The organism is Aestuariibacter sp. GS-14, assembly GCF_006494365.1.
Classification (GTDB): Bacteria; Pseudomonadota; Gammaproteobacteria; order Enterobacterales; family Alteromonadaceae; genus Alteromonas; species Alteromonas mangrovi.
In genome coordinates this window covers 346,029-435,104 of the sequence record NZ_VHIP01000003.1, presented here as the reverse complement: position 1 = coordinate 435,104, position 89,076 = coordinate 346,029, and the positions used below count along the sequence as shown (strand labels likewise).

The following is an 89,076-nucleotide window of genomic DNA, read 5'->3' as shown; positions in this document are numbered from 1 at the left end:
TTTCTCCCTCGGTTTGGTCGCCTATTAGGATAAACTCTGTTTATGCTGATAGGGAGGAGGCTCAATGAGTATCAAACAAATCATGTCGTGTGCGCCGCGCGCACTCTGGGACGCAAACGCGCAGGGCGCTTCGCTATTATGCCCTGCGCATTCGCGCCCCATATTTGGAAGTTAGGCGTCAAGTTGCACCGCGTTGCGCAATACGCTACACTCCTTCCATGATTAAGTCATTTAAACATATGGGCCTGAAGCTGTTTTTCGAAAAAGGGAAAACTTCAGGCATACAGACTAAGCACGCGAAAAAACTTCGCATGCAGTTAGCTGCTATCCATACTGCACAAGATATCGATGACATTAATTTGCCTGGTTTCTCTCTTCACCAACTCAAAGGAGAAAGATCTAATATTTGGTCGATATCAGTCAACGGCAATTGGAGAGTAACTTTCGAGTTCACGGATGGTAATGCTTACATCTTAAATTACGAGGATTATCACTAATGAATATGCATAACCCACCACATCCTGGTGAATTTATTGAATCCATTTACATGGAGCCTCACGGAATCAGTTGCAGGACACTGGCTACCCATCTTGGTGTTGCCGCTTCAACACTAAATCGTGTCGTTAAGGGAAAAAGTGCGGTATCACCAGAAATGGCATTAAGGCTATCAAAGGTATTAGGCCGCAGCCCTGAAAGTTGGCTTAGCATGCAGGACAATTACGAGCTTTGGCAGGCAAAGCAGAACATCAACTTGGATAACGTGCAGCCAATAGATCTGCATGCCGCCTAACAAACAAATGTTGGGGACACAAACACGCGGGCTCTGCTGCGCATTATAGCCTACATGTTTTTGCCCCTTAAACGGGGTGTTATATTCCAGTAATAGCGAAGTCTATTGCATCTATCAGCAGTTCTCTGGAGTGCTCCAATGAACCAATGCGATCATTGAGTACGTATTCGGGTATAGAACTAAGTTGTTGGGTTAGAAATAAATATGTTACGCCTTCGAATTCTATCTCCGGCTTCAATTTTTTCATGTAAAGACTGTTTCTAGTATTGCTATCTGTTAACGGTACAACCAGCCTAGTTGCCAACTGGTCAATTACAGAGTTTTGAACATCAACAAGAAAGGGGTAAGCTTTATTCGTTTTCTTGCTCGGGTTTCTGTAAACATCAAACTGCGCCCTTAGAAGTTCCGGTACTCATCACCGATACAACCGTTTTCAGCAACAAATCGCTGTTTATGCTTAAATTTGTCGCTTTCTTGGGGGCATGGATGTCATATAAATCTTGCATTTTTATAACTCCAACTAATCTCACTACCAAGCATACGCATGCAAATGCGCATTGCAAAGCATGGTTAGAATATAACCAACGCATTAACACTCGCTGCGCTCGCGGGGCGACAAATATACGTAGGCTCCTCTCGCTTTGCCGGTATTTTAGCCCACGTATTACTGCCCCCTGAGTGGGAGTTATTAGCCATATGATAATGGAGACAGTAGTGGAAATAGATGAAGATAAAATCGATGAAGCGGCACTTGCTCTGTTTTACCTTACTCTACATGACAAGTTTGGTAGGGCTTGGAAGCAAATAGATTGGAGTATCACCGACCGGCTTTATGAAAAAGGTTATATTCACGACCCTTTTGGCAAATCAAAGTCTGTTGTTTTAAATGAAGAAGGTCTCGCCAAATCAGAAGAGCTCTTCAAAAAGTTATTCGTCAAAAGTAATTGAGTATTGTGCGCAAAGCTCAGCTGTTGCTCCAGGATGTATCAGCGTGGCAACTTACAAGCCAATCGACGCAATCACTGCGCTCGCTGTTACGCATACACGTTTGGCGACTTCGCCATTGTGCAACTTGTGACGACACCCATTATTGAAATGTAAGCTATACAGTTGAAAGCCAGGCTGCGAGTGATACTATAGTGGCACTGATCCCAGTTTAGAGTTCGAATATGAAAGTTGAATTAGTTACTACCTTAAAGAGGCAGGCTACTAAAATATTGGCAGATCTCCATTCCTCTAAAGAACCGGTTTTAATTACTGAGCATGGCCAGCCATCCGCATATTTGGTAGATGTTGATGATTTTGAAATGATGCAAAAGCGCATGTCTATTTTAGAAGGGATAGCTCGGGGAGAACAGGCTTTAAGAAATGAGCAAGTTATTTCAAATTCGCAGGCCAAAGAGCAAATGAATAAGTGGCTGAAGTAATTTGGACACAGCCCGCTCTTAATGAGCTTAATGACATTGCTGAATACATAGCAGTGACTAATTTGGTTGCTGCGAAAAAGCTTGTTCAAACTGTATTTAGCAAAATTGAAAGACTAGAACAACACCCCGAATCGGGAAAAATTCCTGTGGAAATACCCACGCTTAATTACAGGGAGCTGGTAGTAAAGCCATGTCGGGTATTTTATAAAATTGATGAGAACAAGATTTATATATTGCATGTTATGCGTCAAGAACAAGAACTGAGGCGATTCTTACTATTTTAATAATAGCTAACAAGTTACTCAAAAGGACACAAGAGGCTACATCCTGCACAATCAAACAAAGGATCTTTTATGAAAACAAAAACGAAAACACTCATTTACGGCTACGCCGATATTTAGCGGTGATCATTGGCTGTCAAAAGTTGTTAAATAGCTGAAATGGTGTGATCTTAACCTGTAACATCAAGGAGCTCTGATATGCGGTTTGCGTCACATGAAGATTACTTTTTAACCGTGTTGCCAGCTGTAAGGCCACTACTGGAATCTATTCAACAACGTGTTGAGTTGTTGTTGCCGGAGGCCACCCGTTGTATTAGTTACAACATGCCTGCATTTAGAAATAAAAAGCGGGCGTTCTTTTATTTTGCCGCATTCAAGCACCACATTGGAGTATATCCGCCTGTTTCAGGCAACGCCGAGTTTATATATAAACTCACTCCTTATATGGGTCCAAAGGGCAATTTATCATTTTCTTTAAACGTGCCGCTCCCGATTGATCTCATCTGCCAGGTATCTATTGCCCTGTATCAACAATACGATATTTAAATGCCTTGCCTTTCCATACCAAGCCTGCGTTAAAAAACAGCGTATACCCTGGCGAATCTTTCACGCTTCCTCTCTTCTATAAAGTACCCGTCGGCTTGATTAATTGGTAATGCCACTTTTGTTGGTTGTGTATATGGTCTGGTGATGAAAAATACTTTGCTGGTTAGTTTAAAATCCCATAAATACAAAAAAATCAGCTTAATATCTGTTAATTATCGATATTTGCTTGCCTGTTCAAAAATGGTGATATGACATTCTCGTGTTTTAAAATAATTAATGATTTGTTAAATAATGTCGTGATAGTATCTGGTGGTCAAGCCAATTTGGTGACGTTGTAGACTGGCAAACAGGCTGGCTAACAATGTTTAGTAGCAAAGCAATTATGCGAAGCAAGGTAGATAGGAACAACATGACATGAAATGTGTAATAGTGGGATGTCTGGCATTTTTTTGTTTAATAGCCAATGCAATAAGTGCCGAAACAGCGGAAATTACTCAGAGCGATAGCGTTACGCCTTTGCTGCAAAATGCGTCAGGCCGCAACGCTACCAGCTTAAACGGTCAATGGACCTATATTATTGATCCTTATGAAAATGGTTATTACAACCATCGTTACGAACCACATGCCAACGGCTATTTTAAAAACGCTAAAATGTCGTCGCCTTCGGAATTACTTGAGTATAACTTCGAAACAGCAGATAAAATTTCTGTGCCCGGCGATTGGAATACCCAAAAAGACCATTTGTATCTCTATGAAGGCACCGTGTGGTACAACAAGGATTTCACGTTCAGTAAACGCAGTGATCAGCGTTATTTCTTGTATTTCGGTGCGGTAAATTACAAGGCCATTGTGTACGTTAATGGCGAAAAGGTGGGGGAGCACGAAGGTGGCTTTACCAGCTTTAATTTTGATGTTACTGCTTTTCTGAAAAGTGGTGACAACTTTGTTACGGTAAAAGTGGATAACCGCCGCGAGCGAGATCAGGTTCCCACCGTGAATACTGACTGGTGGAATTATGGCGGGATCACCCGTTCAGTGAGCATTGTGTCTGTGCCCCAGGCTTATCTGGCCGATTATCAAATTCAGTTATCGCCCAACAATAATCAAACCATCGAAGGCAAGGTTGTTGTGGCTGGCGCGCTCACGCAATCCAGCGAAGTAACGGTAACTATTGCTGAGTTAGGTGTAAAAGAAACCATTAAGCTTAACAACCAGGGCAATGCAACATTTGCGATTAACGCCAGGCCCAGGCTATGGTCGCCCGAATCACCTGTACTTTACGATGTCGAATTTAGCTATAACGGCGAAATTATTCGTGATCGCATTGGATTTCGCAGTATAAAAACGAATGGTGAGAACATTGAGCTAAATGGAAAGTCAATTTTCTTAAAGGGCATTAGTATTCACGAAGAATCACCCCTTACCTCGGGTCGGGCCTGGAGTGAAGAGGATGCGCGTACGCTGTTGCAATGGGCCAAAGAACTGGGCTGTAATTTTGTGCGTCTGGCGCATTATCCGCACAACGAGCACATGTTAAGAATGGCTGATGAAATGGGGCTTTTAGTGTGGTCTGAGATCCCGGTTTACTGGACCGTGTTATTTAACAACAATGCGGTATACAAAAAAGCTGAACAGCAATTAGCTGAAATGATTCATCGCGACATAAACCGCGCATCCATAGTGATGTGGTCGATGGCAAATGAAACCCCGTCATCAGATGCCCGCCTAACTTTTATTACCAATCTAATCAACCACGCGCGCGAACTCGACAATACCCGTCTGATCACGGCGGCTATGGACACGCATAGTACTACTAAAAATGGCATATTGATTGACGATCCATTGGCAAATGCGGTGGATGTCATTGGTATTAACAGCTACTGCGGCTGGTATGTGTCTGAAGCATCTAAGTGTTCAGATTTACGCTGGGAGTCCAAATACCAAAAGCCCATTATTATGAGTGAATTGGGTGCCGGCGCATTACAAGGCCTGCATGGCGACAGTAATGAACGCTGGACCGAAGAATTCCAGGAGTCCGTTTACATACACAATTTGGCAATGGTAGATAACATTTCGGCGTTAAGAGGCTTAAGCCCGTGGATCCTGAAAGATTTCCGTTCACCACGCAGACCGTTAAACAATATTCAGGATTTTTGGAACAGAAAAGGTCTGGTATCTGAGAAAGGTATCAAAAAGAAAGCCTGGTATGTGCTAAGGGATTATTACAAAACGAAGTAGGGAGTAGGGAGTAGGAAGACGGAAGTAGAAAGTAGGGGGTACACACGAATTCCCGTTATACATGCCTGTACATGCACATGTGGCCCTGGTCGGGAGAGCAGGGCTTTATTGTTTTAGCGATTCAACTAAATCATCAGAATAGTATGGAAAAGCATTGATCAATCGACCAATGTATCGCAGGATATTTTGGCAATGCCACGTGCAAACTGAATTAGGAGAAATGAATGAGCTTGCTTGAAGACGCTTGGGAAGAGCGGGAAGAAAAGGTATATCCACATGTATTTGGCGATACCGGGCCTGGAATTTATGCGCTAAGCAACGCCATTTTTGAACAGTTGGACGCGCAATCAGTTGATCCGCGTTGGCTTACCCACGGTGTTTTTCAGTCACCGCCTAACGATGCGCGAAATACCTGGGTGTATGTGACGTCTGGGATGTCTAATCCTTGGGAAGCTGAGGAGCCTCAGGAATATTCAGGCTTTGGTGTAGAGTTTGTGCTGGAAACTGAACATGAGTCGACGTGGGCAATACATGTTCTGCAAACTCTCATGGCCTACAATTTGTTGTTGGCGAATGGCCAAATGGGCGAACCAGCGTTGTTAGATTATGGCGATCGCATACCGTTTGCGTTGTCGGATACCATTACCGCAATGCTTATTACGCCCCCGTTTCAACTACCTGAGAATATTGAAATTCAGTCTGGTCGTGTCGATTTGCTACAAATTGTAGGGATTACCGACGCCGAACTGAGTTTTGCCCAGGAGTACTCCTCTGAAATGCTAACCGATAGGTTAATTGAAGAAACGGGCGGGCTGATTACTGTAAAACAACGAAGCAGTGTTGTTTAATCCCCATCTGCGCATAAAACGTAATCCAGAGTGACAGGGCGCTTAACTTAACGGAAGGTTTACCCCATGGCTACAATCAGTGTTCAGGACTACATAGCAAGTAAGCCTCTTGATGCCCAAACAAGGCTTAATGAACTCCGAAGCTATTTATTGGAAGCTGCTCCCGCTGCAGACGATGAATTAAAATGGGGTAAACCCGCGCTGGTACACGATGGCATTTTGTTTGTGTATGCAGCGGCTAAAAATCACATTAGTTTACATCCCACGCCATCGGTTGTGTCACATTTCCAGCAAGAACTGGGGGCTAGTGTAGCATCGCCGAACACTATTCACTTTGCTATGCATGAGCCAATTCCGAAAGCGCTGGTAGTAAAATTGGCCGCCCACAGAGTGTATGAAAAAGACACGCTAGGGGTGAAATGGAAATAGAAATTGCGCACGTTAATTACCAATGTCAGCGTTAGCATTGAATTAGTCACCATTGCCCTCACCTTAGCTATATCAAAAGCGAGAAAATCAGCAAGGATGCAATATGATCAAGTGGGAAGATTTGAACGTTTATCAAAAGGCGGCTTTTTGGTTGGCCGTTGGCGTGGTGGGGTGGTTTTCACCTGAAATTGCACTGCTGTTCCATTTCGGTGGTATCGAGGTAGTTTTTGCGTTTATTGCTATTTACAGTATTCCCATCCTAAAGCAAATACAGTGTTATCTTCAAAAAGTGAAAGACGGTGTTAACCTAGCGTATTGCACCTATCAGGCAAGTGCGTCGGCAAAACCTAAGGTGTTTTTTGTTCAGGCACTTTTCTGCACAGCCGCATTTGTGCTTACCGGTTCAGTAGCGCTTTCGGCCCTTTATTTTATGCCCGGGCTGGTTTTGAATGGTGTATTAACTTAATTGCCCGGTAACACTCCGTAAATGATTATTGGGTAAAGTATTGCTTTCCAAATAAAGCGTTACATTTTATGAATTTGCATTACAAGTAGATGGCGGTAAGCTAGCCAACTATCGCAAATAACGGAATTGTGCTGATGAAAAGCAAACAATTTAAAAACCTGCTCAGGGTTATTTTGTTCGCGGGAACGGTAATTTCGTTATTTTATGTGCCTTGGATTTTGGTGAAAGCCTGGATCCTGCCATTACCCAATTCCATTCAAGCGCAAGCTGACGAAGCCATTTCCCACGGTTTTGATGGCATTGTGGTGTATGTGGATCAAGCTGGAAAACCGCCAGCATTCTATAGCAGTGGCTGGAAAGACAGAATAAACCGCATTCCCGCCGATCCCCATGCACTGTTTAAAATTGCCAGTATCAGCAAGTTATACGTGGCCGTTGCGATTGCCAAGCTCGCGCATGCAGAACGCTTATCACTCAACGATTCAGTTGCTCACTATTTTCCTGAATTGACAGGTAAGCTTCCTTTTGCCGAACAAATTACGGTGCGCATGTTGGTGCAACATCGCAGTGGCATTCCTAATTACACCAACAACCCGGAATTTTGGCAAAACGAACAGGAAAACGCTGCGCATGCACTGGATTTTGCCCTGGCGTTACCCACCAGCTTTGAACCCGACACCGGCTATGAATATTCCAATACCAATTATTTACTGCTGCGGCAGATTATCGAAAAAGTAGTGGGTTATGGTCACTTTCAATTTATTAAAGAGGCCATCCTCGAGCCACTTAATCTAAATAACACCTTTTCGTCTATTACAGAGGTGAACCCAAATGACGTAATGAGTGGATATTATGTTGGCGTTGACGAAGACTTTAAAATGAACGAAAACGGCATGCTTGCAACAGCCGAAGATGTGGGCCGGTTTATTCGTGCGCTAAACAACGGCACCGTGTTTCAAGACGGCGAGCAGGCGATTTACTCATCTATTTACGTATACGAGCACGGCGGTTTGGTGCCCGGTTACCAGAGTTTGGCTGAGTATCACAACGATATTGATACTGTAGTGGTGCAGTTCATTAATACCACGGATTTTGAAGGTTATGAGTGGAATTTGTCAGAAATCAATATCAATCGTATTGTGGATATTCTTAGGAAAACACACGCCAACCAAGCAACGCTAACCAATGCGGTTAACGGCGACTAAATACAAGGACACTATCGCAATGCCTCATTTATTTATAGAGTCGGGTGAAGGTTTACCCAAATGGTCTAATCCGATCAGCCATGCTGTTGTAGCTGGTAACCTATGCTTTGTTAGCGGTCAATTGTCGGTTAACGAAGCAGGTAACTATGTTGAAGGCAGCGTTACCGAAGAGGCCGAGCGTGCATTTAACAATGTGTTTGCTGCTTTAAAAGCGGCGGGGTTTGATAAAAGCCACATAGCCTATATTGATATAGCTTTTGCAAACTTAAACGATCTCAATGAGGTTAATGCGTTATACATGGCGTTATTTCCAGAAGGTCAGCGCCCGGCAAGAACCGTATACGAGGCCGCAAGGTTGCCCTTTAATGGAAAAATTAAAATTGTTGCGACGGCAGCGAAATAAAGCGTTGAACACCTTTGGCTGTTGAATTCGCGGGCGGTTTTAATTATTGATTCTTTTTGGAAAATATAAATGTGGCGTAGTGCTTTGTTAGTGTATGCAATAACCTTGTGTGCCTGTAGTTCACTTAATGGTAACGTAAAATACCCCATGCCCAGTGAGCGCTATATCGATGTACACGGTAGCATCGATGACAGTTTAACTTACAAGCTTCAAGTGCAGTATGTCACCACGAATAGATCCGATGCTTGTACAAACTACAACATACTGGCCGGGCTCCGGGTTTCACAAACCATGGCGTTTGACTACTACCCACAAATCAACGATGGCAAACATAACCTGCATGTGCCGTTGAAGGAGCTGGATCCCGCCACAGAGTGTCGCTGGGAGCCAACTGTTATCATGTTGTGTGTCGGCGACACGGGTACCGAGCCATCTACTTGTAGCAGTGTATTTTCTTTGCGAGGTGCGCATGCAAATCAATCGCCGGTGAACATGGTATGTGCAGCATCCAACTTTTGCTTCAGAACACCGCGAACACTCTATACCGAAGCAATCGATGTTTTTAACACGCAATACGCGGTGAATATCACCAGAGAACCTCAGTAACAGTCATTCACGATAACAGGATGGATCATGACAATCATTGTGGCCGGTAGTTTATATATTCAGCCCGGGAAACGAGATGAATTTATGGCATGTTCAAACGCAGCCATTTTACTGGCTCGAGCCAATCCCGAATGCGAAGACTTTGCTGTGTCGGTTGATCCGGTTAACGAATTCCGCGTGAATGTGTTTGAGAAATGGCAGACCCGCAGTGCGCTCGAAGCGTTCAGAAACAGTGGGCCTGAAAACGATTCGTTTGCCTGGATCACCCAATTTGATATTAATGAGTATGAGATTGAGTCGTAACGGTGAAAGGGAATTCAGTTTTGATTAACAATAAAATCCCAGGCACAGCGGCAATGTTTATGGCCTTCATTTACGCCGGCGCGTTTGTATACTTTGGCGCCTTCCTCTCTTTTCCTGCCAGCAAAGCGCCTGAGGTAGTGATGACGTTTCTGGCGCAGCATCAACAGGCACTCGGGTTAGCTTATTTTCTGATTTATGTTGTGTTTGGTGTGTTGCTGGCGACGCTGGTGACTGCGCTTAATGAAAAGCTTAAACGCGAACACAATTATGTGAATACGCTGGCAACCTTGTTTGGTAAGGTGTGGGTGGGGCTGGTGATTGCCAGTGGTATGATTGCAACCATAGGGCTGTCGCGCGTGGTTGAGCTGGCTAAGATAAGTAATGAAGATGCCTACCAATTGTGGACAGTAGTATCCATGTTGGTAGAAAGTTTGGGAGGCGGCAATGAGTTGTTGGGAGGAATGTGGGTATTACTCACGAGCATTGTTGCTCTGCAGCTGAATGAATTTGGCAAGTGGTTAAATTACCTGGGCGCGGTGGTTGGTATTACAGGCATAGCCACCGTTTTTCCGGTTGACATCTTCACTGAACTATTTGGAATTACCCAACTCGTCTGGTTTTTCTGGCTAGGCGTTGTGTTGTTCAATAGCCGCATAAAAAAAGCGGCTAAACACACCATTAAAACATAAGTGCCATTGTGATGAGTATGCTGAGCAAGCTGTTTCGCTGGCAACGAGGCAGGCAACAAACCGGTTACGACAAAATGTTGTTGGCCGGAATGTACTGGCCCGTTACATTCGACGTGTATTTATTGAAGTTTCCTCAAGGCAGTGAAATACCGCCACATACTGATAACGTGCAAAGCGGAAAACATTACCGGCTGAATATAGTGTTAAAACAGGCCAGGTCCGGTGGGGAGTTTGTTTGCGCTACGCCCATCAATACCAATTCGCATGGAAGTTTGCCCACTCAGAGTGATCCCTGAGGGCAAGTCGAAAACGACTTAGATCACGACGCGCACTCTGAGGCATAGTCATTCTATGTCCAGAGGGCGCAACACAGATGTAAGTCGTTTTGGACACTCCCTTCGGGCAACACCCTAAGGGCGAACTGGCAGACTTTTTAGCGTTGTTACGCTTGCTTGATTTGGAACCACCAAACCGCTGCAAGCAAGCCTAGCTAAAAAGCCTGCCAGTGCTGCTGAGAGGGCAAACTTCCATGCGAATTGGTATCATTGTTCTGCACGCATTAAACTGTTCCGGCCGGATATTTGTGAACATGCTGTTACCAAAGTGCTGGAAGGGAATCGCTATTTGTTGAGTATCGGTTGGGTGCGAAAGGATTAATCGCTTTTGGTTAGGTATTAACACGTAAGAAGGCACCCTGTGGTGCCTTTTTATCATTAGCTAAATATTTTGAGAGGGTTTAAATTACGACAACGTCGCCAGTGCTTTACCTGAGTACTGCTGTAGATCATCCAGGCGATTTTCTTTAATTTTGATGGCCCAGTTGGGGTCTTGTAGTAACGCTCTGCCTACCGCCACCAAATCAAACTCGCCAGCGTCTAATCGCTCAAGCAAATCATCAACTGCGCGGGTACCTGAATCCTGGCCCTTGAATGCGCCAAAAAAGTCATCGTTTAACCCCACAGAGCCAACGGTAATGGTGGGTTTGCCAGTGAGCTTTTTCGTCCATCCAGCCAGATTTAATGCACTGCCTTCGAATTCTGATTCCCAATAACGGCGCTGTGAACAATGAAAAATATCGACGCCCGCATTACTCAAAGGCAATAAGAAAGCTTCAAGCTCCGCTGGTGTGTGTGCCAGGCGAGCAGTGTAGTCCTGCTGCTTCCACTGAGAATAACGCAGCACAATAGGGAAATCTGGTGCAGTGGCTGCACGAATCGCTTTAATGATTTCTACCGCAAAACGACCGCGATTTTCCATGCTACCACCCCAGCCATCGGTACGCTGGTTTGTGCCTTCCCAAAAGAATTGATCGATAAGGTAGCCATGTGCGCCGTGGATCTCAATACCGTCCATACCAATGGCCTTAGCATCGGCAGCAGCTTGGGCAAACGCTTCAATAACAGCTTCGATGTGCGCTACTGTCATGGGTTCTGCGCCTTGTTTTCCTGGCTTGAAGAGCCCAGAAGGTCCTGCACTTGGCAGTTCAGGGAAGGGAGCTTTTTCTGCTACACGCGCCATGCCTACATGCCACAGTTGGGGCATGATTTTCCCTCCCGCAGCATGTACCTCGTCCACTACCTTTTTCCAGCCTGCCAGCGCGGCCTCACCATGAAATTGCGGGATATTAGCATCCATGGTTGCCACTTTATCGTTTACCGTAGTTCCCTCGGTAATGATGAGGCCCGTTCCGCCTTCGGCTCGACGTTTGTAGTAACCTGCCACATCCGCAGTGGGAATGCCATTGGGCGAAAACTGGCGTGTCATGGGCGCCATCACTATGCGGTTACTCAGTGACAGATTGGTGCTCTGAAAAGGCGAAAATAAGGTGGTTGAAGACATGAATATCCTAACTAGCAATAATTGTATCAGTTGATGTTAAACGCGATGAAAGTGTTGTCAATTTGCTATTATTTATAGTGAGTTATAAGTAAACCCATAGCAAGGAGCCAGATTGCTTTTGCCGAGCATCGGCGGTAGTGTTATTTAACATCTGTTGAAAGGACGCGATATGATTATGTTAGTGGGCTTTGGCCCCAAGTTTGGCCTGGCCGATGCCAGTCCTTTCGTATTAAAAGTGAATGTGTACATGAACATGTCAGGCATTGCGTTTACCACTGTGACTGACTTTGCGGCGTTTAAAAAGGCCCCCAAAGGCAAGTTGCCTTACATTGTGGATGAGGGGAAATGTATAGCAGATTCATTTTTCATTCTAAAGCATTTGCAAGCGAAGTACGGAAACGCCCTCGATGACCACCTGACTATAGAGCAAAAGGCAGGTTCGCATGTAATCATTAAAGCCCTTGAAGAGCATCTGTACTGGTGTGTACTTCATTCACGGTGGGTAAAAGACGACACCTGGCCCACGGTAAAACAGGCATTCTTTGGCAACATGCCGTTTCCGTTAAAGTATGTGGTACCTTGGGTAACCAGAAACAACATGCGAACAGCCTGTTTAAAACAAGGGATCGGCAAACACAGCGATGAAGAAATTCTGGCGATAACCAAAGAAATGCTCGCCAGCTTATCGGTTTTATTAGGCGATAAACGCTATTTTTATGGAGAAAAGCCCAGCACATTGGACGCGGTTGCCTTTGCATTTCTGGCTCAGATAACCATTTCTAAGCTAAATAATCCGCTTAACGACATGGCCCGAACGTTTCACAATTTGGTTACTTACTGCGAGAGGATTGATCGGACCTATTATGCAGATGCAAATAGCTAGTCTCTTGAACAAAACGGTAATAGCACTGTGAAGCATAGAATAACAATAATCATCATGAGCATACTCTCACTGTTTGGCTTTAGCGCAAATGCCTCACCTGAAGCAACCTTTTGGGTATGGTTTCAAAAGCACAGTAACGATATCTATCACTTCGAAAAAGACAGAGAAAAGGAAGGACTTAAACGTTGAAATCATTGCGATTGATAATTCTGCTGCTGTCTCACGTGTTAATTGGCATTATGGGTTTTGCCATTGGCATTTATAGCTTACCTATTCTCACTGCGCCGGCATCACCCGCACTCACTCAGCTGGAAAAAGCGTCAGCTAACCAAAGGTATCAGGCGGAATTTACCAACAACCTGGCTGGCAGTGATGTTCTGCATTGGGGAAACGGGCAGGTAACAGTAGGTCCTGATTTCATTACGCTTACCGGCGAATTGTCGCCCGGACCGGATTTTAAGCTGTATTTATCGCCAGAATTTGTTGAAACAGAAGCCCAGTTTAAAGCGCTAAAATCCACCATGGTTAGGGTAGGTGATGTACACACGTTTACGCATTTTATTGTTCCGGTAGACTCAAAAATCAATATTGATGAATACACTACGGTAGTAGTGTGGTGTGAATCGTTTGAACAATTTATTACCGCTGCAAAATACCAATAATTTGATTTGCCAGAGAGTGTATTTTTGGGTTGATGTGTATATGAGCTGGTGTGCTGGTTCACTGACGAGTTGTTTAAGGATAAACCGCAATGCTATCGCTATTTTTACCGATGTTTGCACATGTTCTGTTGTGTGCGTTTTTATATGTTTTGCTCACACTGGCTCGCGCACCGGCAGTGTGGAATGCCGGGGGTAACGTGCCCGCTTTAGCTGCCTTGGCTGCGCGTAAAGATCGCATTAGCGCTAATCTGAGCAATCAGTTTGAATGGCCGGTTTTTTTCCACGTAATATGCCTGTTCAACCTGTTTCAGGCAGAAATTATCAGCGCAGCCATGGTGTTGTTAGCGTGGCTATTTATTGCCGGACGGATAATTCACAGTGCAGTTCACATTGCATTGGATAACGTGAGATTACGCGGGCTGGTATTCACCATTAACTTTGTTGCAGTATTTTCTATGTGGGTGCTACAAGTTATTTATCTGTATTGGTAATGGTTTAACCGTGTTCGCAAAAGCAAACATAAAACGTTACGAATGGCTGTATTTTGCGTTACTGCTTTGTGTGGCTTTTACTCAACTCGTAAATAAGGCGCTGACAGAATCCGGGGGTGTTACCAGTCGCTTTGGCGCATTTGTGATTGTACTTTTGCTATTTGTGGCATTTCTTGGAAATCGACTAAGTAAACCATTTTTGTTCCGATGGCTTTGGCTCGTTTGTTTTTGGCTTTTTGTCTGTATCTCTGTTACTGCGTTTTTATTTTCTATTTATATGCTCTCAAAGAGCAATTCGAATTCTGTCTTTATGTCGGTTTTATTGCTTGTTACACCCTTGTTAATTGCACCCGGTGTATGGCATTTGTATCTCTATGTGTGGGTTAATAAGACGGTGTGGAATCGAGCGGAAGCCAAAGAACCGGTATCTTAAATTTGTTTTAGCAGGGGAGCGTTGCAGCGTAGCGTATACTGCACATTGGCTTTGCTTTTGTTTGGTTGCGCCCTATGATGGCAGGCACGCATTGTTCGTACCTGCAAGGTGTTGAATCAACGCGCTTTTATCTTACGATAATTCTCGCATTTAGCGGTTGAACCGGGCGATTATTGCTGTGGTGCATAGTATGCAAAAATGCATTTAATTGTTCGGCCGATGCATCATCAGTATGGTCCATAACCAACCAGGTAACGCCTTCCGAACATGGCGGAGTTGTCAACGAACCATTAAAACGGAAGTAAGTTTTTTCGGCTGGAATCAATTCACCCGCGGAAGTAAGATGCGCCAGGGATTGCTTTTCACCAACTACGTGCGGCATTTTGTTCCAAACATCAGAAAGCGTTTTGTTTTCCGCTCCTGATTCGAACATTACCGCGACCACCGCCAGATTGCCGTCTTTATCAGCGTGTACGAAGTGTACTTCCATCGGATATTGTCTGCTTTCGATCAGGTTTTCACTCGGTGAATGAAAATGAAATTGTTTCAGTTCATATTCATGCCCATCAAGAGCAATGTGGCTTCCTGGCTGATAGTTAACCTGAATAGTATGTCCATTATTAATGACTTCGTAGCCACCCGGTTTATAGTCCAGTTTAATTTCTGTCAGGTCGCTGTCTATTGCACCACTTATGTTTACAGGTGATTGGTTTTTTCCAGCTGCACAGGTAGCAAATTCAGGCGCTAATTCCCCCCAGTGTGTTGGGCCATCCTGACCATCGTAGCTCCAGTGTGCAAGTTCACCCGCACTTGCCATAAAAACTGTACCCGCTAGGGCTGCAGTCATCATACTTTTATAGATCATAGTTCACCTCAATTCTTATATTGATCAATGCTGTCAGGCAAAGCACTGTCCGGTCAGGTTAGGCTGACTGTTAGCTATTAGAGATGGGAATTGAAGTTAGAGCGCCGCGTAATGGCTCATCTATGGGGTATTGGGCGAAAATGGTCAGGTGCAATTTATTACTACCTGACCATCGGCGTACTTAACACTCAATAATATTCACGGCCAAACCGCCGCGTGCGGTTTCTTTGTATTTGGTTTTCATATCTGAACCGGTGTCGCGCATGGTTTTAATGACTTTATCCAACGACACTTTGTGTTCTCCGCTGCCTCGCAGGGCAAGTCGTGATGCGTTAATGGCTTTAATTGCGCCCATGGCATTGCGTTCAATGCAGGGTACCTGAACCAGCCCACCTACCGGATCGCAGGTTAATCCTAAGTTGTGCTCCATACCTATTTCAGCGGCATTTTCCACAGCCTGAATACTGCCGCCCAACACTTCAGTGAGTGCACCTGCGGCCATAGAACAGGCCACGCCAACTTCGCCCTGACAACCTACTTCAGCGCCAGAAATTGATGCGTTTTCTTTGTACAGGATCCCAATAGCACCAGCAGTTAACAGAAAGCGACTGGCAATTTCTTTGTCAACCGGACGAATAAATTTATCAACATATTTTAATACCGCAGGAATAATCCCCGCAGCGCCGTTGGTTGGTGCCGTTACTACACGTCCACCGGCAGCGTTCTCTTCGTTTACGGCAAGCGCAAACATGTTTACCCAATCCAAAGTTTGCATTGGATCACTGGAAAATTCAGTGGTTAAGCGACGATGCAATGAAGGCGCCCGGCGCACGACTTTTAATCCGCCCGGCAGAATGCCTTCAGCATCAATGCCCCGGCTGATGCAGGCATCCATGGTCATCCATATTTGTTGTAAACGGGTTTTAATGTCGCTATGGGGGTGCAGCGCTTTTTCGTTTTTTAGCATCAGCGCACTAATGCTCAGACCATGTTCTTTGCATAATGCCAGTAATTGATGAGCGGTTCTGAATGGGTAGGGCACCTGTGCAACCAGTTCGTGTGCTTCCTGTTTGGCTTGTTCCCATTGATCGTCGCGTACGATAAAGCCGCCACCAATAGAATAAAAGGTTTGTTCCAGTAACAGAGCGTCGTTTTCGTACGCCCGGAAAGTCATGGCGTTCGCATGGCGTGGCAGGCTCTTTCTGCGGTGAAACACAATCGCATTCGCGCGTGGAAACTCAATAAGCTGCTGACCATTCAGATTTAGCTGTTCTTTTGCATCAATCTCGGCAAGTAGTGCGTCAACCGTATCAATGTTGACTGTATCCGGCCGTTCACCCAATAACCCTAAAATGACCGCTTTGCCGCTACCATGGCCTTTACCGGTTTGACCCAACGAACCAAACAGTTCCGTTTTTATGTCGGTTACGCGGTGAATCAGCTGACTACTGGCCAACTGGGCAGCAAAGTCGGCCGCCGCATTCATGGGGCCAACCGTATGTGAACTGGAGGGGCCAATGCCCACCTTGAACATATCAAATACACTAATCATTAGGGGTACGCTTTGTTATTGTTAATATAGAGTTAGTTTGCCGTGAGCACGCAATATCAGCAACTCAGATATGCTAATGGTAGCATGAGAAAAATTAATCGAAGGGTTTTGTAATGCGGGCAGTGAATTACGCGTTGTCAGTAAAAATTGACGCCAGGCTGTTCATCAGTGCCGCCGTGGCTCCCCAAATCATTTTGTCTTGCCAGGGAATGAAATATACCGGGTAGGTATGGCCAGCGCGGGTGATATATTCGGTTTGATAGTGCTCTGGCTTGATCAGATAGGAAAGCGGCACTTCAAATGTATTACTTACTTCGTTGCCATCCGGGATAAGCGTAAACCCCGGCTCAACGGTTGCCACAAACGCCGTCATCGCAAACCCGGAGATAGTGCGGTAAGGCGGCAACTGACCAATAATAGAAATATGTGAATCTGGCAGGGCAATTTCTTCCCAGGCTTCGCGCTTTGCTGTATGCGCCAGACTGGGATCGTCTGGTTCGTGTTTGCCCCCCGGAAAACTCACTTGCCCGGGATGGTGTTTGAGGTGTTTGGCCCGTTCGGTAAACAGCACTGAAATGGCGTTACTGTGAGTCACAACCGGTATTAATACCGCAGCAGAGCGTCCGGATTTTCGCAAGGGATGATCCGGCACCGGTTGCAGCGGAGGGGCGCTGTGAAATCGGGCTAAGAACTCAGCTTTTTGCAAATGTTTGCTCCAAAACAGGCAGAATTTTCGCTACTTTCGCCAGGGTTTCCTCAAATTCTTCTTCTGCCACTGAATCAAGCACTATACCGCCACCAGCCCAACAGTAAAGCGTGTTGTTCTCGGCCAGTACTGTGCGAATACAAATGCTGGAATCTAAATCCTGACGAATACCAAAATAAAAAAAGCTGCCGCAATAAATTGCTCTGCGGCTCGGTTCGAGTTCTTCAATGATTTCCATGGCCCGGATTTTCGGCGCACCCGTAATGGAGCCACCTGGGAAGCAAGCGGCCAGTAATTGCAGCGGATGACTGCCCGGCGCCAGTTGACTCTGTATCTTGCTTACCATGTGGTGAACAGCTGGGTAGCTTTCAAGGCTGAACAGTTCAGGCACTTTTACTGAGCCTGGTACACTGTGTTTACTGATATCGTTACGCAGTAAATCTACAATCATCAGGTTTTCAGCGCGGTCTTTTTCGGCACTAAGCAGTGCCTGTGCACTGGCTGCGTCTTCAACCGGATCAGCAAACCGGGGGCGGGTACCTTTGATGGGTTTGGTTTCGATGTGCCCATTTCTGCACTGAATAAAACGCTCTGGTGAGACACTGATAATGCTGCATTCAGGCAAGTTCATAAACGCTGAAAAAGGCGCTTTGTTGGCGTTAGTCAGGCGCTTGTATGCTTCCCAGCTACTGCCGGTAAATCCGGCACTAAAGCGCTGCGCGTAATTCACCTGATAGCAGTCGCCGGCAACCAAATAATCGTGTACCGCGTTTAACGCGTTAAGGTATTGCTGCTTGGTTAAATTGCTTTGCCAATGACTTGTCAGTGCAAATTCGGATGCAGGTGCTGTGTTGCTTTTATCGTTCACTAACGTGGCGATATCTGGCTCAGGCACGTAATCCAGGCGGCAGAAGAAGAATTGCTCAAGTGCATTGTCGTAGATAATTGCCCTGTCGTATAACCCGGCGGCAAAGTCCGGGCACGCATATTCATTAGCATTGATGGAAGGCATGGTTTCCAGATAACGCCCGTAGTCGTAACTGATAAAACCTGCCAGTCCTAACACAAAGGGTAAATCGTTAGCATACTTAAGTTCGGTTTGATCAATTGACGCTTCAAAATCGGCAGTTAACGCCATTGCTACATCAATGGGAGACGTGTTTGTTGTTATCAACTCGACGTCTGTGCCTCGACGATCTTCCAGCGTGGTTTGGTAGTCTTTGCAGGTAAGCACAATCGCGGGTGCCCACAGCAGAATATCAAAACGGCTTTTACTGGCTTTACTACCGCCTGAGTCCAACAGTTGCGCCCAGGGCTGCGACGCCATACCACTGAACACATCCTGTACTGTTACACCGTTGGGTACGGTAAGAGGCGAAATATGTAAACTGCTGGCCGAAAACTGAATTGGGTTTGTCATAGTTTTGCTTTGGGGATTACCGTTACTACTTCATTAGAACCGGCGACAGAACGCGCCATAGGCTTGCGAATACACACCAAAGTCGGACATGGTTTTATTGGTGCAGTCTGTCGACATGCGGTAGTATACGGATTCTTCGTCTAGATGACTATGTGAGCCCACAAAATAAGAGGACGCCATGACCGTAATCCGTCAACAAGACTTTATTGACAGCATCGAAGATGCATTGCAATTCATATCCTACTACCACCCATTAGATTACGTAAAAGCCGTAGAAAAAGCGTATTTGAAAGAAGAGAGTCAGGCAGCCAAAGATGCCATGGCACAAATTCTGATCAATTCGCGCATGTCAGCAGAAGGCAAACGCCCTTTGTGTCAGGACACCGGTATTGTTACCTGTTTTGTAAAAATAGGGATGGCGGTTAGCTGGGACAAAACCGATATGACCGTTCAGGAAATGGTAGACGAGGGTACTCGCCGCGCCTATTTAAATCCGAATAACCCACTACGTGCGTCTATTGTGGCTGACCCTGCCGGTGCGCGTAAGAATACCAAAGATAATACGCCAGCCGTTGTGCACATCGACATGGTAGCAGGCGATAAAATTGAAGTGATGATCGCTGCAAAAGGCGGCGGCTCTGAAAACAAATCCAAAATGGTTATGCTTAACCCCAGTGATGATATTGTTGAATGGGTAGTAAAAACCCTGCCTACCATGGGGGCGGGCTGGTGTCCGCCAGGCATGCTGGGCCTCGGAATTGGCGGTACAGCAGAAAAAGCCGCGGTGCTTGCAAAAGAAAGTCTGATGGATCCTGTTGATATTCAGGAGCTCATGGAGCGCGGTCCGCAAACTACCGATGAGAAACTCCGTTTAGAAATATTTAAACGTGTAAACGATTTAGGTATTGGTGCTCAGGGCCTGGGTGGTTTAACTACCGTGGTAGATGTAAAAATTAAATCAGTACCTACCCACGCAGCGTCTAAACCTGTGGCGATGATCCCTAACTGCGCAGCTACCCGTCACGCGCACTTCTATTTAGACGGTAGCGGCCCGGCAGATCTTAAGGCACCTAAGCTGGAAGAGTGGCCAGAAGTAACCTGGGAAGTGGGCGCTAATACCCGCCGGGTGAACATGGATGAAGTAACTAAAGACGATATCAAAGAATGGAAAGTGGGCGAAACCGTATTGTTGTCAGGCAAAATGCTGACTGGCCGCGATGCCGCACATAAACGCATTCAAACCATGCTGGACAATGGTGAAGGCCTTCCGGAAGGCGTCGATTTTAACGGTAAATTTATTTACTACGTTGGTCCGGTGGACGCCGTGGGTAATGAAGTGGTTGGTCCGGCAGGCCCAACAACGGCAACCCGCATGGATAAGTTCACCGATATGATGCTGGAGAAAACCGGTATTGCTGGCATGATTGGTAAGGCCGAACGTGGACCCGCCACGGTAGATTCTATCGCCAAACACCAATCGGTTTACTTAATGGCCGTAGGTGGTGCAGCTTACCTGGTGTCGAAAGCCATCAAGAAAGCGCGTGTAGTCGCGTTTGAAGATCTGGGTATGGAAGCCATTTACGAATTTGAAGTAGAAGACATGCCGGTAACGGTTGCGGTAGACAGCACTGGCGCGAATGCGCACCAAACCGGCCCAGCCATTTGGAAAGCGAAAATCGCGGATCTGGATAAGGCGCTTTCGGGTAAATAAATCGGGCAAAACGCCTGATTAAACAGTGCTGATTTCAGTAAATCAGTATGAATACGGACCAATAACGGGTACCTGGTGCAATTGAGCAGCAGTAGTACCCGTTCTTTTTTCAGAACGGGTGAAATGGAACACATCAACATAATAATAAATGCGGGTATTGCGCTAAGCGCACTGGCAGTAGGCGTGATCATTGGCAACTTAAAAGGCCGCAATCAATCACAGCAAGCGCAGTCAGATAAGGAATTACTGGCACAGCGACTTGAGCAATGTCAGCAACAGGCCGAAGCGAATACTGGTTCACTTCAGACCCAACTGACAGAGTACAAACAGCATGTGCAGGCACTGCAATTACAAAATCAGGATTATGCAGCCAAAGCCGCCCTGGTGCCGGAATTGCAGCAACAACGCAATACGTTGCAGCAGGACTATAAAGCACTTCAATTGCAATACACCGAGCTAAAGTCGGCCAGTGAAGCACGTCAGGCTGCGTTTGATGAAGCGCGTAAAAGCCATGATGAAAAGCTTGATGCACTGCAAAACGCGGAAAAACGTTTGCAGGAACAGTTTGAAAACCTGGCAAACAAGATTTTTGAAAAGAAAGCAGAAAGCTTTTCTAACGACAATAAAACCCGGTTGGATGCCTTACTTAACCCGCTAAAAGATCAAATCGAAGGATTTAAGAAGCAGGTAACCGACCAGTATGTTAGAGAAGGTCAGGAACGCGCATCGTTAAAAACCGAGATCCTGGGATTAAAAGCGCTGAATCAGCAGATTACCGAAGATGCTGCTGCGTTAACCCGCGCGTTAAAGGGCGATAATAAACAACAGGGCAACTGGGGTGAAGTGGTACTGGAGCGTATCCTGAAAGAGTCGGGCTTGCGTGAAGGGCATGAGTTTGACACACAAGTATCGGTACGCAATGAGCACGGTAAGCTTCAGCAGCCTGACGTAGTGGTGCATTTGCCCAACGACAAAGACGTGATCATCGATGCCAAAATGAGTCTGGCAGCTTATGAACGTTACTTTAATAGTGATGACGAAGAGGAGCGGGCGCGTTATTTAAGAGAACACGTTAACTCTATCCGTACGCACATTAAAACGTTGGGCGCTAAGGACTATCAGGAGCTGGAAGCCCTGAGAACACTCGATTACGTGTTGATGTTTATACCGGTTGAGCCCGCGTTTTTGCTGGCGGTAGATGCTGATCCCGAATTGGTTACACTGGCGTTAAATCAGAATATCATGCTGGTATCGCCCACCAACTTACTGGTAGCACTGCGCACCATCAATAACATCTGGCAATACGAATACCAAAACCAGAATGCACAGAAAATTGCACAGCATGCTGCGAAGTTATACGACAAGTTTGCCGGTTTTATTGGTGACATGGAAAAAATTGGCAAGTCGGTTGAAGCCACTCAAAAACACTATGATGCAGCGTTCAATAAACTGTCTTCTGGCAGGGGAAATATACTGCGACAGGTAGAGCAATTCAGGCAACTGGGCGTGCAGCCTAGTAAGCGGCTGGACAGTGATGCCATGAGTGACGACGATGACAGCGAAGACTAGTCGCTAATTCGCTGTTGCCGTTGGTATAGGATGGGCAGGGGTTGCGATGATACTCTGATCACGCCCGTTTCGTTTGGCTTCATACAATGCATTATCGGCCAGGGTCAGCAATCGGTCCTGGCTGTTTACCATAGTCACATCCGCGCAACCTGCACTGATGGTAAGGGCAGGTGTATTGATTTGCCATTCACTGGTGCGTAACGCCTTGCATATTTTATTGGCCACTTCATTGGCTTCTGAGGCGGTCTGTCCAGGCAATAATATAATAAACTCCTCGCCACCAAAGCGGGCAATTACGTCGGTTTGCCGAACCGTTTGCCTGAATACACTGGCTGTATTAACGATCGCGTTATCGCCCGCCGCGTGTCCGTATTTGTCGTTAATCAGTTTGAAGTGATCAATGTCTAACATAATGATACTAAAGGGCATATTGTATCGTTGGTAAAGCCCAAAATAATCAGCGAGTTTAGCCTCAAATGCCCGGCGGTTTAGTAAACCGGTTAGCTGATCGTGATCGGCCAGGTGTTTCATTCTGATGATAAGGCGCGATACCGCGGTGCCTACTGCCGTAACATTAATTAAAATAATCAACACGATGTAAATCCACATCAGTATCGGACTGCTTTTTGACGACAACGGAATCGCTGTGATCACTTCGCGTTGATATAGCAGCCACATAGCGCTTTTCATGCCAATGATGAGTACTAAAGAAATGTCAGGTATGCTCAGAATGGCCGCATTGGAATAGTTAAACGCCGATGCCAGTGCGCGAAATTTCATCCAGGTAGTGGAAATCAGAATAAACAGCGCTAACAATAACAAGGTAACTGATGTCAAATTCGCCGATATCTGACCTAAAAGATGCAAAGCCGCAACGCCTGCAGCACCAATCATCAGAACACGAATCCATCGTGGATCCAGCGGTAATACCAGCAAATGTCGTAAAGCAAGGTTGTACATCACCAACGTAATCAGTAACGTTAGATCAGCGATCACCCAAAGGTTGGTTACAGGAAAAGTAAATTGTTGCGCGCCTAATACCAGTGAGAGGGCGAAAAAGCCATTGGCGGCGGAAAACCGGACACTGCTTTGGTAATAGAGCCTGAGTGGTTTGCCGATCACCAGCCAGCACAAGCAAAAAAACAGTGCAATCAGGATATTTACTTTGCTTAGATCAATACTGGCCGACAAATAAACGTCCATGATAAACCTTATGACATTACTACAGCCTGAGTATAGTTGATCAAGTCACTCATGTACCTGCAGAGTTTTTAGGAGAAAAGGATGCGAACCTTTGCTGCTGTGTTTCAAACCATGCGACCGCCATTCTTGTTACTGGTAATGAGTTGTTTAGTACAATCGTTAGGTATGCTCACTTACCTTAATATCGACTGGTCATGGTTATTATTTAGTCTTGTTTTTGTGTGTGGGCTTTCGGCTCACATTGCAGTGAACATGTTAAATGAATATCACGACTGCGCGTCGCAGCTGGATTTTAATACCAGTAAAACACCGTTCAGTGGCGGTAGCGGCGCATTAGTACTGAATCCTGGTGCGTTATCGGCAGTAAAAACAGTAGGGTGGTTGTTTGTATTTTCAACTATCGTGTCTGGTTTACTGATATTGAATATGACCAAGGCACAGCCCGCCAATCTTGTGTTAATGGGAATAGTGGGGGTGGCAATTATTATTGCTTATACCCCGGTGTTAAATCGGTATGCGTGGCTATGTTTAATTGCGCCCGGTGTGGGATTTGGTGTACTAATGAGCTATGGCAGCTTTGTGGTATTGAGCGGCTCACACTTATGGATTGCTTTCATATTGGCACTGGTACCTTCGTTACTCACGAATAATTTACTGTTATTGAATCAGTTCCCGGATGCACAAGCCGACGCAGAGCATGGCCGCAACCACATAGTCATTAAACGTGGCTACCGCATGGCTGCGTCGGTGTATTTTGTGCAATGGCAGTTGGCCGTATTGGCGTTGGTGATAGGGCTGTGGTGGCTCAATGTTCCCTGGTATGTTTTCCTGGCTGGTTTACCCTTGGTATTCGGGCTGCGAATTTATGCACTATCAAAAGACTACACGGCTACCACGCCCGCATTTTTGGCTGGAATGGGGCAGAATGTATTGATGACGTTACTTACCCCGGTATTACTTGGAGTGATGCTATGTGTGGCAGGTTGAACGTAGCCGACAGCCCGGGGGTACGAGCCCTTTGTGATCAGTTGGAAATCGCGCTGTGGCCGGATGAAGGCATGTTAACAAAGCGATTCACCCGCGCTACCGACCGCGTAAGTATTATTTTGCGCGATAAAGGCAAAGCCGTTATGCGCAATGCGATTTGGTGGTTGTTACTGGAGAGCGATCATACAGGGCCCATAATGCGTTTTGTTCCCTCAAAGTACACTTCGTTTAATACCCGTTACGATAAACTGAATACCCGTGGCAGTGCAGGCTACCACGCATTCAGACAGCAACGATGCGTGATCCCGGCCAGCGGGTTTGGTGAATCGCAAAAAGCAGGCTCGCAAACCTATTATCACGACTTAATAGCCGATAGTGACAACCCATTAGCAATGGGCGGGCTTTACAGGGAATGGCATGGCAGAGACACCCACGGCAATGCGTTTGTTGAAACGTCTTGTTCAGTAGTAACACTGGCGCCACATCCCAAGCTGTTACCCATACACGAAAAGGCCTCACCACTTATGCTGTCGTTACACGATAACAGCGTACAGCGCTGGCTGGATTGTGAAACGTATCCGTCGGATTCATTGGAAGATTTACTGGTACCTACAATTCGCCATCGGTATACCGTTATTCCTATAAGCAAGCCTTCACTGTATGAACCAGTTGGTGACAGTTTTGTGATAGCGCCCGATTAAGTAAAACCCATCTCCATGAAGAATTAGTCCCATAAAAAAGCCCGCAACGACATTACATCGTGCGGGCTGTTTTATTATGTCACATGCTTAGTGCATTACACGTTTTCTGGCACGTTGCAAGGTTAGCAGTGCCAGACCAATCAACAAGCCAATGCCCAAACTACCGCCGCCACTACTTGGGCGGTTAGTTACGGTTACACTAACGGATTGTGTTACGGTTGAATTACCGTCGGTAGCCGTGACGGTAAAGTTAACCGTGGTAGAACTATCCGTCTCTGGTGCGGTGCTACTGAATGAAGAGCCCGGCACACCGTTGATGGTAAAGGTGACTGTGTCACCTTCAGGATCGGTAGCCGTAGCACGTATTGTAATGGTACTACCTTCTTGTACGCTGGATGGCGCACTTACGGTAAGTACCGGAGGCTGATTTTCAGTCACCGTTACCGTAGCCTGTGCTGAGCTGCTGTAACCAAACTCATCAGTGGCTGTTATTTTAAGCACTATCGTGTTGCCGCTCGCCGCAGAGGCTGGCGTAACCGTTATCGTTTCACCACTTACCGATACCGAAGCAGCGGGGCCGCTGAGTTGTTCAACGCTCAGCGTAACACTGTCACCGTTGGCGTCGGACACTGTTACAGGCAATACCGTCGCTTGTTGTTCGGTCATCGACAGGCTGGCTGTGGTTGCGCCGTTGATCAAAATAATCGGCGCAGCATGTACCTGTACATCACTGTTAGCTGCCAGTGACTCGCTACCCGTGCCCGGAATATTGGTTACCGAGGAGGTGAGGGCTACCAGCACAGCACCACTGATATTGGCGTTATTATCTAAACGAAGCGAGAATGACAGAGTGGTATCGCCAGCCGCCTGGATAGACGAATTATCGGTTAAACACAGCACTGTGCCCGACGAAATTGCGTTTACCACCGAAGCCTGAACACTGTTGTCAGCCGCGCTGATATAACCAAAATGGCCACCGCTTTGGGTGCTTTCACTGGCATAACCAATGGTTGATGGTGTTGAATCATCGTGCAGAGTAACATTGTTGTAGGCAAACATAACCGAAGGCTCACCATTAGCAGCATCGTGCACTAGGATCACCTCGAAATCGGCAGATTCAGTACCCGACACCATACCGCGCCATTCAATGACTGACACCTTGCCATTATTAAAAGACGCTGCGGCGATACCCGCGTCAGACGTTGTAGCGAACGACCAGTCGCGCCAGAAGGGGGCCAGTGTTACCGCATTATTCTGCAATCGGGTTAATGATTGGTTGATACCAGGACGCGCAGATACACGCGCATCTGTACTGGTGATAAAGCCTTTAGACGACACATTCAGGCTGTTGAGGGTGTCGTTTAATACCTCAAACTGAATAGGGTAGTTAGCCAGTGCCGTATCCAGTGAGCTGAAATTGGCTTTGTAACCCAGTGCCTGAAGATCGATGTATCCGGTACCCTGGCCCACATTGGGCACAGTGCACTGAGGATCGCTCTGGTTTGACGTTAAGTCGTAAGACGCGGATGTGCCATTGGCCGTTTGGGTAACCTGCCACGCAATCGTTTTACCGTTTACCACTCCGCCATTACCAACGCTTCCGTTAACCACAGATGTACCATCCGGAACGGTTACGCTTATCTCGTAATCGCGGTTTTCATTGGTATTATTGCGCTTAACGGTAACTGCATAACTCGCGACATCACCGGGACCAACACGGCCAGATGACGTAGCGGCCATTGTTACATCGTTTATACCGCGCACCAGATCCACCGGAATGGTACCTAGATTGGCCGGGTTATCGGCGTCACTGCCTACTACAATTGCGCCAAAGTAGCGGTCGCCTTCAAGGCTGTCTGGCAGTTGCCAGCTTACACGCATGTCGAAGGGTTCCCGAAGGGCAACACTGGTTGGCCCGTCAACGGATAATGTACCTTCGTCTACCGCTGGAACAACGGCATATTCTAATACAAAGTCATCGGTTGCCCGGTTTGATCCGGTGTAGTTTTGCACAAATACGTAGTAGGTACCGGCATCGGGATGCGCAATATTAACGTATTCATCCCAGCTTCCCGTGGTAGATGCTGCAATGATTTCAGAGGTGGAAATTGACTCATCACCGTTGATATCGAAAACCACAAACAAATCCAAATCTGGCGCAGTGGAGTCGCTAATCAATGCCACAAGGCGGTCGGTATTCTCTTCTACTTCAACTATCTGAAGATAGACACCATCGTCAATGTCATCCAGGAAGGTATCATTATCTGAATCTTCAGCCAGGGATTCGTTAACTACAGTCGCGGCTACTAAACCCGATGCACGGGCTGTAAAGTCAGTAATCTCAATGGCAACCAAATCCTTGATTAGCAGTGAATCTGCGTTGCGGTAGCTGGTTTGGCTAATGTCATCAGGGAAGTTGCCATTGGAAGCCACTACTGCAACTGGCAAGTGTAAATCAGGTGAATTTGCTGAAGTGAGTAATATCTGCGCAAATTCCCAGTCGCCATCATTGGCGTTCCAGGTATTTACAGTAACGGTAACTGTTTGAGATTGCCCTGCTGCAAGAGTGAATGAGGCCGGTGACACCGACACTTCAAGGCCGCTCGCCATGGCATCGCCGGCGACAGTCCAGCTACCCGCTTTTGTGGCGGTGAATGTGCGTTGCCAACTGCATTCAATTAAGCAATTGTTGTCTACCAGCGCCGGTATATTAAGATCTTTGGGTTCTCCTCCAAGATCTGGGTCGGCGGCTTCGTAATTGGCTTGTGTTTCTTCAATAATTAAACCGGCGTTTACCGCTTTGTTCACCTGAATACGACCCGATCCCATATCCAGCCAGTTGGCATCATCCAATGAACCCGCCACCCGCAAATTCGATTCGGCAGTCATCATCAGCGCTGATCGAATAGCATCGGCACTCCAGGTGGGATTTACCTGACGTACCAGTGCGGCAGCGCCCGCTACATGAGGAGACGCCATTGATGTGCCATCCAGGTAAGCGTAATCCGCTGGGGCAGGACTGGTGGTTTCGTGGCCGTAATGTTCATCGGCATAGGCTGCATAAATTTGTACACCCGGTGCGCTCACCATGGGCAGCAATGTGCTTATTTCGGTATTAGGACCGCGCGATGAAAAGCTCGCCACCGTATCTAACGAATCCTCATCAATAGACAAGGTACCCGACGTAGTAGAAATCGTCGCTCTGTGGCCTGAACCACTTGCCAACCAGGTGCGTAACTGATTACCCGCAGCGAGACTAACGTGAATACCGGGGATTACATATACATCACCTACCAGGTTATTGGCATCGGCCGACACGTTTGCCAGAATATAACCACCGGCACCGCCGTCTGCGACATTTTTGGCTTTTTGTACCCGGGCGATTTCGCCTCGATCACACATTACTATTTCACCATTAAACGTGCCTGCTGGGAATGGTGCCAAACACTGTGCCGGGTCGCCGTCGGGGTCGTTGGCATTGGTGTAATCTCCTGCGTACACCACGGTAGCCGTAATGCCTGCGGTATTACTTTGCCCGGTTATTGTGGAAGGCGCTGATACCCCACCAGAAAATCCAGACAGTGTTTTTGTGAAATCCACTACGCGACCGTGGTCTGTTGCTGCAACCGGAGTGATCCAGGGCGCATATTTATCGCTGGTTGCTGCCGCGGGGCCATCGTTTCCGGCAGAATGGGCTACAAAAATACCCGCGTTATTGGCTGATAACCAGGCTTCACTGAGTGCATCGCCCCATACCGCCTCGCCACCAGAAATCGAATAGTTAATCACGTCTACAATGCCTGTTTCGATAGCATCATCAATAGCGCTGATCGCCAGACTGTAGTAACAACCGGTGTATTTGTCGTCAGATTCACCGGGTAAACAGGTTTGAAATGCGATGATATTGGCATGAGGTGCCATACCGGAAATCTGGCTGAAGGCAAATTCACCCGGATAGCCGTCACTGACTTCCTCGTCGAACGCCAAACCATACACAGGAACGTTATTCAGGACGTTGCCTGCTGCGGTACTTGCAACGTGTGAACCATGCCCGTTGTAATCCTCGCCGTTGCGATCAAGTCCAATTGGAAATACGTCGGTATCGGCGTACTGACTGGTGATCAGTGAATAGCTGTATACGCCGATCAGTTTGTCGTTACACAAGCCCGGGAAACTACCCGCACAATCACCTAAATAATTTCCCGACCCCAATGGGTTAGTATGGGTATAGCCATCGCCGCCGGTCGCGGCAAAAGAAGGGTGATCGGTGTTAATACCAGTATCAAACACGGCTACAACAGTGCCTTCACCCATGGCATCAAGGCCACTGTCTGCCGCGCCTGACCACACTTGTCGTGCGCCAGTTAATTCGGTACTGGTATCGGTATTCAATTTAAGCTTTTTGTCAGCTTCTACGGCTTTCACACCACTGAAATTGCGGATTGTTTCTGCCTCTGCAGCGGTCAGGTTCATTACCACACCGTTGATTGCATACTGAAATTGCTTGAGCGGTGTGGTGTTACCCGTAACGGATGCCACGCGATTTAGCAGGCCCGCCTGTTGTTGTTTTAAATAGTTGCGGTACGCAGTTACTTCACGCTTTTGGGAATTAACCCGGCTGAGTTTACCTTTGGTTGCATTAACTGGCATGGTAGCCTCAAAACCGCGAATGCCGCCGCTGTACTGGGCTACCGATGGTTCGGTGAGACGAATAATATAAGGTTGTTTCTCTGAAGCATTTGCGGTAGCGCTGGATGCTTGATGCGTTACTACATTAACTGGTTTGTTTACCGATGTTGGTTCAATAGCCTGATTATCGGCAATAACTGTACTGGTGAGTAACAGTCCTGATACGACGAAAGGCACAGTGTAAATTGGCTTCACTTATACTACTCCATAGCGGTGGCCGGTTTTCTGTCGGCTTATAATTTTGTCGAGTTTTATCACATCAGGCTATCTGGTGTCATAGGCTTTTACGAAACTTTGTATAAAGACCGATCAATTCACCAATAGTTTTCAGTGCATTATTTACACGTAATTTTAGCAGTGAATTAACCTGAGTTTTACATCTTGCAAAAAAGTAGAAGAACCATCACGTTTCTGTGATTCCAAAGAAATGTTTATCCTCACGTTAACGTAAACTAATTGTTAAATTAGTCAGACGCTCCTTTATTACCTGTTCTACGATAGATATAGGTTAAAAATCCCTTTAGAGGACGCCAATGAACGACAGAAATCACCTCGACCATGTTGCCTTAACGCACGAGGTTAAGATCATAGAAAACGGGCTGCTCGATATTCCCATGCTGGCCATTCTTGATCCAGATGGAAAAATTTATCCGGGCGCAACTGTGCCGCAGATGGACCAAACACTCGCTGGTAAAATTTATCACACGATGGTTTACACGCGCCTACTGGATGAACGTATGGTGGCTGCCCAACGCCAGGGGCGGATCAGCTTTTACCTTGCCAGCACCGGCGAAGAAGCCGCGGCGGTTGCCAGTGCTGCGGCATTGTCTGAAAACGATATGATCATGAGCCAGTATCGTGAGCAGGGTGCATTAGCGTTTCGTGGATACCGTACCGAACAGTTTATGAACCAAATGTTCTCTAATCGTTTGGACCCGAATAAAGGCCGCCAGATGCCCATCCACTATGGCGACAAAGCACTGAACTTCATGACTATCTCGTCGCCACTGGGCACACAAATTCCGCAAGCGGCAGGCTATGCTTATGGGCAGAAATTGGCGGGTAAAGATGCCGTTACCATCTGTTATTTTGGTGAAGGTGCAGCATCAGAAGGGGATTTTCACGCGGGTGTAAACATGGCGGCAGTACTAAATTGCCCGGTTATTTTCTTCTGCCGTAACAACGGCTACGCCATTTCTACCCCTGCTGCGGAGCAGTTTGCCGGTGATGGTATCGCCTCACGTGGTATTGGCTACGGGGTGAAGACCATTCGGGTCGATGGCAACGATCCATTGGCGGTTTACAGCGCTACCAAACAAGCCCGAGCAATGGCACTGGAAACCAATCAACCTGTATTGATTGAAGCCATGACTTACCGACTGGCTGCGCATTCTACGTCTGACGATCCCAGTGGTTATCGTTCTAAGAACGAAGAAGACAAATGGCGCTTGAAAGATCCGCTTTTGCGCTTTAAACAATGGCTACTCAGTAAAGGCTGGTTAGACGAAGCCGCAACAGACCAATTTATGCAGCAAACGCGCAGCGACATTCTGGCTGCGTTAAAAACCGCAGAACAGGTAGCGGTAAATCCGTTGGCCGACATTGTTGAAGATGTGTATGCCGAGGTGCCCTGGCATTTGAAGGAGCAACGCGATGCGTTAATTGCGCACGTGAAAAAGTATCCTTCGAAATATCCTAAAACGTCAGGGGAGCAATAAGCATGGCAAAATTAAACTTATTACAAGCCATCAATCAGGCACTGATCACTGCCATGACCGACGATGAGAAAGTCGTGGTGTTTGGTGAAGACGTTGGCTATTTTGGTGGTGTATTCCGCGCAACCAGTAATCTACAGGAAAAATTTGGTAAAGCTCGGTGCTTTAACACGCCACTCACCGAACAGGGCATCATTGGTTTTGCCAATGGTTTAGCGGCGCAGGGCAGTGTACCGGTTGCCGAAATCCAGTTTGGTGATTACATTTTTCCCGCATTCGACCAAATCGTGAATGAAACCGCCAAGTTTCGCTATCGTTCAGGCGGTCAGTTCACCTGCGGTACGCTTACTATCCGCACGCCTTACGGTGGTGGTATTTCTGGCGGTTTATATCACTCTCAGTCGCCAGAAGCGTTTTTCAGTCATGTACCAGGCTTAAAAGTGGTGGTGCCCCGCGATCCGTATCAGGCGAAAGGTTTGCTGTTGTCGGCTATTCGCGATGACAACCCGGTGCTGTTTATGGAGCCAAAACGCTTGTACCGCGCTTCAGTATGCGAAGTACCAGAAGAAGAGTACACCATCCCATTAGGTAAAGCCGACATTGTACAGGAAGGTAACGACATTACGTTGCTGGCCTGGGGGGCTCAGGTTGAAACCATTAAAAAAGCGGCTGATATGGCGCTGGAAGATGGTGTGTCATGCGAGATCATCGATTTACGCAGTATTCTTCCCTGGGACGCGCAAACGGTTGCGGAGTCGGTAATGAAAACAGGTCGCTTGCTGATCAACCACGAAGCACCGGTTACGTCCGGTTTTGGCAGTGAAATTGCGGCGCGTATTCAGGAACAGTGTTTTCTGTACCTGGAAGCGCCGATCACGCGCGTGTGTGGCCTGGATACTCCTTTTCCGCTGGCGCATGAAAAAGAATACATGCCGGATGAATTTAAAACTTACGAAGCCATTAAGCGCGTACTGAACTACTAAGGGACAAAACATGACAGATTTTATTTTGCCCGATATTGGCGAAGGCGTAGTGGAATGCGAGCTATTGGAATGGCTGGTAAAAGAAGGTGACAGGGTTGAGGAAGATCAACCCGTTGCAGAAGTGATGACCGATAAAGCGACGGTACAAATCCCGTCTATGCATTCAGGCACCATTACCAAATTATTTTATAAAGCTGGTGATATTGCCAAAGTACACGCGCCGCTTTTTGCGATGGCACGCGACGGCGAGACTGAAGCGCCTGTTCCGGTGAGTGCAGCTCAAACGCCATCTCCAACACCTGCAACTGAGGTTACAACACCTTCAGTAGCCAATGAAACCTTCATTCTGCCTGATATCGGTGAAGGTATCGTAGAGTGCGAAATCGTTAAGTGGCACCTGAATGAAGGTGACCATATGGAAGAAGATGATGTGGTAGTAGAGGTGATGACCGACAAGGCGGTAGTGGAAATACCCGCCAAATATGCCGGTATCATGACGAAGCGTTATCATCAGGAGGGTGAAATTGCAAAAGTGCATGAACCCCTGTTTGAAATGCGCGTTGCAGGCAGAGAAGCTGTTACATCGATGGCTACTGCTAATACGCCGCAAACACCAACGGTTAAATCTGAACCTTCAGTTGGTATGCAAAGCCAACCTGTTGCGCAATCGACTTATCAGCCATCGCATGGGTTTAGTGAAGGAAGTGAAGAGCCTGTTAAGATGATTTCAGGCAAAGTTGCGGCCAGCCCTGCTGTTCGCAGGCTTGCCCGTGAAAATGGCGTAGATTTAAAACAGATAAATGCCACGGGTAAAAAGGGCCGTGTGCTGAAAAAAGACGTACTGGCGGTGCTGAATTCGGCTGTTATCCAGCCCAATGCTAATGATGTTAACGTGCCTGTTAACAACGCGTCGGTGAAACCTGTGGCAGGTGATGTAAAACGCGTACCACTTACGCCGGTTCAGCGTGCTATGGCTAAGCAAATGACCCGTTCAGTAAGCACTATTCCGCACTTTACGGTATCGGAAGAGCTGGACATGCGGGGTTTAATGAACTTAAAAGCCATGCTGAGCGATACGTTTGCTAAGCAGGATATCAAACTTACGTACATGCCGTTCTTTATTAAGGCGTTGTCGTTATGTATGCAGGAATATCCCATCTTCAACGCGCGTTTGAGCGAGGATGAAACGGCGCTGGATTACCTTACCGATCACAATATCGGTTTTGCAGTGGACAGCCCGATTGGATTGCTGGTACCGAATATTAAAGGTGTACAGGATCTGAGCGTAATGGACATTGCCCGCCAAATGCAGTCTATTGTGCAGGCTGCCCGGGCCGGTAAGTTGTCTTCTGAACAACTGAAAGGCGGTACAATAAGCATTTCCAATGTGGGAGTGCTGGGTGGTACCACGGCAACGCCTATCATTAATCATCCGGAGCTGGCGATTGTTGCGTTAGGCAAAATGCAAACCCTGCCCAGGTTTGATGCGAATGGTAACGTAATAAGCGCATCCATTATGCACCTGAGCTGGTCTGCCGATCACCGGGTAATCGACGGCGCTACCATGGTGAAGTTTAACAACCTGTGGTGCGATTACCTTAGTGAACCGGTAAAAATGCTGAGCAAGCTGCGCTAGTTTGGCATTGTCACAGGCAGGTTGTCGGCGATACACTTACGCAATTGACGCCGGAGCAACAGGCTCCGGCATAATTTTAACGCCCGCTGTACAGATAGCAGGCCGTTATTCAGTTAGAGAGCCCGACTTTGCTAAGTTACCTTCATGGTTACCACGCTGGTAATCACGCCGATTTAATCAAGCACATCACCTGGTTGGCTGTATTAGACAAGCTTCATCAGAAAACCAAACCGTTTTCGTTAATCGATACTCACGCAGGTGCTGGCTGTTACCCGCTGGACGGAGCGCAGGCGCTAAAAACCCAGGAATTTAAACGCGGTGTCGCCTTGTTGCAAAACTGGAAGCCTGAGCATCCTGTGTTACGACGGTATCAGCAGGTAATTGGCGATTTTGTAGCGCGTCAGCAGTACCCAGGTTCTCCGTTGATCTCGGTTTCGCAACTGCGCGACAACGACCAGCTGCATTTGATGGAGCTTCATCCCGGCGAATTCGAACGATTACGCGGTGCAATTAAACAATATCGTGGCAATGGGCATAGTCATGTGCATCATCGCGATGGCCTGGAAGGCACCATTGCTATGTGTCCGCCAAAGCCCAATCGTGGCGCCATTTTAATCGATCCGCCCTATGAACAGCGCAAAGAGTACAACGCCGTGATCGCCGCCGTTGAACAGATCCTTAAACGTTGGCCCCAGGCACAAATTGTACTGTGGTATCCATTGTTGTCTGAACGGGCGGGTGACAAAACCGGTCAGTCGGAAGCCATGTGCGAGAGTCTGGCATCGCTGCCTCACAATGTGCTCAAAGCAGAATTGTGTGTTGATGATGCCTCGTCAGATACTGGGATGTACGGTTCTGGCGTGTGTTTAATTAACCCCGCGTGGCAAATAGATGCTGTGCTAACCGATATCCTCAACGAACTCACCCCGCAAATGGGTGTAACGGCCACTTCGACTGTTCGCTGGTTACATCAAATCGACGCATGAAACCCCAGGGCATAAAGCACTTTTATATTCCGGAAGAACAGTCAATTTACTTACTGTCGCATACCGACGCGAAGAAATTGAAAGACTGGCTGGCGCTGTGTATAGAGCAGTTAGGTGCCCTGGGCTATCGCGATATTCATTTGATCGGTAAAGGCGCTTATGGATTTGCGTTTGCCGGAATTGATCAGCAACAGCGCCACCGGGTATTTAAATTTACCCGTATCACGTTACCCGCCAGCATACAGGATAGATTGGAAGAAGAGGCCTTTATGCAGTCGATGGTAAAGCATCCTCTGGTACCAAAGGTACTCGATTTTCACCAAAAAGGCCGGCAGTCGATTTTAATGATGGAGCGTGCGCCAGGACTGGATTTAGAACAAGTGAGTTTGCGTGATGGCGCTTTGCACCCACGTTTGGTTGTAAAAATTGCTGTTCAACTGGGGAAAATCCTATTGGATCTTCGTCAGCACGTGCATCAGGGGCAATTTCGGCCGATCGTACATGGCGATATCAAACCCTCTAATCTGGTATGGGACGAAGAAAACGAGCAAATAGCGCTCATTGACTGGGGATCATCGGTATTCGCCCAACTGGACGAGCATTTGCAGCCCGTTCAAAACAATGTGCTGGATTTAATGTCTGGGGACTTGCAGCAAACCAATGCCCGGTTAGGCGATGTGTATTTTATAGGCGATGCCCAGTTAAATGGTGCCTTGTCGAGCCCAAGGTTTGATGAACAGGGTATGGCCAGCACCTTGTATGCACTTGCTTCCGGGCAGTCAGCCCGATTTGCCCGGCAGGTTGTGCCACCGTCTTCTCTGGGGTTGCCCCGGGTATTGTCAGACATTTTAACGTATATGCTTAGCGACGACGAAAAGGCCCAGCGTGAAGGCGGAGATTACTTGCTATCGCATTTGTCGCTACTGGAAAACCTGGTATTTGGTGGTTATGTACCGCCTCAAAACGAAGCATTACTGCCCGTTTGGGTAGGACGTCGCAGTAAATCCATCGAAACCGTAGTGTACAGCTCGCGTAAGTCTTTCTTGCGAGAGCGGGCGTCTGATACCAACCTGGCCGACACCGTACAAGCACTTAATTATATTAACGATGCGCAATTTGAGCGGTATTATAAAAACTATCTTGATGGGATGGGCGACACAGAAAAAGGCTTTTTGGCCGCCATTAGCCGATTGGCAAAGTATCCCGTTGTGGGCGGACTGGCCATCAACTGGCAACCCGAGGGGGTGTACATAGATTCGAGTTTGAACCTTCACGAACCGGATAAAAAATACGCCTTTGAACAAGCCGTGAACAATGTAGTGATGTTGGCTCGCGCCATTCATCGCAAAGGGGTGTTTAAATGCTGTTTATTTGATGCTAAAAACACGCTGCACTTCGATCGGGCCACGCCAGAGGGGGCGTTTGTAGCAGCGCCGGGCACCCGTATTCCTTACGAAAAATCAGTACAAACATTGAGTGCCAGCGAGAGCCGTTTGCACTCGTATTTTGAAGACGGTGACGACCCGGATGAACTATTGGCGTTACCCGCGTCGATTATGGATGCCATTGCTAAATTGAATACCATACACCATACCGGATGCATTATTTTTGAAGCGCTGAGCCACCATCTTAAAATTCACAGTTACTACCGATTACTTGATCACACCAAAGAAAATGAGTTTAATGCGCTGTTAGATGTAATCGTGCGGGCGTTACCGGAAATCAGTGGGGAAGGGATAAGCGGCTTCATGAAACTTCCTTACAAAGACACGCGGTACTTTGACCACCGCGCACGCTGCGCAGATAAATATTATCCAAGAAACCCCAAAGCACAGTAGCCTGCCACATTACGCTGAGTAAATAAGCAGAGTATATGCGCAAGTAGTATGTGTTGTTTTCCCGGGGAATAAATACGTTTTAGGAGATATCCTTGGAACAACAAAACGAAGTTAAATTGTCTTCATTATTAGAGTTAGAAACTTTAGAGCACGGATTGTACCGCGGTCAAAGCTGGGATCTTGGCTTTCGGGCCCTGTTCGGCGGGCAGGTACTGGGGCAAGCCCTACAGGCTGCGTATCAAAGTGTGCCTGAAGATCGTGTTGTGCATTCTTTTCATAGCTATTTTTTGTTACCGGGCGATGCGCAAAAACCTGTTGTTTATGATGTAGAAATTGTACGCGACGGTAAGAGCTTTTCAGCCCGTCGGGTAAAAGCGATTCAAAATGGTCGCAATATTTTTTATATGACAGCGTCTTTCCAAACACCGGAAGCGGGAATGAGTCACCAATATGCCGATATGCCAAATGTACCGCCGCCCGAAGACGTTGAACCCGATATCAGAATGTACGAGCGAAACTATGAGCATTTGGGGCGTCGCATGCGTGAGGCCCTTAGCTACCACCGTCCAATTGATATTCGTACTGTCGATGCTGTGGCGTCATTCACGGCCAAAAACCGCAAGCCGGTGCGTGCCACCTGGTTAAAAACCAATGAAATGTTGGGAAATAATCAGGCAATGCATCAGGCTGTACTGTCTTATGCCAGTGATTACCATTTCCTGAGCACATCATTGCAACCTCATGGTGTGCAGATCACCGATAAAAACCTGGTAATAGCGACTATTGATCACGCAATGTGGTTCCACCGCCCGGTAAATATGAATGAATGGTTGTTATATGTAATGGAAAGCCCGGTCAGTGAAAATGCACGTGGCTTGGTTCGTGGGCAGATATTTAACCAGCAAGGACAATTAGTCGCTTCTACTATGCAGGAAGGATTGATGCGTTTGCGCGAAGAATAAGCGTAATTATTCCTGTGTTTAAGAATAATCTGATATCGAATACTGGCAGGCTATTTGGCCTGTCAGATTGCGAACATACAGCACAATAAAAAATGCCCAGAACTTAAAAAGCTCCGGGCCTAGGGGAATGGCTCATTGCTGAGCCGTGCGCTAACTTTTACAAAGGGAGAGGATGTATAGTATTCACGCGGTTTACCAATAATAGCGTAAAACTGCTCACTTTATAAACAAAATTTTGAAAATTTCTTCAAACTGGCTGAATTATAGACCAATATCTGCACGCATCAAGCAATCAAATAAAATAAATCCACCGAAAGTGAACATATTTTAAACAGGTTGTGCAACATTTATCCACAAATTGACGACCGGTTTTACCGGAAAAACGGTCATACTGCATCTTTGTATAAGTTTATCTGCAATCTTCAGGTTATAACATTCACCTCATGAATAATGGTAATCCCAAATTGAAGTCACCTGCTGCATTGTGGTTTCTGGTAGCCAAAGTAGAATACGTTTCAAAGCAAGATTACGGTTTAAGCCAAAACCATTGGCTCAACGCAATCATCACATGTTTGCATACTGTTCAATAAGGCATCGATTATGAAAACCTACAAAAGCCATATTCCACCATTGCGCACACTTATGGGCCCTGGTCCGTCTGATGTTAGCCCTCGGGTACTCAATGCGATGGCACGCAGTACGGTTGGTCACCTGGACCCGGATTTCATTGCGCTGATGGATGAAACCAAAGAGTTGCTCCAGTATGCGTTTAAAACCAAAAACCCGTTAACTATGCCAATTTCTGCGCCGGGCTCGGCGGGAATGGAAGCGGCATTTGTTAACCTGGTTGAACCTGGTGATACGGTAATTGTGTGTATTAATGGGGTGTTTGGCGGTCGCATGAAAGAAAATGTGATCCGCTGTGGCGCTAAAGCAGTGGTAGTTGAGGATGCCTGGGGCACCCAAACCGATCTAAATAAACTGGAAGACGCACTCAAAGCGCATCCTGAAACAAAAATTGTTGCGTTTGTTCATGCTGAAACCTCCACGGGGGTGCGTAATGACGCTGCGGCAATGTGTAAACTTGCGCAACAGTATAATTGCCTGACTATTGTGGATGCAGTTACTTCACTGGGTGGTATTGAAGTGGCAGTGGATGATTGGGGTATCGATGCCATTTATTCAGGTTCACAAAAATGCCTAAGCTGCGTGCCCGGCATTTCGCCGGTATCATTCAGCCCACGTGCCGTAGAACTTATCCAATCCAGAAAAACACCGGTACAAAGCTGGTTTTTAGATATGAATCTGATTGTTGGCTACTGGGGGCAAGGTGGTAAGCGGGCATATCATCATACCGCACCGGTGAATAGTATTTATGCAACACACGAATCATTAGTGATATTGCACGAAGAAGGACTGGAAAACGCGTGGGCGCGTCATGCGCGATTACATGACAAACTGGTGAGCGGGTTAGAGTCGCTTGGCCTTGAAATGGCGGTAGACAAAGCGTATCGGCTACCTCAGCTAAATGCAGTAAAGATCCCAGACGGCGTAGATGACGCAGCGGTGCGCAGTAGATTACTAAACGATTTTAATCTGGAAATCGGTGCCGGTCTGGGTGGATTTGCAGGCAAGGTTTGGCGTATCGGACTGATGGGCGCCGGATGTACCGACAAAAACGTGGACTTTTGTATTGGCGCGCTGAAAACTGTTTTAAACTAAAAAATTCCTCTTAAAGCTTAGGGTTGTAATAAATAATTGTTATTTACTTACAACTAACGCTAGTATCGTCTCTGTTAGTTGATCGGATAAAATTGACTAACAGGGATGTGTTTCAAGTTTCAGGCACAACGCTGCCGCACACTTTTCATTTCCCGCATTGCTCACTTCCGGGTTAAACGGCAATCATCATTGCGTTACATTCTATAAGGTTTGTTTATGCTACACAGAATCTGGCTCGCATTTATTGTCAGTGCGTTTGCTGCCACATGTTATCAGGCGTTCTTTGGCGACCACCCTCAGGGATTCCAGGACGTTATGTCCATGGTCAGCAGCATGGCCACCTTAAGTGTAGAAATCGCAATCGGGTTGATTGGTGTACTGGCGTTTTGGCTGGGGATTTTTGAAGTGGCAGAAAAATCCGGTTTGATACAAAAATTTTCCCGAATTTTAGCGCCATTTTTGTGCCGCATCATGCCAGATATTCCGCGTGACCATCCTGCGCTGGGCAGTATTACCATGAATATGTCGGCCAATTTACTGGGACTCGATAATGCTGCCACACCGTTTGGTATCAAAGCTATGCAGGATATGCAAACACTGGCACCTAAAAAAGATACGCTTACCAATAGTCAGATCCTGTTTCTGGTATTAAATACCTCCTCAGTAACGTTATTTCCCATCGCTGTATTCTTATATCGCGGCGAGCAGGGCGCAGCGCAGCCCACCGATGTTTTTATCCCTATTCTGCTGGCTACCAGTGCGTCTACTCTTGCTGGGTTGTTTGTGACCTGCGCAGTGCAAAAAATCAATTTATTCAACCGGGTGGTAGTGTTGTATCTGGTAGCCGTGTTTGGCTTATTAGCGGCGGTAATATTGTACTTTGCACAGTTGGCCGCTACCGAGCTGGCCAGCCAGTCTGCCATAGTGGCAAATAGCTTGTTGTTCACTTTTGTAGTGGGTGTGCTGATTAGTGGCTGGCGCGTGGGCAACAATACCTATGAACAATTTGTAGACGGGGCTAAGAAAGGATTCGATGTTGCCGTGTCACTGATCCCGTTTTTACTCGCGATGCTGGTTGCAATTGGCATGTTACGGGCCAGTGGCGTAATGGATATTATCGTGCAGTGGATTGGTGCTGCGGCGATATGGCTGGGGTTTGACCCGCGCTTTGTCGATGCGTTACCTACCGCGCTGATGAAGCCGTTAAGCGGCAGTGGTGCCAGAGCGTTGATGATAGAAACGATGCAGCATCATGGTGCTGATTCCTTTGCTGGTCGTCTGGCGTCGGTAATGCAAGGTTCTACTGAAACCACATTTTATATCCTGGCCGTGTATTTAGGTGCAGTAGGCATTAAACACTCACGGTATGCTGTTGCCTGCTGTCTGGTTGCCGATGTGGCGGGTATTGTTACTTCGATAATTGTGAGTTATTGGTTTTTTGGTTAATTGTGTGACAGGCTTTGTTCATACACCGTTAAGTTTCAGGTTGTCATGATTCAACTTCACATTTTCAGGAGTTAAACATGCGTTCTACTTTGTTATTTGCAATATTAATGAGTCTGACTTTGTCGGGCAATGTACTGGCTAACAATGATCATGAACACCGTCGGTTGGTGAATGTAACCGGACAGGGTGCGGTAAGTGTGGTGCCAGATGCGTTTAGCATCAGTGTATTAATAGAAGAACGCGGGCCGCTGGTAAGTAAACTCAATCAACAAATGGCTGCGCGATTAACCTCAGTTGTGCAATTTTTATTGGCATCGGGTATTGAAGAAAAGCATATTCAGTCGATGTCGGTTAACCTTACTCCCTGGTATGAACACACACCTAACGGGCGGGAAGATAAGGGGTTTATTTTATCCCGCGAGGTACGCGTAACCTCTAAAGCACTACAAACCTATGATGCCATACTCGATGGAATGTTAAGCCGCGGCGTAGACCGCATTCAACGCTTTGAATTTATAAATACCGATGCCTCTGAAGCTTATCAACACGCCCTTGTTGCGGCTGTTCAGGATGCAAAATTGCGCGCGGGCTTGTTAGCGCGCGAAATGGGAGTAAAATTGGGCAATGTGATTACTATTACCGAATCAGCTGGTTACAGTGCCCCGCCAGTGATGGCTACCATGCGGATGAAAGACGAAATGAGCAGTAGTCTGCCTGGACAGACAGATATCACTGCAACTGTGTCTGTAACCTTTGAGCTGATTGAGAACTACCATTAAGAGAGACACAACTTGAGCAGCAGTACTTTTTATTCTCAGCTTATCGCCCAGGCCCGGAGTTTGGTTGACGGTGAGCACGACATGATCGCGAATATGGCCAATATCAGCGCGTTGTTGTACAACCAAATGGACAACGTTAACTGGGCTGGGTTTTATATTTTTAAAGAAGAACAGCTGGTATTGGGGCCGTTTCAGGGGCAACCGGCGTGTATCCGTATCCCGATGGGTAAGGGCGTGTGCGGCACCGCCGCTGCTTCCAATACCGTTCAGCGGATTGAGGACGTACACCAGTTTGAAGGCCATATTGCTTGTGATGCTGCGTCTAACTCGGAAATCGTGATCCCCATCGTGGTAAACGACAAGCTTATTGGCGTATTGGACATAGACAGTCCCATTTATTCGCGTTTCAGTGCGGAAGATGAAGCTGGCCTGTGCGAAATTGTTAGTGTGCTGAGCAGTACGCTGGTATGAAACACTTAGTTGACATTCAGGTGGTATTAGCCACCTGGCAGGACATGGAAGATGTGTTCGAAGAGCCCGACGAGGCCGCAGAACGGTTAAATACTATTCTGCATATGGTGTACGACCGGGCAGAAGATGACATTTCGGTAGAGCGTCTGGAAGGGTTGTTGGCGCACAGTTGGTCAATTTGGCATCAAGATGAAAATTTATTGTACGTAAATGACGATGATTTGCTTGATTGGGTTGACCATCTGCTAGCAACTTGGGATGATGAAGACAATCTCGATTAACTCTTACATACGTTAATATTGATGGAATCATCACAGAAGTTTAGTAACAGTAAAGAAGTCATTGCCTTTCTGGCAGAGACATTCCCTCATTGCTTTAGCCTGGAAGGCGAAGCGCGTCCATTAAAAATCGGTATTTTCCAGGATTTGGCCGAACGACTGCAAGAAGACGAGCGGGTCAGTAAAACACTGCTGCGCTCGAGCCTGCGTCACTACACCAATAGCTGGCGATATCTTTACAGCATTAAGAAAGGCAATTTCCGTGTTGATTTGGATGGTAATCAGGATGCTGCCATTGAGCAGGAACATGAAGACCACGCCAAACAGCAACTGGATGAAAGCAAAGCCAAGGCTGCTGAAAAGCGCAAAGCGACGGCAAAACCGCCTCGCAGAAAACCAGACGGTCGTTCAGATGCTAAAAATGGCGCCGAGCGTCAGGCAAAACCTGCGGCTGGTCGCTATAATGGAACTAAATCAAAAACTAACAGACCAACTAAAGTACCCCCAGCAAAATTAACGGATGCTGATTTAACAACTGGTACTGCGGTTACAGTAAAACTGGGTAAAGCGCCTATGTATGCTGTAATCACTGAAGTTGCGAAAGACGGCGTTCATGTTCAACTGGATACGGGGATGGTGGTTAAAGTCAACCCAGAGGCTTTACGTCTAGCACGTACCAAGAGGTCGTAATATGAAAGATTTACTCCGAGTTTCCGTTGCCAGCGCTATTTTAGCGTTAAGTGTGGGTGCTGGCGCAGTAACATCAGGGAATAGTGTAGAAGATTTACCGGTTCTCCAACAGGAGCCGCAGCATTCGTCTGCCGCTAAACGAATAAGTACCTTGTTCACTCGAGAGCACTACAAGCTTATTCAACTCGATGATGCACTCTCGGAGAAAGTCTACGACCGTTTTTTAAGCGCGTTGGATGGTAATCGCAATGTGTTTCTGCAATCCGATATTGACGGCTTCGCCAAATACCGTGATTTATTTGATGAAGCGTTAACGCGCGGTAATCTGCAGGTTGCATACGATATGTATAACCTGAACTTAGAACGCCGTGTTGAGCGTTACGAGTTTGCGCTGACCCAATTGGGTAAGCCGTTCAATTTCGAAAAAGCCGGCGACAAGTTTTATTTCGATCGCGAAGACTCACCATGGCCAGCCAGCAAGTCTGAGTTGGATGAATTATGGCGTCAGCGCGTTAAATACGATGCGCTAAATTTAAAACTGGCCGGTAAAGAGCCTGAAAAAATTCAGGAATTACTGACCAAACGCTACGAGCGTGCCATTAAGCGTTTGAAACAGACGCAAAGTGAAGATGTGTTCCAAACCGTAATGAATGCATTTGCCCGTAGTATTGAAGCCCACACCAGTTATTTGTCACCCCGCAACGCCGACCGTTTCCAAATGGATATGAATTTATCGCTGGAAGGTATTGGTGCGGTGTTACAAAGCGAAGATGACTTCACTGTGATCAAAAGCATTGTACCCGGTGGTCCGGCAGACAAATCAAAAGCGTTAAAGCCCGAAGACAAAATTGTGGGCGTAGCCCAGGCAGATGAAGATTTTGTAGATGTAATTGGCTGGCGTCTTGACGACGTAGTTGAATTGATCAAAGGGCCAAAAGGCAGCGAAGTGCGTTTACAAGTACAAAAGAGCACGGGCGATAGCACGGCGATATCAGTGATCAATATTGTTCGCGACAAGATTAAGCTGGAAGATCGCGCCGCCAAGTCTGAGGTATTTATACCCGAAACTGGCCCCCATCAGGGCGAGAAAATCGGAGTGATCAATATCCCCAGTTTCTATAACAACCTGCATGTTGATGTGCTGAAAGAAATTAACGCACTTAAAGCTCAGGATGTTAAGGGTATTATCGTTGATTTACGCGGTAACGGCGGCGGATCGCTGTCGGAAGCTACCCTGGTGTCAGGTTTGTTTATTGAAAGTGGCCCTGTGGTACAAATTCGCTACGAAGGTGGCAGAATGAGTGTGAATCAGGATACCGATGGTCAGGTGTCGTATTCTGGTCCGTTAACAGTATTGGTTGACCGCTACAGCGCATCTGCGTCTGAGATTTTTGCAGCGGCAATGCAAGACTACAATCGCGCATTGATTATTGGTGAACAAACCTTTGGTAAGGGAACCGTTCAGCAACACAAAGGGTTAGGCCGTATTTACGATCTATACGAAAACCCGCTGGGCAGCGTGCAATACACTATTGCTAAGTTCTATCGCATCAACGGCGGCAGTACACAGCACAAAGGTGTGGTACCGGACATTTTATTCCCATCGCCTATTGATCCGGCAGAGTGGGGAGAAAGTCAGGAAGAAAACGCTTTGCCATGGGATAGCATTAAACGCGCTAACTATACTACGTTTGGTGATTCGCAATCGGCGATAGATGTACTGTCAGCCAAGCACAATGTTCGCATTATGCAGGATCCAGAATTTGCATACATGCAGCAAGACATTGAAGAGTATCGCAAAAACAAAGATAAAGCGTTTATTTCGCTGGTTGAATCAGAGCGTTTGGCTGAAAAGCAAAAGAACGAATCTGAAGCACTCAGCCGCGCAAACGAACGTTTGTTAAGACTGGGTTTACCTAAGGTAGAAAACCTCGATGATTTACCGGAAGCATTGGAAGACATCGATCCTTACCTGGCGGAAGCGGCCAATATCACACTGGATATGGTAGAAACAGGTAAGTACGCATTTAAACAAGGGTAACTCAAGAAATACCGAAAGGGGCTGGCGTTTGCCAGCCTTTTTTACATTAAAAGCAGTGTTGAAAAATACAACAATAAAATACGTTATTAAAACAATAATAAAGGGAACAATATGGCGATTCGCGGTGAGTTTTCTTCTCGTATCGGGTTTATCCTGGCGGCAGCGGGATCAGCAGTGGGACTGGGAAACATCTGGGGGTTTCCAACCCAGGTAGCCAGTAATGGTGGTGCGGCATTTGTGCTTGTGTATTTGCTATTAGCATTTGCCCTGGCATATCCGGTATTAATGGCAGAGTTAATCATTGGGCGTGCCCACCGGGCGAACATGGTGGATTCGCTGGGTAAAATTACCTCCAATCCACTGGGCAGATTAACCGGCCTGTGGGGCTGTGTTACCGTGTCATTGATTCTGGCATTCTATGCCATTGTAGGCGGTTGGATGATTGCCTATTTAGGCGAATCTTTATCCCGTCCGGTTATGCCGCAGGCACTAAGCGACTGGTTTATTAGTTATTCACTGAGCAGTAACCTGGTGTTCTGCGCACTGTTTCTGGGTCTCACTTCTTACATTGTGCTGGGTGGCGTAAAGGCCGGTATCGAACGCTGGTCTGTTCGTTTAATGCCTACTTTGTTCATCCTCATGATAGTGCTGATTGTGTATGTAAGTTTCCAGCCTGGTGCGAGTGAAGGCTGGGCAGCTTATCTGGTTCCCGATTTCTCACTGGTGCTCAATCCTGATTTATTAATTGATGCAATGGGCCAGGCATTTTTCTCTATGTCACTGGGTGTAGGAACCATGCTGGTTTATGGCTCCTACATGAGTAAAAATGAAGATCTGCCCAGCATTGGTGCGGCTGTAGCACTGGTAGACATTGGCGTTGCGATTATTGCTGGTATGCTGATCATTCCAGCCATGTACGTGGCACTGAACAATGGTGTGCAAATATTTTCAGACAGTGGAGAGTTAATCGCCGGTGATCAACTGATTTTTACCGTTCTGCCCGCACTGTTTAAAACCATTGGGCCAATTGGGATTGTAGTTTCAGTTGTGTTTTTTGCGCTCATGGTGATTGCTGCACTCACCAGTTCCATTTCAATGCTGGAAGTGCCGGTAGCGTACTTGTCTGAAAGTCGCAATATGCCGCGCAAGCGCGCAGTGTGGCTGGTTACTGCTGCTATTTTTGTGCTCAGCACCGCCATTATTATACATTTCTCTGTATTGTTCGGATTTGTAATCGACCTGACAACCAAATACAGCCAGCCATTACTCGGCTTTGCTTTGTGTATCTTTGCGGGCTGGGTTTGGAAGCGCAATGAAATATTAGATGAGCTTAAAGCGAGCGCGCCTGATATGGAACAGCGTTTATTCTGGAAGATTTGGCCCTGGTATGTGAAATTTGTGTGTCCGGTTGTCATTCTTGTGATGTTTTATCGGTCAGTGATGTAAGGAATAGTCATGACGTCTCAACAAGAAATTAAACAACCCAGTTTGCTTGATGCCTTTATCCCCATTGTTGCCCTTGTGCTGATGATGGGCACAGCGGTATTTTTGTTTGCCGATAATTCGTCATTCGGTCCTAACCAGATAGCACTGCTTATCGGAACGGGGCTGGCTGCTATTATTGGAATGAAAAATGGTCATCGCTGGGCGGATATTGAAGCTGGAATTATTCAGGGGATCTCGGTATCACTTGGGGCCTGCCTAATTTTGTTAGTGGTGGGGGCGTTAATTGGTACCTGGATGCTGGCCGGTACTGTCCCTACGCTAATCTACTATGGTTTAGAACTGCTAAACCCTTCAATGTTTTATGCTGCAAGCTGCCTTATATGTGCCGTGGTAGCCATGAGTATAGGCAGTTCCTGGACGACTGCCGCAACCGTTGGTGTTGCCCTGATGGGCGTGGCGGCAGGCATGGATATGTCGGCGGCGATCACTGCGGGTGCAGTGGTATCGGGCGCTTATTTTGGCGATAAAATTTCTCCATTATCTGAAACCACCAATCTGGCACCGGCTGTGGCTGGTGTGGATTTGTTTGACCATATTCGCTACATGCTGTGGACTACTATTCCCAGTTTTGTACTGGCACTACTGCTGTTTGTCATTTTAGGTTTCAGCGCCTCTACAGACCAGTCGGCTGCAAAAATCCACGAAATGCAACAATTGCTGGACAATACATTTAACCTGAATTTGTTGATGTTGGTGCCGTTGGTTGTGCTACTCACCCTTGCTGTACGCAAAATGCCTGCTTTTCCTGCCGTAGCGATTGGCGCGTTATTGGGTGGTGCCTGGGCCATTATTTTCCAGGGCGACGTCATTTTGGGTATGAAAGACGGCGCGGACTCTAATGTGGTTGGCACGGTAAAAGTAGTATGGACGGCATTATTTGACGGCGTGAGTTTTGACACCGGCGATACCACACTGGACAGCTTGTTAAGCCGTGGTGGTATGTCATCTATGCTCAATACCATCTGGCTGATTATTTGTGCTATGTCTTTTGGTGCCGTTTTGGAACGGGTAGGGCTGTTGAACCGCGCGGTGAGCGCTATATTGCATGGCGCCAAAACCGCTGGCGCTATGGTTACCCGCACCATTCTTACCTGTATTGGCACCAATTTGATCACAGCTGATCAATATATGGCGATTGTTATGCCGGGTCGTATGTATAAACAGGAATTTGAAAAGCGCGGTTTGAATCAGCTTAATTTATCGCGCAGCCTGGAAGACGGCGGTACGCTTACATCACCATTGATTCCATGGAATACTTGTGGTGCATACATGCACGGGGTATTAATGGTGCATCCGTTTGAGTACATTTTTTATGCGTTTTTCAACGTTATTAACCCGTTCCTGGCGATGATATATGCTTATCTTGGCATAAAAATCCTGCGTATCACGCCGCCAGAAATCGTGGTTGAATCATCATCTACAAAGTAATCCAGCAAAGGAGAGTGTATGACATTAATGGCTAAACGCCGTGCCGATTATCGCGCGCCGGCATTCACAATCAGCGATATTGATTTGAATGTGACCTTACATCCAACGGCTACGCGTGTGATCAGCAACCTCCAGGTAACGCGACAAGGTAAGCACAGTGAGCCTTTGCAACTGGACGGTGAGCATTTAACGTTAGTGTCAGTAAGTCTCAATGGACAAGAATTTACCCTTTTCACTCAAACCGAAGTGGGTTTATTACTGGAAGATGTGCCTGATAGCTTCTCATTAACCATTGAAACCGAAATTAATCCCGAGGCAAATAAAGCACTTGAAGGTTTGTATTTATCGAACGGGGTGTATTGTACACAATGCGAAGCGGAAGGATTTCGCAAAATTACCTATTATCTCGACCGACCCGATGTGCTGGCACGGTTTACCTGTACCGTAACAGGAGATAAAGCGTCACTGCCCACCTTGCTGGCAAATGGTAATCCTGTTTCCCGGGGCGACAATGACGATGGTACACATTGGGTAACCTGGCAGGATCCTTTTCCGAAACCAGCCTATTTGTTTGCACTGGTCGCCGGTAGTTTTGATCAGTTGACTGATACGTTTACCACTGCCAGTGGTAAGGCCGTTGCACTGGAATTATACGTTGATAAAGGTAAGCGTGAACGAGGTGTGTTCGCCCTGGAAGCCTTAAAGCGATCAATGCGCTGGGACGAACAGGTGTTTGGTCTTGAATACGACCTGGATATCTACATGATTGTGGCGGTAGATTTCTTTAACATGGGCGCTATGGAGAACAAAGGCCTGAACGTGTTCAACAGCAAATTTGTGCTGGCCGATCAGGAAAGTGCTACCGATGAAGATTTTTTCAATGTGGAGTCGGTGATTGCACACGAATACTTCCACAACTGGACGGGTAATCGGGTAACCTGTCGCGATTGGTTCCAGTTAAGCCTGAAAGAAGGTTTAACGGTATTTCGCGATCAACAATTCAGTTCTGATATGAGTTCACCGCTAAGCAACCGCATTAAGCAGGTGCGGGTAATGCGTGAACATCAGTTTGCTGAAGATGCCAGCGCAATGAGCCACCCTATACGGCCCGACGAAGTTATTGAGATGAATAACTTTTACACCGTGACGGTGTACGATAAAGGCGCTGAAGTTATCCGTATGATGCATACGTTGTTAGGACAAGACGGTTTTCGAGCCGGGATGGACGAATATTTTCGACGTCATGATGGACAGGCGGTGACGTGCGATGATTTTGTGTCTGCGATGCAGTCTGCAACCAGCATCGACCTCACCCATTTTTCATTGTGGTATAGCCAGTCTGGTACACCGGTTGTTTCGGTTAAACGCGAAACAACCGATTCGGTGACAAAGCTGATAATCAGCCAGACAACACCAGCCACTGCCGGTCAGCCGGTTAAACAACCTCTTTTTATCCCGTTACAGGTTGAATTTATTAATGAACGGGGTGAGCACGTTTCCCCTGATACCCCAATGTATCGTGATAATCTGTGTATTTTAGATCAACCAGACATTGCTCTTAGCTTTACAGGAAAAGGCAACACTATTACACCAGTGGTGTTAGGTGACTTTTCGGCGCCTGTAAAATTGCAATCGGATTTAACGCCAGATGAATATTTGCACGCTTTTCGATTTGCTAAAGACGCATTTTCCCGATGGGATGCGATACAGCAATTATATAATTGGGCTATTGAACAATATTACACGGGTCAGTCGCAACATGTTTCACCAGCGTTGTGGCAAGGCTTGGTTGCCGCGGTAAAAGCAGAGCAACACAATCCTGAATTGCTGGCTGAGTGCCTGGTTGTGCCCAGTTTTGAAGCACTGATCCAAAGCCGCACTAATATTGATGTACATGCACTTTACAAAGCGCGTGAAGCGTTTGTAACTGATTTGTCTGATACATTGGCAAGTATGCTCGATGCGATTTACCAACAAAACCAAACCGGTAGCTACACATATACCGTTGGGCAAGTCAGTGCGCGTCGTTGTAAGAACACGGTTCTGTCTTTGTTAGCTCGTCAAAACGATACGTCAGCCATTATTCGTAAGCAGTTTGAACAGTCTGACAATATGTCAGATTCGCTGGGGGCATTAAAAGCAGCGCAAATTCATAACTTAGCCTTGTTCAGTGAACTTATGCAGCAGTTTGAACAGCGTTGGCACAATGACCCACTGGTACTCGATAAGTGGTTTGGTTTACACGCAACATGTGCGCGCGCTGACATTTTGGCGCAGCTTACCCTGTTGCGCCAGCACCCACAGTTTAGTCAGCAAAACCCGAATCGGGTAAGGGCAGTGGTTGGCAGTTTTGCTTTTTATAACACAACAGGCTTTCATGCCGACGACAGCTCGGGTTACCGGTTTTTAACCGACTACCTGCTGGAGCTGGATAAGTCCAATCCGCAAGTGGCATCGAGATTAGTGACGCCGCTGACGCAATGGCAGCATTTTGAATCAGGCCGCCAGGCATTGATGAAAGGGCAGTTATCCCGACTGCTGAATCATGCTGGGCTGAGTAACGATCTTTACGAGAAGGTTAGCAAGGCATTGAGCTTTGGCAACAATGACTAACACCGACAAAGTGTACTTTTTCACGCTTAACGAATCCTATTCAAATTGCCAGGCCCTATACAGTGGCCTGGTTCCTCACGCCTTGTTACAGGCCGAGAACGGTATTCGGGTTCAGGTACCGGCAGGGCGGTTAAGACGCTTCATAGATAGCCGTGGTTTATGCGGTAGATTCAGGTTAATTATAACCCCTGAAAATAAAATTAAATCTTTTGAGCGCATTCGCTAGCTTTGTACTATAACTATCAATCAGTTATTCCATTAAATTCGGTTTACACTCAGGACTTTCAGTAGCGTCAATAAAAGATGTTTACGGCATTTTTTCAACTGGTACGATTAGTTCTTGCTATCCGTGAGAAATGATGTAATCATTTTGTTAAATAAACCGATGTGTGTCGTTTTATCAGCAGCTTACTGCTGAATCAGGAGTATAAAAATTATGATAACCAGGCCTAGCGCATTCAAAAAATCGCCTATCGCAGCCGGACTACTTGCATTATTCGGAGCGGCTTCGCTTCCGGCAAGTGCTGCGTCATGGGATGTTGGTGATGTTTCGATATCACTCGACTCAAACTTTACTTTAGCTACCAGTATCCGCATGGAAGACCGCGACTACAAACTGATTGGTAACAGCAACCATCCTCAGTTTAATTGGTCTGGTTACAATGCGGCTACGAATGTTATTTATCCCAGCGGTGATGTATGGGCCCTGGCGGATGGAAGCTATTCAAGCAACGGTGATTTGGGTGATTTAGCGCACGATCCCGGCGAAGCGTTTTCAACGCAGATTTCCGGTAACCACGAATTGGATATTCGCTACGACAACATTGGTTTCTTTGCGCGCGGATTCTGGTTCTACGATTTCGAACAAATGGATCACGATCGTCCATGGAGCAACCCCATCACCAATCAGAAAACAGAATTGTGTGATGATCCCGAAGCCAAAAAGCTGCTTTGCTCTGATGTGCGTTTACTTGACGCCTTCTTCTATGGCGACTGGTGGGTTGGCGAAAAGCCATTAACCGTTCGCGTAGGTCAACAAGTTATCAGCTGGGGTGAGAGCACCTTCATCCAACACGGTATCAACACTACCAACCCAGTAGACGTAACGCGCGCCCGTACACCTGGTGCAGAGTTAAAAGAAGTATTTATTCCGGTAGGCATGGTATACGCGTCGCTGGGTCTTACCGATACGCTCAGTATTTCTGGTTACTACCAGTACGAATGGGAGCGTAGCTGGTTACCTGTTGCAGGTAGCTACTTTGCAACTAACGACTTCGCGGCAGAAGGCGGTCAGGCGAATAACATTCAGTTAGGTTTTACCGGTAACCCGGATATCGATCTTGATTTCCTGTTGGCGTCGTTAAATGGTTTAGGCGATGCACTGCGTGCAGGTGCCAATGCATCCCAAATCAGTCAGGCCTATCTGGCGTATCCTACTAAGGTTGCAATTCGCGGATACAGCGATCAGGCACACGTCGATGCCGATGACCAGGGTCAGTATGGTATTCGCGTAACCTATTTCGCCGAAGCACTGAATGAAACTGAACTGAGTTTCTATCACATTAATTATCACAGTCAGCGTCCACTGATTTCGGGTGAAACGTCTAACTTTACTGCGGCGGGCATTGGTGCAGATCTGGCGTTTTTGGCCACCAACAACATTACCCGTAACAACATCACTGAGTTGCAGGCGTTTACAGAAGCTAAGTTCTACTATCCGGAAGACATCAAGTTATACGGTATGAGCTTTAACACCAACATCGGTACCACTGCACTGGCAGGTGAATTTGCTTACCGTGTTGATGAGCCACTGCAAATCGACGACGTAGAATTGCTCTACATGGGTATGCCAGAACAGCTGGCTAATGCAGGTTTACGCCCGGATTTAGCGGGTATTTCCCAGTTAAATAACATTGGTCGTGCCGTGGGCCCAGGTGAAACAGCCGAAGGTTTTGTGTTCTCAGATACCTGGCAGGCACAGTTTACCTTGTCACACGTATTTGGCCCGGCGTTTGGTACTGATAACTTCGTTCTGTTAGGTGAAGCGGGTTATGTAAACATTGTGGATTTCCCGGATCCATCGGTAGTGCGTTTAAATGCACCGGGTACTGCCCGTACACCATCACTGGAGCCAACCGAGACCGGCAATCCGCGTACAGGTTTACACACTGGTTTGTCTAACGGTCCGGAAACCAACCCATTTGCTACTGACGATGCATGGGGTTACCGCATTCTGGCCGTGGCTGATTTCAACAACATTTTCGCAGGTGTGAATTTGCGTACACGTGCAACCTTCTCACACGATGTGGAAGGTACCACGCCTGATCCGCTGTTCTTATTCACGGAAGGGACTAAGTCAGCCAATATTTCATTTACGTTTGATTACTTGAGCCGTTGGTCAGCTTCCGCGTCTTACAGCAGTTTCTGGGGTGGTATTGGTACCACGAATGCGCTGTCTGACCGTGACTTCATCTCGTTCGACATCAAGTACGCAATTTAACTGAGAGTAGTAAGGTTATGATGAAAAAGATTGGAATTATTGCTGCTGCATTAACCGTTGCGTTATCTGCAGCACCATTGCAAGCAAAAGTCAGCAGCGCTGATGCTGCAAAATTAGGTACTGAGCTCACTCCTCTGGGTGGCGAAAAAGCGGGTAATGCCGACGGTTCTATTCCTGCCTGGAATGGCGGTATAACCTCAGCGCCTGCAGGCTACAAGGCGGGTGATTTCCACCCTGACCCTTATGCCGGTGAAGCGCCGCTGTTTACCATTACCGGAGCGAACTACAAAGAGCATGCTGCCTTTTTGTCTGACGGCTTAATTAAGATGTTTGAGACCTACCCGGAATCATTCAAATTGCCTGTATACAAAACACACCGCTCAGCGTCTAACCCACAGTTTGTGTATGACGCAACCAAAGCAAACGCAACGCGTGCAGAGTTGTTAGATGGCGGTAACGGTATGTCAGGAGCCGCGATTGGTATTCCTTTCCCTATTCCTGCTAATGGCTTAGAGGCGATTTGGAATCACATTGCGCGTTATCGCGGGCAGGCTGTGCAGCGCAACGGCGGTCAGGCCGCCGTAACTGCTAGCGGTGATTACAACGTAATTGGCTTCGACGAGCAGTTACTTATTCAGTACTCTCAGGATAATGCAACCCCTGAGTCGTTATTGGCAAACAACGTGCTGTTTATGTTTAAACAAAAAGTAACGGAACCTGCGCGTTTGGCAGGAACGGCATTGCTGGTACATGAAACACTGGATCAAATTAAAGAGCCGCGTAAAGCGTGGACTTACAACACGGGGCAGCGCCGTGTACGTTTAGCACCAAACATTGCTTATGATACGCCTGGAACAGCAGCCGATGGCCTGCGTACCACAGATGACTTCGATATGTTCAACGGTTCACCAAACCGTTACGACTGGGAGTTAAAAGGCAAGAAAGAGATGTATGTTGCTTACAACAACTACAAATTGCACAGTAATACCGTAACTTATGGCGATATTCTGACACCCAATCACGTTAATCCAGACTTAACCCGTTGGGAAAAGCACCGCGTATGGGTAGTGGAAGCCTCATTAAAAGATGAGTTCCGTCATATCTATCAGAAGCGCGTATTCTTTATCGACGAAGACAGCTGGCAAATCCAACTGGCCGATATGTACGACAACCGTGGAGAACTGTACCGCGTAGCAGTAGCTTATGGCGTTAACTACTACGAAGTACCTACTCAATGGTCAACACTGGATGTATATCACGATCTGAACTCTCGTCGTTACCTGGCGATTGGTCTGGACAACGAAGAGCAGATGTATGACTTCTCAGTTCGTCCGGCTGAAACAGAGTTTACGCCGCAGGCTCTGCGTCGCGAAGGTATGCGTTAACAGAGAACAAACGGGCACAGTAAATGTACCCGTTTATATAAGTGAGGTAGTGGTGAAAGCCATCTGCCTCATTGTTTTACTAAACAGATACAACTTACCCAACGGTAGGGCGTGTCTTACACAGCAACCCAACAACAATAACAATAAACCCCTTTGTTCAGGGTGATTACGTTGCTTTCACAGCAGTAGCATGCCTTCATAGCGTGTACTTTATCCGGAGGTTTAACCCTTTAATGCACAAATTGATTTCTTCCGTGCTAATTCTCGTTTTTTCGTTAGTTTGTCAGGCAGAGCAAGCATACCAAGCCCCTTTGGTACGAGAATCACTATTACTGGATATTGAGTCTGAGTCTTTCGCTGTTGCAGTGGGAGAACGGGGTCATATTCTTATTAAGCAAGGTGATAAAGAATTCACTCAAGTTAATGTACCCACACAGGCCACGTTAACATCGGTTACCGTTATTGGTGACAATATTTGGGCTGCTGGCCATGACGCCGTTATTATCCATTCGCCCGACCGCGGTCAAAGCTGGGAAATTCAGCACAATGATCCTGATCTGGATCGTCCTTTTCTCGATATTCTCTTTCTAGATGCACTTAACGGTATCGCTATTGGTGCTTATGGTTTGTTTTATCAAACGCAGGACGGCGGAGCGAATTGGGAGTCGATAAGACACGCCTCATTTTTAAACCCAATGGATCGTGAATATCTGGAAGAAATTCGCAAAGAAAATGAAGATTTCTACCAGCAGGAGCTCGAATCGATTTTACCGCATCTCAACCGAATCAGTATTGCCAGCGATAACACCTTGTATCTTGCTGGTGAAGCAGGTTTGCTGGCATTTAGCGCAGACAATGGTAGTACCTGGGAGCGTTTTGACATCGAATACACGGGGTCATTTTTCGATATTCAGAAGTTGGAAAATGGTACCGTTGTGGCAGCCGGCTTACGTGGCAATATTTTTGCTATGAAAGAGGGTGAGGAGTGGCAATATCTGGAAACCTGTAACACCGCAACGATCAATTCAATTATTGTTCGCACTGATAATGTATTTTTTATCGGTAACAACGGCGTGGTGGTAAAATCAGCCATTCCACTGTCGCTGAGCCCGCATGATCCCTTTGCTTCTGAGGATGAATGCACGGTGTCTGATGGTGTGAGTATTACCACTACAGAAAGTAAGTCTGCGTTATTAAATGCTGCCACCGTTCAGGGTGAAACCATTGTTACTGCCGCTGACGGCATCTATTCACTTTCTTTGGATTAAATCAGTTTTATGTCTTCTTTTAGCCAATTTTCAGAAAGGTTGATTTTTAAGAACCGTCCAGCCGTTATTTTGCTGTTCGTGTTCGCCACGTTATTGCTGGCATTCCAGGCTTCGCGTATGAAGCTGGATGCCGGTTTTGAAAAAAACATTCCGCTTAATCACGAGTACATGCAAACCTACATGGCTCACCGCAAGGATTTCGGTGGCGCTAACAGCGTGTTGGTAGCCGTGTGTGATCGCGACAGCGATATCTTCAATAAGCCATTTTTTGACACTCTCAAAAATGTACACGACGAATTATTCTTTATTAATGGCGTAAACCGTTCTTTGGTTGTATCGCTATTTTCACCGTCTACGCGTTTTACCGAAATTGTTGAAGGCGGATTCTCTGGTGGGCCGGTTATTCCAGCCGATTTTAATTCGTCGAATCCCAAAGCACTGGAAACCGTTGCTGCCAACATTGAAAAGGCAAAGATTGTAGGCCGTCAGGTATCGAATGATTACCGGTGTGCCATGGTAACGGCACAGTTACTGGAACTGGATCCGGAGACAGGCGAGCAATTAAATACGCTTGAGTTAGCGCAGGTACTGGAAGACAAACTTCGTGGTCAGTTTGAAAATGATCAGGTGAGCATTCACATTATCGGTTTTGCAAAAATGATTGGTGATGTAGCAACCGGCGCTAAGTCTGTAGTGCTGTTCTTCGCGATTGCCATTGTGATCACCGCACTGATGGTGTACTTCTTCTCGCGCAATGTCATGTTAACTGTACTGCCTATTGCGTGTTCCGTGATTGCGGTTATCTGGCAAATGGGCTTGCTCACCACACTGGGTTTCGGTTTGGATCCCATGTCTATTTTGGTGCCATTCCTGGTATTTGCTATTGGTGTTAGCCATGGCGTGCAGATGATTAATGCCGTTGAAAAGAACATAGTAAAAGGCAATAACGCCAAAGAAGCTGCAATGTCCGCTTTCAGAGCATTGCTGATTCCAGGCGGGATCGCTTTATTATCTGATACCGTCGGATTCTTAACCCTGTTAGTTATTGATATCGGTATTATTCGCGAATTGGCTATAACCGCCAGTTTGGGCGTGGCAGTAATTATTCTCACTAACCTGGTTTTATTACCAGTCTTAATGAGCTACATCCGCTTCCCTGAACATTATTTGGACCAGTTTGCTGGTCAGGAAGCCAAATCAGAAGGCATGTGGCACATACTCGACGTGTGTACCAGAAAAGGTACCGCTATGGTGATTGTGTTGGTCACGGCGATGTTATTCGTGCTTGGTGTGGTTCAGTCGAAGAAAATGCAAATCGGTGATATTCAGGCTGGCGCGGCCGTATTGCACGAAGATTCTCGTTACAATCAGGACACAGCGCTAATTACCAATCGCTTCGAAGTAACCGTAGATTACATCTCCGTGTTGGTTGAAACTTCAGCTGAAGCATGTACGTCTTATGATGTAATGCGTGCTATTGATGATTTTCAGTGGAAAATGACCAACATCGACGGCGTCCAGTCGGCCGTTTCGCTGGCCTCTATCGCCAAGGTTATTAATGCCGGTTACAACGAAGGCAATCCGAAATGGCAGGTGCTGCCTCGCAATCAGCAAACGCTGGTGCAAGCCATTTCTCGGGTACCCACGTCCTCAGGGCTGTTAAATGGTAACTGCTCGGTGATGCCTATCATTTTGTTTATGGAAGATCACAAAGCCGAGACGATTACCCGCGTAGTGAATGCGGTTAAAGCATTCCGCGATGAGTACCAGACTGAAGATATGAAGTTTAGCCTGGCATCAGGTCCGGTTGGCGTAATGGCTGCCACAAACGAAGCAGTGCAAGCAGCTCAAATGCCGATGATGATCTATGTGTTTGGTGCGGTAATCATTTTGTGCTTAATGAGTTTCCGTTCGTTGCGTTCAACCATTGCAGTAGTGTTGCCACTGTACGTAGTTTCCGTGCTGGCTCAGGCGCTGATGACTTATCTCAACATCGGTTTAACCGTTTACACACTACCAGTTATCGCACTAGGCGTGGGGATCGGTGTTGACTATGGTATATATATTCTGTCAACCATGAGCATTCTGATTAAGCAGGGTATGTCAGTGAATCAGGCTTACCTGGAAGCATTGAAAGAGCGTGGCAGTGCTGTGTTGTTTACCGGTGTGACACTGGCAATCGGGGTAAGTACCTGGGTATTTTCAACACTGAAATTCCAGGTTGATATGGGCATTCTGCTTACCTTTATGTTCCTGGTTAACATGTTAGGAGCCATTGTTGTACTGCCAGCATTGGCGCGGCTTCTCTGGTTTAACCGTACCGAAAACTAATGAAAAATATTTTTTCGCATAAGTAACCAAAAAAGGAGCCGCAATGGCTCCTTTTTATTTGGATTATTTGCATAGTTATCTAAAATGTAAAAAAGATGTAAAACGAGCTCTTTTATTTCATCGCTTATTTAGCGAAAATATGCTTGTACAATCTATACTTAAACTAAAAATACTCTATAGGTAAGCACATGACAGTCAGCTCTCAGCGCTATTCAGTTTTGCTTGAGAACGTTTTTTCGTTAATCGACAAAAAAGTCGATAACCAAAACCGAACACTGATCACCACGTTCGGTCGACAATTATTCAAAAATATTCCTTTAGATGACTTAGAGCATCGTAACGACAGTGATTTATACGGGGCAACGCTGAGTTTGTGGAATGCGTTTGCCAATTATGACGGCCAGCGTCCTTATGTTCGCGTGTTTAACCCGGAAATCGACAAACACGGCTGGAAGTCTACACATACTATCGTAGAATTGATTATTCGCGACATGCCTTTCCTGGTTGATTCCATTCGCATGGCACTCAACCGTTTAGGCATCACTGCGCACATGCTGATCCACAGCCCGATGAACATCGATCGCGATGACGCGCATCAATTGGTTCGATTTGGTGAAAGCAAGGCTACTACGAATTCTCGCGAAACAGTGGTGTTCATAGAAGTAGATCGTCAAACCAGCAAGGCAGATATTGACCTGCTAACCAAAGAGTTATTCTCCACACTGGATGAAGTGTCGCTGGCAGTATCTGACTGGCAGCTAATGCTGGACAAACTTTCCGCGATTACAGCTCAGGTGAAAAAGGCAAAACTGCCAATTGCTAACGACAGAAAAGACATTGCGGTGCGCTTCCTTGAATGGTTGAACGATCACAATTTCACTTTGATGGGTTATCGCCATTACACAATAAAGGCAATTGAAGGCGATCATCAGTGGCATCCGGATAACGAAAGCAGTCTGGGCCTGATGAAAAACTCCATCAGTGATAAAGCGCGTTTACTTTCCGCGATGCCCTCCAGCGCGCAAAAGGCTGCGTTGAGTCCTCAGTTATTGTTACTGACCAAAACCAATTCACGCTCGCGCGTTCACCGTCCTGCGTACATGGATTACGTGGGTATAAAAGAATTCAACAGCAAAGGCCAGGTGATTGGCGAGCATCGATTCCTTGGTTTGTATTCTGCCAATTTCTACAACAGCAGTACCCGTGATATCCCATTGTTGTCGGACAAAATTCGCCGTATCTGTGAGCTGTCTGAATTTGATCCGCGCACTCACGCATTTAAAGCATTCAATAATATTGTTGAAACCTACCCACGCGACGAGCTGCTACAAACGCCAGAAGAAGAAATGGCTGAAATTGTACGCGGTATTTTCCAGATGCAAGAGCGTGGCATCACGCGCTTATTTGTTAGAAAAGACACCTTCGGTCGCTTTTTCTCGTGCATGGTTTATGTGCCAAGAGAGCGCTATAACACCCAATTGCGCAAAGAAACACAGGCACTATTGCAACACTCGCTGGGGGCTGCTGGTGAAGTTGAATTTACCACGTTCTTTTCTGAATCTGTGTATGCCAGAACGCACTACATTGCCCGGGTAAACGACAACAATGCGGAAATCGATGTGAAGGAAATAGAACAGAATATCATTGAATTGACCAAGACCTGGAGCGACAGATTGTCGTCTGCGTTGTCGTCTGCCTATGGTGAAGCCACAGCGAAATCTCTGGAGCGCAAATACGTTAACGCATTTTCGCGTTCTTACACTGAGCACAATTTACCCACTGCGGCCTTGGTTGATATTGAAAAGCTGGAATTGCTGTCTGAAGAAACCAACATGGGCATGTTGTTTTACCGCCCACAGGAAGAACAGGCTGACAGCCAAATTGTTAAGTTAAAGCTGTTCCACTTGCACGAGCCAATCCATTTATCTGACGTATTGCCGATTTTGGAAAACTTTGGTCTGCGAGTGATTGACGAGAGCCCTTACAAGATTAACTGCGCCGACGGCACTGTTAAATGGGTAATGGACTTTACCATGCTGCATAAGAGCGGCAACGATTTAGACATGGATAAAGCCCAGGCACTATTCCAGGATGCGTTTGCCAAAGTATGGTACAACCTTCTGGAAGACGATGGTTTTAACCGCTTGGTATTGAGTGCTGAACTCACAGGCCGCAACGTTACCATACTACGCGCGTTTGCTAAGTACATGCGTCAAACCGGTAGTAGTTTCAGCCGTGACTATATCGCCAACACGCTGTCTAACTATCCGCAAATTGCCGGGCTGTTAATTAACTATTTTGAAGAGATTTTTAATCCGACCCGTAAGTCGCGTAAAAAACGTCTGGAAACCCTGGATAGCAAAATCAACGAAGCACTGGACAAAGTGAGCAACCTGGATGACGACCGGATTATTCGCCGTTATCTTGATTTAATTAACGCTACATTGCGTACCAACTTCTACCAGAAAGCACAGGATGGCAGCGACAAGCCATACATCTCATTCAAGCTGTTGCCTGAAAAAATCCCGGAAATGCCATTGCCACTGCCTAAATACGAAATCTTCGTATACAGCCCGAAAGTAGAAGGTGTGCATTTACGCGGCGGTAGGGTAGCACGTGGTGGCTTGCGCTGGTCAGATCGTCAGGAAGATTTCCGTACCGAAATTCTTGGATTGGTTAAAGCGCAGAAAGTGAAAAACACCGTGATTGTGCCGGTAGGGGCAAAAGGCGGTTTTGTATGTAAGCAATTGCCAAGCGGTGCAACCCGTCAGGAAATTCTTGAGGAAGGTAAAGCCTGTTACCGCACCTTTATCCGCAGTTTACTGGATATCACCGACAACATTGTTAATGGTGAAATTGTTCCGCCAAAAGACGTTGTGCGATTAGATGAAGACGATCCGTATTTGGTTGTAGCAGCCGATAAAGGCACCGCTACTTTCTCAGACATCGCAAATGGCATTTCAGAGGAATATAGCTTCTGGCTGGGCGATGCATTTGCCTCAGGCGGCAGTGTCGGCTATGACCATAAGAAAATGGGTATTACTGCCCGCGGTGGATGGGAGTCGGTTAAACGTCACTTCCGCGAGATCGGCATTGACTGTCAAACCACTGATTTCACCTGTGTTGGTATAGGTGATATGGCAGGTGACGTGTTCGGTAATGGTATGTTGCTATCGGAACATACCCGCTTAGTTGCGGCCTTTAACCACCTGCATATTTTCTTTGATCCCGATCCGGATGCGGCTAAAACGTATGTGGAACGAAAGCGTTTATTCGACAATCCAAGCTTGTCCTGGGATGATTATGATCGCTCGTTGATTTCCAAAGGCGGCGGTATTTTCAACCGGTCATCCAAATCAATCACACTCACGCCCGAAATGAAGAATTGGTTGGGTACACGTCAAAGCACCATGACACCCAGTGAATTGATCCACAATATTCTTAAAATGCCGGTTGACCTGATTTGGAATGGCGGTATTGGGACTTATGTTAAGAGTAAGAAAGAAAGTCACACAGATGTAGGCGATCGGGCGAATGATTCCTTGCGCGTAAATGGCCGCGATATTCGCGCCAAAATTGTGGGCGAGGGCGGTAATCTGGGATTAACACAATTGGGTCGTATGGAATACGCGTCCAATGGTGGCCGGGTGAACACCGACTTTATCGATAACGTGGGCGGCGTAGACTGTTCAGACAACGAAGTTAACATTAAAATCCTGTTGAACCAGTTAGTTAGCAATGGTGATTTAACGGTTAAACAACGCAATAACTTGCTGTATGACATGACCGACGACGTTGCCAACATTGTGCTGCAAGACTGTTATCGTCAAACCCAGGCAATTTCCATTAGCGAACGTACCGGTGTATCTTCAATTAAAGAACAGCTGCGCTTTATTCACGGTTTGGAGCGCGATGGTGCACTCAACCGCGAGTTAGAGTTCATTCCTTCTGATGACGAAATTTCTGATCGCGCAGCCTCTGATCGCGGCTTAACCCGTCCGGAACTAAGCGTGTTAACCGCCTATGGCAAAATGGTGCTGAAGGATCAGTTAAATATACCCGCGCTTACCGACAACCCCTATCACGGGAAGTTGTTAATCAGTGCGTTCCCACCCGTGCTGCGTGAACGTTTTGCTGCGCAGATGCAACAGCATCCGCTGCGGGCAGAGATTATTGCAACCAAGTTAACCAATAACATGGTTAATGACATGGGCCATAACTTTGTGTACCGCATGCAGGAAGAAACCGGCGCCGATATCGTTGAAATTACCAATGCCTACAGTGTTATTAAAGGCGTATTTGGCATCGGTAAATTGTGGGACGAGATTGAAGATCTCGATAACAAGATTGATGCACAGGCTCAACTGGCTATGTTGGAAAGCGCCAGACGTTTAATGCGCAGGGGCACGCGCTGGTATATTCGCCATGGCGATAGCTCAAAAGACATTGAAGCGTCTATCCAGAAGTATCAGCCTGCAGTGAATGATTTGTGTTCGAATCTGGCTAACTATTTGGTTAAATCCGAAATTAAGCAGTTGGAAGATGCCACTGCAAAATGGATTGATAAAGGGGTTCCGCAGGATATTGCCAGTAAAGTGGCGGCATTCAGCAATATGTTCAGTGCCCTGGATTTAACCCAGATCGTAGAACAGGATAAACACAATATCGATGTTGCTGCGCGTCTGTATTATCAAATGGGTTCCAAACTCGAACTTCATTGGTTCCTTGAGCAAATCAATACACAAGCCGTTGGTAACCATTGGCAGGCGCTGGCCCGCGCGTCTTATCGGGAAGAGCTGGATTGGCAACAGCGTTCAATTGTGTCGAACCTGCTAAGCAGTAACGCTGATTCCAAAGATGCCGATGCGATTCTGGCTAATTGGATGCAAAACAATGAAGGTCTGTTAAAACGCTGGTATCATATGATGAGCGAATTTAAGACCAGTTCAAATCACGATTTTGCGAAGTTTTCTGTAGCATTGCGAGAATTGATGCTTTTAAGCATGAAGTCTAACCAGTAAACTATGTGCCTTCGGGATTAATGGTACTGCAATATTACACTGCGGCACCCAATTGACTTAGTTAGCCCCGCTAGTCGGGGCTTTCTGCCACCTGTAGTCTGGTTATTTTTTATTTGTTGTCATGCAGGGGCAGCCAAACTTAACACGGTGTTATAACACTTCATGTACGAATTTATTCAAAAAGCCTTATTAAAATGCGAACCGGAGCACAGTCACGACTTTACCATTAAGTGGCTAAACCGAACCCAACGTACGCCGTTGTCGGCGCTGTACTCAGAAAAAACAGCAAACAAACCCGTTACTGTGGCTGGTGTGACGTTCAGAAACCCGGTTGGCCTTGCTGCCGGATTAGACAAGAACGGCGAATGTATTGATGCATTTGCCGCTATGGGCTTTGGTTTTATTGAAGTGGGTACCGTAACGCCTAAGCCCCAACCGGGTAACCCTAAGCCACGCTTGTTCCGTTTGCCGGAAAAGCACGCCATTATCAATCGCATGGGCTTTAACAATAAAGGGGTTGATTACCTGGTAGAACAGGTAAAAGCCAGCCGTTATGACGGTGCACTGGGTATCAATATTGGTAAAAACAAAGATACGCCCGACGACAAAGCACTGGACGATTACCTGATTTGCTTAAATAAGGTTTACGCCTATGCAAGTTATATCACCATTAATATTTCGTCACCGAACACGCCGGGCTTGCGCAATTTACAATATGGTGCGGCGCTTGAGGCTTTATTAAGTGGCCTTAAAGAAGCTCAGCGCACACTGGAAAAAGTACATAATAAATACGTGCCGTTATTCATTAAAATCGCCCCTGATTTAACTGCAGAAGAAGTTCAGGGTATTGCTGGTTCGTTGATTAAATGCGAAATGGATGGCGTGATTGCAACCAATACTACGTTGGATCGCAAAGCGGTAGAGGGCTTGGAACACGCTGGTGAAGCCGGTGGGCTGAGTGGCGAGGTACTGGTAAATCAAAGTCAGTGGATCACCGAGCAATTGCACACAGCATTGGCTGGAAAGCTGCCTATTATTGGCGTTGGTGGTATACACGATGTTACCACTGCCAAAGCCCGTATGGAGGCTGGTGCGTCATTAATTCAGGTGTATTCATCATTTATTTATCAGGGCCCTAAGCTCATAAAACAACTTGTTCAGGGGCTGTAATGAGTCAATTAGGTTTTCTGGTTACAACCAGTCGCGGAATGGACGAACTATTAAGGGATGAAGTGTCGCAGCTTTGTCCTGACGCCACGATAAAACAAAGTCCGGGAATGTTGCGGGTAGATGGCTCGCTTGAAGATGCCTATCGCGTGTGTTTGTGGTCCAGGCTAGCCAACCGCGTAATATGGATCCTCACAGACGGCGATGCCAGTTCTGCTGACGCCATGTACGACACCGCTAGTAAAGTAGACTGGTCAATGCAGTTTTCTACCAAAGATACCTTCAGCGTACAGTTTCACGGCAGCAGCCGGGCAATTAACAACACGCAGTTTGGTGCACTCAAGGTAAAAGACGCAATTGTGGATCATTTTTATGACGAAAGTGGTTCTCGCCCTGACGTAGAGCGCACCCAGGCTGACATCGTTATAAATGCACGTCTGAATCGCGACAAAATCACACTGGGTATTGAAATGTCTGGTGGCAGTTTACATCAGCGGGCCTACCGACAAGAAACTGGTCTGGCGCCGCTTAAAGAACACGTGGCTGCCGCCATGCTTATGCGCAGTGGCTGGACACAAGATACCTCGCAACCGTTGGTCGACCCCATGTGTGGTTCGGGTACGGTAGTAATAGAAGCTGCGTTAATTGCTGCGCAACGAGCTCCAGGCTTGCAGCGTCCTCGCTGGGGGTTTACGCACTGGCAGGGTCACCGTGCTGAGATTTGGCAATCCTTGATAGCGGATGCAGAGGCGAGGCAGATCACACCAGAGGTAAAATTATTCGCTAATGACATCGATCGCAAGCTGGTTGCCATGGCAAAACACAATGCCAATGAAGCCGGCGTATTTGAATTTATTCATTTCAATGTGGGTGATGCGTTAACGTTTACTCCACCCAAGGCAGCCTTTAAACCGGGTGTGTTGGTATCTAACCCGCCGTACGGTGAACGCCTGGGTGAAATGACAACGCTTATCCCGTTGTTTTCCCAATGGGGACAGCAACTAAAAAGTCATTGGCAAGGCTGGCATTTGTCGCTATTGAGCAGCAATCGTGAATTACTCCGGTTATTGAAACTCAGAGCGTCAAAAGAATACAGTCTGATGAACGGTAAGCTTGAATGTAAACTGGTAAATTACGCGCTTGATGAAGCGAATTGCCAGCAATATTCTGAAGGCCAGGACAATGATTTTGCCAATCGGTTAAAGAAAAATCTTAAAAAATTGAAACCCTGGATAAATCAGGCTAACACCAATTGTTACCGTATCTATGATGCGGATTTGCCTGAATACAATGTTGCAATTGACCGCTACGACGATTGTTTAGTGGTTCAGGAGTACGCTCCACCAAAAACCATCGACGCCGAAAAGGCAAAACGTCGCTTACAGGAAGTGTTGCTGTATTTACCGGCGGTTACCGACACGCCCTCCAAACAGATCATGCTGAAAGTACGTGAGCAGAAAAAAGGTAAGCAGCAGTACGAAAAAGTTAGCCAAACCGGCAACCGTAAAGTGGTATTCGAGAACGGCGCCAAATTTTACGTTAACTTAACTGACTATCTGGATACCGGGTTGTTTCTGGATCACCGCATAACCCGACAGGAAGTGCAAAAGCGGGTAAAAAATAAAGATGTACTGAATTTATTTTCCTACACCGGCAGTGTATCGGTATTTGCCGCGTTGGGCGGCGCTAGGTCAGTAACCACGGTGGATATGTCGAATACCTATATCAACTGGGCCCGGGATAATTTTAAGCTGAATAAATTATCTGGTGCGTACCAGTTTGTACAGGCAGATTGCCTTCAGTGGTTGGCAGGGCACAACAGCCAGTACGATTTTATTTTTATTGATCCACCGTCGTTTTCAAATTCGAAGCGGATGAATACAACCTGGGACGTGCAACGGGATCACGTAATGTTGCTGACTCAGGCAAAACGCTGCCTGAAACCCGGCGGCACCATCATGTTCTCGAATAACAGGCGCGGCTTTAAGCTGGATGATGAGGCAATGAACGCGCTTGGCTTAACTGCCCAGGATATTTCGGCTGCAACCATCCCTGAAGACTTTAAACGCCACAGTAATATTCATCAGTGCTGGATTTTACAATCGTGAAGCTGGCGTTATTTACCGGTCCCCAGTGTTGCTTGTGCAATGATGCCAAAGCGTTGGTAGCGCAGTGCTCTAAAGCATCTGCGATTGAATTAACTGAATTCAATATTCGGGAGAATCCGGCGCATTATCATTTGTATGCGGTGCGTATACCGGTACTCAAAAGGGAAGACAGCGAGGCTGAGCTTGGCTGGCCATTTACCCTGCAGGATTTGGAGTTGTTTTTGCAGTGAGTGTTTTACAGTTAAAAAATGTATCCGTATTGTTTGGCTCGCCGCCATTACTTGATGGTGTGGAGTTGGTTATCCAACCAGGCGAGCGCGTTTGTATTGTGGGTCGGAATGGCAGTGGTAAATCCACCCTGTTAAAAGTGATTAGCGGCGATGTCATTGCTGATGACGGCCAGCGTATAATTGAACGCGACACAATTATTGCAAGACTGGAACAGGATCCGCCGCAAACCACCGACATCGCGTTGTTTGATTATGTAGCGGAAGGGCTCGCCGACGTAGGCGAGGTGTTGAAAGGCTATTTCAAGTGTATCCAGCTTGTTGCCGATGATCCCAGCGAACAAAATCTGAAAAAGATGCAAGCATTTCAGGAGCAGCTGGACGCCAATAATGCCTGGCAGTTTGAGCAACAAATTGAACAAACGCTATCCATGTTACAACTTGACGGCAACGCTTCATTAGCCACGCTGTCGGGCGGCTGGCGACGGAAAGCCGCGCTGGCGCGAGCACTGGTGCGATCGCCTGATATTTTGTTACTGGATGAGCCAACCAACCACCTGGATGTTCAAATGATCCGTTGGCTGGAGCAAAGTCTGCAGCAATACAAAGGCGCTATAGTGTTTATCAGTCACGATAGGGCGTTTATTCGGGCCATGGCTACCCGTATCGTAGATTTAGACCGTGGGCAACTTACCAGCTACCCTGGGAATTATCAGCAGTACCTTGACCAAAAAGAACACGATTTGGCTGTAGAAGCCACGCATCAGGCAGAATTCGACCGCAAACTTGCGCAGGAAGAAGTATGGATACGTCAGGGTATTAAGGCTCGCCGCACGCGTAACGAAGGCCGCGTTCGCGCACTTAAAAAATTACGTGAAGAACGCGCTGCGCGCCGGGAACTCTCTGGTAATGTTGCAATGCAACAGCATCAGGGTAACCGGTCGGGTAAGCTGGTGTTCGAAACTACCGATTTGCATTACGCCATTGAAGGCAAAACCATCGTTAACAACCTGAATTTAACCGTACTTCGCGGCGAAAAACTGGCACTAATTGGGCCTAATGGCTGTGGAAAAAGTACGCTTATCAAGTTATTGATGGGCCAGTTAACACCTGATTCGGGAAATTGTCGTCAGGGAGCTAATCTGGAAGTGGCTTATTTTGACCAGCACCGCATCGCACTCGATTTAGAAAAGCCGGTTATTGACGTGGTTGCCGATGGTAAACGAGATTTGATGGTGAATGGCCACCCGCGCCACGTAATGAGTTACCTACAGGACTATTTATTTAGCCCTGACCGCGTAAATGCACCAGTAAAGTCATTGTCTGGTGGTGAGAAAAACCGTTTAATGCTGGCAAAGCTGATGCTAAACCCCAGCAACGTGCTCATCCTCGACGAACCCACCAATGATTTGGACGTAGAAACCCTTGAGATGCTGGAAACTCTCCTGTTAAATTACGCAGGCACTGTTATTCTGGTGAGTCACGACAGGGAATTTGTTGATAATGTGGTAAATGCCAGCTTACTGTTTACCGAGCAGGGTGTGATCCAGGAGTTTGTGGGCGGTTACGCTGACATCGAACAGTGGTACAACGAGCAAGGTAAAAGTATTTATTTGTCTGGCGCGTCAAAAACTGTAAAGAATGAAACTAAATCGGAAAATAACAGTCCGATTGCAAAACAACCGGCCAAAAAGCCGAAAAAGCTGTCTTATAAAGATCAGCGGGAACTGGAGACATTGCCCGCTACTATTGAATCGCTGGAAGAACAGGTTGAACAACAACAAGAACGTGTTAACGACCCTGACTTTTTTAAGCAAGACAGCGACACTACCACCGCCATATTAAACGAACTGGCGGCATTAGAAGAAAAACTATCTCATGCTTATGCGCGATGGGACGAATTAGAAAGCTTGCTGGATAGCACACAGCAGTAACAGGATTTTGAATGAAACTTAAACAGCTTACATCTGCAGTAATCCTTGCCACAACTGGCATGTCAGCAGCGGCAGCAACGTACACAATGACACCCGCTCCGGTGCAGGACTTATCGTTTTATAACTTCTCGCAGTCAATTGATAACACTGGCGCTATGGTGGTAATGACCCAGTCGGAATATAACCCGCCGATAGATTTAGACCTGCTGGATTTTACCAACGAAAACTTTTTAGCCTTGTTTGAAGATCCTGATGCCGTAGAGCAGGGTGTTTTTAGTACAAAAGATTACCAGACTCTGTATTCCTATGTGTTGCAAGCGCGCTCCAGTAGTTCGTTTGCTCAGGTACTGGCGAACTATCGCAGCTACCACACTGATACCGTCCGCTCCGATTTGATCCCTGGTTTTGACGTCATCAAAGAAGAATTCGAGGATTACAGCCGTAGCGCCTTCACTAAAGTACGTGATTCATTTGGCGGTGATTATTTTGTTGGTACTGCCAATGGTGCGTTCTTTGAAGTCGATTACACCACGGATGACGGCGATGATTTGACTTACATCGTGAACGATATGCCAATTCAGCCTTTTGTGCAGGTTAATGGTATTTCTAAAGTGCTTACGCCAGCAGAAGATGAACCATTAGGTGGCTATGGTGAAGCGTTTGCTATTAACAGCCAACTGCAGGTTGCCGGATACAGCAGCGCGGCATTTACTGATACATATATTGACGCGGCAGAAAACTGTGAAGATGACGAAACCCGCGGTTCGACGCCCATTGAGCTATGCCGCTACAACCTGATTGCCAGCGAAAGTACCTTGTTGTCAGCCGGTTATCGTCGCGCGACAATCTGGAATTTGGATTCTCAGGGCAACGTAGTCAATACCACAGCCTATGGCATGGTTTTTACCCCGGAAGAAACCAGTAATTTACTGAGTTACTACAGCAAGGCATTTGATATTAACGACAACGGCGTTGCAGTGGGTGAGTCGTCAACGGGTGAAACGGTTATTTATACATTACCAGGCAGCAACGCTGGACGTTATAGTGTTATCGTGGCTACCGCCTTTGTTGACGGTGAAGTTGTTGAGCTGTTACCTCGTGACGAGAACCTGAAAAGTACCGCTACCGCCATTAACAACGATGACTGGGTAGTAGGTAATGTATTGCGTGAAAGCAATGGTGTAGCCCGCGAGCAGATGTTTATTTATAACGTTGAAAGCGGCGAAGCCATTTACCCTGATGGATTTTTTGCCACTGCGGCGGTAAATCCACGTGCCATTAACAACAACGGTATCATTGTGGGTGAGGGCGAGTACGATTCCAGTGTGCAAACTGATCGCCAGTTACGCGCTTTTATGTACGACATCAATGTTGGTGAGTTCATTGATTTGAACACGCTGCTTACTTGCGAACAACAAGCGCAATATACGCTGGTTACGGCCAACGACATTAACGACAACAATGAAATTGTTGCTAATGCTATGTACAAGAGTCCGCAAGTGTATATTACTGGTGAAGAGGTACTAACCGATAGTGGTGACACTAACGATATCACCCGGGTTATTGCGGTTAAATTGAGTCCAACCGGCGTAAACGACATCGAACAATGCGATAGCGATGAAGATGAAAACTACGAACGAAAAGGCGCATCACTGCCATTATACGGTTTACTCGTATTAGGCGTGTTAGCTATTTTCCGCCGGAAATTCCGTTAGGATATTTCGTTTAGCTCGCATAATAAATACCTCGCAATAGCGGGGTATTTTTCTATTAGGCAGTGTAAAAGTTTGTCTTAACAGCTTAATAATTAAGAAGCGCTATGCTTATAGCGTTTACTTTTAAAACCTGAAACAATTATGCAAAAAAAATGTAATATAAAAACCGAAAGTCTTTCATTAACTTAGAATTTGTCAATAGCAAAAAAAAATAAAGATTCTTGAACCACCTGGCCACATGCACTATCTAAGTAGAGGTGAACAAATTAATTGCCACGTCTGCATTGACTAAAGATTTGAGTCGTTGGCCGAATGCGTTCACTGGTTCAATCCAATTAAAGAGGCTATTCAATGAAAAGACAGAAAAGAGATAAACTGACTCGTGCCCATGCAAAAGGTTATCATGCTGGAATTAGCGGTCGCTCTAAAGAACTATGTCCGTTTCAGGCGAGTGATGCTCGTTCAGAGTGGTTAGGTGGGTGGAGAGAGGCCATGGAAGACCGTCAGTTAGGAATGACGGTTCGTTAACATCTCTTTAGTCAAAAGCCCCAGCAAGGGGCTTTTTTACAGGATGTATTCAGACAGTTGGCTTAGAAAGAACTGGTATCCTGGAACAGACCCACTTTCAAATCTTTCGCTGCGTAAATTTCACGCCCATCCACTTCTACTACGCCATCAGCCAAACCCATAAACAAACGGCGTTTAACTACGCGCTTCATTTGAATCTTATAGGTTACTTTCTTTGCTGTAGGTAGAATTTGTCCGGTAAATTTTACTTCACCCACGCCTAATGCACGGCCTTTGCCCGGACCACCGCTCCATCCAAGGAAGAAACCAACTAATTGCCACATTGCGTCTAATCCTAAACATCCTGGCATAACTGGATCGCCAGGGAAGTGACAATCGAAAAACCAAAGATCGGGTGTAATATCCAGTTCTGCAATAATTTGACCCTTTCCAAATTCACCGCCTTCTTCAGCGATAAGGTTAATACGGTCCATCATCAGCATATTAGGAGCCGGTAACTGGCTGTTACCCGGGCCAAACATCTCACCACGACTACAGGCTAGCAGGTCCTCTCTGGTGAAACTTGATTTATTAGTTGTCATTGTTTTCCCATCGAAATAAAAATTCCCGTGTAATTTAGCGAACACTTGTAAGCTAAACAACTCTGAACAGTAATTTTTTTGCATTATCCCGCCGTGCTACAATGAAAACATAGCAAAACGGATGTGTTGCGTACGTCTTCGTTCTTACGCAGCACGGTTTCTATTTTCCATTAAGTGTATAGTGAATTCATGACACAGCCTAAAAATAATCCGCGGGTAAATGCAGACAAACAAAAGCGATTCCGCGATCGCCAAAAAGAAGCAGGCAAGAAACAGGTGAGAGGCTATGTTAGCCCAGAGGCATTGAGTTGTTACGACGAGATCCAGCAAAAAACTGGTTGGAGTGATAGTGAAATATTGTCTAACTCCATTAGGCTGATGTTTGCGGCCTATAAATGTGGTCAGATTAAATTACTAAATGAATGGCTTAAAGATCACAAAAGATAAGCGTTTTATCAGGAAGCATTACGTTCGCCCCATAATCGAAGGAATTGCCTACTGGGATCATACATTTGTGCTTGTTTGGCCAGATTGAACTGACGTTGTCCTCGAGGGTCGCTGCCGACCCCAGCAAGGTATTGCCAGTTTCCCCAGTTAGCGCCTACATCATAATCAACGAGTTGTTGCTCAAAATAGGCTGCACCAAAGCGCCAATCTTGTGCCAGTTCATTCACAAAATAGCTCGCTACCCATTGACGACCGCGATTTGAGAGGTAGCCGGTGGCATTGAGTTGCCGCAAACAGGCGTTTACATAAGCGTTGTTGGTTTGGCCTGCTTGCCACTGCTTGATGATATCAGTGTTGCATGCTGAGTGGGAGATAGTGTTTTTAATGCCAGTTTGACTAAACCATTTACTACCGTGTTTGGCCTGCTGCCAATAGAAGAACTCCCGCCAGAGAAGTTCAAAGTAAAGCCAGTACGTAGAGTCATTTTCAGTGCGTTCACGCTCGTAACGCTTGAGTTCCTGATATACCCGGCGCGGGGACACACACCCGTTGGCCAGCCAGGCTGACAATTTACTTGAGTAGTCCCACCCATCCAGCCCGTTGCGGGTTTCTTTGTAGGTTGAAATCAAGTCGCTGTCGAACAGGTAGTATTGCAATTGTTTAAGCGCTGCGTTTTCTCCGCCCTGAAAAGCGGATATGGCGCCATGGTGTAACGGTAATGTCTGCCAATCTGTCTGCGCTATTGCCGGAGGCGGTGGAAAGCCATAATGTGCGGGTACACACGGCTCGGGCATTATCCGTTGCTCTACCTGCTTTCTGAACGGGGTGAATCCGTCAGGCATGTTATCAAGTGAAAATGGCAGTGAATCGGGCGTAAATAAACTCGCGTTATGGCTGCTTACAATGGTGAGAGAGTCAAACTTTCTCACTACGCTGTTTATCTGCTGGCGTTCGTAAAAGCCCTGATGGTTACCAAAGCCAAAAATTGAGATGTTATGCGCGCGAATCATAGAGCAAACCGTTTCTACCGGGTCGCCCACCACTACATGCAGTGTTTGATTATTTGCTTTTAAGTTGTCGTTAAGAGTTACCAGCGATTCATACAAAAATTGCTGACGGTGGGCCCCCATTGCAACCAGTTCAAACTGGTTGGTTTTAAACCATTGCGGATCAATAACATACAATAGAATGAGGGCATCGCATTGCTGAGCTGTTTTAGCAAGCGAAGGCTGGTCGTGAAGTCTTAAATCATGTCTGAACCAGTAAAGGCCAGTCGTACTGTGTGTTTTCATGCCATTATTACGGTGTACTGATGTATTCGGATTCACAACGCGTGCTAAATTCAAAAAAATATACATCCAGAAACACAGTATTTATTCAGGAGAGGCGATCGTTTTGTCCTGAATTACGTATTAATGCTCAAATATCAAAGAAGGATAACCCGTGACTCAACCGGTAAATTTGGTTTGGTTCAGACAAGATTTGCGAATAAAAGACAATCCGGCACTTCAGGCAGCGGTTGACGCAGGTGCTATTGTCCCGGTGTTTATTAAAGACATCACCATTCATACCGACGAACAGCCCGGAGGGGCGGCAAACTGGTGGTTGCATCACTCACTCAATGCGTTGAACAATAAGCTTAATGGGCATCTTCAGGTGTTTGAGGGCGATCCTCGCACTATACTTCCTGAATTGGTCTCAGCTTTTAACGCAAAAGCGGTATTCTGGAACCGATGTTACGAGCCGGCTGCCATTGAACGCGACACCGTTATAAAGCACGCGTTAAAAGAGGCCGGTTGTGTGGTGTCTAGCTTTAATGCGAGCTTGTTGTGGGAGCCCATGAGTATTCGCAAGCAAGACGGTGGTGTATACAAAGTCTTTACCCCTTATTACCGCAAAGGTTGTTTACAGGCAACCAGCCCTCGTTATCCTATCGCCGCACCAGAGACAATCAACTTCGCAAACGTGAGTAGCATTGGGCTTGCTATTGATTCACTTAATTTATTGCCCACCCTCGATTGGGCCAGTGAGTTTTATGATCACTGGCAACCAGGGGAAGAAGGGGCGGCGGCTCAGTTAAGTGAATTCATCAGCAATGCCGCTAAAGGCTATGAAGACCAACGAAATATTCCGTCTGTTAAAGGCACATCCCATTTGTCGCCGCATCTGCACTTCGGCGAGATTTCTCCCAATCAGGTTTGGTATGCCCTGAACGACGCTTTTAACCAGCCTGACAACACACACCTTGATTGTTTTTTAAGTGAATTAGGCTGGCGGGAATTTAGCTACTACCTGTTGTATCACTTTCCAACCCTGCCAACTGACAATTTTAATCCGCAGTTTAATCATTTCAGATGGCGCGATGATGAAACGGGGTTTAAGGCATGGTGTAAAGGCCAAACGGGTATCCCCATTATTGATGCTGGTATGCGTGAATTATGGCAAACCGGTTACATGCATAATCGTGTCCGCATGATAGTGGGTTCCTTTCTGGTGAAGAATCTATTGATAGACTGGCGTAAAGGCGAGCGTTGGTTCTGGGATTGCTTACTGGATGCAGACCGGGCAAGTAATGCTGCCAGTTGGCAGTGGGTGGCAGGCTCAGGCGCCGATGCTGCGCCGTATTTCAGGATCTTTAACCCGGTATTACAGGGTGAAAAATTCGATAAGCAAGGGGAATACGTAAAGAAATACTGCCCTGAACTGGCAAAAATACCTGATAAATATATACATAAACCCTGGGAAGCACCATCCAACATTATGGCGTATGCCGGTGTGATACTTGGCAAAAATTATCCCAAACCCATAGTGGATTTAAAAGCGAGCAGGCAACGGGCACTCGATGCTTTTGCCGATACAAAAGGTAAATAAATGGCTGGTGTACTCAGGCTGGTGTTGGGCGATCAGTTAAGCCACAACATATCAAGTCTCACTGACTGCGATAAACAAAACGATGTGATATTGATAGCGGAAGTGCGCGAAGAAGCCACTTATGTAAAACATCACAAAAAGAAAATCGTATTGATTTTTTCAGCCATGCGACATTTTGCCGCTGAACTCACAGAGGCCGGTTATACCGTAGCGTATCGTTATTACGACGACCCGGATAATCAGGGCTCGCTGCTAGACGAAGTAAAGTGTGCACTACGCCGCTTTGATTGTTCTTCTGTGGTGGTTACCTTTCCCGGTGAATACCGTTTACTACAGAGTATGCAGCAATGGCAGCAAGTGCTGGGTGTGCTGGTTGACATACGCCCAGACAACCGATTTATATCAACACCTGAGCAATTCAGTGACTGGGCCGACGGCAGAAAGCAGTGGCGCATGGAGTATTTTTACCGGGAAATGCGCAAACAAACTGGTTTGTTAATGGAAGGCAGTCAGCCCATTGGCGGTAAGTGGAACTTCGACCATGACAATAGAAAATCCATGCCATCGGATATACGTCCACCCAAACCCTATACCGTTGCGCCTGATAACATCACCCAGTCTGTTATTTCATTGGTTGAAGATGTATTCAACGACCATATGGGCAGCGCCAGAGACTTTTGCTACGCAGTAACACGTGAACAAGCGATGGAAGTCGCGAAACAATTTATTAAGCAGCGTTTACCGTCATTTGGCGATTATCAGGATGCCATGCGGGAAGGTGACGTTTGGCTGTTTCATTCGCATCTGTCGTTTTATTTGAACTGCGGTTTGCTGTTACCGTTGGAGGTAATGCAAATGGCAGAACAGGCCTACTTCAACAACGCCGCACCGCTAAATGCAGTTGAAGGCTTTATCAGGCAAATACTGGGCTGGCGGGAATACGTAAGGGGATTTTACTGGCATTGCATGCCTGCATTAAAACACGACAACTTTTTTGAGCACAGCAGGGCATTGCCGGACTTTTACTGGACTGCGCACACCAATATGAACTGTATGCGCCAGTGTATTGGGGATACCAAAAAACATGCTTACGCTCATCACATTCAGCGTTTAATGGTTATTGGTAATTTCAGTCTGCTCGCGGGTTTGGATCCTGTTGCAGTAAATGAATGGTACTTGTTGGTGTATGCCGATGCTTATGAATGGGTGGAAATGCCCAACGTCAGCGGCATGATACTGTTCGCAGATGGCGGAAAACTGGCCAGTAAACCCTATATTGCCAGCGGGCAATACATCAACCGGATGTCTGATTATTGTAAAAATTGTGGCTATGCGGTGTCTAAAAAAACCGGAGCGAAGGCCTGCCCATTTAACTATTTATACTGGGATTTTCTGATTAAGCATCAGCACACACTGTCTAAGAATCCGCGCATGGCCTTAATCTACAAAAGTCTATGGCGAATGTCGGAAGAAACGATTAGCGACATGCAAGAACAAGCTCAAGCGTTGTTATCTAAACTGGATTCTGCGTAATGAAAAAATCAGCATTACCCACCAAGATGTGCCCGGTGTGCCAACGACCATTCAGTTGGCGAAAAAAATGGGAGCGCGATTGGGAGAACGTGAAATATTGCTCCAAGCGCTGTAGCGGTATGCGCAAAACTGAGGCGTTGTAGATTCATTTTTACATCAATCATAATCCGCTATTTCTGTAAGTGTGAATATAGCGCAGACCACACCCTTTCCTTGAATATGATGACCGCATATTTTTTAGTACTTGAACAGGTTGAAATCAGGTAGTTACTTTATGTTTGGCGGCCAGTCGCACTTGTAGAAAAAATAATTAATAACAATGCTGTAGACATATGGTCTAAAATAAATCTTGATTTATAGACGACTGGTCTATAATAATTAAAAAAAGCGTTATGATTGAGATGTTGCAATGACCATAGCAAAACGGGGACGCCCACCTAAACAAGCCAGAAGTTTCGATGATACCAAGCAGGCATTGCTGCTTACCGGCATGGCCATTCTTACTGAGCGCGGTTTTAATACCGTAGGAATTGATTACATTCTGAAACGAGTAGGCGTGCCCAAAGGCTCGTTTTATCACTATTTTAAAAGCAAGGACGATTTTGGACTGCAGGTTATTGCGCATTACGACCAGTATTTTTGTGCCAAGTTGAAGCGTTGTTTTAACAGTGAACCTGCAACACCGGTTGAGGGAATAAAGCGCTTTATTGAAGAAGCGGTGGAGGGTATGCAGAAATACCGCTTTACCCGTGGCTGTCTTATCGGCAATTTTGGACAGGAAATGCCCATTCTGGCGGAAGCGTTCAAACAGCCACTGGCAGACTGCCTGCAACACTGGACTGCATTGTTATCGGCAACGCTCAAACAAGCACAAGATCTTGGTCAGATTGCAACTGAAATAGATTGCCAGGAGCAAGCTGAATTTTTTTGGATTGGCTGGGAAGGTGCCATTTTAAGCGCAAAGGTCATGCAATCTGACGTTCCCATGCGTAAATTTGCCACCGTATTTTTAGCCCGACTAACCTGAATCCGAACCAGACAACATGTCTATTACTATCCTAAACATCCCCTACAAATCCTAAACAGGAGGCACTATGTTTAATGCTGTTTATATATCCAAAGACGACAATGGTTATCACGCAGATATTGCTGCGCTGGAAGATACGGCGTTACCTGATGAAGACGTGATCATAGAAGTACATTACAGTACGCTGAATTACAAGGATGCCTTAGCAATAACCGGTAAGAGTCCGGTAGTGAGAACATTCCCTATGGTTGCCGGTATCGATCTGGCAGGCACAGTGCTTTCAAGTCGCTCTGCGAAATTCAATCCTGGAGACAACGTATTGGTTAATGGCTGGGGCCTGGGAGAGCAATACTGGGGTGGTCTTGCGCAAAAAGCGGCTGTTGATTCAGCTTTCGTTCAGTTGTTACCTAATACTATTACACCCTATCATGCAATGAACGTAGGCACAGCGGGTTACACCGCTATGTTATGTGTTATGGCGCTGGAGTCGCACAACATTACTCCAGACAAAGGAGAAATCCTGGTTACTGGTGCTAATGGCGGAGTCGGTACCACGGCAATTGCGATTCTAGCAAAGCTGGGGTACACCGTAGTTGCCTCTACTGGCCGTATGGAACAGGCTGATACACTGAAAGCCCTTGGTGCATCGGAAGTTATAAGCCGATCACAGTTCAGCGAGCCTGGTCGCCCACTGGCTAAAGAGCGATGGGCAGGTGTTGTTGACTCCGTGGGTAGCCATACGCTGGCTAATGCTTGTGCCTCAACAATGTCAGAAGGTGCAGTGGCAGCCTGCGGATTGGCGCAGGGCATGGACTTTCCTTCAACAGTAGCCCCCTTTATTTTGCGTGGTGTTAAGTTACTCGGTATAAACAGTGTCACCCAATCACTGGCAGTACGAGAGAAAGCCTGGGCAAGAATTGCAACCGATCTGCCACCCGAGAGCCTGGCCTTGATTACCCAAAATGCAGGCTTGGCAGACGCACTAGCGATTGCCCCTGATTTTCTGTCTGGACAGGTACAGGGCAGAGTAGTTGTAGATGTAAATAAATAGCGCTCAATTCTATCCTCATAGACAGGTTTATACTGTTATTTGGCACGATAGACTGGGTGTCGTGCCAATAGTTAACCCTGTGGAGGATGAAGTGAATTTTTATTGTACAGTCATTTTTGGCTTAGCAATTACCTTGTCAATCCCGTCGATTGTTTTCGCATCTCCTGACCGCGAAAACATTGAAGTGATCACAGTAACCGGTGATCAATCACTTACGCAAATGCGTACTACGACAAAACAAAAGCAAATTGAGTTTTACCAGGCTTACAACGCAGTAAATACCGATAAATACTTCGATATGATGTGCGATTATCGTGCCGACATTGGCAGTCACATTAAATCATTGGAATGCGAGCCACGCTACGTTCAGTTGATAAGGTCGGAACAGGTAAGAGACAACATTCATGGCTTTAGGTTTTACCTTAATAAGGTCCCGTCTGAAACTGAGCTCACGCCATTATTACGGGCGCAACACGATAAAGCCGAAGCACATATGGCAAAGTTAATTCAGGAATATCCTGAACTCACCAGTAAGTGGAATGATTTGTTAGTCGCGTTATATCGCTACGAAAGCCACAAAGCATTGAAAAATTCCAGTGACTAATTTAGTTAAGCTATTGAAATGATATGGAGAATCCAGTGAGAACAACTCTTTTAACCGCTTTAATCGCAGTATTCAGTATATCGACTTTTGCCAATGCCTCACCTGCGCAGGACGATGTTGAAGTTATTACCGTCACGGGTGACCAATCTCTGGTGCAAATGCGCAGTGCAGTTAAGAAAAAGCGCCTCGAATTTTTCGAAGCTTATAATGCCATTAATCCTGATAAGTACTTTGATATGTTGTGTGAATATCGTTCAACTATAGGTAGCAATATAAAACGTATGGAGTGCGAGCCACGATATGTAAGGCTAATCAGAGCAGAAAAAATTCAGGATAATTTTCAGGGCAGTGCTGTTAATTTTGCAATGATGCCCAATGACTCTGATTTAGCACCTTATCTTCGTGATGAGCATGAAAAAGCAGAAGCGCATATGGCAAAGTTAATTCAGGAACATCCTGAGCTTACCAACAAGTGGAATGATTTACTGATAGCGGTATACCGTTACGAAAGCCAAAAGGCGCTGGAAAAAGACGAAGAATAAAAACAGCTGCCTCAGAAGCGTTACGCGTAACCCATTCTGACGATTTAATATTTCGCGTAACGCCAAATTTCAGAAAGAAAATCAATGAATTGGCTAATTTTTAAATTCAGTAAGTAACAACGACTCTATTATTGCGCTACCAGTAAAATAATTGCCAATTCGCAGGTTTTCGTTAGGTGCATGCTGGTTATTATCGCGATTGACCAAGGGCAATAACACCACCGGAATACCTAAACCTTCAGCGATACCTTCTGTTGGCACTGTTCCGCCCATGATAGGAATTTCGATAGGTGGCGTGTTCATGGATGCTTTTACCCAGGCTCCCACTGGAGAAGTAAGTGGGGTTTGCAAAGCTGCCGCCCCACCCAAATAGGTAACACTGGCCAGTTTTTGATGTTCACCACGCTCCAGCTCGGTTGGTTCGCCCTCTGTCAAATGAAAGCCCTGGCTTTTCATGAAGGTCTTAATCAGCTCTACCTGCCTTAAACCCGGTGTTGCAGTAACGGTGCGGATATCTATCCTGGCAGTAGCGTTTGCCGGTATCACCGTACGCGGTTTATTTGGGTCGGCGGCCACCATACTATTGATGTTCAGTGAGGGGTAAAGCAACGAAGTATAATAGTCGCTGTCGACTAACTTAACACTGCTTACACCCACATTTGTAGCCATTTGTTTGTGATCAACAGGAATGGCTGCAATCGCTGATTTTTCGGCTTCGGTTATTACAATGCCGTCGTAATAGCCCGGAATAACCACCCGTCCATTACTTGATTTAAAACTTGCGAGTAACGTAGCTAACGTTTCTGCCGGATTCATCACAACATTTCCAAAGTGACCACTGTGGATATTGCCACTGGGTCCGTAAACGGTAATGTGAATCAGACTAATACCCCTGTGCCCGTACACCACGGTAGGTGCGTTGCTGTCGTGTAAAGGACCGTCCATAAAAATAGCTGCATCTGCGTTTAATTTTTCACGATTATCCAGAATGACTTTTTTAAGGGTAGGTGAGCCATTTTCCTCGCGAGAATCAAGCAGCACCTTAATATTGACTGCGGGTGACTTACCACTATCACGCAGTGCTTTTATGGCAGCTAACAACATCATGATGGGCGCTTTGTCATCTGAAGCAGACCTGGCAAACACACGCCATTCAGGATTGGGACTCGCGGTATCAAGTAACGAAGATAGAGGTAATACTTCCCAATAATTCCCCCGTTTTTCTTTTAATACAGGTTGCCAGGGATCGGGTTGTGCCCACTGTTCAGGTGAAACCGGTTGTCCATCAAAATGGGCATAAAACAATATCGTCGGCCGGTTTGGCGACGTATCTTCATACTCGGCATACACCATTGGCATGTTATCGGGTTCGGCCAATAATTGGGTTTTAAAACCATATTTCCTGTAGGTATTTGCCAACCATTGAGCATTTTTCTGCATGTTTTCAGCAGACTCAGACGCCACATTCGGCAAACTAAGAAAGGTAAGGTACTCCGGCAACGTAGATTTTGCCGCGTTAAAAGACGACGTGTCGTTGGTTTGTGCACTCACATGGCTATACGCAAGGGTGGTGACGAGCGCAAAGATAGCAGGATAAGATTTCACGATATTGCCTTCATTCAAAGTTAAGTGTTCATCCTATACACCTCAACAGATAAAAACACGGTTTTCAGTAAACAAATACGACTAACTTTACGGAATTACTGACCAATTCAATACATGTTATTGGGATGGGTCTTGTAGACAAAAGTCACCGGGTTCGCGTGCTATCAGTTTTTAACAATCAATTGACATGTATCACATTAAAAATAGGCGACCAGGTCTACACTTAATAAAAATGACCTTACTTTATAAGAAGAATGTATAACTCAGTTTTGGCGGTACCTGATTCAGAAAGCGCAATTTACTCAATGTTGGAGAAGTGTGAATTGATGTCGGTTAATCAGCTAACCCTCGTCTATCCGTTTGGTGAATACAGGTTCACGAATAAACCTCATATTCTGAATAAACTCTCATCGCTCAAGGATAAAGGCTGCCAGTTGGATCACATAACGCTGCCTTTGGGTGCTCACAAAAAGCATTTTTCATTCATCGCAGAACAAGCTGAATTGCGCGATGCCCAGTTAATTATGTTGACCCGACAGCAAGAACAGCCAGGAAGCGATTGGTTAAATGGTGTGAAATCGTTGCTTCGATCTAATAGTGAGTGGGCAGTCATGTTATGCAGTAAACGCAGTTGGGCAGGGCGTTCAATAGGTGTTCTGGCAACCATCGATATACTTGATGATACTAAAGAACATGCCGCATTAAATACGGGAGTTTTGGACGCTGCATGTTCTCTGACAGAACGATTGGCAGCAATGTTACACGTGTTGAGTGTTATTCCAGTCTCGCTGGTAAGTACCGAACTTGACCTGGTAGAACCGTATGAGCGGTTGCAAAAACACGTCGCCACTACACATGAAAAGTTAGTTGAATTTACGTCGGCGCTTCACGATGGAAAGGATGCCATTCTATCGGTAACAGCTGGCTACCCACCGAGAGAAATTCAATCCTATACCAGGCAGCATCACTTAAATCTTGTTGTTCTGGGCAATATTGCCAGAACCGGCATACGCGGATTATTGCTGGGTAATACCGCAGAGAAAATACTGGAGCATCTTCGCACTGACGCATTAATTGTGCGGAACAAACACCACTAAATCATCTAATTATAAATACAAACATTATTGCAAAACAGGACACAAAATGGATTCAGTAGTACTTGCGGGCAGTGTATTAGGCGGGCTGGGGCTATTTTTGCTTGCCATCAGTATGATGACAGACGGTTTAAAACTGGCTGCCGGCAGTGCGTTGCGTCATTTGTTGTCAACGTGGAGTAAGACCCCGCTACGCGGCGTAATATCAGGCTTTACCATGACCGCATTAGTACAATCATCCAGTGCAGTGACGGTGGCATCTCTGGGGTTTGTGAATGCCGGATTGATTTCCATGCGGCAGGCCCTCGGCATTATTTATGGCTCCAATATCGGCACTACTATTACAGGCTGGCTGGTTGCAATCGTAGGTTTTAAACTGAATATACAGACAATTGCCTTGCCACTGGTTGGTCTAGGTATGCTGTTCCGCTTGTTAAAGCCCGGTTCTCGGTTTGCCTCTGTAGGATTGGCGTTAGTGGGTTTCGGGCTGTTTTTTGTTGGTGTAGATATTCTTAAAAATGCCTTTGAAGGCATTGTTCAGGCTTTTGATATTTCGCAACTTTCTGCTGACGGGATCAGTGGCATTTTGCTGTTTTTGGTGGTGGGATTTGTAATGACTGTACTCACCCAATCCTCCAGTGCATCGATTGCGCTTACCATAACAGCGGCAACCAGTGGCGTAGTAGGCATTTATGCGGCAGGTGCCATGGTAATTGGAGCCAATATTGGTACCACGTCTACGGCATTACTCGCGTCTATCGGCGCTACCGCAAATGCCAAAAGAGTTGCTGCGGCGCAAGTGACATTTAATGTTGCAACCGCCATAGTGGCACTCCTTATTTTACCGGTACTGTTTTATATCATCCATGAAATCACCGCGTTCTTTCAGGTTGAAGCCAATAATGGTGTAACGCTGGCTATTTTTCATACTGTTTTTAACGTGCTTGGTGTGTTACTTATTTTCCCGGTTAATGACAGGTTTGCTGCGTTTCTGGACCATCGATTTACCTCCCGGGAAGAACAGTCATCCAAGCCACAATATCTGGATAAAACCATTGCTCAAACGCCCGATTTGGCCGTTAACGCGATAATTCTTGAGTTGCTATCTACGAGTGATAAGTACCTGGATTTGTATCAACGCGTACAGGTATTACACAACTCAAACACCAACAAATATGCAGCCGATATTCAGGTGCTTAAAGTACTCTCTCAGGCAATTTCTGAATTCATTGTGAGTGTAGAAAGTGCTGCTCTAAGCAAAGACACAACAATCTCACTGGCGACCATGATGCGGGTAGAGCATTACCTGTTAAATGTGATTTTAAAGCTTGAAAACATCATTCAGTTAAACACCTTTGACGAGCACATTGAAGACAGCACAATGCTTATGCAAATCAATGACTTTCAAGCTCATTGCTACGACTATTTATACAAGGTACGCAAAAAGGCTTATCTGAACGATGATGATATGTTGTCTGCTTACGAAGCACTCAGGCAGCAACATGAAGCGGTAAAGGCCGACCTGATACTTAGTGCAACACGCGGCAGTATTTCCGTTGCCCAAATGGCTCATACCTTAGACAAACTGGCGGAAACGCTGCAAATCGGACAAATGTGGATGAAAGCATTCAGTCGAATTCAAACCATTGAAAACAAAATCGAAACGTTGAGAAAAAGTAATTCATAACAATACAAATAAAAGGAGAGGGCACATGGCAACATTAACCTTTTACGGCGCAATTGAAGGGGTAACCGGTTCAATGTATTTGTTGGATACGGGAAAGTATAAAGTGTTGCTCGACTGTGGCTTGTTCCAGGGGCGAAAGGAAGAGGAGAAAAACAACTATAAACCCCTGCCATTTTATGTGTCTGATATTGATGCAGTGGTGCTGTCTCACGCTCACCTTGACCATTCTGGCAGACTGCCCATTTTAGCTCGAGACGGCTACAACAAACCCATATATATGACTCGACCTACAAAGGATCTCATTGAAGTTCTGCTTAAAGACGCTGCATCATTACAGGAAAAAGATGCTGAATGGGAAAATAAAAAACGAAAACGAGCAGGTAAAAAATTAATAGAGCCGTTGTACCGGGAAGAAGAAGTAGACGGCGTAATGTTACTTTGTCAGGGCATTAAATACGGTAAGCGAATTACTATAGTCCCTGGCGTTGAGATCTGTTTTCGCGATGCTGGCCACATACTGGGATCAGCGATTGTAGAAATCTTTATAGAGCACGGAAATCACCACCGAAAACTGGTGTTTTCCGGAGACCTGGGTAACTCTCAGGCTGCGTTATTGCGCGATCCGGAAGTGATTACCGAAGCAGATGTCGTACTTATGGAAACCACTTACGGCGATCGCAATCATCGTTCTATGGAAGAAACCCTCGATGAATTTGAACAAGTTATTGAAGAAGCGAGTCAGAATGGTGGCAATATTCTTATCCCATCATTTGCAGTTGGACGAACCCAGGAGATTATTTTCAGGCTGGGCGAGCTTTTTCAAAAAGGCAAACTAACACATCAGCGTGTCTATCTGGACAGCCCAATGGCTATTGCCGTAACGGAGATTTATCAAAAATACCAGGACGTGTTTAACGATGAAGATATGGCGGAAATTAATGAAAGCGCGCAGCTTATGCACAGTAAATCGCGCAGTCTGCATTCATTGTTGCCCATGTTGAAATACTCGACCACTACAGAAGAATCAATCAGCCTGAATAAAGTAGTAAGTGGAGCCATTATTATTGCTGGTAGCGGTATGTGTAATGGCGGGCGCATAAAGCACCATCTTAAGCAAAACCTATGGCGTAAACAATCGCACGTAATATTTGTGGGATTTCAAGCCGTTGGCACACCAGGACGTTCTTTGGTTGATGGCATAAAACGCATAAAAATGGCCGGTGATGACATTGCCGTAAATGCACAAATTCACACAATGGGTGGTTTTTCAGCCCATGCAAGCCAATCACAATTATTGGACTGGTTATCGCATTTTACAAACAAACCCAGACTATATCTGGTACATGGCGAACAAGACACTAAAGTACAATTTCAGCAGGTAGCCAAGCAGCACAACTGGCACGCCAACATCCCAGAGCTTGGCCAACGAATTGAGATTTAATCTTACAATTAACGATTATTGGCGTCCTGGTTATTCAATACAAGGGGAAACCCCTATAGGAAAAGTGGTCTGTAAATGGGACCGTGATAGCGAATCCAATCTGGTAGTAAGTCGTATTTCAATCCCATTTATAGGCTACAAATAATGAATACCTTCGTTAAAGCTGTTTTCTGGTTTCTGGTGTTAATTCCTGCCACGGCAATAGCACTTGCGTTATTTATCATCTCACACATTTTCAAACCATTTATTAAAGCAAGATAACGTTGTGAAATCTGCGCTAAAGCTGTAGTAAGAGGTGTCGATTACTATAAAACACTCAATTTAACATAATATAAAATCCATATTAGCTAAGAGTCTGGTTAGTAGAAGATAGATACTGCGCCATAAGATGACCTTATGAATGAAAGTTCAAATACTCACATCTTGTCGTTAGCAAAAAATTGCAGGATTACTAACTATTAACTGCTAAGCAAAATGTGCAAATTCAAATCTCAGTACGTGCGAACAGTTGTAAGGTTTCCCGAGCTTGACCAACAGGTTTGCTGACCACGAGACTTTATAGCCATTAATTGAGTATTAAAGCCGGTAGCATATCTGTCAAAAGATGACCAAGGAACGTTCCCAAAAGGCTGCCGAATGATGGGCTGTGGTGGCCTCAATGAATCGAGCCGTAACGAACGTTGTTGGTGGCTCATGCCGACCTGGGTAAAAGAAATTGCAACCATCGACGATAAACCACGTCGAGCGAAAGGCGGAGGTGTTGTGCTGAAAAGCACAGGCGAAATTGTGCCAAGCCCGTGGACGGTAAAGATAACGCCCATGGGCATTTACATCATTAAAGCGTGATTAGCTGGCGTTGGTGTTGTGAAGCTCACAGCCAGCGGTGAACGCTGCTTGTGAGCGAACAACACACCAAACAAGGCCCCTACACACTCAAATACCATATTGCGCATAATGTATATTATGTTAAATATGTTATTTTCTAGCAATAGTAGATGCAGAGTGTTGATGATAGCCACACAAAGCGAGATTTAAAGACAGTATTATTCACAATAATATATGGGATTACCGTTCGCTTGGATAAATCTATCGCGAAGATTCCCGCTTATCCATTTTACCGGTGGCGCTAAACAGAAATCGATGTATCTAAGATATGGTGGATTACCACCTAACAAACAGGAAGACATTCACAGTGAAACATATAATACGTGGCCAAAAATATTTGACCACTACAAAGGTACATTACGGTGCAACACACTAAAGATCACGGGAACAAAAAATAACGTTGAAACCATGCTGTTAAGCATGGTCCCCCAATAATTTAGTTTACTATTAGGGATTACAGCGTTAATCGCGATGATTATTTGCGAGGAAAGCACATTGTGAAGTACTTAACCGCAGCTTGGATTACCAGCCTCTTCAAATACCATAAAATTAACACTGACTGGTTCAAGCTCTATTTGTCCGGCACTAAAGGGTTTACCCTTTAATTCCGGAAAGCTGTCACCTTCTCCAAGTGTCAAATCGATGCCATTGACCGCAGCTTGATGTGACCCCGTCTCAGCAGCAGTTAAAGTGTAAAGTGTGCCGCCTGCATCAACGTTTATTATTCTTGTTTTATCTTTTTGTATATTTACCGCCAGTACAGTCACTGCACCAGTAATGTTCCGGTGACAATGTGCATATATATTCGCGCCCTTAATACCTGGATTCAGAACAGCTGTGCCCATGAGATTTCTCCATACCCAGGCAGCCCAGTAGTTAGGGCGAGGTGTAAAATCATGTTCATCGAGCAATGCATAATCACTGGCTGCCAGTGTATTGTGCATAAATACTTGCACACCTTGTTGCGCGGAGCGGGCCAATTGATCTACAAAACGGTAAGTGTCGTCAAAGGTGGTAGCCCAAGGATTACCACCACAAGCGGTTTCACCAGATTCACTTATCCATAACGGTGCATTTGGCGCAAATCGATCCCTAAGCTTGGTTGATTTATTGATGCCATCATCAATACTCGCCAGCCAATCGAGTTCGAAAGCATCCTCTGGCTGACTACCTATAATTGGTATGTGACAGCGTTGCGAGGATGCGCCGTAGTAGTGAAACGAAAATATATCTGGCTTGGGGGTATCCGCAGAAAGGAGTTCTTCAGGCTGAAATGTATCAGGCCCCAAATGGTAGGCCATGGTGCGCATAGGCTCACCCATTTCAACAGCGCCGGGTCCCATCACCAATGTCGTTGGTGATGATTGTTTAATCCAGTCATAAAAGTGGCTGTAGTCGCGGTGATAGTCTGACGGGCTGTAATTTTCAGGTGGCTGTGTCAGGCCAATCATATTCGGCTCATTTGCAAATTCCAATCCGGCAATCGTTGCGCCTAAGCTATCAGTGAATTCCAATAGTTGTGTCGCGTTATCAGCTTGCCAGTGCCCGTTTGCATCTCTGGCACCAGCACTGGTGGCCAATGATAAAACGATTTCGGCATCAGCTATTTGCGCAAAATTCACTGCGTCTTGCCACTGTTGGCGAGTGAGTATGGCATCAAATCCGCTAGGTGGCTGTGAAGGTGGTGTGTCGGTATTAGCAAAATAAGTGGCATTTGCCCAGGTACCACTGAACCGAACATAGGATGGTGCCAGTCCGGCAGCCATTTTCTGTAACCTTGCGTTTGTTAAATCAATCGGTGGGCGGTATTCATAACGTTCATCTCCGCTGGGGGCTTTTCCCTCTTTGTAGGGCGCCCAAAAGCGCCCTCCGGTGACTTCCACCATTTCAACGTTATAAGCCAGAAAGCGTTCACTGATACTGCCGGTCTTTTTCATTCCAACCGGCGAAATTGATATATCGGTCTGTTGTGATTGATTGTTGTTACACGCAAATAATGTGTTTACCAGTAAAACACTTAATGTAACAGCAGGTAGCTTTTTCATTTATATTTCCAGTTTAATTTTCCTGCCACTCAGCAGATAACTTTGCAAACGTCTGTTTATATCGAACAGGCATATACTGCTAAGCTTTGAGTGAGTACCATTAATCGAAGTCTTCGATTCTCCACGAGTCGCGCCATTCAATTGTCGGGTAATCGCCATTAAACGTAATTGGTAGCCAGACATAACGAGAAATAGAGGTATTCACACCGGTTAATTGTGCAGCATACATTACTGCCTTTTGCTCTTCAGGCGTAAAAGGTTTCATTGGTTTGGATGTTGCTTTGGCAATCGCACTTCTCACCCAGCGAGACAAATCACCTGATGCATAGTTTGGATCATCGGCAACATGAGGAAACCAGGTGTCTGCCAGGGCTATGTACAGATTTTTCTTGCCCGGTACTTTAAACACATCACTAATCTGGCTGTTGAATGATGTTTCAGTT

General features: G+C 46.3%; 76 protein-coding genes and 2 pseudogenes (1 of these 78 cut by a window edge). 64 read left to right on the top strand and 14 right to left on the bottom strand.

Annotated elements, in window-relative coordinates; all coding sequences use genetic code 11:
• The first annotated feature begins 218 nt into the window (after nucleotides 1-218).
• On the top strand, nucleotides 219-497 hold the full coding sequence (locus FJ444_RS07855) for a type II toxin-antitoxin system RelE/ParE family toxin (protein WP_140957552.1): 279 nt from the start codon (nucleotides 219-221) through the stop codon (nucleotides 495-497).
• Complete coding sequence (locus FJ444_RS07850) at nucleotides 497-790, top strand: HigA family addiction module antitoxin (protein WP_140957550.1); 294 nt, start codon at nucleotides 497-499, stop codon at nucleotides 788-790. Before FJ444_RS07855 ends, FJ444_RS07850 begins: the two co-directional genes overlap by 1 nt.
• Nucleotides 791-869: 79 nt before the next feature.
• Here FJ444_RS07850 and FJ444_RS07845 read toward each other — a convergent pair.
• Nucleotides 870-1,169 (bottom strand): annotated as a pseudogene (locus tag FJ444_RS07845) (CcdB family protein); the annotation flags it as partial.
• Between the two features lie 335 nt (nucleotides 1,170-1,504).
• Between FJ444_RS07845 and FJ444_RS07840 the strand changes: the two are divergent.
• The 14 genes and pseudogenes from FJ444_RS07840 to FJ444_RS07775 form a co-directional block, all read left to right on the top strand.
• Nucleotides 1,505-1,738, top strand: a complete 234-nt coding sequence (locus FJ444_RS07840; protein ID WP_140957548.1) for a DUF6429 family protein — start codon at nucleotides 1,505-1,507, stop codon at nucleotides 1,736-1,738.
• Nucleotides 1,739-1,959: 221 nt separating this feature from the next.
• On the top strand, nucleotides 1,960-2,217 hold the full coding sequence (locus tag FJ444_RS07835) for a type II toxin-antitoxin system Phd/YefM family antitoxin (protein WP_140957546.1): 258 nt from the start codon (nucleotides 1,960-1,962) through the stop codon (nucleotides 2,215-2,217).
• Nucleotides 2,205-2,501, top strand: coding sequence for a type II toxin-antitoxin system RelE/ParE family toxin (locus FJ444_RS07830; protein WP_140957545.1), 297 nt, complete (start codon nucleotides 2,205-2,207; stop codon nucleotides 2,499-2,501). Before FJ444_RS07835 ends, FJ444_RS07830 begins: the two co-directional genes overlap by 13 nt.
• A gap of 195 nt (nucleotides 2,502-2,696) precedes the next feature.
• Complete coding sequence (locus FJ444_RS07825) at nucleotides 2,697-3,044, top strand: iron chaperone (RefSeq protein ID WP_140957543.1); 348 nt, start codon at nucleotides 2,697-2,699, stop codon at nucleotides 3,042-3,044.
• A 414-nt stretch (nucleotides 3,045-3,458) separates the two neighbouring features.
• Nucleotides 3,459-5,282: a glycoside hydrolase family 2 protein gene (locus FJ444_RS07820; protein ID WP_140957541.1), complete on the top strand. Its 1,824-nt coding sequence runs from the start codon at nucleotides 3,459-3,461 to the stop codon at nucleotides 5,280-5,282.
• 224 nt (nucleotides 5,283-5,506) lie between these two features.
• Nucleotides 5,507-6,130 (top strand): suppressor of fused domain protein, encoded by a 624-nt coding sequence (locus tag FJ444_RS07815; RefSeq protein WP_140957539.1) that lies wholly within the window; start codon nucleotides 5,507-5,509, stop codon nucleotides 6,128-6,130.
• Nucleotides 6,131-6,196: 66 nt separating this feature from the next.
• Nucleotides 6,197-6,559 carry an iron chaperone gene (locus tag FJ444_RS07810; protein WP_140957537.1) on the top strand — a complete coding sequence of 121 codons (363 nt, stop codon included), beginning with the start codon at nucleotides 6,197-6,199 and terminating at the stop codon, nucleotides 6,557-6,559.
• A gap of 103 nt (nucleotides 6,560-6,662) precedes the next feature.
• A complete protein-coding gene (locus FJ444_RS07805; RefSeq protein ID WP_140957535.1) occupies nucleotides 6,663-7,025 on the top strand; it encodes a hypothetical protein in 363 nt (120 codons plus the stop codon).
• Nucleotides 7,026-7,159: 134 nt separating this feature from the next.
• Nucleotides 7,160-8,230 (top strand): serine hydrolase, encoded by a 1,071-nt coding sequence (locus FJ444_RS07800; protein WP_140957533.1) that lies wholly within the window; start codon nucleotides 7,160-7,162, stop codon nucleotides 8,228-8,230.
• Between the two features lie 19 nt (nucleotides 8,231-8,249).
• Nucleotides 8,250-8,633, top strand: coding sequence for a RidA family protein (locus FJ444_RS07795; RefSeq protein WP_140957531.1), 384 nt, complete (start codon nucleotides 8,250-8,252; stop codon nucleotides 8,631-8,633).
• 69 nt (nucleotides 8,634-8,702) lie between these two features.
• Nucleotides 8,703-9,239, top strand: a complete 537-nt coding sequence (locus FJ444_RS07790; RefSeq protein ID WP_140957529.1) for a hypothetical protein — start codon at nucleotides 8,703-8,705, stop codon at nucleotides 9,237-9,239.
• 27 nt (nucleotides 9,240-9,266) lie between these two features.
• Entirely contained in the window at nucleotides 9,267-9,542 is a 276-nt protein-coding gene (locus FJ444_RS07785; protein WP_140957527.1) for a putative quinol monooxygenase, read from the top strand.
• A gap of 20 nt (nucleotides 9,543-9,562) precedes the next feature.
• Nucleotides 9,563-10,231 carry a hypothetical protein gene (locus FJ444_RS07780; RefSeq protein WP_370298019.1) on the top strand — a complete coding sequence of 223 codons (669 nt, stop codon included), beginning with the start codon at nucleotides 9,563-9,565 and terminating at the stop codon, nucleotides 10,229-10,231.
• A gap of 11 nt (nucleotides 10,232-10,242) precedes the next feature.
• Nucleotides 10,243-10,482: pseudogene (locus tag FJ444_RS07775) on the top strand (2OG-Fe(II) oxygenase); the annotation flags it as partial.
• Between the two features lie 490 nt (nucleotides 10,483-10,972).
• On the opposite strand, the gene FJ444_RS07765 reads toward FJ444_RS07775, so the two are convergent.
• The gene (locus FJ444_RS07765; protein WP_140957525.1) at nucleotides 10,973-12,070 is read right to left on the bottom strand and encodes an NADH:flavin oxidoreductase; all 1,098 of its coding nucleotides are present in this window, start codon (nucleotides 12,068-12,070) and stop codon (nucleotides 10,973-10,975) included.
• A gap of 169 nt (nucleotides 12,071-12,239) precedes the next feature.
• Between FJ444_RS07765 and FJ444_RS07760 the strand changes: the two genes are divergently transcribed.
• The 4 genes from FJ444_RS07760 (at nucleotide 12,240) to FJ444_RS07750 (ending at nucleotide 14,106) form a co-directional block, all read left to right on the top strand.
• A complete protein-coding gene (locus tag FJ444_RS07760) occupies nucleotides 12,240-12,953 on the top strand; it encodes a glutathione S-transferase family protein (RefSeq protein ID WP_140957523.1) in 714 nt (237 codons plus the stop codon).
• A 54-nt stretch (nucleotides 12,954-13,007) separates the two neighbouring features.
• Entirely contained in the window at nucleotides 13,008-13,142 is a 135-nt protein-coding gene (locus FJ444_RS21620) for a hypothetical protein (protein WP_255439073.1), read from the top strand.
• A gap of 5 nt (nucleotides 13,143-13,147) precedes the next feature.
• Entirely contained in the window at nucleotides 13,148-13,615 is a 468-nt protein-coding gene (locus FJ444_RS07755; RefSeq protein ID WP_255439072.1) for a DM13 domain-containing protein, read from the top strand.
• 89 nt (nucleotides 13,616-13,704) lie between these two features.
• The gene (locus FJ444_RS07750; protein WP_140957520.1) at nucleotides 13,705-14,106 is read left to right on the top strand and encodes an MAPEG family protein; all 402 of its coding nucleotides are present in this window, start codon (nucleotides 13,705-13,707) and stop codon (nucleotides 14,104-14,106) included.
• A 560-nt stretch (nucleotides 14,107-14,666) separates the two neighbouring features.
• Here the strand turns inward: FJ444_RS07750 and FJ444_RS07745 are convergent.
• The 5 genes from FJ444_RS07745 to FJ444_RS21355 all read right to left on the bottom strand — a co-directional run bounded on the left by FJ444_RS07745 (nucleotide 14,667) and on the right by FJ444_RS21355 (nucleotide 19,262).
• The gene (locus tag FJ444_RS07745; protein WP_255439070.1) at nucleotides 14,667-15,404 is read right to left on the bottom strand and encodes a carbonic anhydrase; all 738 of its coding nucleotides are present in this window, start codon (nucleotides 15,402-15,404) and stop codon (nucleotides 14,667-14,669) included.
• A 181-nt stretch (nucleotides 15,405-15,585) separates the two neighbouring features.
• Nucleotides 15,586-16,956, bottom strand: a complete 1,371-nt coding sequence (locus FJ444_RS07740; protein WP_140957518.1) for an L-serine ammonia-lyase — start codon at nucleotides 16,954-16,956, stop codon at nucleotides 15,586-15,588.
• 127 nt (nucleotides 16,957-17,083) lie between these two features.
• Nucleotides 17,084-17,608, bottom strand: coding sequence for a CoA pyrophosphatase (locus FJ444_RS07735; RefSeq protein ID WP_255439076.1), 525 nt, complete (start codon nucleotides 17,606-17,608; stop codon nucleotides 17,084-17,086).
• 40 nt (nucleotides 17,609-17,648) lie between these two features.
• A complete protein-coding gene (gene pabB / locus FJ444_RS07730; RefSeq protein ID WP_140957514.1) occupies nucleotides 17,649-19,082 on the bottom strand; it encodes an aminodeoxychorismate synthase component I in 1,434 nt (477 codons plus the stop codon).
• A 33-nt stretch (nucleotides 19,083-19,115) separates the two neighbouring features.
• Nucleotides 19,116-19,262: a hypothetical protein gene (locus FJ444_RS21355; RefSeq protein WP_181405096.1), complete on the bottom strand. Its 147-nt coding sequence runs from the start codon at nucleotides 19,260-19,262 to the stop codon at nucleotides 19,116-19,118.
• Here FJ444_RS21355 and FJ444_RS07725 point away from each other — a divergent pair.
• Both FJ444_RS07725 and rmuC read left to right on the top strand, forming a co-directional pair.
• On the top strand, nucleotides 19,261-20,793 hold the full coding sequence (locus tag FJ444_RS07725) for a fumarate hydratase (protein WP_140957512.1): 1,533 nt from the start codon (nucleotides 19,261-19,263) through the stop codon (nucleotides 20,791-20,793). The genes FJ444_RS21355 and FJ444_RS07725 overlap by 2 nt on opposite strands.
• 123 nt (nucleotides 20,794-20,916) lie before the next feature.
• Nucleotides 20,917-22,362 carry a DNA recombination protein RmuC gene (gene rmuC / locus FJ444_RS07720; protein ID WP_140957511.1) on the top strand — a complete coding sequence of 482 codons (1,446 nt, stop codon included), beginning with the start codon at nucleotides 20,917-20,919 and terminating at the stop codon, nucleotides 22,360-22,362.
• Between the two features lie 3 nt (nucleotides 22,363-22,365).
• Here the strand turns inward: rmuC and FJ444_RS07715 are convergent, their stop codons facing one another.
• The gene (locus FJ444_RS07715) at nucleotides 22,366-23,565 is read right to left on the bottom strand and encodes a GGDEF domain-containing protein (RefSeq protein WP_140957509.1); all 1,200 of its coding nucleotides are present in this window, start codon (nucleotides 23,563-23,565) and stop codon (nucleotides 22,366-22,368) included.
• 81 nt (nucleotides 23,566-23,646) lie between these two features.
• On the opposite strand from FJ444_RS07715, the gene FJ444_RS07710 reads away from it, so the two are divergent.
• Together FJ444_RS07710 and FJ444_RS07705 are read left to right on the top strand one after the other, a co-directional pair.
• Entirely contained in the window at nucleotides 23,647-24,552 is a 906-nt protein-coding gene (locus FJ444_RS07710) for a prenyltransferase (protein ID WP_140957507.1), read from the top strand.
• On the top strand, nucleotides 24,537-25,253 hold the full coding sequence (locus FJ444_RS07705; RefSeq protein ID WP_140957505.1) for an SOS response-associated peptidase family protein: 717 nt from the start codon (nucleotides 24,537-24,539) through the stop codon (nucleotides 25,251-25,253). Before FJ444_RS07710 ends, FJ444_RS07705 begins: the two co-directional genes overlap by 16 nt.
• A gap of 87 nt (nucleotides 25,254-25,340) precedes the next feature.
• Here the strand turns inward: FJ444_RS07705 and FJ444_RS07700 are convergent, their stop codons facing one another.
• Nucleotides 25,341-30,137: a S8 family peptidase gene (locus FJ444_RS07700; protein WP_140957503.1), complete on the bottom strand. Its 4,797-nt coding sequence runs from the start codon at nucleotides 30,135-30,137 to the stop codon at nucleotides 25,341-25,343.
• Between the two features lie 338 nt (nucleotides 30,138-30,475).
• On the opposite strand from FJ444_RS07700, the gene FJ444_RS07695 reads away from it, so the two are divergent.
• The 28 genes from FJ444_RS07695 to rmf all read left to right on the top strand — a co-directional run bounded on the left by FJ444_RS07695 (nucleotide 30,476) and on the right by rmf (nucleotide 71,220).
• Nucleotides 30,476-31,660: a thiamine pyrophosphate-dependent dehydrogenase E1 component subunit alpha gene (locus FJ444_RS07695; RefSeq protein WP_140957501.1), complete on the top strand. Its 1,185-nt coding sequence runs from the start codon at nucleotides 30,476-30,478 to the stop codon at nucleotides 31,658-31,660.
• A gap of 2 nt (nucleotides 31,661-31,662) precedes the next feature.
• Complete coding sequence (locus FJ444_RS07690; protein ID WP_140957499.1) at nucleotides 31,663-32,640, top strand: alpha-ketoacid dehydrogenase subunit beta; 978 nt, start codon at nucleotides 31,663-31,665, stop codon at nucleotides 32,638-32,640.
• 10 nt (nucleotides 32,641-32,650) lie between these two features.
• Nucleotides 32,651-34,276: a dihydrolipoyllysine-residue acetyltransferase gene (locus tag FJ444_RS07685; protein WP_140957497.1), complete on the top strand. Its 1,626-nt coding sequence runs from the start codon at nucleotides 32,651-32,653 to the stop codon at nucleotides 34,274-34,276.
• 128 nt (nucleotides 34,277-34,404) lie between these two features.
• Nucleotides 34,405-35,262, top strand: a complete 858-nt coding sequence (locus FJ444_RS07680; protein ID WP_140957495.1) for a 23S rRNA (adenine(2030)-N(6))-methyltransferase RlmJ — start codon at nucleotides 34,405-34,407, stop codon at nucleotides 35,260-35,262.
• On the top strand, nucleotides 35,259-37,100 hold the full coding sequence (locus tag FJ444_RS07675) for a phosphotransferase (protein WP_140957494.1): 1,842 nt from the start codon (nucleotides 35,259-35,261) through the stop codon (nucleotides 37,098-37,100). The genes FJ444_RS07680 and FJ444_RS07675 overlap by 4 nt, the downstream gene beginning before the upstream one ends.
• Before the next feature lie 92 nt (nucleotides 37,101-37,192).
• Complete coding sequence (locus FJ444_RS07670) at nucleotides 37,193-38,062, top strand: acyl-CoA thioesterase domain-containing protein (RefSeq protein ID WP_140957493.1); 870 nt, start codon at nucleotides 37,193-37,195, stop codon at nucleotides 38,060-38,062.
• 642 nt (nucleotides 38,063-38,704) lie between these two features.
• Nucleotides 38,705-39,784 (top strand): alanine--glyoxylate aminotransferase family protein, encoded by a 1,080-nt coding sequence (locus tag FJ444_RS07665; RefSeq protein WP_140957605.1) that lies wholly within the window; start codon nucleotides 38,705-38,707, stop codon nucleotides 39,782-39,784.
• 216 nt (nucleotides 39,785-40,000) lie between these two features.
• Nucleotides 40,001-41,230: a nucleoside recognition domain-containing protein gene (locus FJ444_RS07660; RefSeq protein WP_140957491.1), complete on the top strand. Its 1,230-nt coding sequence runs from the start codon at nucleotides 40,001-40,003 to the stop codon at nucleotides 41,228-41,230.
• A gap of 77 nt (nucleotides 41,231-41,307) precedes the next feature.
• Entirely contained in the window at nucleotides 41,308-42,009 is a 702-nt protein-coding gene (locus FJ444_RS07655) for an SIMPL domain-containing protein (protein ID WP_140957489.1), read from the top strand.
• A gap of 12 nt (nucleotides 42,010-42,021) precedes the next feature.
• Complete coding sequence (locus FJ444_RS07650; protein WP_255439068.1) at nucleotides 42,022-42,480, top strand: GAF domain-containing protein; 459 nt, start codon at nucleotides 42,022-42,024, stop codon at nucleotides 42,478-42,480.
• Nucleotides 42,477-42,761 carry a hypothetical protein gene (locus FJ444_RS07645; RefSeq protein ID WP_140957487.1) on the top strand — a complete coding sequence of 95 codons (285 nt, stop codon included), beginning with the start codon at nucleotides 42,477-42,479 and terminating at the stop codon, nucleotides 42,759-42,761. The genes FJ444_RS07650 and FJ444_RS07645 overlap by 4 nt, the downstream gene beginning before the upstream one ends.
• A 21-nt stretch (nucleotides 42,762-42,782) precedes the next feature.
• A complete protein-coding gene (proQ, locus tag FJ444_RS07640; protein ID WP_140957485.1) occupies nucleotides 42,783-43,448 on the top strand; it encodes an RNA chaperone ProQ in 666 nt (221 codons plus the stop codon).
• A 1-nt stretch (nucleotide 43,449) separates the two neighbouring features.
• The gene (gene prc, locus FJ444_RS07635; protein ID WP_140957483.1) at nucleotides 43,450-45,489 is read left to right on the top strand and encodes a carboxy terminal-processing peptidase; all 2,040 of its coding nucleotides are present in this window, start codon (nucleotides 43,450-43,452) and stop codon (nucleotides 45,487-45,489) included.
• A 111-nt stretch (nucleotides 45,490-45,600) separates the two neighbouring features.
• The gene (locus FJ444_RS07630) at nucleotides 45,601-46,935 is read left to right on the top strand and encodes a sodium-dependent transporter (protein ID WP_140957481.1); all 1,335 of its coding nucleotides are present in this window, start codon (nucleotides 45,601-45,603) and stop codon (nucleotides 46,933-46,935) included.
• A gap of 9 nt (nucleotides 46,936-46,944) precedes the next feature.
• Nucleotides 46,945-48,423 (top strand): Na+/H+ antiporter NhaC, encoded by a 1,479-nt coding sequence (nhaC, locus tag FJ444_RS07625; protein WP_181405095.1) that lies wholly within the window; start codon nucleotides 46,945-46,947, stop codon nucleotides 48,421-48,423.
• Nucleotides 48,424-48,441: 18 nt separating this feature from the next.
• Nucleotides 48,442-51,036, top strand: a complete 2,595-nt coding sequence (gene pepN / locus FJ444_RS07620) for an aminopeptidase N (RefSeq protein WP_140957478.1) — start codon at nucleotides 48,442-48,444, stop codon at nucleotides 51,034-51,036.
• The gene (locus FJ444_RS07615; RefSeq protein WP_140957602.1) at nucleotides 51,029-51,262 is read left to right on the top strand and encodes a DUF2835 family protein; all 234 of its coding nucleotides are present in this window, start codon (nucleotides 51,029-51,031) and stop codon (nucleotides 51,260-51,262) included. The genes pepN and FJ444_RS07615 overlap by 8 nt, the downstream gene beginning before the upstream one ends.
• A 210-nt stretch (nucleotides 51,263-51,472) precedes the next feature.
• Nucleotides 51,473-53,536: a DUF1302 domain-containing protein gene (locus FJ444_RS07610; RefSeq protein ID WP_140957476.1), complete on the top strand. Its 2,064-nt coding sequence runs from the start codon at nucleotides 51,473-51,475 to the stop codon at nucleotides 53,534-53,536.
• A gap of 17 nt (nucleotides 53,537-53,553) precedes the next feature.
• Nucleotides 53,554-54,921 carry a DUF1329 domain-containing protein gene (locus FJ444_RS07605; protein ID WP_140957474.1) on the top strand — a complete coding sequence of 456 codons (1,368 nt, stop codon included), beginning with the start codon at nucleotides 53,554-53,556 and terminating at the stop codon, nucleotides 54,919-54,921.
• A 233-nt stretch (nucleotides 54,922-55,154) separates the two neighbouring features.
• Nucleotides 55,155-56,189: a YCF48-related protein gene (locus FJ444_RS07600; RefSeq protein WP_140957472.1), complete on the top strand. Its 1,035-nt coding sequence runs from the start codon at nucleotides 55,155-55,157 to the stop codon at nucleotides 56,187-56,189.
• A gap of 9 nt (nucleotides 56,190-56,198) precedes the next feature.
• The gene (locus FJ444_RS07595) at nucleotides 56,199-58,520 is read left to right on the top strand and encodes an RND family transporter (RefSeq protein WP_140957470.1); all 2,322 of its coding nucleotides are present in this window, start codon (nucleotides 56,199-56,201) and stop codon (nucleotides 58,518-58,520) included.
• 188 nt (nucleotides 58,521-58,708) lie between these two features.
• A complete protein-coding gene (locus FJ444_RS07590; RefSeq protein ID WP_140957468.1) occupies nucleotides 58,709-63,541 on the top strand; it encodes an NAD-glutamate dehydrogenase in 4,833 nt (1,610 codons plus the stop codon).
• Nucleotides 63,542-63,703: 162 nt separating this feature from the next.
• Nucleotides 63,704-64,711 carry a quinone-dependent dihydroorotate dehydrogenase gene (gene pyrD, locus FJ444_RS07585; RefSeq protein WP_140957466.1) on the top strand — a complete coding sequence of 336 codons (1,008 nt, stop codon included), beginning with the start codon at nucleotides 63,704-63,706 and terminating at the stop codon, nucleotides 64,709-64,711.
• Nucleotides 64,711-66,816, top strand: coding sequence for a bifunctional 23S rRNA (guanine(2069)-N(7))-methyltransferase RlmK/23S rRNA (guanine(2445)-N(2))-methyltransferase RlmL (gene rlmKL / locus FJ444_RS07580; RefSeq protein ID WP_140957464.1), 2,106 nt, complete (start codon nucleotides 64,711-64,713; stop codon nucleotides 66,814-66,816). Before pyrD ends, rlmKL begins: the two co-directional genes overlap by 1 nt.
• Nucleotides 66,813-67,046 carry a glutaredoxin family protein gene (locus tag FJ444_RS07575; protein ID WP_140957462.1) on the top strand — a complete coding sequence of 78 codons (234 nt, stop codon included), beginning with the start codon at nucleotides 66,813-66,815 and terminating at the stop codon, nucleotides 67,044-67,046. The genes rlmKL and FJ444_RS07575 overlap by 4 nt, the downstream gene beginning before the upstream one ends.
• Complete coding sequence (locus tag FJ444_RS07570) at nucleotides 67,043-68,977, top strand: ABC transporter ATP-binding protein (RefSeq protein ID WP_140957460.1); 1,935 nt, start codon at nucleotides 67,043-67,045, stop codon at nucleotides 68,975-68,977. Before FJ444_RS07575 ends, FJ444_RS07570 begins: the two co-directional genes overlap by 4 nt.
• 11 nt (nucleotides 68,978-68,988) lie before the next feature.
• Nucleotides 68,989-70,692 carry a DUF3466 family protein gene (locus FJ444_RS07565; protein ID WP_140957458.1) on the top strand — a complete coding sequence of 568 codons (1,704 nt, stop codon included), beginning with the start codon at nucleotides 68,989-68,991 and terminating at the stop codon, nucleotides 70,690-70,692.
• Nucleotides 70,693-71,043: 351 nt separating this feature from the next.
• Entirely contained in the window at nucleotides 71,044-71,220 is a 177-nt protein-coding gene (gene rmf / locus FJ444_RS07560) for a ribosome modulation factor (RefSeq protein ID WP_140957457.1), read from the top strand.
• 62 nt (nucleotides 71,221-71,282) lie between these two features.
• Here rmf and fabA read toward each other — a convergent pair whose 3' ends face one another.
• The gene (gene fabA, locus FJ444_RS07555; RefSeq protein WP_140957455.1) at nucleotides 71,283-71,801 is read right to left on the bottom strand and encodes a 3-hydroxyacyl-[acyl-carrier-protein] dehydratase FabA; all 519 of its coding nucleotides are present in this window, start codon (nucleotides 71,799-71,801) and stop codon (nucleotides 71,283-71,285) included.
• A 189-nt stretch (nucleotides 71,802-71,990) separates the two neighbouring features.
• Here fabA and FJ444_RS07550 point away from each other — a divergent pair, with 189 nt between their 5' ends.
• Nucleotides 71,991-72,248: a hypothetical protein gene (locus tag FJ444_RS07550; RefSeq protein WP_140957453.1), complete on the top strand. Its 258-nt coding sequence runs from the start codon at nucleotides 71,991-71,993 to the stop codon at nucleotides 72,246-72,248.
• A gap of 8 nt (nucleotides 72,249-72,256) precedes the next feature.
• Here FJ444_RS07550 and FJ444_RS07545 read toward each other — a convergent pair whose 3' ends face one another.
• The gene (locus tag FJ444_RS07545; RefSeq protein ID WP_140957451.1) at nucleotides 72,257-73,540 is read right to left on the bottom strand and encodes a DASH family cryptochrome; all 1,284 of its coding nucleotides are present in this window, start codon (nucleotides 73,538-73,540) and stop codon (nucleotides 72,257-72,259) included.
• Between the two features lie 151 nt (nucleotides 73,541-73,691).
• Between FJ444_RS07545 and FJ444_RS07540 the strand changes: the two genes are divergently transcribed.
• From FJ444_RS07540 to FJ444_RS07510, 7 genes are all read left to right on the top strand, one after another.
• Entirely contained in the window at nucleotides 73,692-75,119 is a 1,428-nt protein-coding gene (locus FJ444_RS07540) for a deoxyribodipyrimidine photo-lyase (RefSeq protein ID WP_140957449.1), read from the top strand.
• Nucleotides 75,120-76,652 (top strand): cryptochrome/photolyase family protein, encoded by a 1,533-nt coding sequence (locus FJ444_RS07535; protein ID WP_140957447.1) that lies wholly within the window; start codon nucleotides 75,120-75,122, stop codon nucleotides 76,650-76,652. It begins immediately after the preceding gene.
• Nucleotides 76,652-76,795 (top strand): DUF2256 domain-containing protein, encoded by a 144-nt coding sequence (locus FJ444_RS07530; protein WP_140957445.1) that lies wholly within the window; start codon nucleotides 76,652-76,654, stop codon nucleotides 76,793-76,795. Before FJ444_RS07535 ends, FJ444_RS07530 begins: the two co-directional genes overlap by 1 nt.
• Nucleotides 76,796-77,061: 266 nt before the next feature.
• The gene (locus FJ444_RS07525; protein ID WP_140957444.1) at nucleotides 77,062-77,679 is read left to right on the top strand and encodes a TetR/AcrR family transcriptional regulator; all 618 of its coding nucleotides are present in this window, start codon (nucleotides 77,062-77,064) and stop codon (nucleotides 77,677-77,679) included.
• 67 nt (nucleotides 77,680-77,746) lie between these two features.
• Nucleotides 77,747-78,730, top strand: a complete 984-nt coding sequence (locus FJ444_RS07520; protein WP_140957442.1) for an MDR family oxidoreductase — start codon at nucleotides 77,747-77,749, stop codon at nucleotides 78,728-78,730.
• 91 nt (nucleotides 78,731-78,821) lie between these two features.
• Entirely contained in the window at nucleotides 78,822-79,334 is a 513-nt protein-coding gene (locus FJ444_RS07515) for a hypothetical protein (protein ID WP_140957440.1), read from the top strand.
• A 35-nt stretch (nucleotides 79,335-79,369) separates the two neighbouring features.
• Entirely contained in the window at nucleotides 79,370-79,876 is a 507-nt protein-coding gene (locus FJ444_RS07510) for a hypothetical protein (RefSeq protein WP_140957438.1), read from the top strand.
• Between the two features lie 93 nt (nucleotides 79,877-79,969).
• On the opposite strand, the gene FJ444_RS07505 is transcribed toward FJ444_RS07510, so the two are convergent.
• On the bottom strand, nucleotides 79,970-81,481 hold the full coding sequence (locus FJ444_RS07505; RefSeq protein ID WP_140957436.1) for a M20/M25/M40 family metallo-hydrolase: 1,512 nt from the start codon (nucleotides 81,479-81,481) through the stop codon (nucleotides 79,970-79,972).
• Between the two features lie 305 nt (nucleotides 81,482-81,786).
• On the opposite strand from FJ444_RS07505, the gene FJ444_RS07500 reads away from it, so the two are divergent.
• The 4 genes from FJ444_RS07500 (at nucleotide 81,787) to FJ444_RS21350 (ending at nucleotide 86,549) form a co-directional block, all read left to right on the top strand.
• A complete protein-coding gene (locus FJ444_RS07500; RefSeq protein WP_181405094.1) occupies nucleotides 81,787-82,578 on the top strand; it encodes a universal stress protein in 792 nt (263 codons plus the stop codon).
• Nucleotides 82,579-82,624: 46 nt separating this feature from the next.
• On the top strand, nucleotides 82,625-84,262 hold the full coding sequence (locus FJ444_RS07495; RefSeq protein WP_140957432.1) for a Na/Pi cotransporter family protein: 1,638 nt from the start codon (nucleotides 82,625-82,627) through the stop codon (nucleotides 84,260-84,262).
• 25 nt (nucleotides 84,263-84,287) lie between these two features.
• A complete protein-coding gene (locus tag FJ444_RS07490; protein WP_140957431.1) occupies nucleotides 84,288-85,703 on the top strand; it encodes an MBL fold metallo-hydrolase RNA specificity domain-containing protein in 1,416 nt (471 codons plus the stop codon).
• A 693-nt stretch (nucleotides 85,704-86,396) separates the two neighbouring features.
• Nucleotides 86,397-86,549: a hypothetical protein gene (locus FJ444_RS21350; RefSeq protein ID WP_181405093.1), complete on the top strand. Its 153-nt coding sequence runs from the start codon at nucleotides 86,397-86,399 to the stop codon at nucleotides 86,547-86,549.
• Between the two features lie 545 nt (nucleotides 86,550-87,094).
• Here the strand turns inward: FJ444_RS21350 and FJ444_RS07485 are convergent.
• Together FJ444_RS07485 and FJ444_RS07480 are read right to left on the bottom strand one after the other, a co-directional pair.
• Entirely contained in the window at nucleotides 87,095-88,633 is a 1,539-nt protein-coding gene (locus FJ444_RS07485) for a hypothetical protein (RefSeq protein ID WP_140957429.1), read from the bottom strand.
• Nucleotides 88,634-88,733: 100 nt separating this feature from the next.
• A protein-coding gene (locus tag FJ444_RS07480) for a family 43 glycosylhydrolase (protein WP_219993880.1) crosses the window boundary here: on the bottom strand, nucleotides 88,734-89,076 show its end. The gene runs 878 nt beyond the window's last position; only the last 343 of its 1,221 coding nucleotides appear in the window; its start codon lies off the right edge, out of view — the gene reads right to left on this strand; its stop codon occupies nucleotides 88,734-88,736.

Excerpts from the sequence above, each read along its gene's own strand:
- FJ444_RS07805 (WP_140957535.1), top strand. The coding sequence starts at position 6,663 with ATGATCAAGTGGGAAGATTTGAACGTTTATCAAAAGGCGGCTTTTTGG.
- FJ444_RS07610 (WP_140957476.1), top strand. The coding sequence starts at position 51,473 with ATGATAACCAGGCCTAGCGCATTCAAAAAATCGCCTATCGCAGCCGGA.
- FJ444_RS07690 (WP_140957499.1), top strand. The coding sequence starts at position 31,663 with ATGGCAAAATTAAACTTATTACAAGCCATCAATCAGGCACTGATCACT.
- prc (WP_140957483.1), top strand. The coding sequence starts at position 43,450 with ATGAAAGATTTACTCCGAGTTTCCGTTGCCAGCGCTATTTTAGCGTTA.
- pabB (WP_140957514.1), bottom strand. The coding sequence starts at position 19,082 with ATGACAAACCCAATTCAGTTTTCGGCCAGCAGTTTACATATTTCGCCT.
- FJ444_RS07815 (WP_140957539.1), top strand. The coding sequence starts at position 5,507 with ATGAGCTTGCTTGAAGACGCTTGGGAAGAGCGGGAAGAAAAGGTATAT.
- FJ444_RS07795 (WP_140957531.1), top strand. The coding sequence starts at position 8,250 with ATGCCTCATTTATTTATAGAGTCGGGTGAAGGTTTACCCAAATGGTCT.
- rmuC (WP_140957511.1), top strand. The coding sequence starts at position 20,917 with ATGGAACACATCAACATAATAATAAATGCGGGTATTGCGCTAAGCGCA.
- FJ444_RS07545 (WP_140957451.1), bottom strand. The coding sequence starts at position 73,540 with ATGAAAACACACAGTACGACTGGCCTTTACTGGTTCAGACATGATTTA.
- nhaC (WP_181405095.1), top strand. The coding sequence starts at position 46,945 with ATGACGTCTCAACAAGAAATTAAACAACCCAGTTTGCTTGATGCCTTT.
- FJ444_RS07645 (WP_140957487.1), top strand. The coding sequence starts at position 42,477 with ATGAAACACTTAGTTGACATTCAGGTGGTATTAGCCACCTGGCAGGAC.
- FJ444_RS07530 (WP_140957445.1), top strand. The coding sequence starts at position 76,652 with ATGAAAAAATCAGCATTACCCACCAAGATGTGCCCGGTGTGCCAACGA.
- proQ (WP_140957485.1), top strand. The coding sequence starts at position 42,783 with ATGGAATCATCACAGAAGTTTAGTAACAGTAAAGAAGTCATTGCCTTT.
- pepN (WP_140957478.1), top strand. The coding sequence starts at position 48,442 with ATGACATTAATGGCTAAACGCCGTGCCGATTATCGCGCGCCGGCATTC.
- FJ444_RS07810 (WP_140957537.1), top strand. The coding sequence starts at position 6,197 with ATGGCTACAATCAGTGTTCAGGACTACATAGCAAGTAAGCCTCTTGAT.
- FJ444_RS07660 (WP_140957491.1), top strand. The coding sequence starts at position 40,001 with ATGCTACACAGAATCTGGCTCGCATTTATTGTCAGTGCGTTTGCTGCC.
- FJ444_RS21355 (WP_181405096.1), bottom strand. The coding sequence starts at position 19,262 with ATGGCGTCCTCTTATTTTGTGGGCTCACATAGTCATCTAGACGAAGAA.
- rmf (WP_140957457.1), top strand. The coding sequence starts at position 71,044 with ATGAAAAGACAGAAAAGAGATAAACTGACTCGTGCCCATGCAAAAGGT.
- FJ444_RS07785 (WP_140957527.1), top strand. The coding sequence starts at position 9,267 with ATGACAATCATTGTGGCCGGTAGTTTATATATTCAGCCCGGGAAACGA.
- FJ444_RS07485 (WP_140957429.1), bottom strand. The coding sequence starts at position 88,633 with ATGAAAAAGCTACCTGCTGTTACATTAAGTGTTTTACTGGTAAACACA.
- FJ444_RS21350 (WP_181405093.1), top strand. The coding sequence starts at position 86,397 with ATGCCGACCTGGGTAAAAGAAATTGCAACCATCGACGATAAACCACGT.
- FJ444_RS07600 (WP_140957472.1), top strand. The coding sequence starts at position 55,155 with ATGCACAAATTGATTTCTTCCGTGCTAATTCTCGTTTTTTCGTTAGTT.
- FJ444_RS07765 (WP_140957525.1), bottom strand. The coding sequence starts at position 12,070 with ATGTCTTCAACCACCTTATTTTCGCCTTTTCAGAGCACCAATCTGTCA.
- FJ444_RS07715 (WP_140957509.1), bottom strand. The coding sequence starts at position 23,565 with ATGGACGTTTATTTGTCGGCCAGTATTGATCTAAGCAAAGTAAATATC.
- FJ444_RS07760 (WP_140957523.1), top strand. The coding sequence starts at position 12,240 with ATGATTATGTTAGTGGGCTTTGGCCCCAAGTTTGGCCTGGCCGATGCC.
- FJ444_RS07655 (WP_140957489.1), top strand. The coding sequence starts at position 41,308 with ATGCGTTCTACTTTGTTATTTGCAATATTAATGAGTCTGACTTTGTCG.
- FJ444_RS07790 (WP_140957529.1), top strand. The coding sequence starts at position 8,703 with ATGTGGCGTAGTGCTTTGTTAGTGTATGCAATAACCTTGTGTGCCTGT.
- FJ444_RS07490 (WP_140957431.1), top strand. The coding sequence starts at position 84,288 with ATGGCAACATTAACCTTTTACGGCGCAATTGAAGGGGTAACCGGTTCA.
- FJ444_RS21620 (WP_255439073.1), top strand. The coding sequence starts at position 13,008 with ATGAGCATACTCTCACTGTTTGGCTTTAGCGCAAATGCCTCACCTGAA.
- FJ444_RS07630 (WP_140957481.1), top strand. The coding sequence starts at position 45,601 with ATGGCGATTCGCGGTGAGTTTTCTTCTCGTATCGGGTTTATCCTGGCG.
- FJ444_RS07535 (WP_140957447.1), top strand. The coding sequence starts at position 75,120 with ATGGCTGGTGTACTCAGGCTGGTGTTGGGCGATCAGTTAAGCCACAAC.
- FJ444_RS07495 (WP_140957432.1), top strand. The coding sequence starts at position 82,625 with ATGGATTCAGTAGTACTTGCGGGCAGTGTATTAGGCGGGCTGGGGCTA.
- FJ444_RS07675 (WP_140957494.1), top strand. The coding sequence starts at position 35,259 with ATGAAACCCCAGGGCATAAAGCACTTTTATATTCCGGAAGAACAGTCA.
- FJ444_RS07605 (WP_140957474.1), top strand. The coding sequence starts at position 53,554 with ATGATGAAAAAGATTGGAATTATTGCTGCTGCATTAACCGTTGCGTTA.
- rlmKL (WP_140957464.1), top strand. The coding sequence starts at position 64,711 with ATGAGTCAATTAGGTTTTCTGGTTACAACCAGTCGCGGAATGGACGAA.
- FJ444_RS07710 (WP_140957507.1), top strand. The coding sequence starts at position 23,647 with ATGCGAACCTTTGCTGCTGTGTTTCAAACCATGCGACCGCCATTCTTG.
- FJ444_RS07615 (WP_140957602.1), top strand. The coding sequence starts at position 51,029 with ATGACTAACACCGACAAAGTGTACTTTTTCACGCTTAACGAATCCTAT.
- FJ444_RS07695 (WP_140957501.1), top strand. The coding sequence starts at position 30,476 with ATGAACGACAGAAATCACCTCGACCATGTTGCCTTAACGCACGAGGTT.
- FJ444_RS07665 (WP_140957605.1), top strand. The coding sequence starts at position 38,705 with ATGGGCCCTGGTCCGTCTGATGTTAGCCCTCGGGTACTCAATGCGATG.
- FJ444_RS07820 (WP_140957541.1), top strand. The coding sequence starts at position 3,459 with ATGAAATGTGTAATAGTGGGATGTCTGGCATTTTTTTGTTTAATAGCC.
- fabA (WP_140957455.1), bottom strand. The coding sequence starts at position 71,801 with ATGACAACTAATAAATCAAGTTTCACCAGAGAGGACCTGCTAGCCTGT.
- FJ444_RS07800 (WP_140957533.1), top strand. The coding sequence starts at position 7,160 with ATGAAAAGCAAACAATTTAAAAACCTGCTCAGGGTTATTTTGTTCGCG.
- FJ444_RS07850 (WP_140957550.1), top strand. The coding sequence starts at position 497 with ATGAATATGCATAACCCACCACATCCTGGTGAATTTATTGAATCCATT.
- FJ444_RS07595 (WP_140957470.1), top strand. The coding sequence starts at position 56,199 with ATGTCTTCTTTTAGCCAATTTTCAGAAAGGTTGATTTTTAAGAACCGT.
- FJ444_RS07750 (WP_140957520.1), top strand. The coding sequence starts at position 13,705 with ATGCTATCGCTATTTTTACCGATGTTTGCACATGTTCTGTTGTGTGCG.
- FJ444_RS07520 (WP_140957442.1), top strand. The coding sequence starts at position 77,747 with ATGTTTAATGCTGTTTATATATCCAAAGACGACAATGGTTATCACGCA.
- FJ444_RS07835 (WP_140957546.1), top strand. The coding sequence starts at position 1,960 with ATGAAAGTTGAATTAGTTACTACCTTAAAGAGGCAGGCTACTAAAATA.
- FJ444_RS07740 (WP_140957518.1), bottom strand. The coding sequence starts at position 16,956 with ATGATTAGTGTATTTGATATGTTCAAGGTGGGCATTGGCCCCTCCAGT.
- FJ444_RS07565 (WP_140957458.1), top strand. The coding sequence starts at position 68,989 with ATGAAACTTAAACAGCTTACATCTGCAGTAATCCTTGCCACAACTGGC.
- FJ444_RS07705 (WP_140957505.1), top strand. The coding sequence starts at position 24,537 with ATGTGTGGCAGGTTGAACGTAGCCGACAGCCCGGGGGTACGAGCCCTT.
- pyrD (WP_140957466.1), top strand. The coding sequence starts at position 63,704 with ATGTACGAATTTATTCAAAAAGCCTTATTAAAATGCGAACCGGAGCAC.
- FJ444_RS07550 (WP_140957453.1), top strand. The coding sequence starts at position 71,991 with ATGACACAGCCTAAAAATAATCCGCGGGTAAATGCAGACAAACAAAAG.
- FJ444_RS07500 (WP_181405094.1), top strand. The coding sequence starts at position 81,787 with ATGTTGGAGAAGTGTGAATTGATGTCGGTTAATCAGCTAACCCTCGTC.
- FJ444_RS07745 (WP_255439070.1), bottom strand. The coding sequence starts at position 15,404 with ATGATCTATAAAAGTATGATGACTGCAGCCCTAGCGGGTACAGTTTTT.
- FJ444_RS07685 (WP_140957497.1), top strand. The coding sequence starts at position 32,651 with ATGACAGATTTTATTTTGCCCGATATTGGCGAAGGCGTAGTGGAATGC.
- FJ444_RS07725 (WP_140957512.1), top strand. The coding sequence starts at position 19,261 with ATGACCGTAATCCGTCAACAAGACTTTATTGACAGCATCGAAGATGCA.
- FJ444_RS07525 (WP_140957444.1), top strand. The coding sequence starts at position 77,062 with ATGACCATAGCAAAACGGGGACGCCCACCTAAACAAGCCAGAAGTTTC.
- FJ444_RS07855 (WP_140957552.1), top strand. The coding sequence starts at position 219 with ATGATTAAGTCATTTAAACATATGGGCCTGAAGCTGTTTTTCGAAAAA.
- FJ444_RS07825 (WP_140957543.1), top strand. The coding sequence starts at position 2,697 with ATGCGGTTTGCGTCACATGAAGATTACTTTTTAACCGTGTTGCCAGCT.
- FJ444_RS07590 (WP_140957468.1), top strand. The coding sequence starts at position 58,709 with ATGACAGTCAGCTCTCAGCGCTATTCAGTTTTGCTTGAGAACGTTTTT.